The sequence below is a fragment of the Pseudomonadales bacterium genome, from assembly GCA_041395665.1.
Classification (GTDB): domain Bacteria; phylum Pseudomonadota; class Gammaproteobacteria; order Pseudomonadales; family UBA7239; genus UBA7239.
In genome coordinates this window covers 288,357-403,699 of sequence record JAWLAB010000003.1, presented here as the reverse complement: position 1 = coordinate 403,699, position 115,343 = coordinate 288,357, and the positions used below count along the sequence as shown (strand labels likewise).

The 115,343-nt window shown below is 49.6% G+C and carries 106 protein-coding genes, 3 tRNA genes and 6 pseudogenes (2 of these 115 cut by a window edge); 60 read left to right on the top strand and 55 right to left on the bottom strand.

Annotation, left to right across the window (positions count from 1 at the left end):
* From R3E63_06615 to R3E63_06590, 6 genes are all read right to left on the bottom strand, one after another.
* On the bottom strand, positions 1–358 hold the 5' portion of the coding sequence (locus tag R3E63_06615; GenBank protein MEZ5539612.1) for a hypothetical protein. 1,331 nt of this gene lie to the left of the window's left edge; only the first 358 of its 1,689 coding nucleotides appear in the window; it begins with the start codon at positions 356–358; its stop codon lies off the left edge, out of view.
* Positions 358–1,125, bottom strand: coding sequence for an enoyl-CoA hydratase-related protein (locus R3E63_06610; protein MEZ5539611.1), 768 nt, complete (start codon positions 1,123–1,125; stop codon positions 358–360). Before R3E63_06610 ends, R3E63_06615 begins: the two co-directional genes overlap by 1 nt.
* Complete coding sequence (locus R3E63_06605; GenBank protein ID MEZ5539610.1) at positions 1,122–2,060, bottom strand: NAD-dependent epimerase/dehydratase family protein; 939 nt, start codon at positions 2,058–2,060, stop codon at positions 1,122–1,124. The genes R3E63_06610 and R3E63_06605 overlap by 4 nt, the downstream gene beginning before the upstream one ends.
* 92 nt (positions 2,061–2,152) lie before the next feature.
* Positions 2,153–2,974, bottom strand: coding sequence for a crotonase/enoyl-CoA hydratase family protein (locus tag R3E63_06600; protein ID MEZ5539609.1), 822 nt, complete (start codon positions 2,972–2,974; stop codon positions 2,153–2,155).
* A gap of 49 nt (positions 2,975–3,023) precedes the next feature.
* A complete protein-coding gene (locus tag R3E63_06595) occupies positions 3,024–4,121 on the bottom strand; it encodes an acyl-CoA dehydrogenase family protein (protein ID MEZ5539608.1) in 1,098 nt (365 codons plus the stop codon).
* 20 nt (positions 4,122–4,141) lie between these two features.
* The gene (locus R3E63_06590; GenBank protein ID MEZ5539607.1) at positions 4,142–5,338 is read right to left on the bottom strand and encodes an acyl-CoA dehydrogenase family protein; all 1,197 of its coding nucleotides are present in this window, start codon (positions 5,336–5,338) and stop codon (positions 4,142–4,144) included.
* 374 nt (positions 5,339–5,712) lie between these two features.
* Here R3E63_06590 and R3E63_06585 point away from each other — a divergent pair, with 374 nt between their 5' ends.
* Together R3E63_06585 and nfuA are read left to right on the top strand one after the other, a co-directional pair.
* Entirely contained in the window at positions 5,713–6,954 is a 1,242-nt protein-coding gene (locus R3E63_06585; GenBank protein ID MEZ5539606.1) for an adenylate/guanylate cyclase domain-containing protein, read from the top strand.
* 107 nt (positions 6,955–7,061) lie between these two features.
* A complete protein-coding gene (nfuA, locus tag R3E63_06580; GenBank protein ID MEZ5539605.1) occupies positions 7,062–7,643 on the top strand; it encodes a Fe-S biogenesis protein NfuA in 582 nt (193 codons plus the stop codon).
* Between the two features lie 18 nt (positions 7,644–7,661).
* On the opposite strand, the gene R3E63_06575 is transcribed toward nfuA, so the two are convergent.
* Positions 7,662–8,498, bottom strand: a complete 837-nt coding sequence (locus tag R3E63_06575) for an NAD(P)-dependent oxidoreductase (protein MEZ5539604.1) — start codon at positions 8,496–8,498, stop codon at positions 7,662–7,664.
* A gap of 149 nt (positions 8,499–8,647) precedes the next feature.
* Here R3E63_06575 and R3E63_06570 point away from each other — a divergent pair, with 149 nt between their 5' ends.
* Positions 8,648–9,106, top strand: a complete 459-nt coding sequence (locus R3E63_06570; GenBank protein MEZ5539603.1) for a MarR family winged helix-turn-helix transcriptional regulator — start codon at positions 8,648–8,650, stop codon at positions 9,104–9,106.
* A 12-nt stretch (positions 9,107–9,118) separates the two neighbouring features.
* Here the strand turns inward: R3E63_06570 and R3E63_06565 are convergent, their stop codons facing one another.
* The 3 genes from R3E63_06565 to cofC form a co-directional block, all read right to left on the bottom strand.
* Positions 9,119–11,197 carry a TonB-dependent copper receptor gene (locus R3E63_06565; GenBank protein ID MEZ5539602.1) on the bottom strand — a complete coding sequence of 693 codons (2,079 nt, stop codon included), beginning with the start codon at positions 11,195–11,197 and terminating at the stop codon, positions 9,119–9,121.
* A 111-nt stretch (positions 11,198–11,308) separates the two neighbouring features.
* Positions 11,309–13,690, bottom strand: coding sequence for a 5-amino-6-(D-ribitylamino)uracil--L-tyrosine 4-hydroxyphenyl transferase CofH (gene cofH / locus R3E63_06560; GenBank protein ID MEZ5539601.1), 2,382 nt, complete (start codon positions 13,688–13,690; stop codon positions 11,309–11,311).
* A gap of 18 nt (positions 13,691–13,708) precedes the next feature.
* The gene (gene cofC, locus R3E63_06555; protein MEZ5539600.1) at positions 13,709–14,383 is read right to left on the bottom strand and encodes a 2-phospho-L-lactate guanylyltransferase; all 675 of its coding nucleotides are present in this window, start codon (positions 14,381–14,383) and stop codon (positions 13,709–13,711) included.
* 66 nt (positions 14,384–14,449) lie between these two features.
* Here cofC and R3E63_06550 point away from each other — a divergent pair, with 66 nt between their 5' ends.
* Genes R3E63_06550 through R3E63_06535 form a run of 4 tightly spaced genes read left to right on the top strand, consistent with a single transcriptional unit; the run spans position 14,450 to position 19,404 of the window.
* Complete coding sequence (locus R3E63_06550; GenBank protein ID MEZ5539599.1) at positions 14,450–14,992, top strand: biotin/lipoyl-binding protein; 543 nt, start codon at positions 14,450–14,452, stop codon at positions 14,990–14,992.
* Positions 14,905–15,501 (top strand): HlyD family efflux transporter periplasmic adaptor subunit, encoded by a 597-nt coding sequence (locus tag R3E63_06545; protein ID MEZ5539598.1) that lies wholly within the window; start codon positions 14,905–14,907, stop codon positions 15,499–15,501. Before R3E63_06550 ends, R3E63_06545 begins: the two co-directional genes overlap by 88 nt.
* Positions 15,502–15,510: 9 nt before the next feature.
* On the top strand, positions 15,511–18,264 hold the full coding sequence (gene rbbA, locus R3E63_06540; GenBank protein ID MEZ5539597.1) for a ribosome-associated ATPase/putative transporter RbbA: 2,754 nt from the start codon (positions 15,511–15,513) through the stop codon (positions 18,262–18,264).
* Between the two features lie 6 nt (positions 18,265–18,270).
* Complete coding sequence (locus tag R3E63_06535) at positions 18,271–19,404, top strand: ABC transporter permease (GenBank protein ID MEZ5539596.1); 1,134 nt, start codon at positions 18,271–18,273, stop codon at positions 19,402–19,404.
* A gap of 58 nt (positions 19,405–19,462) precedes the next feature.
* On the opposite strand, the gene R3E63_06530 is transcribed toward R3E63_06535, so the two are convergent.
* The 3 genes from R3E63_06530 to R3E63_06520 all read right to left on the bottom strand — a co-directional run bounded on the left by R3E63_06530 (position 19,463) and on the right by R3E63_06520 (position 22,110).
* Complete coding sequence (locus R3E63_06530) at positions 19,463–20,632, bottom strand: nitronate monooxygenase family protein (protein ID MEZ5539595.1); 1,170 nt, start codon at positions 20,630–20,632, stop codon at positions 19,463–19,465.
* Between the two features lie 93 nt (positions 20,633–20,725).
* Complete coding sequence (gene pdxH / locus R3E63_06525) at positions 20,726–21,364, bottom strand: pyridoxamine 5'-phosphate oxidase (protein MEZ5539594.1); 639 nt, start codon at positions 21,362–21,364, stop codon at positions 20,726–20,728.
* Positions 21,361–22,110 (bottom strand): 2OG-Fe(II) oxygenase, encoded by a 750-nt coding sequence (locus R3E63_06520; GenBank protein ID MEZ5539593.1) that lies wholly within the window; start codon positions 22,108–22,110, stop codon positions 21,361–21,363. The genes pdxH and R3E63_06520 overlap by 4 nt, the downstream gene beginning before the upstream one ends.
* A gap of 195 nt (positions 22,111–22,305) precedes the next feature.
* Here R3E63_06520 and R3E63_06515 point away from each other — a divergent pair, with 195 nt between their 5' ends.
* Positions 22,306–22,950, top strand: coding sequence for an OmpW family outer membrane protein (locus R3E63_06515; protein MEZ5539592.1), 645 nt, complete (start codon positions 22,306–22,308; stop codon positions 22,948–22,950).
* 9 nt (positions 22,951–22,959) lie between these two features.
* A complete protein-coding gene (tadA, locus tag R3E63_06510; GenBank protein ID MEZ5539591.1) occupies positions 22,960–23,424 on the top strand; it encodes a tRNA adenosine(34) deaminase TadA in 465 nt (154 codons plus the stop codon).
* 19 nt (positions 23,425–23,443) lie between these two features.
* On the opposite strand, the gene rsxB is transcribed toward tadA, so the two are convergent.
* Positions 23,444–24,517 carry an electron transport complex subunit RsxB gene (gene rsxB, locus R3E63_06505; GenBank protein MEZ5539590.1) on the bottom strand — a complete coding sequence of 358 codons (1,074 nt, stop codon included), beginning with the start codon at positions 24,515–24,517 and terminating at the stop codon, positions 23,444–23,446.
* The gene (locus tag R3E63_06500) at positions 24,517–25,260 is read right to left on the bottom strand and encodes a 16S rRNA (uracil(1498)-N(3))-methyltransferase (protein ID MEZ5539589.1); all 744 of its coding nucleotides are present in this window, start codon (positions 25,258–25,260) and stop codon (positions 24,517–24,519) included. The genes rsxB and R3E63_06500 overlap by 1 nt, the downstream gene beginning before the upstream one ends.
* A gap of 100 nt (positions 25,261–25,360) precedes the next feature.
* Between R3E63_06500 and thrH the strand changes: the two genes are divergently transcribed.
* Positions 25,361–25,978 (top strand): bifunctional phosphoserine phosphatase/homoserine phosphotransferase ThrH, encoded by a 618-nt coding sequence (thrH, locus tag R3E63_06495; GenBank protein MEZ5539588.1) that lies wholly within the window; start codon positions 25,361–25,363, stop codon positions 25,976–25,978.
* A complete protein-coding gene (locus R3E63_06490) occupies positions 25,975–26,856 on the top strand; it encodes a DMT family transporter (protein MEZ5539587.1) in 882 nt (293 codons plus the stop codon). The genes thrH and R3E63_06490 overlap by 4 nt, the downstream gene beginning before the upstream one ends.
* 5 nt (positions 26,857–26,861) lie before the next feature.
* Here the strand turns inward: R3E63_06490 and R3E63_06485 are convergent, their stop codons facing one another.
* A complete protein-coding gene (locus tag R3E63_06485) occupies positions 26,862–27,104 on the bottom strand; it encodes a DUF4404 family protein (protein MEZ5539586.1) in 243 nt (80 codons plus the stop codon).
* A gap of 138 nt (positions 27,105–27,242) precedes the next feature.
* Here R3E63_06485 and R3E63_06480 point away from each other — a divergent pair, with 138 nt between their 5' ends.
* The 6 genes and pseudogenes from R3E63_06480 to rlmJ all read left to right on the top strand — a co-directional run bounded on the left by R3E63_06480 (position 27,243) and on the right by rlmJ (position 33,490).
* The gene (locus R3E63_06480) at positions 27,243–27,914 is read left to right on the top strand and encodes a cyclic nucleotide-binding domain-containing protein (GenBank protein MEZ5539585.1); all 672 of its coding nucleotides are present in this window, start codon (positions 27,243–27,245) and stop codon (positions 27,912–27,914) included.
* 30 nt (positions 27,915–27,944) lie between these two features.
* Positions 27,945–28,739 carry a leucyl/phenylalanyl-tRNA--protein transferase gene (aat, locus tag R3E63_06475; GenBank protein MEZ5539584.1) on the top strand — a complete coding sequence of 265 codons (795 nt, stop codon included), beginning with the start codon at positions 27,945–27,947 and terminating at the stop codon, positions 28,737–28,739.
* 171 nt (positions 28,740–28,910) lie between these two features.
* Positions 28,911–29,683, top strand: a pseudogene (locus tag R3E63_06470) (ferredoxin--NADP reductase).
* Positions 29,684–29,776: 93 nt separating this feature from the next.
* Complete coding sequence (locus R3E63_06465; protein ID MEZ5539583.1) at positions 29,777–31,486, top strand: methyl-accepting chemotaxis protein; 1,710 nt, start codon at positions 29,777–29,779, stop codon at positions 31,484–31,486.
* Between the two features lie 6 nt (positions 31,487–31,492).
* Positions 31,493–32,668, top strand: coding sequence for a hypothetical protein (locus R3E63_06460; GenBank protein MEZ5539582.1), 1,176 nt, complete (start codon positions 31,493–31,495; stop codon positions 32,666–32,668).
* Between the two features lie 3 nt (positions 32,669–32,671).
* Positions 32,672–33,490, top strand: a complete 819-nt coding sequence (gene rlmJ / locus R3E63_06455) for a 23S rRNA (adenine(2030)-N(6))-methyltransferase RlmJ (GenBank protein MEZ5539581.1) — start codon at positions 32,672–32,674, stop codon at positions 33,488–33,490.
* Positions 33,491–33,610: 120 nt separating this feature from the next.
* Here rlmJ and R3E63_06450 read toward each other — a convergent pair whose 3' ends face one another.
* Genes R3E63_06450 through R3E63_06420 form a run of 7 tightly spaced genes read right to left on the bottom strand, consistent with a single transcriptional unit; the run spans position 33,611 to position 38,926 of the window.
* The gene (locus R3E63_06450; protein MEZ5539580.1) at positions 33,611–34,801 is read right to left on the bottom strand and encodes a TRZ/ATZ family hydrolase; all 1,191 of its coding nucleotides are present in this window, start codon (positions 34,799–34,801) and stop codon (positions 33,611–33,613) included.
* 17 nt (positions 34,802–34,818) lie between these two features.
* Positions 34,819–35,283: a hypothetical protein gene (locus tag R3E63_06445; GenBank protein MEZ5539579.1), complete on the bottom strand. Its 465-nt coding sequence runs from the start codon at positions 35,281–35,283 to the stop codon at positions 34,819–34,821.
* Positions 35,280–35,573, bottom strand: coding sequence for a YcgL domain-containing protein (locus tag R3E63_06440; protein ID MEZ5539578.1), 294 nt, complete (start codon positions 35,571–35,573; stop codon positions 35,280–35,282). The genes R3E63_06445 and R3E63_06440 overlap by 4 nt, the downstream gene beginning before the upstream one ends.
* Before the next feature lie 3 nt (positions 35,574–35,576).
* Positions 35,577–36,713: a ribonuclease D gene (rnd, locus tag R3E63_06435; protein MEZ5539577.1), complete on the bottom strand. Its 1,137-nt coding sequence runs from the start codon at positions 36,711–36,713 to the stop codon at positions 35,577–35,579.
* Complete coding sequence (gene recR / locus R3E63_06430; GenBank protein MEZ5539576.1) at positions 36,710–37,306, bottom strand: recombination mediator RecR; 597 nt, start codon at positions 37,304–37,306, stop codon at positions 36,710–36,712. Before recR ends, rnd begins: the two co-directional genes overlap by 4 nt.
* A 14-nt stretch (positions 37,307–37,320) precedes the next feature.
* Positions 37,321–37,773, bottom strand: coding sequence for a cyclic nucleotide-binding domain-containing protein (locus tag R3E63_06425; GenBank protein MEZ5539575.1), 453 nt, complete (start codon positions 37,771–37,773; stop codon positions 37,321–37,323).
* A gap of 31 nt (positions 37,774–37,804) precedes the next feature.
* Positions 37,805–38,926 carry an acyl-CoA dehydrogenase family protein gene (locus tag R3E63_06420; GenBank protein ID MEZ5539574.1) on the bottom strand — a complete coding sequence of 374 codons (1,122 nt, stop codon included), beginning with the start codon at positions 38,924–38,926 and terminating at the stop codon, positions 37,805–37,807.
* Between the two features lie 178 nt (positions 38,927–39,104).
* On the opposite strand from R3E63_06420, the gene R3E63_06415 reads away from it, so the two are divergent.
* On the top strand, positions 39,105–40,280 hold the full coding sequence (locus tag R3E63_06415; protein MEZ5539573.1) for an acyl-CoA dehydrogenase family protein: 1,176 nt from the start codon (positions 39,105–39,107) through the stop codon (positions 40,278–40,280).
* A 106-nt stretch (positions 40,281–40,386) separates the two neighbouring features.
* Here R3E63_06415 and R3E63_06410 read toward each other — a convergent pair whose 3' ends face one another.
* A complete protein-coding gene (locus R3E63_06410) occupies positions 40,387–41,088 on the bottom strand; it encodes a hypothetical protein (protein MEZ5539572.1) in 702 nt (233 codons plus the stop codon).
* Positions 41,089–41,169: 81 nt separating this feature from the next.
* Positions 41,170–41,634: a hypothetical protein gene (locus tag R3E63_06405; protein ID MEZ5539571.1), complete on the bottom strand. Its 465-nt coding sequence runs from the start codon at positions 41,632–41,634 to the stop codon at positions 41,170–41,172.
* 186 nt (positions 41,635–41,820) lie between these two features.
* Here R3E63_06405 and R3E63_06400 point away from each other — a divergent pair.
* From R3E63_06400 to R3E63_06365, 8 genes and pseudogenes are all read left to right on the top strand, one after another.
* Positions 41,821–42,021: pseudogene (locus tag R3E63_06400) on the top strand (N-(5'-phosphoribosyl)anthranilate isomerase).
* A 118-nt stretch (positions 42,022–42,139) separates the two neighbouring features.
* Positions 42,140–44,884, top strand: coding sequence for an FG-GAP-like repeat-containing protein (locus R3E63_06395; GenBank protein ID MEZ5539570.1), 2,745 nt, complete (start codon positions 42,140–42,142; stop codon positions 44,882–44,884).
* 50 nt (positions 44,885–44,934) lie between these two features.
* Positions 44,935–45,566 (top strand): annotated as a pseudogene (locus tag R3E63_06390) (phosphoribosylanthranilate isomerase).
* 13 nt (positions 45,567–45,579) lie between these two features.
* Positions 45,580–46,797, top strand: coding sequence for a tryptophan synthase subunit beta (trpB, locus tag R3E63_06385; GenBank protein ID MEZ5539569.1), 1,218 nt, complete (start codon positions 45,580–45,582; stop codon positions 46,795–46,797).
* Positions 46,798–46,843: 46 nt separating this feature from the next.
* Positions 46,844–47,611 (top strand): tryptophan synthase subunit alpha, encoded by a 768-nt coding sequence (trpA, locus tag R3E63_06380; protein MEZ5539568.1) that lies wholly within the window; start codon positions 46,844–46,846, stop codon positions 47,609–47,611.
* Positions 47,612–47,662: 51 nt separating this feature from the next.
* Entirely contained in the window at positions 47,663–48,547 is an 885-nt protein-coding gene (gene accD, locus R3E63_06375; protein ID MEZ5539567.1) for an acetyl-CoA carboxylase, carboxyltransferase subunit beta, read from the top strand.
* Positions 48,544–49,815, top strand: coding sequence for a bifunctional tetrahydrofolate synthase/dihydrofolate synthase (gene folC / locus R3E63_06370; GenBank protein MEZ5539566.1), 1,272 nt, complete (start codon positions 48,544–48,546; stop codon positions 49,813–49,815). The genes accD and folC overlap by 4 nt, the downstream gene beginning before the upstream one ends.
* On the top strand, positions 49,812–51,377 hold the full coding sequence (locus R3E63_06365; GenBank protein MEZ5539565.1) for a hypothetical protein: 1,566 nt from the start codon (positions 49,812–49,814) through the stop codon (positions 51,375–51,377). The genes folC and R3E63_06365 overlap by 4 nt, the downstream gene beginning before the upstream one ends.
* On the opposite strand, the gene folE is transcribed toward R3E63_06365, so the two are convergent.
* Positions 51,357–51,899, bottom strand: a complete 543-nt coding sequence (gene folE, locus R3E63_06360; protein MEZ5539564.1) for a GTP cyclohydrolase I FolE — start codon at positions 51,897–51,899, stop codon at positions 51,357–51,359. The two genes, R3E63_06365 and folE, sit on opposite strands and share 21 nt — an antisense overlap.
* Positions 51,900–52,045: 146 nt before the next feature.
* Between folE and prmB the strand changes: the two genes are divergently transcribed.
* From prmB to R3E63_06345, 3 genes are read left to right on the top strand one after another with little or no spacing between them, the layout of a single operon-like run.
* Positions 52,046–52,924 carry a 50S ribosomal protein L3 N(5)-glutamine methyltransferase gene (gene prmB, locus R3E63_06355; GenBank protein MEZ5539563.1) on the top strand — a complete coding sequence of 293 codons (879 nt, stop codon included), beginning with the start codon at positions 52,046–52,048 and terminating at the stop codon, positions 52,922–52,924.
* Between the two features lie 41 nt (positions 52,925–52,965).
* Complete coding sequence (gene aroC, locus R3E63_06350) at positions 52,966–54,069, top strand: chorismate synthase (protein ID MEZ5539562.1); 1,104 nt, start codon at positions 52,966–52,968, stop codon at positions 54,067–54,069.
* 4 nt (positions 54,070–54,073) lie between these two features.
* Positions 54,074–55,273, top strand: coding sequence for an MFS transporter (locus R3E63_06345; protein MEZ5539561.1), 1,200 nt, complete (start codon positions 54,074–54,076; stop codon positions 55,271–55,273).
* Here R3E63_06345 and R3E63_06340 read toward each other — a convergent pair.
* Entirely contained in the window at positions 55,240–56,253 is a 1,014-nt protein-coding gene (locus R3E63_06340; protein MEZ5539560.1) for a helix-turn-helix domain-containing protein, read from the bottom strand. The two genes, R3E63_06345 and R3E63_06340, sit on opposite strands and share 34 nt — an antisense overlap.
* Before the next feature lie 113 nt (positions 56,254–56,366).
* Here R3E63_06340 and R3E63_06335 point away from each other — a divergent pair, with 113 nt between their 5' ends.
* Positions 56,367–58,289: a beta-ketoacyl synthase gene (locus R3E63_06335; GenBank protein MEZ5539559.1), complete on the top strand. Its 1,923-nt coding sequence runs from the start codon at positions 56,367–56,369 to the stop codon at positions 58,287–58,289.
* Here R3E63_06335 and R3E63_06330 read toward each other — a convergent pair.
* The 5 genes from R3E63_06330 to R3E63_06310 are packed head-to-tail and all read right to left on the bottom strand — an operon-like array spanning position 58,271 to position 64,422.
* Complete coding sequence (locus R3E63_06330) at positions 58,271–59,167, bottom strand: alpha/beta hydrolase (protein MEZ5539558.1); 897 nt, start codon at positions 59,165–59,167, stop codon at positions 58,271–58,273. The genes R3E63_06335 and R3E63_06330 overlap by 19 nt on opposite strands.
* A 10-nt stretch (positions 59,168–59,177) precedes the next feature.
* A complete protein-coding gene (trmA, locus tag R3E63_06325; GenBank protein MEZ5539557.1) occupies positions 59,178–60,263 on the bottom strand; it encodes a tRNA (uridine(54)-C5)-methyltransferase TrmA in 1,086 nt (361 codons plus the stop codon).
* A gap of 14 nt (positions 60,264–60,277) precedes the next feature.
* A complete protein-coding gene (locus tag R3E63_06320) occupies positions 60,278–61,711 on the bottom strand; it encodes an MBL fold metallo-hydrolase (GenBank protein ID MEZ5539556.1) in 1,434 nt (477 codons plus the stop codon).
* 31 nt (positions 61,712–61,742) lie between these two features.
* A complete protein-coding gene (locus R3E63_06315; protein ID MEZ5539555.1) occupies positions 61,743–62,729 on the bottom strand; it encodes a glycosyl transferase family protein in 987 nt (328 codons plus the stop codon).
* A 49-nt stretch (positions 62,730–62,778) separates the two neighbouring features.
* Positions 62,779–64,422 (bottom strand): electron transfer flavoprotein-ubiquinone oxidoreductase, encoded by a 1,644-nt coding sequence (locus tag R3E63_06310; GenBank protein MEZ5539554.1) that lies wholly within the window; start codon positions 64,420–64,422, stop codon positions 62,779–62,781.
* Positions 64,423–64,552: 130 nt separating this feature from the next.
* On the opposite strand from R3E63_06310, the gene clpS reads away from it, so the two are divergent.
* Together clpS and clpA are read left to right on the top strand one after the other, a co-directional pair.
* The gene (clpS, locus tag R3E63_06305; protein ID MEZ5539553.1) at positions 64,553–64,936 is read left to right on the top strand and encodes an ATP-dependent Clp protease adapter ClpS; all 384 of its coding nucleotides are present in this window, start codon (positions 64,553–64,555) and stop codon (positions 64,934–64,936) included.
* Between the two features lie 20 nt (positions 64,937–64,956).
* A pseudogene (gene clpA / locus R3E63_06300) lies at positions 64,957–67,229 on the top strand (ATP-dependent Clp protease ATP-binding subunit ClpA).
* A gap of 16 nt (positions 67,230–67,245) precedes the next feature.
* On the opposite strand, the gene infA reads toward clpA, so the two are convergent.
* Positions 67,246–67,464: a translation initiation factor IF-1 gene (gene infA, locus R3E63_06295; GenBank protein MEZ5539552.1), complete on the bottom strand. Its 219-nt coding sequence runs from the start codon at positions 67,462–67,464 to the stop codon at positions 67,246–67,248.
* A gap of 122 nt (positions 67,465–67,586) precedes the next feature.
* Between infA and R3E63_06290 the strand changes: the two genes are divergently transcribed.
* The 13 genes and pseudogenes from R3E63_06290 to R3E63_06230 all read left to right on the top strand — a co-directional run bounded on the left by R3E63_06290 (position 67,587) and on the right by R3E63_06230 (position 84,867).
* A tRNA-Leu gene (locus R3E63_06290) sits at positions 67,587–67,671 on the top strand.
* Positions 67,672–67,717: 46 nt separating this feature from the next.
* Complete coding sequence (gene tig, locus R3E63_06285) at positions 67,718–69,043, top strand: trigger factor (protein MEZ5539551.1); 1,326 nt, start codon at positions 67,718–67,720, stop codon at positions 69,041–69,043.
* Positions 69,044–69,089: 46 nt separating this feature from the next.
* Positions 69,090–69,728, top strand: a complete 639-nt coding sequence (clpP, locus tag R3E63_06280; GenBank protein MEZ5539550.1) for an ATP-dependent Clp endopeptidase proteolytic subunit ClpP — start codon at positions 69,090–69,092, stop codon at positions 69,726–69,728.
* Between the two features lie 76 nt (positions 69,729–69,804).
* Entirely contained in the window at positions 69,805–71,100 is a 1,296-nt protein-coding gene (gene clpX, locus R3E63_06275) for an ATP-dependent Clp protease ATP-binding subunit ClpX (protein ID MEZ5539549.1), read from the top strand.
* A 146-nt stretch (positions 71,101–71,246) separates the two neighbouring features.
* Positions 71,247–73,568 (top strand): annotated as a pseudogene (lon, locus tag R3E63_06270) (endopeptidase La).
* Positions 73,569–73,880: 312 nt separating this feature from the next.
* Positions 73,881–74,153, top strand: coding sequence for an HU family DNA-binding protein (locus R3E63_06265; GenBank protein ID MEZ5539548.1), 273 nt, complete (start codon positions 73,881–73,883; stop codon positions 74,151–74,153).
* 110 nt (positions 74,154–74,263) lie between these two features.
* Positions 74,264–76,198 (top strand): SurA N-terminal domain-containing protein, encoded by a 1,935-nt coding sequence (locus R3E63_06260; protein ID MEZ5539547.1) that lies wholly within the window; start codon positions 74,264–74,266, stop codon positions 76,196–76,198.
* A gap of 286 nt (positions 76,199–76,484) precedes the next feature.
* Positions 76,485–78,536 carry a serine/threonine-protein kinase gene (locus tag R3E63_06255; protein MEZ5539546.1) on the top strand — a complete coding sequence of 684 codons (2,052 nt, stop codon included), beginning with the start codon at positions 76,485–76,487 and terminating at the stop codon, positions 78,534–78,536.
* Positions 78,537–78,555: 19 nt separating this feature from the next.
* Positions 78,556–79,296, top strand: coding sequence for a lipopolysaccharide kinase InaA family protein (locus R3E63_06250; GenBank protein ID MEZ5539545.1), 741 nt, complete (start codon positions 78,556–78,558; stop codon positions 79,294–79,296).
* A gap of 38 nt (positions 79,297–79,334) precedes the next feature.
* Complete coding sequence (locus R3E63_06245) at positions 79,335–81,689, top strand: DNA internalization-related competence protein ComEC/Rec2 (GenBank protein MEZ5539544.1); 2,355 nt, start codon at positions 79,335–79,337, stop codon at positions 81,687–81,689.
* Between the two features lie 20 nt (positions 81,690–81,709).
* The gene (locus tag R3E63_06240; protein MEZ5539543.1) at positions 81,710–82,945 is read left to right on the top strand and encodes an ATP-binding cassette domain-containing protein; all 1,236 of its coding nucleotides are present in this window, start codon (positions 81,710–81,712) and stop codon (positions 82,943–82,945) included.
* The gene (locus R3E63_06235; protein ID MEZ5539542.1) at positions 82,881–83,627 is read left to right on the top strand and encodes an ATP-binding cassette domain-containing protein; all 747 of its coding nucleotides are present in this window, start codon (positions 82,881–82,883) and stop codon (positions 83,625–83,627) included. Before R3E63_06240 ends, R3E63_06235 begins: the two co-directional genes overlap by 65 nt.
* Positions 83,628–83,661: 34 nt before the next feature.
* On the top strand, positions 83,662–84,867 hold the full coding sequence (locus tag R3E63_06230; protein ID MEZ5539541.1) for an NADH:flavin oxidoreductase: 1,206 nt from the start codon (positions 83,662–83,664) through the stop codon (positions 84,865–84,867).
* A gap of 9 nt (positions 84,868–84,876) precedes the next feature.
* Here the strand turns inward: R3E63_06230 and R3E63_06225 are convergent.
* Both R3E63_06225 and alr read right to left on the bottom strand, forming a co-directional pair.
* Positions 84,877–85,440: pseudogene (locus tag R3E63_06225) on the bottom strand (DUF3465 domain-containing protein).
* 24 nt (positions 85,441–85,464) lie between these two features.
* On the bottom strand, positions 85,465–86,553 hold the full coding sequence (gene alr, locus R3E63_06220; protein ID MEZ5539540.1) for an alanine racemase: 1,089 nt from the start codon (positions 86,551–86,553) through the stop codon (positions 85,465–85,467).
* A 78-nt stretch (positions 86,554–86,631) separates the two neighbouring features.
* On the opposite strand from alr, the gene R3E63_06215 reads away from it, so the two are divergent.
* Entirely contained in the window at positions 86,632–87,540 is a 909-nt protein-coding gene (locus R3E63_06215; GenBank protein MEZ5539539.1) for a 5'-nucleotidase, read from the top strand.
* Between the two features lie 14 nt (positions 87,541–87,554).
* The gene (cysB, locus tag R3E63_06210) at positions 87,555–88,529 is read left to right on the top strand and encodes an HTH-type transcriptional regulator CysB (GenBank protein ID MEZ5539538.1); all 975 of its coding nucleotides are present in this window, start codon (positions 87,555–87,557) and stop codon (positions 88,527–88,529) included.
* Here cysB and sppA read toward each other — a convergent pair whose 3' ends face one another.
* From sppA to arsC, 4 genes are read right to left on the bottom strand one after another with little or no spacing between them, the layout of a single operon-like run.
* Positions 88,530–90,368, bottom strand: a complete 1,839-nt coding sequence (gene sppA, locus R3E63_06205) for a signal peptide peptidase SppA (protein ID MEZ5539537.1) — start codon at positions 90,366–90,368, stop codon at positions 88,530–88,532.
* Positions 90,365–90,709 (bottom strand): DUF2069 domain-containing protein, encoded by a 345-nt coding sequence (locus R3E63_06200; protein ID MEZ5539536.1) that lies wholly within the window; start codon positions 90,707–90,709, stop codon positions 90,365–90,367. Before R3E63_06200 ends, sppA begins: the two co-directional genes overlap by 4 nt.
* Positions 90,706–91,317 (bottom strand): NAD(P)H:quinone oxidoreductase, encoded by a 612-nt coding sequence (gene wrbA, locus R3E63_06195; protein MEZ5539535.1) that lies wholly within the window; start codon positions 91,315–91,317, stop codon positions 90,706–90,708. Before wrbA ends, R3E63_06200 begins: the two co-directional genes overlap by 4 nt.
* Positions 91,314–91,658 carry an arsenate reductase (glutaredoxin) gene (arsC, locus tag R3E63_06190; GenBank protein ID MEZ5539534.1) on the bottom strand — a complete coding sequence of 115 codons (345 nt, stop codon included), beginning with the start codon at positions 91,656–91,658 and terminating at the stop codon, positions 91,314–91,316. Before arsC ends, wrbA begins: the two co-directional genes overlap by 4 nt.
* Before the next feature lie 80 nt (positions 91,659–91,738).
* On the opposite strand from arsC, the gene R3E63_06185 reads away from it, so the two are divergent.
* Positions 91,739–92,212 carry a TlpA disulfide reductase family protein gene (locus R3E63_06185; protein ID MEZ5539533.1) on the top strand — a complete coding sequence of 158 codons (474 nt, stop codon included), beginning with the start codon at positions 91,739–91,741 and terminating at the stop codon, positions 92,210–92,212.
* A gap of 17 nt (positions 92,213–92,229) precedes the next feature.
* On the opposite strand, the gene R3E63_06180 is transcribed toward R3E63_06185, so the two are convergent.
* Together R3E63_06180 and R3E63_06175 are read right to left on the bottom strand one after the other, a co-directional pair.
* The gene (locus tag R3E63_06180; GenBank protein MEZ5539532.1) at positions 92,230–92,979 is read right to left on the bottom strand and encodes an ABC transporter ATP-binding protein; all 750 of its coding nucleotides are present in this window, start codon (positions 92,977–92,979) and stop codon (positions 92,230–92,232) included.
* Between the two features lie 5 nt (positions 92,980–92,984).
* The gene (locus tag R3E63_06175) at positions 92,985–93,809 is read right to left on the bottom strand and encodes a 2OG-Fe(II) oxygenase (GenBank protein ID MEZ5539531.1); all 825 of its coding nucleotides are present in this window, start codon (positions 93,807–93,809) and stop codon (positions 92,985–92,987) included.
* A gap of 75 nt (positions 93,810–93,884) precedes the next feature.
* Here R3E63_06175 and R3E63_06170 point away from each other — a divergent pair, with 75 nt between their 5' ends.
* From R3E63_06170 to rlmKL, 4 genes are read left to right on the top strand one after another with little or no spacing between them, the layout of a single operon-like run.
* The gene (locus R3E63_06170) at positions 93,885–94,730 is read left to right on the top strand and encodes a MoxR family ATPase (GenBank protein MEZ5539530.1); all 846 of its coding nucleotides are present in this window, start codon (positions 93,885–93,887) and stop codon (positions 94,728–94,730) included.
* A 6-nt stretch (positions 94,731–94,736) separates the two neighbouring features.
* Positions 94,737–95,474, top strand: a complete 738-nt coding sequence (cysZ, locus tag R3E63_06165) for a sulfate transporter CysZ (protein ID MEZ5539529.1) — start codon at positions 94,737–94,739, stop codon at positions 95,472–95,474.
* A gap of 58 nt (positions 95,475–95,532) precedes the next feature.
* Positions 95,533–96,549 (top strand): quinone-dependent dihydroorotate dehydrogenase, encoded by a 1,017-nt coding sequence (locus R3E63_06160; GenBank protein ID MEZ5539528.1) that lies wholly within the window; start codon positions 95,533–95,535, stop codon positions 96,547–96,549.
* Positions 96,546–98,747, top strand: coding sequence for a bifunctional 23S rRNA (guanine(2069)-N(7))-methyltransferase RlmK/23S rRNA (guanine(2445)-N(2))-methyltransferase RlmL (gene rlmKL, locus R3E63_06155; GenBank protein ID MEZ5539527.1), 2,202 nt, complete (start codon positions 96,546–96,548; stop codon positions 98,745–98,747). The genes R3E63_06160 and rlmKL overlap by 4 nt, the downstream gene beginning before the upstream one ends.
* Here the strand turns inward: rlmKL and dusA are convergent.
* The 11 genes from dusA to R3E63_06100 form a co-directional block, all read right to left on the bottom strand.
* Positions 98,730–99,722 (bottom strand): tRNA dihydrouridine(20/20a) synthase DusA, encoded by a 993-nt coding sequence (gene dusA / locus R3E63_06150; GenBank protein ID MEZ5539526.1) that lies wholly within the window; start codon positions 99,720–99,722, stop codon positions 98,730–98,732. The two genes, rlmKL and dusA, sit on opposite strands and share 18 nt — an antisense overlap.
* On the bottom strand, positions 99,719–100,345 hold the full coding sequence (locus R3E63_06145) for a DUF2062 domain-containing protein (GenBank protein MEZ5539525.1): 627 nt from the start codon (positions 100,343–100,345) through the stop codon (positions 99,719–99,721). The genes dusA and R3E63_06145 overlap by 4 nt, the downstream gene beginning before the upstream one ends.
* Complete coding sequence (locus tag R3E63_06140) at positions 100,303–100,872, bottom strand: DUF2062 domain-containing protein (protein ID MEZ5539524.1); 570 nt, start codon at positions 100,870–100,872, stop codon at positions 100,303–100,305. The genes R3E63_06145 and R3E63_06140 overlap by 43 nt, the downstream gene beginning before the upstream one ends.
* 75 nt (positions 100,873–100,947) lie before the next feature.
* Positions 100,948–102,558 (bottom strand): ABC transporter ATP-binding protein, encoded by a 1,611-nt coding sequence (locus tag R3E63_06135; GenBank protein MEZ5539523.1) that lies wholly within the window; start codon positions 102,556–102,558, stop codon positions 100,948–100,950.
* A 2-nt stretch (positions 102,559–102,560) separates the two neighbouring features.
* A complete protein-coding gene (locus R3E63_06130) occupies positions 102,561–104,426 on the bottom strand; it encodes an extracellular solute-binding protein (protein ID MEZ5539522.1) in 1,866 nt (621 codons plus the stop codon).
* On the bottom strand, positions 104,423–105,478 hold the full coding sequence (locus R3E63_06125) for an ABC transporter permease subunit (protein ID MEZ5539521.1): 1,056 nt from the start codon (positions 105,476–105,478) through the stop codon (positions 104,423–104,425). Before R3E63_06125 ends, R3E63_06130 begins: the two co-directional genes overlap by 4 nt.
* Positions 105,475–106,077, bottom strand: coding sequence for an ABC transporter permease subunit (locus R3E63_06120; protein ID MEZ5539520.1), 603 nt, complete (start codon positions 106,075–106,077; stop codon positions 105,475–105,477). Before R3E63_06120 ends, R3E63_06125 begins: the two co-directional genes overlap by 4 nt.
* Positions 106,055–106,501, bottom strand: a complete 447-nt coding sequence (locus tag R3E63_06115; protein MEZ5539519.1) for an ABC transporter permease — start codon at positions 106,499–106,501, stop codon at positions 106,055–106,057. The genes R3E63_06120 and R3E63_06115 overlap by 23 nt, the downstream gene beginning before the upstream one ends.
* A complete protein-coding gene (gene queF, locus R3E63_06110; protein ID MEZ5539518.1) occupies positions 106,498–107,319 on the bottom strand; it encodes an NADPH-dependent 7-cyano-7-deazaguanine reductase QueF in 822 nt (273 codons plus the stop codon). Before queF ends, R3E63_06115 begins: the two co-directional genes overlap by 4 nt.
* Positions 107,320–107,349: 30 nt before the next feature.
* A complete protein-coding gene (locus R3E63_06105; protein ID MEZ5539517.1) occupies positions 107,350–108,105 on the bottom strand; it encodes an ABC transporter permease in 756 nt (251 codons plus the stop codon).
* Positions 108,102–109,022, bottom strand: coding sequence for an ABC transporter ATP-binding protein (locus R3E63_06100; GenBank protein MEZ5539516.1), 921 nt, complete (start codon positions 109,020–109,022; stop codon positions 108,102–108,104). The genes R3E63_06105 and R3E63_06100 overlap by 4 nt, the downstream gene beginning before the upstream one ends.
* 179 nt (positions 109,023–109,201) lie before the next feature.
* Here R3E63_06100 and mobA point away from each other — a divergent pair, with 179 nt between their 5' ends.
* From mobA to moaCB, 8 genes are read left to right on the top strand one after another with little or no spacing between them, the layout of a single operon-like run.
* Complete coding sequence (gene mobA / locus R3E63_06095) at positions 109,202–109,804, top strand: molybdenum cofactor guanylyltransferase MobA (protein ID MEZ5539515.1); 603 nt, start codon at positions 109,202–109,204, stop codon at positions 109,802–109,804.
* An 18-nt stretch (positions 109,805–109,822) separates the two neighbouring features.
* Entirely contained in the window at positions 109,823–110,359 is a 537-nt protein-coding gene (locus R3E63_06090; protein MEZ5539514.1) for a hypothetical protein, read from the top strand.
* Entirely contained in the window at positions 110,335–110,901 is a 567-nt protein-coding gene (locus tag R3E63_06085) for a molybdopterin-binding protein (GenBank protein MEZ5539513.1), read from the top strand. The genes R3E63_06090 and R3E63_06085 overlap by 25 nt, the downstream gene beginning before the upstream one ends.
* Positions 110,882–111,049 (top strand): hypothetical protein, encoded by a 168-nt coding sequence (locus tag R3E63_06080; protein ID MEZ5539512.1) that lies wholly within the window; start codon positions 110,882–110,884, stop codon positions 111,047–111,049. The genes R3E63_06085 and R3E63_06080 overlap by 20 nt, the downstream gene beginning before the upstream one ends.
* 5 nt (positions 111,050–111,054) lie before the next feature.
* Entirely contained in the window at positions 111,055–112,041 is a 987-nt protein-coding gene (gene moaA / locus R3E63_06075; protein ID MEZ5539511.1) for a GTP 3',8-cyclase MoaA, read from the top strand.
* 3 nt (positions 112,042–112,044) lie between these two features.
* Positions 112,045–112,317, top strand: a complete 273-nt coding sequence (locus R3E63_06070; protein MEZ5539510.1) for a MoaD/ThiS family protein — start codon at positions 112,045–112,047, stop codon at positions 112,315–112,317.
* 3 nt (positions 112,318–112,320) lie between these two features.
* Positions 112,321–112,842: a molybdenum cofactor biosynthesis protein MoaE gene (locus R3E63_06065; GenBank protein MEZ5539509.1), complete on the top strand. Its 522-nt coding sequence runs from the start codon at positions 112,321–112,323 to the stop codon at positions 112,840–112,842.
* Positions 112,839–113,765 (top strand): bifunctional molybdenum cofactor biosynthesis protein MoaC/MoaB, encoded by a 927-nt coding sequence (moaCB, locus tag R3E63_06060; GenBank protein MEZ5539508.1) that lies wholly within the window; start codon positions 112,839–112,841, stop codon positions 113,763–113,765. Before R3E63_06065 ends, moaCB begins: the two co-directional genes overlap by 4 nt.
* A 98-nt stretch (positions 113,766–113,863) precedes the next feature.
* Here the strand turns inward: moaCB and R3E63_06055 are convergent.
* The 3 genes from R3E63_06055 to R3E63_06045 all read right to left on the bottom strand — a co-directional run.
* A tRNA-Gly gene (locus R3E63_06055) sits at positions 113,864–113,939 on the bottom strand.
* A 38-nt stretch (positions 113,940–113,977) separates the two neighbouring features.
* Positions 113,978–114,053: transfer RNA gene (locus tag R3E63_06050), tRNA-Glu, on the bottom strand.
* A 135-nt stretch (positions 114,054–114,188) separates the two neighbouring features.
* Positions 114,189–115,343, bottom strand: partial view of a biotin/lipoyl-containing protein gene (locus R3E63_06045; protein MEZ5539507.1) — the 3' end only. 1,692 nt of this gene lie beyond the right edge of the window; the window shows 1,155 of its 2,847 coding nt (coding positions 1,693–2,847); its start codon lies off the right edge, out of view — the gene reads right to left on this strand; its stop codon occupies positions 114,189–114,191.

Below are 115,343 nucleotides of genomic sequence, written 5' to 3'. Positions count from 1 at the left end.
GACGACGAGGGCTGTTAATGGCACAGCCCAACAAATAGGCGGTGGCGATGATGATGAGATGCCCGATGATCGTCAGGCCATAAAAACACACTTCACCCAATAGTTGATATTGCAAAAAATAAATCAGATGACTGAATGCGGTGACATGCTCGTTATTGGGATAAAAAAACGCCCCAATTTTTTGTAGTGGTGTTTGTGCTAGCGCAAGTTGTTTGAAAAAACCAAAGACATCGTTGAGATCATCAAACTTGGGTGTGCTATCCGTAAGCCAGCAGGCGAGAAAGAGATAACTCAGTACGCTGGCAGCGGCGAGCACATACCAGCGGCGTGAGTGGAGCAAATTGTCAGAGCAATGCATCAAATAAATCGCGGTGCGCGCTTTTCTAAAAACGCGGTAATGGCTTCGATGTTGTTAGGTGTGCCTACCAGTCGCATCATCGCTGCCAATTCCAATTCGCGTGTTTTTTGAATATGCGCTTGGTGTGCGTGCATCAATAAGCGTTTGGTTTCGCGTAAAGAATCGCGCGGCCATTGTGCTATCTCTGCGGCTTTTTCTTGCGTTTTGGCGAGTAGCACATCATCGGCAAACGCTGCGCGGGCAATACCGGTTTGTACGGCTTTTTCTGCGTTGACCCATTCAGCAGTAAATAACAGTTCAGCCGCTTGTTGATAGCCGATATTGCGTGCCAGTGTGTAGCTGCACGCGGCTTCAGGTACGAGACCGAGATTGACGAAAGGAAAGCGCAATTTTAAGGATTCACCGACATACACCACATCACAGTGCATCAACACGGTAGCACCAAAACCAATAGCAGCACCCTTGGCAGCGGCGAGTAAAGGTTTATCGAGCTGCATCAGTGCGTCCATCATTTGTTCAAACGGTGGTTGCTCGTCAGGTGCGCCTGTTAAATCGGATAAATCCACACCAGAAGAAAAATCTTTGCCGGCGCCGGTAAAAACAATGGCAGAAACGGCATCATTGTTTTTAACTTCGTTGATGGTGTCGCGCAGTAGCAGCCACGCATCGCGGTGGAACGCATTTTTTTTCTCCGGGCGATTAAACGAGATAGTGCAAACGCGTTGGTGAATGTCGCTAATGATGTACTGCGAGTTGCTGCTGCTCATGAAAAATGTCCGTTGTGTAGTTGCGCCAAAATGGTTTCGCGCAGCGTTTCGTGGAGTGGTCGCGTTTGCCAGCCTGTTATGCGGCGAATTTTGTTGTCATCCAACAAGCGTTTGAACGGTACAGGTAATGGCAAACGAAAAAATGGATGCGGTCCGTTAGCGGCAATCCACGCGTCATAAAATTGCCAGAAATCTATGTTATCGCCGCCGATATTAAATGCTTCGCCAATTGCATTGCGATTATCCGTTGCCAATATCGCAGCGCGGGCTAAATCACCGGCATACACCATCGGCAAATTGAGACCAAACGGGTAGGGCGTGACGACTGGCCAGCGCAACAGCCAATCAAACCAATATGAAAAAGAGTTTTGATCAAACGCACCAAAAATGACATAAGGGCGCAGCGTGGTGAGCTGCAATGACCATTCTTGCGCCAATTGCCACGCTTCTTGTTCTGCCATGGCTTTGGAAATGGAATAAATGCTAAAGCGATGGCGTTTGTCTTGTGCGGTGCGCAGCGGCGCCGTTTCATCAACCGCGTGATCGCCAAACACTTTTTGATAAACGCTGGCGGATGACATTGAGACTACACGCGCAACGCCTGCATCTCTGCACGCTTGCAGCGTATTTTTGGTGCCTTCTAAATTTTGACGAATCAGGGCATCGTAATCGCGGTTAAAAGATACTTGTCCTGCATTGGCAATTACTGCATCACAACCTAAAAATGCTTTCGTCATCGCTTCAGTATCGGCGAGATCAGCAATACGCAATTCCACGCCATTGCGTTGCAACTCCGGTACTTTTTCTGGATTGCGCACCACAGCGACCACTTCTTTGTCAGCAGCCAATAATTCACTCACCAAATAGCGGCCGACAAAACCGCTTGCGCCTGTGATGGCAATTTTGTTATGAGTGATTGAGGATGTCGCATCCATTAGCTTTTCTTTCCTGTTATTTATATTGTTATATTTTTTGTGGCGAAAGTAGAAAAGGCCAGTGTGTGCTGACCTTTTCTGTTGCGCTACTTTTATTTGCCAGTGAAAACAGGTTTGCGTTTTTCTTTGAACGCTTTCATGCCTTCTTTTGCGTCAGCCGAAGCGAACACGGGCCAGCCGAGTTGTTCTTCGTTCGCCAGCGCTTCTTTTTCGCTGAGATGTTGTTGGTTTTCACGCAGTGAACGCAAAATCGCTTGCACAGCAATCGGCGCGTTTTCATCCGCAATTTCATGCGCGATTTTCAAACCCGCTTCCAATGCCGTGCCTTTGGCTACTACGCGGTTGATCAAACCCCAGCTCAATGCTTCTTGCGCAGTGATGTGGCGACCGAGCAACAAAATTTCTGCCGCGAGCGCGTAAGGAATTTGACGACGCAGACGAATGGTGGAGCCGCCAAGTGGGAACAGGCCGCGTTTGCACTCGGTAACACCAAAAATTGCGTCTTCTGCAGCGACACGAATATCCGTGCCTTGCAAAATTTCTGTGCCACCAGCCAAAGCGTAACCTTCAACAGCCATCACAATCGGCTTCATCGGTTGGTTGTGACGCAGCAGCGCCTGCCAGTGCAAATCTGGCACTTCTTGCATCATTTTTTGGATCAGTTCCGCGTCGGCATCGCCGTCAGTGCCGGACTTCAAATCCATGCCAGAGCAGAAAGTGTCGCCTTTGCCGGTGAGTACCGCGACGCGCAATTCAGGGTCGCTATCCAGCAGACGCCATGCGCGATACATGCCCACCAACATTTGTGAAGACAGGGCATTTTTTGCTTCTGGGCGATTGAGGGTGACAATCAAAACATGACCGTCTTTTTCTATGGTGCAGTTCTTGGTGCTGATGTCTAATTCAGTTGTCATGGTATTTCCTCAAGTTTAAAGATAATAAAAATTAAAAAAGTTTTGCTGCTTACCAATCGATGTCGTAATCACCAGCAGCAATCAATTCAGCCAGTGCAACTTGATGTTGCGTGCTAGAGCCGAGCGTCAATTCATTTTGTTTGGCCCACAAGGCAAAACGCCACAATGGATAATCGCGATCCACGCCCATGCCGCCGTGCAAATGTTGTGTGGCGTAGCTGGTACGATGTGATGCATCACCGAGCCACATTTTTGCCGCGTGAATTTCTGCGCTGGCATCGTGTCCGTTGACTAAGCGATCAATTGCTTGCAGCGTGACTAACTTCAAACATTTTGCATCCATGTAGCAGTTAGCAACGCGGTGGCCGACTGCTTGGAAAGTGGCAATTTTTACATTGAATTGTTCGCGCTCAGCAGTGTACGCCGCTGTCATCTGCACCATTTTTTCTAATGCGCCCGTTTGGTAAGCGCACAGAGCGAGGGTGTAGTGATCAACAAGAAATTCCACGGCATCACGACCGCCCAATTTCTGAGCCGGCGTGTTGTTAAATTGCACAATAAATTGCGGCTCGTAAGTGGTGGCTTTTAATGCGGTGAGTTTTATGCTGCTGTCTTTGGGATCGACAATAAACAGCGCAACATCATTGCCTTCTTTCGCAACAACCAACATACGCGTGGCAATATTGGCGTAAGGCACGCACAGTTTTGTGCCGTTTAATTTGCCGCCGCTGGCTGCTACTTGTGCATCGTAAGCGTCGTAGCTGTGTTCTTCGTGAAAAGCGGCAGTCAAAACCACTTCACCTGAAGCAACGCCACCCAACGAGGCTTGCAAGGCAGCATCGCCAAATTTTTGCACAGCGAGTGCGGAAACCAGCGAAGGCACAGCAGGAACGGGTGCCAATACACGACCACATTCTTCGAGAAATAAAGCCAATTCGGCAAAACCAAACCCCATGCCGCCGTTATCCGCAGGCACAGCAATGCCGAGCAATCCCGCATCCGCTAATTGCGCCCACAGCGCGCTGTTGTAGCGCTCTTTTGCCCACATATCGTATTGATGCAATTCATCAGCGGTGACTTCATTGCCGAGAATTTCATTCGCCAAATTTTGAATATCTTTTTGTTCGTCAGTTAAACCAAAGTTCATAATTTTTTGCTCCCTATCGATCAAGCGCGCAATGGGCGCGGCATGTTGAGGCCAAAGATGGAAATGATGTCGCGTTGGATTTCGTTCGTGCCGCCACCAAATGTCAGAATTGACAGCGTGCGATACAAACGCTCCAGTTCGCCTTCCAATACGATGGCTTCTGAATGTGAATGCAAAGTAGATGATTGACCGAGAATTTCCATCATATCGCGGCAGGCTTCGATCATGTATTCCGAGCCGTACACTTTGGCAGCAGAAGCTTCCGCCATATCGAGGCCACCTTGTGCAATCGACCACGCTTGTTTGTAGCAAATCAATTTGATGGCTTCAGCGCCAGCGCGCACTTTTGCCAATTTCATTTTCACCCAATCTTGATCGATCAAGCGTTGACCATTAGCGAGTTTGGTTTTTTCTGCGTATTCACACACTTTGCGAAAAATGCCGACGATAGGACCGTGCGTTACCAGTGCCAATCGTTCGCGATTGAGCTGGCTCATGATCACGCCCCAGCCGCGATTTTCTTTGCCGATCATCCACTCTTTTGGCACGCGCACATTTTCATAATAAGTGGCATTGGTGCGCACCGAGCCGAGCGTTTTCACTTGCGTGATGGAAATGCCTGGATGATTCATTGGAATCAAAAACATCGAAATCGAACCGTGTTTGCCTTTTTCTTCGACATCACCTGTGCGGCAAGCGAGCCACACATAGTCAGAAAACTCGGCGAGTGAAGTCCACATTTTTTGACCGTTGATGATGTAGTGGTCATCGCCGTCTTTTACAGCGCGCGTTTTGAGTGAAGCGAGGTCGGTGCCGGAACCTGGTTCGGAGTAACCGATACAAATACAAATTTCGCCAGCGAGAATTTTTGGGATGATTTGTGCTTTTAATTCAGGGCTGCCGAATTGTGCCAGTGCAGGGCCAACCGATTCGGAAGTGAGGAAAGGAAAGGGGAAACCCGCTTTCATGATTTCGGAGAAGAAAATGTATTGCTCGATAGGGGATTTAGCCTGACCGCCGTATTCCTTTTCCCAGCCGAGACCGATCCAGCCGTCGCTGCCGAGTTTTTTCATCGCTGCGCGCCACAGTGGGCCGCCGCCTTCGTGTTTGAAATCCTGATTCAGCTCGGCTTTCAGCTCGGGCGTCATCAGCGTTTTGAAGTAGTCGCGCAGCTGGTGGCGCAGCGCTTCCTGATCGGGGGTAAATGACAGTTGCATAGAGACCTCTAGGTTGTGAAAAGAAAAAGTTGCGTAGTGCGAAATAGGGTGGCTGCAGCGCAGCAAATTGCCGGAGATTCTAGCAGCTCAAGTCCGAGCATGAAGCGTTGTTGAGGTAAATGTTGAGGTAAATACAGGGCTGGTTGCGAACTGTGGGCGTAGCCGCTACCCTGATAGTCAAGTACCGCAGACCATCATAAATATAAAGAAGCGATGTCTCACTTAGCCGAGCAGAGTTCTCCCACCGTTGCAGACGATGATTTGCATGTGCTGAATCCTCTTAATGACTACTACTTCCGACTGCTGTTGGCATTGGCTGCTGTCGGACTTTGTTGCTCAGCTCGCCTTGGAGCAGTTTCACGCAACAGCATTTTTTGGCCATTGTTTGGCTGGCGTATCCACATCTTGTTTATGTTCTCGCCTCGCGCTACTTAGAAAGGCACATGGAAGAAGTGCTGCTCTACGCAGGTTATTGCGATGCTTTTTTAGTGGGGGTGGTAATCGGCGTCATTGATTTTTATCTTCTACCTTCTTTTATGTTTTTTACCTTGGTGCAGTCGCAATCCCTGATCAATAACGGTGTGCGTTATTGGTTGCAAACCGTTGGTGCTGTCGTTATTGGTTTTCTGTTTAGTTTGCTGTTTCACACACAACAGTGGCAATGGCAGGGCAGTGTTAGTGCAGGATTGCCCGCTGTCATTGGTGTCACTATTTATTTTGGCTTGCTGTCTTTCCTGACCTTTCGCCGTACGACAGATTTAAAACAGCAAATAGTTCAAACGGCAGACGACAACCAAAGCATGCGCATGAAGCTATGGAAGTTGTCGCGTTATGTGTCGCCGCAGATTTGGCGCTCGGTTTATTCCGGCAGTGAAGTCAAACTGGAAACCAATCGTAAACGCCTGACGGTATTTTTTTCCGATATCAAAGGTTTTACCGAGCTGTCGGAAAGCTTAGAAGCGGATCAAATGACCGACATGCTCAACCATTATCTGAGCGAGATGTCGCAGATCATTCATAAATACGGCGGCACCATCGACAAGTTTATCGGTGATGCTATCATGGTGTTTTTTGGTGATCCCACCACGCGCGGCGCGCAAACCGATTGCTTGGCGTGTATTTCGATGGCGATCGAAATGAAAAAACATATGCGCATCATGCAAAAACATTGGGGCAGCAAGGGCATAGAAACGCCGTTAGAAATTCGCATGGGCATCAATACAGGTTATTGCACCGTGGGCAACTTCGGTACAGAACAACGCTTGGATTACACCGTGCTCGGCACAGAAGTAAACCTCGCCAGCCGTTTAGAAACAGCTGCACCTGCGGGCGAGATTTTGATCTCACACGAAACTTATTCGCTGATTAAAGACATCGTGTTGTGCGAAGAAAAAGGCACGATCAATGTCAAAGGTTTCAGTCAGCCGGTGCGCGTTTATACCGTGGTGGACTTCCGTAAAAACCTTGGCGCGAAGCAGACCTACTTTGAGCAGCGCGCTGAAGGTTTTTCTATGCACTTGGATTTGGACAAGGTCAAGAATTACGACCGTGATCGCCTGCTCAAGTTTTTATTGAGTGCCGCCACGCGTTTGAAAAACGACCCTCAGCAAAAGTGAGTTGAGCGCCGCTGTTTTCCTTCAAATCCCGATATTTTGTCCGTATTCATGCCGAGATGATCGCCGTACAATGATCTGCAATTCCTCTTATCTATCGAGTTAGCGTCATGCCAGAAGTTGATATCACCGAATCCGCTCAAGATTATCTCGCTGGACTGTTAGAAAAACAGAACGCACCTGGCATCAGCGTGCGTATGTTTGTGAATGATCCAGGCACTTCACGCGCGGAAACTTGTATCGCCTACTGCCGCCCTGGTGAAGAAAAAGAAGGCGACGAATTTATCGAAATGAAACATTTTCGCTGCTATTTCGATGGACGCAGTATCCCGTACCTGAAAGATGCCAAAGTGGATTACTCGCCGGATCGTATGGGCGGGCAGCTCACCATCAAAGCACCGAACGCAAAAATGCCGCAAGTGAGCGATGACAGCCCATTGGCAGATAAAGTGAATTATGTGCTGTACAACGACATCAACCCGCAGTTGGCTGCACACAGTGGTGAAGTGTCTTTGGATCACATGGACGGCAACATCGCTGTGTTGAAATTTGGCGGCGGCTGCCAAGGTTGCGCGTCTGTTGATGTCACACTCAAGCAGGGCGTTGAAACCACGCTGATTGAAAAATTGCCACAGTTAGAAGGCGTGCGCGATGTGACGGATCACACCGATCGCAGTCAGTCTTATTACTAAAACTTTTTTACTGCGAATTTACCCGCCGCCATACACCTGCTTAATCACTTCGCGGCAGGTGCCGGTGCCGGGGAGGCTGATATTTAGTGAGTCGGCAAAATCGAGTGCGCTGGATAAATCTTTTACGGCTACCGCTTTGAAGCCCACCATAATTTCTGCAAAAGTTTTTTCATCGAAACCTTTTTTGGTGTCGTAAAACATTTTCATAGATGGGGTGAGCACGCCGTTGGCGGTGGTAACTTCTTTCAACACATCCAAACTCAAGCCGGATGCTTTGGCGAGTTTCATACCCTCATGCACCGCCATCAATTCCAAATAAGTCATCAAGTTATTGCACAGTTTTAATTTCATGCCGCAACCCAATTCACCGGCGTGTATCACTTTTTCGCCGGATGTCAGCATGAACTTTTCAACCGCAGCAACAATTTCTGCCGCGCCGCCGACCATGTAGCACAATTTTTTAGCTGCCGCGCCGTGTGCGCCGCCGGTGATGGGTGCGTCGATCACCGTCACACCTTTTTGCGCAGCAATCGCGGCGAGTTTGTGAATGGTGTCGAGTTTTACCGTGCTGTGTATCGCAATCACCGCACCATTTTTTGCTGTGTGCAAAATACCTTGTTCGCCTTCCATTACGGCAAAGGTGTCGGCGTCGTCGCGCACGCAGATGCCGATGTAATCCGCGCCTTCGGCAACTTGCGCGGGGCTGCTTGCTACTGTGGCGCCTGCTTTCGCCAATTCTTCGCAGGCTTTGGGGTTGATGTCATAAACCGCGCAGGGGAATTCGCTGCCCGCCAAATGCACCGCCATGGGTTTGCCGATGTTGCCTAAGCCGATAAATCCAACGCGTTGTGTCATCGCAAAACCCTCAATAGCACTCAAAGAGGCCTAACACTAGCGAGCGACAGTAATTTGGTCAAGTGCGCTTTACTATTGTTGTGGAGCTTGGTTAATCTAGGGCGACAATCGCAGTGGTCGTCTGAGTGGACGGTATAGGGGATGAAGGCATGAACAAAGCGACAGGCAAATCGCACGCGCTCAACAGCAATTTAGGGCGTGATTTAGCGCTCCTCAGCCGTGATTTGGGTCGCGGTTTGATGGCGAAAAGTGCGGCGAAAGGGCACAAAGGTTTGAAGCTAAATTGGGATACGGTGTTTCTCAATTTGGATTTTCGCGATGGCTCGCGCATCGTCGATTTGGCGCAGGCCAATGGTTTGACCAAGCAGGCGATGAGTCAGATCGTGGCGGAAATCGAGAAGCAGGGGTACATCATCAAACAAGAAGACCCAGAAGATGGGCGTGCAAAAAAAATTGCCCTCACCGCGCGCGGTAAACAGCTAATACAGGATTCCATGTGCGCCTACGATGAACTGGAAGCCGAATATCAAGCACTGATCGGCGCTGAAAAATTAGCGCAGCTCAAAGCGATTGCGGCCGAGTTGGTAGAAAATAGAGCGCGGCGTTAGGCGATACCTCTGTTAGTCAAAATCAAATTGTGCTTTTAACCACACTGTGCGCCCCGGCTCGTTCACGCGATCCAGTTGATCAAAACCCGCGACCATATCTCCACGACGGCTGATGTGTTCGGCGTAAGTTTTATCGAGAAGATTGTCGATGCCGGTTGTCAGTTGTAAATTCGGCATGACTTTCCAGCCTGCGTTCAATGAGAGCACGCCGAAGCCACGTGTATTGCCAATATCCTGCCCTGCGATGTTGCCTTGGTTGACGCTGACGTGTGTCTGTTTTGCTACTGCACGCCACAAAGCGCCATAAGACCAAGTACCGTCGTCATAATGCAGTCCGAAACGGGCTTCGAGCGGTGGCAACTGCGCCAGCGACTTGTCATCGGTGTCATTTTCGCCACGCACATAGGCGAGGCTCGCATCCACCCTCCAGTTGTCGTTGATTGCATAACCCAGCTCTGCCTCACCGCCCCAACTGTGCGCCTCGATATTGCGGGTGATGGTGGTGGTGCGCCTTCCCATCATGCCCATCGGCTTTACGACACCGGACTGGATCAGCAGGTAATCATCGATGTGGTTGTAGAACGCGGACACACTGCCTGTCCATTGCCCGCGAGCAAACAGATAGCCGAGATCCAGTTGTGTGGTTTTCTCAGGGTCTGCGTTGAAGGCGCTGACGGAATCCGCTGTTTCCTTGGAAATCAGTTCCCAGTAATCGGGGAAACGTTCGCTGCGACCTAGACCGACATAAGCAGTGTCATCCGCAATGTCATGTTCGTAGCGCATGAAGCCGCTGGTTAATTCTTCCACGCGTTCGTCACCGGCTGTCGGGTTCGGTGCGCTCATCATCATGTTCAACATGACGGTTTGGCGCTTGTCTTCGGCATGCCAGTGGTCGTGGCGCAAGCCGCTGATGATGCGTTGCTTGTCGTTGTAATGATGCGTTATCTCACCAAAGACACCCACTTGCTCAACGTTGGCATCTTCCACGCGATCTTTGTCCTGAAAACGCATCATGTCTTGGTTCATGGTCGTGCGGTTGCTGTGCTGGTTTTGTTGCGTATCGCTACCGAAGACCAGTTCTGTGCGCTCGCCGAGCAGTACGGTATTCGCCAAACGAGCGCCCAGCGTTTCACGGTCAGGGTTCATGGCCATGCGCGTTGCCATCATGCCGGTTGGTGTGCGAAGGCTGTAGTTGTCCATTACATGATCGACATAGTTGTAATACGCCTGCACTTCCAGTTTTTTCCAACGCTCGGTGAGATTTTCCTTTATCAACTTGATGCCAAGGTTGTCGCGTTTGAACAGAGAGCCGTCTACACCTCGGTCGGCATAAGCAGCTTCGCCATCGCTGTGCCCCATAGACAACTCCAGTGTGGTGTTCTCGTCTGGTGTCCAACCTGCGGCAGCATTGGCGCTCCAGCGCTGGTACTGAGAATGCACTTTTTTACCATCACCATCGCGGTAGTCGCCTTGGTGAGCGTTGGTAGCTGTGCCGCGTATATAGAAGTCCGGCGTGCCAGCCAGCACGTCGACCATTTCATCGTTGCGATCAAAACTGCCTACTAATGTGCTGATGTGAGCATTGAAGCTCGTCTCTGGCAGGCGTTGGAGCTGGCGCTCAAACAGGATAGTGCCGGCTGAGTTGCCCGGTCCATTGCGTACGGTCTGTGGTCCTTTGATGATGCTGATGCTGTCATAGCTTTCTGGGAACACGTACGCGGTAGGTGGGTCCATGCGACTGCCGCAACCACCGAACAGCATTTCGCCATCCAGTAGGATATTCAGTCGTGATCCGGCCATCCCGCGAAAAACGGGGTCACCATCGGTGCCGCCTTTACGGATGACGCTAAACCCTGGGATTGCCTTCAGATAATCGGCACCATCATGGGCGGGTAGCGGTTGACGTGGCGCTTTGGGGTCTGTCACCACGGTCAGAGGTTTGCTGGTTTTTTCAGCAGTAACCACAACAGTTTTTAAGCGCGTGTTGTCTTGGCTTTCTCCTGCATCTTCATTGGCCAGTACCGGTGCCGTTGCCGTTGCGTACAGGGCGGCGGCCATTGCCAAAGACAGTGTATTTAATCCGCGTTTCATGAACTGTTTTCTCCAGACAGATCTGTATCGGGCGCGGATTCTAGTTGGGAGGAGCGGAGGAAAGAATGCGGCATATTGTCGCAGCGGGATTGTGCGAAACAGTTAAGCCAATTACGCCACTTTGCTGCGTGTTACCAGGTCGTTAATCAGCGGCAGTAATTCTTCCGCGCCATAAGATTGTTGGATATGCGCTGCGTCCACTGCGCCGTACAGCGTGCTGCGATGTTGTGGTTGACGTTGCGCAGCTTTAATCATCGCGTCGAGATTTTCAGGTGAGTTTTCCTGTCCGTGTGTGGCACCGGCAGCGCGAGTGATGCTTTCGTTCATCAGTGTGCCGCCGAGATCATTAACACCAGCGGCGAGGCAGGCAATCACACCTTCATTACCGAGTTTTACCCACGATGCCTGAATATTGTGAATGTGTGGCGACAATACCAAACGCGCTATCGCGTGCATCAAAATCACTTCGCGAAAAGTGGGGCCTTTACGAGCGCGACCGCGCAAATACATCGGCGCTTCTTCTGCTACAAATGGCAATGGTACAAACTCGGTAAAGCCGCCGGTTTTTTTCTGCAAAATCAGCACGCGTAAAAAATGTCGCGCCCAATGTTTATAGTGTTCGATATGACCAAACATAATGGTTGCCGTCGAGCGCAAGCCGACAGCGTGTGCGGCTTCCATGACTTCAAACCATTGCGCCGTATTGATTTTGTCTGGACACAGCGTAGCGCGCACTTCGTCATCGAGAATTTCGGCGGCTGTGCCAGGCAGCGTACCCAGTCCATGTGTTTTTAATGTTGTCAGATAGTCCGTGAGTGGCAATTGCAATGTGGCTGCGCCTTGCCAGATTTCCAGCGGCGAAAAGGCATGGATGTGCATATCGGGTTGAACAGCTTTTACAGCATCGAGAATCTCGATATAGGTATTGCCATCGTAATCAGGATGAATGCCACCTTGCATGCACACTTCGGTTGCGCCGCGTTGCCAACCTTCGATCGTGCGCCGCTGAATTTCTTCCAGAGAAATATCGTAAGGTTTGCCGCGCAAGTTTTCGTGTGTTTTGCCTTTGGAAAAGGCACAGAACTGGCATTTGAAATAGCAGACATTGGTGTAGTTGATGTTGCGATTGACAACATAAGTCACCACATCGCCGTTTAGTTGTTGGCGCAGTGCATCGGCAGCGTGACAAATTGCGCCCACATCATCACCGCGTGCGCGAAACAAACGCACAATGTCTGCTTCACTCGGTGCATTGCCTTGTTGAATTGCATCCAGAATGCCGCGCACATCCTGAGAGGCAGTGCGTGTGCGCACAGGCGTGTGAATCTGTGCCAGCATGTCTGCGGGTGGCGTTTCACTGCTGCCGGTTTTCCAGTGGTCAATGCGCGGAAAGCCATCGCCGTCTGTTTGTTGCAACAGCGGCGTGTGAAAAACCTTGTCTGTCCATTGCTGCCAGTGGCGCACAAAAGCGGGATACACCGTCAGGCGTTCTTGCAAATATTTTCCCGCGTTGGCGGTGGCCTCTGCGAGGTCTTGCAGGTGCGGCCACGGTGCTTCAGGGTTAACGAAATCGGGCGTGAGTGGCGAAACACCGCCCCAGTCATTGATGCCTGCATCAACCAATTTTTCCAGCACTCCCGGCGAAAGATTCGGCGGTGCTTGTATCGCCATCTCGCTGCCAAAAATAATGCGCGCAATAGCTATCGTCCACAGCAAATCTTCTAGATCGGGTTCTGGCGCTTGTGCCATTTTTGTGTCGGGTTTTGCGCGAAAGTTTTGCACGATAATTTCTTGGATATGTCCGTACTGCGCATGCAGGGCTTTGATGGCGAGCAGGGATTCAATGCGCTCGCGTCGCGTTTCACCAATACCGATCAAAATGCCGGTGGTGAACGGAATGTGTTGTTTGCCTGCCTCTTCCAATGTGGCAAGACGCACGGCGGGTTCTTTGTCAGGTGAACCGTAGTGCGGCATACCTTTTTCGCACAAACGCGCCGACAAACTTTCCAGCATGATGCCCATAGATGGTGAAACGCTGCGCAGTTTTTGCATTTCTTCCGCCGTCAGTGTGCCTGGATTAACGTGCGGAAATAATCCGGTTTCTTCGAACACGGCTTTTGCCATATCGAATAAATAATCGACCGTGCTGGCGTAGCCCATTTCATCCAGTGCTTTGCGCGCGGCGTTGTAACGCAACTCCGGTTTTTCGCCCAAAGTGAATAGTGCTTCTTTGCAACCAGCTGTGGCACCAGCGCGGGCAATCTCTAGCACTTGCTCACGCGTCATGTAGGCGGCTTCAATTTTTTTCGGCGTCTGCGCAAAAGTGCAGTAGTGGCAAACATCACGACACAAATGCGTCAGCGGAATAAAAACTTTTTTAGAAAATGAAATGACATTGTGGAAGCCGGCATCGCGCAATTGGCGCGCTTGCGCCATCAATGCTGCGGTGTCATCGCAATCTGTCAGTGATAAAAAGTCTTCAGGTGTGTTCATGTGGTGGCTTAAAAATATTCAGGGAGTGGCAGTGAGCGGCCAATCAAATAATTCGCCGTATTGTTCGAGCCAGAGTGAAAGCTGTGGGCGCGTTCCCGCTGTGCGCATTGACAGCAGTGGCGCAAAATCCTGCCATAAATCAATGTCGCTGCCCAAGCGCGTATTGTAGACAGTTTGCTCGTCGATGCCTTGCATGCGGCAAAAATCACGGTGCGCTGAGTAGCTGTGATGACCGTAGAAAAACTGCATCGTCGTGGGCAGCGTCAATACCATGGCATTGGTACCGTTGCTGTCATTGTCGGGAATCAAGGTGATGGCGGCTGCGTTGTTTTGGTGCGCGAGGATGATGTCATCAATATCGCTACTGGTGGCGAGAGGTAAATCAGCGTGAAGAATAAGGGCTTGTGTTGTGCCGCGCGCGGTGAGTGTGGCAATGGCGGCGGCAATGCCGCTGTTCAGGCAGCGATCCTCGTCCAAATTCAGCACTTCGCAGTGTTGTTGCGCCGCCAACTGTGCAACGTCTGGGCAGCGCGTCACTAGCGTTATACCTTGCACCAAGGTGCTGTGTTTTAGCGTGAGCAGTAAATCGGACAACAAGGCCGCCATCAAACTTTGGCGCGCTTCAACAGGCAGCGTGTGCGCGAGACGGCTCTTGCTACTGCGAAGATCTTTGACGGGGATGATGACTTGCATGCAATGCCTGCAAACCGCGATGGCGAATGAGCTGGCTATGTTGCGGGCTTTTACGGGTGCTGTCGAGTGAATGCGGCGAGTGTGGTCGGAATTGCTAATCGTTTCGTCGCAGTAATTCCTGTACTGTTTGTGCAGGAAATTGATGGGAAACGTGCAGTGATGAAAGCGAAGTTGGGTGTTGGAATCGTGGTGCTGGTGCTTGTCGGTGGCGGCGTGCTGTTGTGGCAGCAATGGCAGCAACAGAGTGAACAAGGATTTTTTCACACCAACGGCAGATTGGAGGCGACGCAAAGCCGTGTCGCGACGCGCATTCCAGGCTTGCTGGCGGAAGTGAAAGTGAAAGAGGGCGACCGCGTGGCAGCAGGGCAAGTACTCGCGGTGTTGGATAGCAAGCCGCTGCAAGCGGAGATCGCCCGCGCCGATGCTGCTATCGCGCAAGCGGGCGATCAAGTGCGCCTCGCGGAAGCACAAATGGTGCAAGCGCAAACCGAGTGCAGTTACGCACGCTCGCAGTTGGGCGCGTGCAGTCACTCAGTAAACAACAATTTGTGTCGCAAGATCAGTTGGACAGCTCGCGCACGCGCGCTGCCAGTTGCGGCTCAGCGGTAGCGGCGGCACAAGCAGGCGTTGAAGCGGCGCGCTCGGCGGGCAAAGTCGCGCAGGCGGGGCGCGACCGTTTGCTGGGAGATCTGGCGGACAGCAGCATCCGTGCGCCGTTCTCTGGCTACATCCTGTATCGTTTGGCGGAAGCGGGTGAAATGATTGCTGCCGGCTCGCCCTTGGTCACTCTGGTCAGCGACAACGAAGTCTATTTGACAGCCTTTTTGCCTGCTGAGGTGGCAGGCAAATTGGCTTTGGGTGACGAAGCGCGCTTGCAGATGGACGCCAAACCGGACGAATGGGTGCCTGCCACAGTGACCTTCGTGGCGGCAGAAGCGGAGTTCACGCCGAAATCGGTGGAAACCGCCAGCGAGCGCAGTAATTTGGTATTTCGCACGCGCATTGGTGTTGATCCGGCGGTGCTGGCACAAAATCCTTGGCTGAAGAGCGGCATGCCCGGCTTGGGTTGGCTGCGTGTCGATAGTGATGCCACTTGGCCTAGTGCACCGTCTCGCTAGGGCATTGCCATGAATACGGTGGCAGCTTCTTCTGCAATAGCCACACTCACCCATGTGCGGCACCGCTATGGCAAGGTAGTCGCGCTGGACGGTGTGGATCTCGCCATTCCCGCTGGTTGTCTGGCGGGCATCATCGGGCCTGATGGTGTCGGAAAATCCACGTTACTTAGTTTGATTGCCGGTGCGCGCCGCGTGCAGAAAGGCAGCGGCATTATTGTGTTGGATGAAGATGTGCGTAGCGCCGCCGCGCGTTCACGCATGTGTCGCCGCATTGCCTATATGCCGCAAGGTTTGGGGAAAAATCTCTATCCCACTTTATCAGTGATGGAAAACATTTGTTTTTTTGCTGATTTGTTTGGTGAAAAAGGTGCAGAGCGCGAAAAGCGCATCGCGCATTTGTTGCAAGCGACAGGCATGGCGCGTTTTGCCGAGAGACCCGCTGCAAAATTATCGGGCGGCATGAAACAAAAACTCAGTTTGTGCTGCTCGTTAATCCACGAACCCGATTTGTTGATTCTGGATGAACCGACAACGGGTGTAGACCCTTTATCACGCCGTCAATTTTGGCAGCTCTTGGATGATTTGCGCGCACAGCGCCCGACGATGTCGATCATTGTTGCAACGGCGTACATGGAAGAAGCTTCCAGCTTTGATTGGCTGGCGATGATGGATGCCGGTCGCGTGTTAGCGCAAGGTTCTCCTGCTGCTTTGTTGCAACAAACCGGCGTGAGCAATCTGGATGCCGCATTTATTCAATTGTTGCCGCCAGAAAAAAGAGAAGGGCATGTCGAACCGGTATTGCCGCCGCTGAAAGACGATCATCAAAACAACATCGTCATCAGTGCGCACAACTTGAGTTGTCGTTTTGGTGATTTTACGGCAGTCGATAACGTCAATTTTGAAATTCATCAAGGTGAGATATTTGGGTTTCTCGGTTCCAATGGTTGTGGCAAAACCACCACGATGAAAATGCTGACGGGATTGTTGCCAGCAACAGCAGGCGAGGCGTTGCTGTTTGGTAAACAGGTAGATGTGGGTGAAATCAGCACGCGGCATCGCATCGGTTATATGTCACAAAGCTTTTCGCTGTATGAAGAACTGAACGTGATACAAAACCTGGAGCTGCACGGGCGTATTTTTGCCATGAGCAGCGAACAGATACGCGCACGCAGTGAAACGCTGTTGCACGATATGCAGCTCTCCGTTTACGCGCAGCAGCCTGCGGGTAGCTTGCCTTTGGGCGTACGTCAGCGTTTATCGTTGGCCGTGGCGGTGATTCACAATCCGGTAATGTTGATTCTGGACGAGCCAACCTCTGGCGTAGACCCCGTAGCGCGCGATAGTTTTTGGGAGTTGTTGATTGATTTGTCGCGCAACCAAGGCGTAACAATTTTTATCACTACGCATTACATGAATGAAGCTGATCGCTGTGACCGTATTTCACTGATGGATGCAGGCAAAGTGCTGGCGTCTGGCAGCCCAGAAAATATTCGTCAGCAATTTTCAGTGCCTACCTTGGAAGATGCGTTTATTCAGGTGTTAGAGCAGGCGCGCCCCGTAGACAGCAAACATCTTGCAGCTATCACGTCTGCTGTAGAAAAAAAATCGTTGGCACAGGTAGCGGAAGGTGGTGATAAATATTTCAGCCTACAGCGCCTCAAAGCCTATGCGCGACGTGAAACACTGGAAATTATGCGTGAACCCATTCGCTTGATGTTTGCCTTTGTCGCGCCGCTGTTTTTGATGATGGTGTTGGGTATGGGGATAAATTTTGATGTCGATAAGTTGGAATTCGCCGTATTGGATCAAGACCACACACCGGCCAGCCGTGAATACATTGATCACTTCAGTGCCAGCGATTATTTTTTCTCGCACGGTGCGCTGAGTAGTTATGCACAGTTGCAAGAAAAACTGGCATCCGGCGAGTTGCTGTTTGCTTTAGAAATTCCTTCCGGTTTTGGAAAAGATTTGGATGCAGGAAAAGAGCCTTCTGTTGCGGTGCAAATCAACGGCAGCTACCCGTTTCGGGCAGAGCGTGCGCGCAGTTATATTCAAGGCATACACCAGCAATACTTGCAGCAATTATTACGCGAGCGTCGTATAAAAATGCCGGAGGAGCCATACCGTTTGGAAACGCGCTTTCAGTACAACCAAGAAATGCTGAGTGCTTACGCCATCGTGCCGTCCATTATTGCAGTGCTGGTGACGATGATTCCCATGATGTTGATGGCTGTGGCTGTGGTGCGTGAAAAAGAGCTCGGTTCTATCATCAATTTTTATGCCACACCCACGCGGCGTTTGGAATTTTTGTGGGGTAAACAGGTGCCGTATGTAGTGATCGCGATGATTAACTTCTTGTGCTTAGTGTTGCTCACGCGCTTTGTGTTTCAAGTGCCACTACTGGGCAGTTTGCCGGTGCTGATGTTTGCCGGTATTTGTTATAGCTGGGTGGCAACATCGTTTGGGTTACTGATTTCTTCTTTTACCCGCACACAAATTGCAGCGCTGTTTGCGGCGTTGATTATCTCGATGATTCCCTCGGTCAATTTTTCTGGCATGTTGAAACCCGTAGCCTCGCTGGAAGGTGGCGCGTACTGGTTCGGCACGTTTTTCTCCACCACCTATTTGCTCAATATCACCGTGGGTACATTTACCAAAGGACTGTATTTTGCTGATTTATGGAAAAATTTCGCGGTGATGGCGGTGCATTTTTCTGTGTTCACGATTGGCAGTGCGCTGTTGTTGCGCAAGCAGGAGGCGTAGCCAGCTATGTGGCACAAAACACTGTGGCGCAGCCTGATCAATATTTATCATCTCGGCATCAAAGAGCTGTGGAGTTTGCGCAGCGATGTGGTGATGTGTGTATTGATTGTGTTGTCGTTCACGATATTCATCATTGTCCCCGCAAAAAATGCTGTGATGGATATGCGCAACGCATCCGTGGCAGTGGTCGATGAAGACAACACGCCGTTGTCGCGCGCAGTATTTTTTGCGTTGCAGCGACCGTATTTCAAACCGCCGGTGTTGTTGGCTGGCAATCAAGCCATTGCGCGTATGGATGACAGCACTTACACCTTCGTGGTGTGGATTCCGCGCCGTTTTGAAGCGGATATCAGCGCAGGCCGTAAACCGGCGCTACAAGTGCTGGTCGATGCTACGGCAATGACGCAAGCAGGCAATGGCGCGGCTTATATTTCGCAAATTCTGGGTGAAACGCTCAAGCACTATTTTCCGCAAGCACAATTTCCGCAGCCCGTAAAAATGGATGTGCGCGTGGCGTTTAACCCCAATCTGCACGGCGGGTGGTTTTTTGGCATTACCAATATGATCAGCATTGTGTCGATGTTGGCGATTGTTTTAACGGGCGCTGCACTGATACGCGAACGCGAGCGCGGCACGGTGGAGCATTTGTTGGTAATGCCGTTGCGCCCCGTGGAAATTGCACTGGGCAAAGTGTGGGCGAACAGCACCGTCATTTTGTTGGGCATGTTTTTTTGTATTCAGTTTGTTATCAAAGCCATACTCGGTATTCCTTTGCAGGGTTCACTGGCTTTGTTTTTATTTGGTGCGGCGCTGTATTTGTTTTCTATTTCTGCGATAGGTGTTTTTTTGGGTACCGTCGCGCGCTCAATGCCACAATTGGGTTTGTTATTTTTGCCGATCGTAATGTTGATCGCCGTGCTGTCTGGCGGTTTAACGCCGTTGGATGTGATGCCCAAACCCATCCATTACTTCATGTTGTTGATTCCATCCTCACACTTCACTAATTTTTCTATTGCTGTTTTATTTCGTAGTGCAGATTTTATGGCGGTGTGGAAACAAATCGCCGCCATGAGCGCCATCGGTGTGTGCTTTTTAACGGGCGCGCTGTTGCGGTTTCGGAGTGTGATTGGGAAGCAGTAAATTTTGTGCATAAAAAATCCCGCACTTGGCGGGATTTTTTTCGTTCCTTGTTACTGAATTATTCAGCCGTTAATGCATTCACGCTTTCCAGCGCATCCACATATTCATTCAACAAGCGCATCACGACTTGTCCGCTTTTTTCCACATGGTTGATTTGACCAACCACTTGACCGACTGGGTTGAATGCCACTTTTTGGCAGTCGCCCACGGCGGCGTATTTGTGGGTACGGCGGATGGCATCGCCCGTCACCAAGCCTTGCAGCGGCATGCCCAGTGGTTTTGGATTGCCGTCGGTTTCCCAAGCGATGGTCCATTCGTTTTTCAGCATACGGCAAGGCTTGCCGGTCCAACTGCGTGAACGCACGGTGTCTTCGGAAGTGGCTTTGAGCAGGGTTTCTTTCTGCGCTGGCTCGGCATCCGCTTCTTCTACGGTCAGCCACAGCGAGCCAGACCACACGCCTTGCGCGCCCATCGCCATCGCCGCCAATACTTGGCGACCGTTGCCGATACCGCCAGCTGCCAACACAGGGGTGTCGCCCACAGCGTCAATGATTTGTGGCCACAACACGATAGAGCCCACATCGCCCGTGTGACCGCCACCTTCGCCGCCTTGCGCGATGATGAAGTCCAAGCCTGCTTTTTTATGGGCAACGGCTTGTTTCACTTTGCCGCACAGCGCGCCGATCAAACGACCCGAATCTTGTACGCGTTTGATGATGTCAGCGGGTGGTGTGCCGAGTGCGTTGGCGATCAAACGGCACTTGGGGCGCTCCATTGCAACATCCACCAACTGTGTGGCGATGGCTTCGTTCCAGCCCAGCAAGCCCATTTTGTCGTTGGCATCGGGCCATGCAGGCACGCCGTGATCAGCCAGCAATTTCTCAGCGAAGTCGCGGTGCTCTTGCGGCACCATGCCTTGCAGCATTTCTTCCAGCTTGGCTGGATCCATTTCGCCCATGCCTTCGTATTCTTGTGGGATAACAATATCCACGCCGTAAACATGATCGCCGATGTGTTGGTCGATCCAGTCCAATTCCTGCTTCAACTGCTCAGGCGAGAAGCCGACAGCGCCGAGTACGCCGAGGCCGCCTGCTTTAGAAACGGCGACGACGACATCGCGGCAATGAGTGAACGCAAAAATAGGCACTTGGATACCCAGTTTTTTCGCAATAGCGGTTTGCATGGTGATGCTCCTGTTGTTGAGAAAAGAAAAGTTGAAAGGAAAAATGAAAAATTGGGGGGAGAATTATGGGGCAGTGCGCGGCAAGCGGCTAGCCCAAAACGCTGCGGAAAATGCCCAAGCGAGCGTTATTCGTGAAAGCTAGGGCGCGAGTCGCTGGATTTGCCAACGATTGCCGAGCTGCTCGTACACAAAGCGATCGTGTAGGCGGCAAGGGCGACCCTGCCAGAACTCGATGCGCGTTGGGATGACACGCCAGCCGCCCCAGTTCTCAGGGCAAGGAATGACGGCATCGCCAAAGCGTTTTTCGATTTCCGCGTAGCCGTTCTCCAGTTGTTCGCGATTACTCAGTGCATGACTTTGCGCGGAAGCCCAAGCGGCGAGCTGGCTGGCGCGTGGTCGGCTGGCAAAATAAGCCTCGTCTTCTGTGCGCGTGGTGCGTTGCACCGTGCCTTGAATAATCGCCTGTCGGCTTTGCGGCAACCATTGAAACAACAGCGACACTTTCGCGTTCGCCACCATATCTTCTGATTTATGACTCTGCAAATTGGTAAAAAAAGTAAAACCAGCATCGTCATAATTTTTTAACAACACGGTGCGCTGTGCAGGCTGACCTTGTGCGTTGATCGTTGCTAACACCATCGCGGTGGGGTCGGGAATCGCTTCATGCTGTGTGGCTTCTTCTAGCCATTTCGCAAATTGCACCAAAGGATTTTTGGCTAAATCACGACGATGCAATTCCGTGTATTGGTATTCGCGACGGATATCGGAAGTTTTCATGTTGGTTGGCCTTCAGGTCTATCACGCCACAGTGTTTTGAATTGTCCTTCGCCACTGGAACCGTCATCGCGGCCGTTGGTGTAGTAGTAAAAAGCCAGTGAGTTGCGCGTGCGATCGGGTGGGCAGGCGAGTGGATCGGGATGGCCGTGAAAAGAGCTGTCTGTCGTATTAAAAATTACGCAGCGATTCAAAATCGGTGACACCTTTTTTTCGCAGCGCGTCATGTCTGTATTCCATAATTCCAAATTGCCGCCCCATGCTTCTTGCCAATCTTCATTGAGATACAACAACACATTCAAACGGCGATCTAATTTTCTGCGTTCATCGCGATTGAAGTCGGCGTGTATATCCAATTTTCCACCAGGCAGAATTTGGTGGAATGCGCCGCCAAAAAAATGTGGATCGGGAATGATGCCTTTGATACCTGTCAGTTTTTCTAAAAAGTCGATAAAAACATGATCGTTAAACAACAGAACCATGTGGCGTGCAAAACCAGAAACGCCTGCGAAATAACTTTCTTGCAGACGCGCTTGTTTCAACACCTGGTGCGGATTATCACGGCGTTGGAAACCTGCAAAATCGCGCGCCGGAAATTCGCGTGCAAGATGTAGTGCAATGTCATCGGGCAATAGGTTGTCGATGACTGCGTGAGGAAAAGGAGCGGCGTTGCGATAGCTTTCCGCTAAAGATTCTGCGCGAGCGTGCAAGCTGGAAGGATCAAAATAAAAAAAAGGGTCTGTGTTCATAAAATTGTCTGTTATTGATCTATTTAAAATACATTTTTTAATCAAATAAATACTTAATTTCTGTCAATAAATTGTGAAATAGCTCGTGTTCCAATGCCCTCGCGGTTCGGTGAATCGCATCTTCCGAATGGTCTGAGGTGCAAAATGAGTGCGTTGAACAAAATAGTAGCAGGTCTGGTTCTGGGAAGCTGTGTGATGGGGGTTCAGGCCCATAAAGCAGACGATATTATCGTGCGTGTAGGAGCTACGAGGGTTACTTTGATCGACAGCATTTCAACGCCGATGCTCAATGACAATGCACTCTATGGCAGTAATGTCAGTATTGATAGCAGTACGCGCTTGGGCGTAACAGCAACTTATATGCTGACGGATAACATCGGTGTGGGCTTGTTGGCTGCTGCACCTTTTCAACATTCGATTCATGGCAATACCAATTTGGGTGCAGCTTTAGGGACGAAAGATCTCGGTAATACGCGGTTACTGCCGCCAACATTAACGGCACAGTATTACTTCAATAATTCCAGCGCATTCACGCCGTATGTGGGCGCGGGTGTGAACTATTCATGGTTTTTTGGTGAAGATGCTGGCGGCGAGTTGAATACCACGCTGGGTGGCGATGTGGATTTGGATATTGATGACTCGTGGGGATGGGCTTTGGAAGCTGGTTTGGATGTTGATTTGGGGGATAACTGGCTGCTGAATGCAGGTGTTTGGTATTTCGGTGTCGACACCGAGGCAACTTACAAAGTAAAAAGTGGTGCGTTGGCTGGTTCTAAAGTAGAAGCCAATGTGGATGCCGATGTGTGGGTTTACATGGCGAGTATCGGCTATCGGTTTTAACATAGCGGGATGATTGATCCCGCACTCGATAAGCAATACATGGAACACGCGCTGAGCTTGGCTCGGCGCGCTGCTGTTTGCGGTGAAGTGCCGGTGGGCGCTGTGTTGGTGCGCGACGGCGAAATTATCGGTGAAGGATTTAATTGCCCGATCAGCACGCAAGACCCGACTGCGCACGCTGAAATCATGGCGCTGCGCGATGCAGCAAAACGCGTTGATAACTATCGGCTACTCAATACCACGCTCTATGTCACGGTCGAACCTTGCACGATGTGCGCTGGTGCTTTGGTACATGCACGCGTCGCGCGCGTGGTGTATGGCACAACCGAACCCAAAGCCGGCGTAGTAGAAAGTCAGATGAATTTATTTGCCGCGCCGCACTTCAATCATTTAGTGCGTTGTGAAGGTGGTGTGTTGCAAGATGAATGTGCAGAAGTGATGCGCGAGTTTTTTCGCAGTCGTCGTTCGAGTTAATTGCCCGACGACTCATTCTTCATTTCTTCTCGCTCTTCATTTCTTCCAATACGGTGCTGCGCTTTTTCTCAAGGCGCGCTAAATCTTCCTGCAAGAAAAACGCTTCATCACCTTGCGCTGTTTCCAGAGAGGTTTTGATGGTTTTTATTTTTTCGTCGATAACGGCTAAACCTTCAGCAAAGCGTTCGCTGTTGGGTTTGCGCTGTCGCAGGGCTTGCATTTTTTCGAGTGCAGCTTGCGCGGCAGCAGTGGGAGATGTTGTGGGTTGATCCAGCGCGGCGAGTTTTTTGCGCACTTCATCCACTTTGAAGCGCATGTCTTCGCGCCGTGCCGACAGCGCTGGTACTTGCTCCGGCGTTTTTTTCTCTGCCTCACGCACTTTGACTTCGGCGCGCTCGAAGCGCTCTAAGGCTGAAGCTAAAGTTTTCTCCAGTTTTTCGCGCAATAACTCTGGCGTTTGCTGTGCAGCTTGTTCGTAGGCGCGCTGTTTTTCCTGCGCTAATTGCAGGGCGGCGGCAATGGAATCTGCTTTTTCGCTGGCGATTTTGCGGCGCATAATTTTATTTTCGTTTTGTTTTTGCAAACGCGCGTTGCGGCGTTGGAAGCGTTCACGCGATAAATCCGCTTTCACTCGTACTTCCGTTTTTGTCGGTTTTTGCAGTACTGCAGGCACCATTTCTATGCAATTCACAGGGCAGGGTGCAACACACAATTCGCAGCCGGTGCAAATATCGCTGACGATGGTGTGCATCAATTTTGCTGCACCGAGGATGGCATCCACAGGGCAAGCCTGAATACATTTGGTGCAGCCGATACATTCGGGTTCGCGAATAAAAGCGACTTCCAATTGCGCAGGTTCCTCGCCGTGTGTGGTGTCAAGTGGAACAACAGGGCGATCCAATAACTGTGCTAGTTTCTGAATGCCTTCAGCACCGCCCGGAGGGCATTTGTTAATGGCATCACCCGCAGCGATGGCTTCCGCATAAGGGCGACAACCTTGGTAACCACATTTTGTGCATTGTGTTTGTGGCAAGATGGCATCAATTTTGTCGGCGAGCGTGAGATTTACAGTGGGAATTAAAGAGCTACTCATCACGGTAACTCCCAATGATCACTCAAACGCCCGATTGCGTTATGCACGGCAGTTTCTACGCGCAAAATGCGACTGCCCAACCAAAGCGGTTGACAGCCGATCTCTAAAATTTGTGTGCGTTCTTCGTCAGTAAATCCACCTTCAGGACCAATCAATAAAGCAATGGGTTTTTGCGGCGTAAGTGATGGTGTGGCGCGCGGCGAAAAAGGATCTGCCAAAACGCCAGTGTGTGTGGTGAGTAGTGTCGGTAATTGTGTGTCTAACACTTCGCGAAATGTGCGATGCAAGTGCACGGTGGGCAATGCCGTGTCGCGCGCCTGCGTCAAGCCATCCAATAAACGATGGTGAATGCTGTCGGGCGTGAGTTCTGGCGTTTGCCAAAAACTGTTTTCCACTTTTTTGCTGTGAAATAAATGAATATTTTTTACGCCTAAGCTGGTGACATCACGCAACAAGCGACCCAGCATGCGCGGGCGCGGCAGTGCGAGAAAAAGTGTGATCGCCAGTGGTGCAGGAGGTGCTTGGTTGAGCTGCACATCGTACAGTGCGACTTCAGCGGCTTTGCCTTGCTGTGTGATGGTTTGAATACTAGCGCTACCCATCTTGCCGTTGAGTAATCCCACTTTGAGTGTGTCGCCCAGCTTGCTTTTGAGAATGCTGGTGATATGCAGCGCGCGCGCATCACGCAAAACACATTGCGAGGTAGCGGTGAAATCGCTTTCTGTCAGCAAAATAAGGTTCACGGGATTGAATGGCGCAGTATTGCAAAGGGCTTTCCATTATACGGGTGGTGCGTGTTTTTGCTGATAAAATATGGGCTGTTTTGCGTGAGAGAGCATCGTTGTGGAAATTGCTTGTTTAGACCTTGAAGGTGTATTGGTTCCAGAAATTTGGATTGCCTTTGCCGAGCACACGGGCATCGATGAACTGCGTGCCACCACGCGCGATATTCCCGATTACGATGTGTTAATGCAGCAGCGCTTGCGTTTGTTGGATCAGCACGGTTATGGCTTGCCGCAAATTCAAGCAGTGATTGCGCAATTACAACCACTGCCGGGCGCGGTGGAGTTTGTCACTTGGCTGCGTGAACGATTCCAAGTGGCAATTATCTCCGATACTTTTTATCAATTTGCGCAGCCTTTGATGCGGCAGTTGGGTTATCCCTTGTTGTTTTGTCACAACTTAGAAGTGGATGACAAAGGGCATGTGGTGGATTATCACATTCGTCAACGCAACCCGAAACGCCAAACGATTGTCGCGCTAAAAAGTTTGTACTACCGCACGATTGCGGCAGGTGATTCGTATAACGATACCGGCATGTTGTCCGAAGCGGATGCAGGTATCTTGTTTCATGCGCCTGACAATGTGATTCGTGAATTTCCGCAATTCCCTGCCGTGCACAGTTACGAAGCGTTGAAAAAGGAATTTATAAAAGCCAGCAGTCGTTCACTTGAATTGTGAGTAAGCACAATGTATTGCGTGGTGCGCTTTTTCTCGCTGCCACCGCATTTTGCTATGCCATTACGGGTGTGCTGGTACGCTTGGTCTCCACGCAATTGGACAATAACGCCACGGTATTTTGGCGCAATCTAACGGGGTTGCTGTTTTTACTGCCTTGGTTGTTGCGTCAGATGCGTCACGGCATTGCGCCGCTCAAAACTGACATGATGCACTGGCATGTAATACGAACAGTTGTCGGTTTAACGGCGATGTATTTGTATTTTTATTCGCTGGCACATTTTTCGTTGGCAGATGCGATGTTGTTTGTGTATTCCGCTCCCGTCATTGTGCCGCTGTTGGCGCATTGGTTTTTGGGTGAAGCGATAACAGCACGAATTTATGCGGTGGTTCTTGTCGGTTTGGCAGGTGTGACTTTAGTGTTGAAGCCTGGCGGCGAACATTTTTATTGGATGGCGCCTGTCGGTTTGTCTTGCACTTTGTTTACCGCATTGGCATTTGTTTCGGTGCGCAAATTGTCGGTGAGTGAACCGCCGATGCGCGTGGTGTTTTATTTCACTTTGCTCAGCACAATCATTTCAGCGTTGCCATTTTTTTGGCATCCGCAGTGGCCAGATGCGCGCGGTTGGTTGCTATTAGTGGGCATTGGCGGCGTGAATACATTAGCGCAGTGGTTGATGTCTTTGGCTTACGGTTCTGCGCCCGCCGCGCAAATTGCGCCAGTCAGTTATCTCACTGTGCTGTTGGCGGGTGTTTGGGGTTGGTTGCTGTGGGGCGAAGTGCCAGATGCGTATGCCATTGGAGGCACGGTTTTAATTTTTGCATCGGCACTGTTGGTGATGCGGCAGGGAAAAGCGGTCGAAGCCCCAGCGCAGGTTTAAGCCGCTCAGAGTCCCAGTCGTCCTAGCGTTTCAATGATTTCACGCAGAACCGCCGCCGCTTTCGGATGATCAATTTCCAATTCCTCTAGCAATACATTGGCAGAGTCATGCAGCGATGGATCACCTTTGCCGGTGGCGATGTGGCGTTGTAAATCTGCCATGAGTTGCTGTTGTTGCGGGCTGACCTCGCTGGAGGCAAAGGTCTCGTGCAGGCGAGTCATCAGGTTTTCAAGTTGTTGCTTAGGCATAAGGCACCTCGTTCTTCGCTCTTTTAGCGGATGATGGAAACTTCCCTCGAAGTTTAACGCTTTGTTGGCTCAACATGGCGCGACGCTATCGGCTAGAATCTACACCGAGTGTTTTTGGATCAATAGAAAGGACGGTCGATGAAAGTTATCCCTATGCGCGACTACCCGCAGGATGTTGCTGACAACTTCCTCAGTGGCATCAACTTTGTGCGCGAAATGCGTTTGAATGACCCCGCACAATTTGCCCTGTTGATGAACCGCACCCAGTTCATTGAATTAGTACAAGAAGAAGCCATCATTAACGCTGGCGAAATGGATAGCCGCTATTTCTTTTTATTGAAAGGGCAGTTATCTGTTTATGCAGACAGTCAGCACCGCGATCGTGAATTAAATAAAATCACACCAGGACAGAGCTTTGGTGCGCTGTCGATTATTTGTCATCAGCCGCGCACTGCGACGGTGGCCGTAACACCCGGTTGCTCTGGTGCGTTGTTGATTGCGGTAGATCTCGCCGGTTTAGGGGATTTGCTGGATTTTTCGACTTTTAATCTCACCACCAAGTTGTCTTTGTATCGTACAGTGGTGAATAACACGCGCTGGCAGCTGGAAGTGTATCGTATGGATTTTCCGACGCATCCGCTGACACAAAAAAGCAAAGAAGTGGAAATTTTTATCGGCAAAAAAATGACCGAACAAGAGTTGCAGAGTTTGGAGCGCCAGATCATGCAGCTCACCGCGCTGATTTCTGAATGGAATCACGAATTGATTGCAAGAGAGCCTAAACCGCAGGACAGAGGCGCAGCGATCTAGTTCGTATTGTTGTGGTATTGAGGCAGACTTATGCCTCGTAGCACCAAAGTGATATTGCAGCGCTTGAGCGATTGTTCCGATCATCCTTGGTTTGATCGTACAAATGACCACGATTTGGCAATTTTGGATGCCAAGAACTGCTCACTGTTTCCTCCTCACAACGAAGCGCAAGCCCAAGGCTTGCTCGCGCTGGGCGGCGATTTGTCGGTAGCGCGCTTGCTCGCAGCGTATCAGCAAGGTATTTTTCCTTGGTACGGCGAAGGTGAGCCGATCAAATGGTGGTCGCCCGATCCGCGCAGCGTTTTTCTCACGGGCAATATTCAAATCAACCGCAGCTTGCGTCGTGCATTGCGCGGCAAGCATTGGCATCTCACGGTGGATCAGGATTTTGCAGGCGTGATTCGTGGCTGCGCAGAGCCGCGCGATGCGAACGATGGCACTTGGTTGGTGCCGGATATGATCGATGCCTACTGTGCGTTACATCGCGCTGGCTACGCGCACAGTGTGGAAGTCTGGGAGGGCGAGCGTTTGGTCGGCGGGATTTATGGCGTGGCGATCGGGCGTTTGTTTTGTGGTGAGTCCATGTTTTGCCGCGAGAGCGGAGCGTCGAAACTGGCGTTTGCAGCATTGGGAATGTTATTGGCAGAGCTGGGCTTTCCGCTGTTGGATTCACAGGTGCTCAATCACCACACCGCATCATTGGGCGCGTTGCAGATTTGGCGCGACAACTATTTGGCTCTCATCGAATCATTAACCGCTCAAGAAGGCTACTTGGGCAGTTGGGCGCCTTTCTCAGCCAAGCTGATTCAACCCTGCAGAACTTGAGATAGCGCAAATTTCTGTGCAGATATCAACAATGGCAGCGAAACTACTGCAAATGTGAGGTTTCCAGTAGCAGCTGTAACCGTTATCATTTCGCACCTGTTTTTTACACGATGTTTACCCACCGTCCGTCTTGTCACTGGGTGGCAAACGGTTATTAGAGAGAGAAGCCTGATGTCCAATATCACGGTTGAGCGTGTTCTTGAAGTTCACCACTGGAATGACACTTTGTTCAGTTTCAAATGCACGCGTGAAGACGGGTTGCGTTTTATCAACGGCCAATTTGTGATGATCGGCTTGGAGGTCGAAGGCCGACCGCTACTGCGCGCCTACAGTATCGTCAGTGCCAATTACGAGCCTTATTTAGAATTTCTCAGCATTAAAGTGCCAGACGGCCCGCTGACTTCGCGCCTACAGAACATCAAAGTGGGTGACTCTGTGTTGGTGAGCAAAAAACCTACCGGCACCTTGGTGCAAGACAACCTCGTGCCAGGCAAACACCTGTATCTGTTCTCAACCGGAACAGGCTTGGCGCCGTTTATGTCCATCATCAAAGACCCAGAAGTCTATGAGCGCTATGACAAAGTGATCCTGACCCACGGTGTGCGTTGGGTAAGTGAGTTGGCGTACTACGACTACATCACCAAAGAACTGCAAGAAAATGATTTGGCGATTTGGTGAAAGAAAAATTGATTTACTACCCAACAGTAACGCGCGAGCCTTTCCGCAACCAAGGCCGTCTAACGGATTTGATTGTGAGCGGTAAGTTGTCGGCCGATATTGGTTTGCCACAGATCAATCCACAAGATGACCGCGCTCTGATGTGTGGCAGTCCTGCATTGTTGGTGGACCTGTGCAATGTACTCAACGGCTTGGGCTTGAAAGAGTCTCCTCGTATGGGCGAGCCTGGCGACTACGCGATTGAGCGTGCTTTCGTCGAAAAATAATTCGCAGCGTTTAGGAAAGCTTGGCAGGATCCGTGTGCCGTTGTTACAGTGTAACGACAGTACACGGATCCTTTTTTGTGTCAGGGAAATATCATGCTAAAAAAATTACAAAGTCTCTCGCTGGGTTGGAAATTGGTGCTGATACAGATGGCGTGTATCAGTGTGACAGTGACTGTTGTGTCGCTATTGGCGACTTACGCTTACAACACTTATGTCAGCGAAAGTATTTTGCGCGATCGCAGTTATGTGGCAACGATCGCCGCTAATCAAGCGGTATTGAAAACGCAATTCATGAAAACACAAGCGCAATGGCGCGCAGCTAGTCCACAAGTGACAGAAGCTGTGCACAGTGGCGTGATGACTGCTGAACAGCAAACGGCTTTGCAACTGCAGGCCAATGAAAATGTATTGTTGTTACTGCTCAATAGCAGTAAGCCAATTCTTGCTTCAGGCAATCTTTCTGAGCGTATGTTGGCAATTGCGGCACAAACGCAATTGAGCAGCGATGAACCATTGATATTACCGATGCCTGCTGTGGCGGGTAATGATGAAGGCGTGTTGGTATTGGCGCCGGTTGTTGTGTCTGGTGTGCGTGTGGCTGTATTGATGCAAGGGGCGCTTTTGGCAGCGCAATTTCCTGTGGATATTGCAGATCAAGTGCGTGTAGAAACAGAAGCGCAGTGGCAAGCGCGAGTCATGGTTTCAAATTTTGGTGTGGCGCGTTTGCAGCACTATAACAACAACAAAGACCAAGCCGTTTACGGTGCAGCTACACCTTTAAGAACGCTAAATTTTCCGTGGCTTGTTGTCGCTGAAGTGAATAAAGCGAATGCGGATATGCCTTACGAATACATACAAATCCTCATCACACTGGTGTCGCTGATTCCTGGATTTTTTATTTATTTAGGCACTTATCTCATTTCAAAACGCATTTTGGTACGACCTATTCGAGCATTGATTGATGCCGCACAGGACTTGCATCAAGGGCAAGGTGATTTTACGCGCCGTTTGAAAAAAACCACCAATGATGAATTGGGTGAATTAGCTGATGCTTTTAATGCATTTATCAGTAAGCAGCAGTCGGTGTTGTTGCAAGTGAATGACACCATTGATCATTTAAGTACTGGTGTGAGCCATATTTTAAATAGTGCAGCGGATGTCAGTCATAGTGCGAGCGAACAAGCAGCTAGCGTGGAAGAAACTTCTGCTGCTCTGGAGCAAATGAGCGTGACCATTGCGCGCAATGCAGACAATGCGCGTGCTACCGAGCAAATCGCCTCGCAGTCTGCCGACAATGTACGCTCCAGCAGCCATGTAGTGGGGCAGGCAGTTGTTGAGATGAAAAAAATCGCAGAAAAAATTCTGTTGATTGATGAAATTGCACACACCACGAATTTGTTGGCATTGAACGCAGAAATTGAAGCGGCGCGCGCGGGTGAACACGGTCGCGGCTTCGCGGTGGTGGCGGGTGAAGTGAGAAAGCTGGCCGAGCGCAGTAAAGAAACGGCGTATGAAATCAGTGATCTTTCAACCAATGTTATGCAGGTGGCAGAAAAGGCATCAGCTATTCTCGATGAAATAGTGCCGCAAGTTGTACAAACCTCTGAATTGGTGCGCGAAATCACCAATGCTTCTGAAGAACAGCAGAGTGGTGTCGAGCAAATCACTATCGCGGTTACGCAGATAGAGAGCTCAACGCATAAAAGCGCAGAAACTTCTGAAGTGCTGTCTCAATCAGTGCAAGAAATGAACGAAAAAATTCAGCGCCTCAGGGATCAGGCTTTGTTTTTCAAATTAAAGTAGCTATTTATGCTGGTTAATTTCTTTTATACGCTAAAAAATGCCGGTGTTCCTGTATCTATTAAGGAGTTGCTGGTTCTGCTGGAGGCGCTTGAGAATCATCTGGCTTTTGCCAACATGGATGATTTTTATATTTTGGCGCGCACCTGTTTGGTGAAAGACGAAAAATACTTTGATCGCTTCGATCAAGCTTTCGGTCGCTATTTCAAAGATATGCAAACGGTTGATGATTTAATTTCAGTCATGATTCCTGATGAATGGCTGCGGCAGCAATTTGAAAAAAACCTCAGCGAAGAGGAAAAGAAGCAGATTCAGTCTTTGGGCGGTTTAGAGAAGCTGATTGAAGAATTCAAAAAGCGCCTCGCCGAACAAAAAGAGCGCCATGAAGGTGGCAATAAATGGATAGGCACAGGTGGCACTTCGCCGTTTGGTAATAATGGTTACAACCCAGAAGGGATTCGCGTGGGTGGTGAGAGTAAGAATCGCCGCGCAGTGAAAGTGTGGGAGAAACGGCAATTCCGTGATTTGGATGATTCAACGGAAATAGGCTCGCGCAATATCAAAGTGGCATTAAAGCGTTTGCGAAAATTTGCGCGCCAAGGCGCTAACGAAGAATTGGATATTGATGACACCATTCGCTCAACCGCACGCAACGCAGGTTTGTTGGATATTCGTATGGTGCCGGAGCGGCATAACGCGGTGAAGGTACTGATGTTTTTTGATATCGGCGGTTCGATGGATCCGCACATCGAAATGTGCGAGGAATTATTTTCTGCCGTGCGCTCTGAGTTCAAACATCTGGAATACTTTTATTTTCACAATTTTATTTATGACTTTGTGTGGAAAAATAATGTGCGCCGCTTTTCGGAAAAAACAGCGGTGTTGGATGTGATGCATAAATACGCGGCAGATTACAAAGTAGTATTTGTCGGCGATGCCAGTATGGCGCCTTATGAAATCACCCATATCGGCGGCAATATCGAGTATCACAATGAAGAAGCCGGCGCGGTGTGGATGCAGCGCATGGCAGAAACCTATCCCAAATTGGTGTGGTTAAACCCGATGCCAGAGGAGTATTGGCCGCGCACGCACAGTATCAAGTTGGTGTGCGACTTGGTGGAGAATCGTATGTTTCCGCTGACGATCTCTGGTCTTGATCGCGCCATGGCGTATTTGTCGAAATAGTTTATGCTCAGTTATCAACACGGTTTTCATGCAGGCAATGTGGCGGATGTGTTGAAGCACGCAGTGCTTTGTTATGTGTTGGATTATCTGCTGCAGAAGGACAAGCCGCTGTATTTTCACGATATGCACGCCGGTCGCGGGCTTTACGATTTAACGCATCCTATCGCACAAAAAACTAGCGAATACCGTGATGGCATTGAAACACTGTGGCGTACGGCGAGTAGTGCGCCTGCTGCGTTAACGCCGTATTTGCAGGCGTTGCGTGCTTTTAACGAAGGCGGGCATTTGCGCTACTACGCGGGTTCTTTGTTGTTAGCGCAGAAAATGTTGCGCGGCAGTGATCGACTGTTTGCTTCGGAATTGCATCCACAGGAATACGCATCGCTCGCCGAAAACTGCAAACATTTTTCCAATGTGCGCGTGCAAAAAACGAACGGTTACGCGGCACTAAAAGCGGCATTGCCACCGAAAGAGCGGCGCGGTGTGGTGTTGTTGGATCCCAGCTATGAAACGATGGGTGAAGAGGCGGCGATTATTCAAGCGCTAGACGATGCATTAAAACGCTTTGCAACAGGCGTGTATTTAGTTTGGTATCCCGTGGTAGAAGCGAAGCGCGCAGAAAAAATGATTAAAAAAATTGCCGCATTGCCGATGAAAAGTTTGCTGAAAATTGAGTGGTTAACACGAGAGCCTAACGGCGCAGGGATGGCAGGCAGCGGGATGTTAGTGATCAACCCGCCGTGGCCGCTGGCGGCCGCTATGCGAGAGACCTTGCCGTGGTTAGCAAAACACCTTCGCCGGAGAGTGGCAGTTATTGTGTAGATTTTTTGTTGGAAGCCGCTTGAATTTTTCTGACCAGCTCATCGTGCGCTGTATCAATTCGCTTTCATCCAAAGTCGTCAACTGACGATTCTCAGGAGGCGTTTTCCGCCTACCCACACATCAACACCGCGAGCCGCTGCTGGTGTAAACCAGTGACGGCATCGTGTAGCGGTTGTGCGCACAGTGTGTCGATGCGCCAGCGGTGATATCCGCCTGTTTGCCAATTTCTAAACTGCCGATTAACTGTTCCATACCCAATGCGCGCGCGCCGTTGATGGTGGCCATGCGCACCGCGGCGTGTGCGGGCAGCGCGGTAGCATCATTGGCAACGGCTTTTGCTAGCAGTGCAGCCGTACGCAATTCAGCAAACAAATCGAGATCATCATTACTGGCCGCGCCGTCAGTGCCTAACGCAACATTGATATTGTTTTTTTGCAGCGTATCGACAAGACAAAAACCGCTAGCCAATTTCAAATTGGATTCAGGGCAGTGAATGACATGGCAGCCGTGACTGCTGATCGTTTGTATGTCGGCGTCGTTAAGCGCTGTCATGTGTACGCATTGCGTGCGCGGTGTCAGGGCGCCTAATTTGCGCAGCCGTTCAATCGGGCGCATGCCAATTTCTTGCACGGAACTTTCCACTTCAAACGCCGTTTCGTGCAAATGAATTTGAATACCGGCATCCAACTCGTCGGCCAGCATCACTACTTTTTCAATACTGGCATCATCCACCGTGTAAGGAGCGTGTGGACCAAAAGCAATTTTGATGCGATCGGAATCGCGATACAGATCGTGTAGTGCCAAACCTTTTGAGATGTACTCCTGTGAGCCTGATCCCCAGTTCGATGGAAATTTGAAAATAGGAAAACTGAGTTGGCAGCGCATACCGCTACTTTGCACAGCGCGCGCAGTGGCTTCAGGAAAAAAATACATATCACTGAAACAAGTGGTACCGCTTTTAATCATTTCGCCGATGGCTAATTGTGCGCCATCAAATACAAAAGCATCGCTGACCCATTGCGCTTCGGTCGGCCAAATGTGATCGTTGAGCCAATCCATTAACGCTAAATCATTGGCATAACCGCGCAATAAACTCATGGCAGCGTGACCGTGTGCATTGATCAAGCCGGGCAACACAATGTGTTGATCTAGTTCGATGGCGGTGACATCCGCATATTTTTTTTCTGCTTCAAGGCGCGGCAATAAATCCGTAATAACGCCATTGGTAATAGCGATGCTGTAATTTTCCAGCACGCAATTTTCTGGGATGACAGGAATCAAATAGCGGCAGTGAAGGAGGGTGTTGATCATGAATATGCTGTCTATTGTTAGGTTGAGGACGATTGTGAAGTAGTAGGCTCAAAATCATCAGGTAGGTACGGGTTTTGCGATTTTTTTTGCTTAGCTTTTTTTTCTTTCTTGGGGTTCGCTGATTTTATTTTTTTTCGTGGTTTTGGCAAGGCAACGGCTAGTATCAAAGCAATACTTGCATTGACAATGCCCATAAAAGCAATTGGTTTGCCTATTTCGTGGATAATTTCGCGCCAGCGCTCTCTGTCTTCTGCCGCTTTGTGTAGCGTCACAACAAAAGACGGGACTATGTTTTGCTCAGAACCGTCAGGCATTTTTTGTGTGAGAAAGTAGGGTGTGAAAAAAATGCTGATTGCCACAGAAATTAATAAAAAACGCAGCGGCCGCCACAAGCCGCGCAGAATCATGCTGGTAAACAGCACTATGCCGAGGGCGCTAGCGAGGTAGACCATTTTGGCGAGTTCAATATCGGCAGCGGTCATAGTTTTTGCTCCAACTTTTGGTTGTTGACACGCACGGCAAACATTTCGCTATCGGGCAGTGGTGGAATCTGCAAATAAAATCCCTGCTCGTTGATAGCGGCTAATACAGTTTCTGCATTGGCGCGTGCCAGTTTGCGTGTGGGTTCTAAATTCAAAATCATAGCGCTTTCTGGTTTGCCAAAACGCGCTAACAAAACTTCGGGTACGCGAGCGAGACCTTCTTTTCGATCGACGAACAAGTAAAGGCCTTCTTCGCGCGGACTGCGGAATATTTCAATCAAGCGACTCATTATTTAACTCCAAGCGCGCATTTCATCTAACCATGCTGCGCCTACGATATTTTTGCGCCAGCCTTGAAAGCGGCTGGGCAGCGCTGTTTCATCGAGTGGGCGTTGCGCGAGATAGTGTCTGACGGTTTGTTCCATTTCTAGTTTTTTGGCGAGCAACTCAGGCGGAAGCTGCAAACCGTTGGCAATTTGTTCGGTGAGTGCGCGCAGTTTTTTTACATACTCGTTTTCTGCCTTGCTGAGCGGCAGAGGTAATTCTGGATGGGCAAGATCGTTCGGCGTTTTCTGCGCTAGTTGCAATAACTGCGCGCCAAATTGACGCACGGCCGAAGGATGCAAGCCGTCCATGCTATACAGTGCCGCTACTTGTGCCGGTGGGCGTTGTGCGAGCGCCAGCAGTGCAAAATCTTTGGCGATGTGATTACGCGCTTTGTTGTGCTGTCGCGCCAGCGCATCGCGCCCTAAGACTAAATGCCAAAGTCGCTGCTGCTCGCTGGGATTTAATCGCCAAGCGTTATTGATTTTTTCCCAGTTGTAGTTGGTGGTGCGCAACTCTCGGCAGCGCTCTTGCTGGCGTGTATTTTCTTCCGCAGCCCAATCGCAGCGCTGCAATTGTGTTAATGAGGCTTGCAGTGATTGATATAACGCAGGCAAATACAGCACATCGAGACAGGCGTAATGCAATTGTTCGGCGCTGAGTGGGCGAGCGAGCCAATCGGATCGACATTGTTCTTTGGAAAGCTCGATGCCTAACAGTTCTTGCACTAATTTGCTGTAACCCACCGATGCACCATAACCACAAAATGCAGCGGCGATTTGCGTATCAAATAAAGGCGCGGGAAATACACCGAGCAGTTGCTCAAAAACTTCTAAATCTTCGCTGGCGGCGTGAATAATTTTTGTGATGTGTGGCGCGGTGAGAATGGCGTGCAGAGATGAAAAATCATCAATGCACAATACATCGATCAACCAGCATTGCTTGCCATCACTGATTTGCATCAATGCAGGGATGGGATAAAAAGTATCGACACGAATAAATTCTGTGTCTACGCCCAACACTTTTGCGTGCTGCCAACTCTCTGCTGCTTGCGTCAGTTCACTGTTGCTGGCGATGTAGTAGCAATCATCAGCAATGGATTTCATATTTGTGTGCGACCGGATAAGGCGTGCGACAGCGTGCCGCCATCGACAAATTCCAACTCGCCGCCCAGCGGCACGCCGTGTGCAATGCGCGTACAACGAATGGACAGCGCACGCGCGCGGTCAGCGATGTAGTGCGCGGTGGCTTCGCCTTCGAGTGTGGCGTTGGTTGCCAAAATTAATTCGTCGGCCGGCTCTTGTTCGAGGCGTTGCATCAGCTGTGGAATGCCGATGTCAGTGGGGCCGATGCCATCAATCGGTGACAACTTGCCGTGCAAAACAAAATATAGGCCGCTAAAAGTGCCTGCTGTTTCAATCGCCAGCGCATCAATAGGTGTTTCGACCACGCACAACTGTTTGCGATTGCGGCGCGGATTGCTGCAAATTTCACACAGTGTTTGCTCGGTGAGCGTGCGGCATTCGCTGCACTGCCCAACATTTTCCAGTGCGCGCTCTAAAGTTTTAGCGGTTTTAAGTGCGTTGTCGCGGCGATGCTGCAATAACTGAAACGCCATGCGTTGTGCGGATTTTGGGCCGACGCCAGGCAAGCAGCGCAGCGCGTTAATCAATTCATCAATCAGTGGGCTGAATGACACGTACAAAAACAAAATTACGCGCAAACATCCGCAAGATCAGCGGAAGTATCTTGCAAGCGCACCGCGAGAATTCGTGCGACAGATTTCATCACCAGCAAGGCAATATCAGGGCGTTGTCTTTCCAGTGTGCCGTAAATGGCGCGTTGAAAGCTGGCAACGGTGGAAGGGATTTGTGCGCGAATACTGGCGGAGCGTTTGCGATCCGACAGCAGTGCCATTTCGCCGATCACATCCGAAGTGACAAATTCGCTGAGCACGGTTTCTTCACCGCCGAGTACGCTCATTTTGATGGCTTCTAACGCGCCAGAAATCACAATAGAAACGGTATCGGCTGGCGAGCCTTCGCTGTAAAGCACATCGCCTGCTTTTAAATCCATCATGTGCAAACGCGGAGCGATATGCGCGAACTGTTCGTCATCGAGCAACTTAAATAAAGGGCAGTCACGAACAATTTTTAATGAATCCATAACACGCTCTCGCTCCTGTTTTTTTTGTGGATTAGGCAGATTTCAGCAACAGTTGCACGCTGCTGTCAGTGGCGAGTAATTCGCCCAGTTGCGCCAATTGTTGGCTGCCACCACCCATTTGGATTTCCATTTGTTTGAACCATAAATAGTAGCGGTGCAATGGGTATTCCACATCACAGCCGATGCCGCCGTGCAAATGTTGTGCGGTGTGTGCTACGCGGTGACCGCCGATAGCAGACCACCATTTTGCGGTGTGCACTTCTGCGCGTGCGTCGATATTTTCTGACAACTTCCACAGCGCTTCGAAATACGCAGAGCGCATGCATTCGATGTCGATATAAGCATCCGCGCACTTCATGGTGGTGTTTTGGAAGCTAGAAATGGTGGTGCCAAATTGTTTGCGTTCGGCGGTGTATTCCGCTGTGCGGCGCAGGGCTTCTTCGGTGATGCCGATCATTGTCGCGCAGCTGGCGATGCTGGCGTGCTCGACGATAAACGCCAACACATCCGCGCCGCCCAATTTTTCTGCTTTCGCGTTGTTGAGTTGCAAGTTGTACAGCGGCTCGTGGTTGGTGCTGTCCACATATTCCGCTTTTACGCCATCGTTAGGTTCTACCAAGAACACAGCTTTGCCGTCGGCGGTATCAGCTGCGACCAAAATCACCGCCGCTTGCGCTGCGTAAGGTACGCACAGGCGTTCGCCAGAAATCACCCACGCTCCCGCTTGTTGTTCGGCGTGGCAGGCAGGGCGCATCGCAGCCACCATGGATTCTTCTGCAATCGCTGCTGTCAAAATCGCTTCGCCGCTAGCGAGTGCTGGCAGGTATTTTTTCTGCTGGGCTTCCGTGCCGAAGCGCGCCAGAGGCAAGCCGCCGAGTACCAAGCTAGGCAACAAGGGAATCGGCGCAACAAAGCGACCTTGCTCTTCAAGAATTTGGCAGACTTCGATAAAACCGAAGCCCGTGCCATCGCAAGACTCAGGAACAGCCGTACCGAGCAGGCCGGATTCCGCAAACAACTGCCACAGGCTCTGGCTGTACAGCTCGCCGCCCTTGCTAAATTGCATCAAGAACTCATCGCCGCAGTTCTCGCGCAGAATTTGGTTAGCCAGCTCACGAATCTGGGTCTGTTCTTCGGTAAAGGTGAAATCCATGCTAACAACCTCGCTGGTCATGGCTTTGCTGAAAATAAGGCGCGCATTTTGCCACAGACCGTCTAATCTGTGGCTGCTTGTTTGGTGAAGATGGGTGCGTGTTTTACGGTTTCCGTCCATTGCAACCACGGCTACAATGCGCCTCTCGAATTTCAGGTTGTTTCTCAGAGGTTGTGTCATGCAGGTAGATGAGTCGCAAGAAGTTAAGGCGCTGCGCCAAGAATTGCGCGCGTATTTCGCCAAGGTGATGACACCAGAAGTGAAAGAAGGCTGTCACGCCAAGGAGAGCGGTCAGTTCTACCGTGATGCCGTGCGCCAAATCGGCAAAGACGGCTGGTTGGCGATCGGCTGGCCGAAAGAGTACGGCGGTCAAGGGCGCGGTCAGGCAGAGCAGCTCGCGCTGTTGGAAGAAGCCTACATCGCCGGTGCGCCAATTCCTTTCGTGACTTTGGGCACCGTTGGCCCCGCGTTGATGGAGCACGGCTCCGAAGAAATGAAGCAGTTTTATCTGCCAAAAATTGCGGGCGGTGAAATCCATTTTGCCATCGGCTACACCGAGCCAGGTGCAGGTACGGATTTGGCATCGCTCACTACATCCGCCGTGATTGAAGGCGATGAGTTGGTGATCAACGGCACTAAAGTTTTCACTTCCGGTGCAGATAACGCCGACTATATTTGGCTCGCCGCGCGCACCGATAAAGACGCGCCGAAGCACAAAGGCATCAGCATGATTATCGTGCCGACCAACGCGAAAGGTTTTTCCTTCGCGCACATTAAAACCGTGGGCGATGTGCCGACTTGCATGAGCTATTACGACAATGTGCGCGTGCCGCTCACCAATGTTGTTGGCAAATTGAATAAAGGTTGGAATCTCATCACTTCACAGTTGAACCACGAACGCGTGGGTTTGGCGGCGATTGGTGTGTGGACGCAGCGCGACTTCCAATTCTTCCTCGATTGGACGCGCGAAGAACAAGCCAGTGGTAACCGCGTGATCGACGAGCCGTGGGTGCAATCCAATATCGCGGAATGCTACGCGCGTTTGAAAGCCATGCGCATCGTTGTTGCGCGCATGATGTGGCAGTTGAGTAAAGGCGCGCCAGACCCTGCTTATGCTTCTGCCATGAAAGTATATGTGACGGAAACTTCGATTGAATGCTATCGCTTGATGATGGATGTAGTCGGTGCCGCCGGTTTGATTCGCCGCCGTCAATCACATACCGTGGTGGAAGGGCGTTTGGAAGAAGGCTTCCGCAAATGTCAGACCATGACATTCGGTGGCGGCGTGAACGAAGTGCAGCGTGAATTGATTGCGATGTTCGGTTTGAAAATGTCGCGTGCCGCACGCGGGTAATTTTTCTTTGTCGCAAAGAATAAGCCCGCTGTGTGCGGGCTTTTTTGTGAACCGGTGATTTGAAAAGTTAAATATCCAAAACACGACTAGGAGTGTTGAGCAAACATTATTCAGTAAAACTGAGATTGTGATAAGTTTTTTTCATATTTACTTCATGTTGGATCAACAGGTGATCGCGTTGTATGTGGCGAAAAACCTGTAGCAGTAGCGCAGTAATTACTAGTAAATCCAGTAGAATCAGCGGTCTTGTCAGAGGATCATCTGTTGTGGCAATGAAGTTCTCAGGCCAAGAACCTGTAATGCCGTAGAAATAAATTATATTCAGGTTGTAGAGCGCTACCAACCAAGCTAAAAGCGAAAAAAACTGACGATCAAACACCACTAATACCGATGCGAGTAATAGAGCCATATGCAAGTGATTTTCATGGACACCTGTGTTGAAGATAAAGTAGAAGACATATGCCGCAGTAGAGTAGAAGAGTAATCTTTTAGCATCGGCAGGTAATCGTATATGGCGCCAGAGCAGATAGAAGAAGCTGCCCCAAAAAAATAGCTTCGACAATATATAGCGCAGCGTTGACAGGCCGCCGGAGGATATATACAGCATTTTTTTCACTTCTGTGTAGGTCATGAGCGCAGCTTGTTCATCTCCATTGTGTTGTAACGAATCCATTGCTGCACGCCAAGCATGAATATCGATAATTTCGTTGACGAACCCGTTGATGTTCATAGCATTTGCACTAAAGTCATTTGTATTCAAAGCTAGCCGCAATGAGGTGATCAATTCCTTATAACCAAATAGCCACACTATAGTTCCCACAACCAGAACAGGTGGCAACAGTACGGCAGTAATTTTTTGCCAATGGTAGTGGTGTACATGAATATGTTGTCAACACGCAACCATGACGAACGGGGCCATAATCAGAGGTTGCCATTTTATGAATATAGCCATCGAGTAAAACAATAAAAACCAAGTGAATTGTTGTCTGTATAGACAGAAGCACGCCGCTAGTATGAAAGGTGCTACGAGAATATCCAGATAAGCAAGACCGACTACTGCGATAAAATTGCCAGCGAGGAAGATTGTTGTCAGTCGCAAGTCTCTGCTCCAGTAGCAGTAAATAATTGACGAAAGAAGCAGAAACCCTGTCAGTGTAAGCTTTACTACTATGCTGCCGTGAAACCCCCAGTTTTTTAGAGCCTGATCGCCAGCCCAAAGCAACACAGCAGACAACGGAGGGTAGTTGTCGCCAACAATTGATGCATAGCCTGCAAAAGGCCCTTGTTGCTGAGTGGTATAAATCCATTTTAGCCAGTGAAAATACATGTCTGGCGTACCTGAGCTGCCGATCATGGTCAGGCCGAAAAAAACAGCAACATTAAAGTGAGCAAACAGGCAGCAGAGCTAAAAAAACGGACAGAATGAAACGATCGCATAATCCAATTGTTCGTTAAAAATGCTTTTTATATGATATTGGCCGGAGTCGGGGTCAGAGCTCCATCATTGTATAGATAGAAGGAAACTGAGCGCGTGCCTTATTTGCAAACAACGAAGACAAAAATCTGTGGCATCACTTCTATTGATGATGCACAAGCCGCCGCAGCCGCCGGTGTGGATGCCATCGGCTTGGTGTTTTATGCCAAGAGTTCGCGCTGTGTGACGGTGGCGCAAGCAGCTGACATCGCGCGTGCGGTGGGGCCATTCGTCACCACGGTCGGTTTGTTTGTGGATGCAGCGCGTGGTTGATGCTTTCTTCGCTGTGGAGAAGCCCGCCGCGTGCGGGCTTTTTTATTTATGGCAAACGGTGCTACTCTCGTACTCAACCTAACTCGGTAATTTACTAATAGAGGTTAGTGCTATGCGAGATGTTCAGCGCCTTTTAACAGCTGCTGTTTTTTTATTCTGTGCAGCATCCCTTCAGGCTGCTCCTGGCGATCTAGATACTAATTTTGGTGTGGGCGGTGGTGTCACTACGCTAGTGGGCGGTGGGTACGATGGCGCTCGTACGGTAGTTCAGCGATCAGATGCAAAGCTGGTAGCTGGAGGGTACAGTTACAACGGCAGTAACTACGATTTTGCCTTGGCTCGTTACAACACAGATGGCTCGTTGGATAGTGGTTTTGGAGTGGGAGGCAAAGTGAATACCGCTATTGGCTCCAGCAACGATGCCGCTTTTTCGATGGCTCAGCAAACGGATAATAAACTGGTGTTAGCTGGATATAGCTACAACGGCGGTACCAGCTACAACTTCGCCTTAGCGCGCTACAACGAAGATGGTTCACTCGATAGCAGCTTTGGTACGGGAGGCATTGTTACCACGGCAATGAGTTCAAGTGATGACTCATCTTATTCTGTGATTCAACAAACAGATGGCAAGTTGGTAGTAGCGGGATATGCTCGCGTTGGGAGTAGCTACCGCTTTGCTTTAGCGCGATATAACACGGATGGTTCGTTGGACAGCGGTTTTGGCACTGGAGGTAAAGTTTTTACGGCAGTAGGAGGAACTTACGCCTTTATTTTATCTGTCATCCAGCAGACAGATGGCAAGCTGGTAGCAACGGGTTATGTCCATAACGGCAGCAATTACGACTTTGGCTTGGTGCGCTACAACACGGATGGCACGCTAGACACCAGTTTTGGTGTGGGTGGTGTGGTTCTCACAGCGGTAGGAACAAGTCAGGATTATCCTTTTTCAGTGATCCAGCAGGCAGATGGTAAGTTAGTGGCGGCCGGATATAGTTACAGCGGTAGTAACAATGATTTTGCTTTGGTGCGCTACAACACGGATGGTTCACTGGATAGCAGTTTCGGCACTGGCGGCAAGGTAACCTCTGCCGTAGGGGCAGGTCACGATTACATCTATTCAGTGATTCAGCAGGCAAATGGCAAGTTGGCGGCTGCGGGATACAGTACAAACGCCGGTGTCGACAGCTTCGCCTTGGCGCTCTATAACACGGATGGTTCACTGGATAGTGGTTTTGGTGCTGGTGGTATTGTTACCACAGCCGTGGGTTCTAGTGCGCAAGCATTCTCAATCATTCAGCAAACGGATGGAAAACTCGTTGCGGCAGGGTATGGCACTACCGGTAGCAACGAAGGTTTTACTTTGGTGCGCTACGAAAGCCAAGCCGACACAGATGCCGACGGTGTTTTTGATGATGCCGACAATTGCCCAACGGTACCCAATCCAACCCAAACCGATACGGATGGGGATGGTATCGGTGATGCTTGCGATACGCCGATCAACCATGCCGCCGAGCTGGGTACTTTCCACGGTGCTGTGCGAGCAGACATGCTGGGTTCAACGGTAGCCTATGTGGGTGACTTTGATGGTGACGGTTATGGTGACTACGCCATTGCCACCCCTGGTTACGATGTAGTGCCTACAGCCATCCGCGCATTGCGTGACGCCGGTCGCGTGCAGGTGATCTCCGGTGCAACTGGCACACCGTTGGCAACGCTGGTTGGAGCCGCGACAAGAGAGGGCGTGGGTACAGCCATAGCGGGCAACGCCGATATCGACGGTGACGGCACGATGGATGTGGTCGTCGGCGCGCCATTAGCCGCCAACGGTGCTGGCGCCAAAATGATGGGTAAAGTCACCATCATCTATGGCTGCAATACCCCAAGCTGCGTACCAATGGCGCAGGACATTTACGGCACGACCGCCAGAACGCTGTTTGGTTCAGCGGTAGCGCTGGGTGATGTCGATGGCGATGGCCTTGCTGATATTGTGGTCGGCGAACCGTCGGCCACGCATGTCAACGCCCCGTCGCTGAAGAAAGTGGGGCGCGTGACCGTGTACTCTGGCGCAGACCTGTCCGTGATCGGTACACCGTATTACGGCACAGCAGCCAGTGCGCACGCCGGTTCTGCTATTGCACTGGGCGACTTTGATGGCAATGGCATTTTAGATATTGCCGTCGGTGCGCCGAGCGAAAGCGCCCTCAGCAACGGTAAAAAACTGACAGCAGCGGGCAGCGTAACGGTATACAGCGCAGGCAACCCAACGCCGCTCTACAAACAGTACGGCCAAGCGGCCGTTGACAACTTTGGCAGCGCACTGGCATCCGGTGGTGATATTGATGGCGACGGCACTCACGACATCGTGGTGGGCGTACCGAAGCTTGACCATCCCACTAACAGAAGGCTCAAAGATGTAGGCGGCTTCGTGGTGCTGTACGGCAGCCACAGCGCTACCTACACCCGCGGCGGCAATACGCTTGGCAGAGAAGTGCGTTCAGCCTTCGGCTCTGCCGTCGCCTTGGCGGATGTTGACGGTGACGGCACGGCAGACATCGTTGCCAGCGCCCCGAAAGCCGCTAACCCCAGAGCCTTCCCGCGCCCTGTGGCTGGTGCAGGTAGCGTGGCTGTTTGGGCGGGTGGCGCAGAGCCATTCGTGCAGCTGGGTACTACTCGTTACGGCAAGGTGAGTGGTGATGTGTACGGCACATCCGTTGCGGCGGGTGATATTAGTGGGGACGGCAAAGCGGATCTGGTGATTGGCATCCCAGGTGTGGATGTCAGCGTGATGCTCAATGGCAGACTGAGGCCGCAGAAAGACGCCGGTAGCGTGTTGGTACTCAACGCCACGGCGTTGTGATCTACAAATAATTTAATGAGAATGGTGCTGTGCTTGCTTCATCAACTTCTATTTCTACTGCACGAGTAAAAATCTGCGGCATCACTTCTATTGATGACGCACAAGCCGCCACAGTCGCCGGTGCAAATGCCATCGGCTTGGTGTTTTACGCCAACAGTTCGCGCTGCGTGACGGTGGCGCAAGCGGCAGACATTGCGCGTGCGGTGGGCCATTCGTCACCACCGTGGGTTTGTTTGTGGATGCAGCGCGCGAAGAAATTGAAGCGGTACTGCAAGCCGTGCCTTTGCAGCTATTGCAATTTCACGGTCAGGAAACGCCAGCGTTTTGCGCATCATTTAACCGCCCGTTTATCAAAGCGATACGCATGGCAGATGGCGTGGATGTGCTGACTGCCGATCGCGAATACGCGGCAGCGGGCGCGCTGGGTTTGTTGTTGGACAGCTATAGCCCTGCAGCAGCGGGCGGCACGGGTGAAACCTTCGGCTGGGAGCGCATTCCTGCCAATCTGCAACTGCCGTTAATTTTGGCGGGCGGCTTGTCACCAGAGAATGTGGGCGTAGCCGTTGCACAGGTAAAACCTTACGCGGTGGATGTGAGCAGCGGCGTTGAAACTGCCCCTGGGCGCAAGGATTCCGCTAGAATGGCCGCCTTTGTACGCGCCGCACATGCAGCGGTGCGGTAATCGGAGCCTTGTTGTGACATCCCCCCAAAATATTGATTTTTCTACTTTTCCTGATGCGCACGGCCATTTTGGTCAGTTCGGCGGTCAGTTTGTTTCTGAGACTTTAATGGCGGCTGTGAGCGAGCTGGAAAAAAGCTACATGCAGTTGCGCAACGATCCAGAATTCCTCGCCGAATTTGATCATGACATGGCGCACTATGTCGGTCGTCCGTCGCCACTGTATTTCGCCGAGCGTTGGAGCCGTGAGTTGGGCGGCGCGCGCATTTTTCTCAAGCGCGAAGATTTGAATCACACCGGCGCGCACAAAATTAACAACACCATCGGTCAAGCGTTGTTGGCAAAACGCTCCGGCAAAACACGCATCATCGCGGAAACGGGCGCAGGTCAGCACGGCGTAGCGACAGCAACAGTAGCTGCGCGTCTCGGCATGGAATGCGTGGTCTACATGGGCGAGGACGATATCAAACGGCAAACGCTGAATGTGTACCGCATGAAGCTGTTGGGCGCGACGGTGAAATCGGTCACTTCCGGTTCGCGCACTTTGAAAGATGCGTTGAACGAAGCGATGCGCGATTGGGTGACGAATGTCGATAACACTTTTTACATCATCGGCACGGCAGCAGGCCCGCATCCGTACCCAATGTTGGTGCGCGATTTTCAATCCATCATCGGTCGCGAAGCGCGCCGTCAATGTTTGGAACAAACGGGAAAATTACCGAACGCGGTTGTTGCTTGCGTGGGCGGCGGCTCTAACGCGATTGGTTTATTTCATCCGTTTTTAGCGGATGAAAGTGTGGCGATGTACGGTGTAGAAGCGGGCGGTGATGGCATCGAAACTGGTCGTCACGCAGCAACTTTATCGGCAGGTCGCCCCGGTGTGTTGCACGGCAATCGCACTTATTTGATAGATGATAACAGCGGTCAAATCATCGACACACATTCTGTTTCTGCAGGTTTAGATTATCCGGGCGTAGGCCCTGAGCATTCGTGGTTGAAAGATATTGGTCGCGCGCAATATGTGGCGATTAATGACAACGAAGCGCTGGCAGGTTTTCGTCGCTTGACGCAAATCGAAGGCATCATGCCGGCGTTGGAATCCAGTCACGCCGTTGCCTACGCGGAAAAATTAGCGCCTACGATGACGCCAGACGATGTAATCGTTGTCTGTTTGTCTGGTCGTGGTGATAAAGATATTCACACCATTGCCGCCATCGACGGCATTAAAGTTTGAGGGCGCAGTTGTGAGTCGTGCTGTTGTGAATCGAATTGCGTCATGTATGCAACAACTGAAAACTGCTCAACGCAAAGCGTTGATTCCTTATATCGTTGCAGGTGACCCGAATGCCGCAACCACGCTCGCCACGCTGCACGCGATGGTGAAAGAGGGTGCAGATATTTTGGAAATCGGCGTGCCATTTTCTGATCCAATGGCAGAAGGTCCGGTGATTCAAAAAGGTCACGAGCGCGCGCTGGCGAGCGGGATGTCACTGCATCAAGTCTTGGATTTAGTAAAAGATTTTCGCAAAACCGATGACAAAACACCGATTGTGTTGATGGGCTATGCCAATCCGATTGAGCGCATGGGTTATGCCGCGTTTGCGGATGCGGCGAGTGCTGCCGGCGTGGACGGTTTGTTGACTGTCGATATTCCACCGGAAGAAGCGCACGATTTGAATGCAGAATTAAAACGCGTCGGTATCGACAATATTTTTCTGCTCGCACCCACTACAACAGATGCGCGTGCAAAACATATTTGCGAACTGGCAACGGGCTATTTGTACTATGTGTCGCTGAAAGGCGTAACCGGTGCAGGCAATTTAGATACTGATGAAGTGCGTGCAAAATTGACGCAGTTTCGCGGTTATACCTCGCTGCCGCTGTGTGTGGGTTTTGGTATTAAAGATGCGGCTTCTGCGCGCGCAATTTCCGAAGCGACCGATGGTGTGGTTGTCGGCAGTGTGTTGGTGAATGCGATGGCAGAAACAGGTGAAAAATCTGTCGCTGCGGTTGCCAGTATCATTGCTGATATTCGTCGTGCAATCTAAGAAATATTTTTAGTAAAGAACTAAGCAATAAAGTAACCAAGGAGAGCGTTCATGAGTTGGCTTGAGAAATTGGTTCCGACCGTTGTTCGATCTGAGAAACGCGCACAAGGTAGCAGCAGCGCAATTCCTGAAGGTCTGTGGAAAAAATGCCCCAAGTGCGAAGCAGTGTTGTATCGCCCTGAATTGGAACGCTCTTTGGATGTTTGTCCGAAATGCGATCACCACATGCGCATCGGTGCGCGCACGCGTTTGGATTGGTTTTTGGATGAAAACGGCAGAGAAGAATTGGCAACCGAAGTGGAGCCGATTGATCGTCTGAAATTCAAAGATGTCAAAAAATACAAAGACCGTTTGAGTGCGGCACAAAAAGAAACCGGCGAAAAAGATGCGTTGATTGCTTTCAAAGGTACAGTGAACGGTTTGCCGGTTGTCGTCGCTGCGTTTGAATTTGCATTTCACGGCGGCTCGATGGGCTATGCAGTGGGTGAAAAATTTACCCGCGCTGCAACTTTAGCGTTGAACGAAAAAATCCCCTTCATTTGTTTTTCCGCAACGGGCGGCGCGCGTATGCAAGAGGCGTTAATTTCGCTGATGCAGATGGCGAAAACCAGCGCAGTCATCGAACGCATGAAGCAGCAAGGCGTGCCGTATATTTCGGTGATGACGGACCCTGTTTACGGTGGTGTTTCTGCGAGCCTTGCGCTGTTAGGTGATCTCAATATCGCGGAACCTGGTGCGCGTGCAGGTTTTGCCGGTCCTGGCATCATCGAACAAACCATTCGTCAAAAATTGCCAAAAGGCTTTCAGCGCAGTGAATTTTTGTTGGATCACGGTGCCATCGACATGATCGTGCATCGCAAAGACATGCGCGATAAGTTATCCAGTTTGCTCGCGCGCCTCACGCATCAACCTGCTGTGGTCAGTGCCAGCGCGTGAGCGCGAGATTCACTACGCTCGCTGAATGGTTGCAGTGGCAGGAAACGCTGCATCCATCCACCATTGACCTCGGTCTTTCTCGTATTCGCCAAGTGGCTACACGGCTGTTGGGCGAAAACTTTCCCACGCAACAACCGTTCACGATTACGGTGGGCGGCACCAACGGCAAAGGCTCATGTGTCACCACACTCACTGCTTTGTTGCATAGCTTAGGCAAGCGCGTCGGCAGTTTTACCTCGCCGCATTTATTTCGCTACAACGAACGCATTCGCATTGATGGCGCGGAAGTGTCAAATGCGGATTTGTGCGAAGCTTTTGCTGCAATAGACGCTGCACGCGCTGAAATCAGTCTCACTTATTTTGAATTCAACGCACTGGCGGCATTTTGGCTATTCAAAAAATATCGCGTGGATGTGCAAGTGTTGGAAGTGGGTTTGGGTGGTCGTTTAGATGCTGTGAATCTGTTGGATGCCGATATTGCCGTGATCACCAATATTGCTTTGGATCATGTCGATTGGTTGGGCGATACCCGCGAAAAAATTGGTGCAGAAAAAGCGGGTATTTTGCGCGCCAACGGCAAGCTGGTGTATGGCGAAGTGGGTATGCCAGCGAGTATTCAAGCTATCTGCAATGATTTACAAGTTGATATTAAAAAAATAGAGAGTGATTTTGGTTTTGTTGCGCAAGATGAAAACTTTCGGTGGCAGGGTATTGATGCACAAAACAATGCAGTAACACTGCATGCAAAAACGCCGTCGCTGCCACTGCCGAGTGTGGCTTGCGCTTTGCAGGTGTTGGCTTGGCTAGAGTATTGGGATGAAGAAAAGTTTTCTGCAACGCTGCCGAATATTTCCCTCGCGGGTCGTATGCAGAAAATTACTTGGCAGGGCAGACAGTGGATTTTGGATGTCGCGCACAATGAAGCGGGCGCGCAGTACTTGGCGCAACGCTTACAGCAAGAAGACGAAATAGCAGTAAATTTGATTTTTTCTGCGATGGCCGATAAAGACATTGCAGCGGTACTTGCTGCGTTAAAACCGGTTATAGCGCAGTGCGTGTTATTTCCTTTGCAAGATAATGCTAGAGCTGCTTCTTTATTGCAGCTGCGAGAAGCGGCGTTGGCTGCTGGCATTCATTCAGAAAAAATTATTTGCGTTGATGACGAGAAAAAAGCGATTACTTGTACAGAGCAGCAAGTGGCTGATATGCCAATGTTGGTGTGCGGTTCGTTTTTTACCGTCGCAGCTGTGATGGACTATTTGAGATGAAAGAAGTAAATACGAAAACCAGTAAAGCGTGGTTGTTTTATGTCCCACCGCTCGCGATTGGTTTGTATTTATTGGCGCTGTGTCTGTTCGTGATGTTTTCTCGCCTGACTTATCCCTACGAATTGGAGTGGATGGAAGGCGCAATGTTTCAAGTGGTGATGCGCGTAGTCGATGGACTGCCGATATACACCACCCCCAGCATGGATTATGTACCGCCTTTATACGCGCCGCTGTATTTTTATGTGGCGGCATTGGCGACAAAAGTCATGGGAGAAGGTCTGCCGGCTCTGCGTTTGGTGTCACTGTTGGCTTCACTGGGAACGGTGACTTGTGTTGGTTATGCGGTATGGCTGCTGACGCGATCTCGCTTGTCTGTATTACTCAGTGTGTGCTGTTGGGCTGCACTCTACGCTTTAGTCGGTAGTTATTACGATGCTGCTCGGTTAGATAGTTTGTGGGCTTTTTGGCTTACGGGAGCATCAACTTGCTTGATTACTTTTTCTCAGCAGCAGAAAAAAATCTTCTTATATCTTATGGTGCTTTTATTGTTGTTGGCTGTCTTTACCAAGCAGACAACGCTATCCATGCTGCCATTTTTCTTTCTTGCGCTGTGGCTATTTTCTGATTTTAGAACAGCTTTTCTTGCTGGTTTAACGCTATCTATATTGATTGGGGCTGCATTATGTTTGTTGCAATGGCAAACAAAGGGCCTGTTCTATTTTTATACGATGGAGATGGCGAGAGCGCATAAGTTTATTCAAGGTGTTCCCATGAATTTTTTGCATGGCGATATGTTGACGGGTGTGCCTATCTATCTTGGTTTGTGTGCAAGTTTTATTTTGATGGGCAAGAAAACTGCTAGACAGCGTTGTGCTTGGTTGTCGTTGTTTTCTGGTTTTTTTCTGATGAGCTTGTTGTCACGCTGGTATTCTGGTGGTTGGATCAATGTGTTACTGGCTTTTCATCAGCTCATTGTCGTGATATCGGTGGCGGGTTTTTGGTTGGTAGTAAAAAGCCTGAGTGGTGTGCAGAGCCCATGGGTAAGAAATACTTTTTTAGGCTTGATGAGTGTCTTGTTAACTTTGAATATGGCAAGAGCTTGGATTCATCCCAATTATTTTTTGCCAACAGAAGCAGATCGCGCGTGCGGTGATAGTGTGGTTGCAGTGTTGAAGCAAGCGCCGGGAGATCGTGTTTGCGTCTCCAAGCATACCTATCTGGCTTTTTTGGCAGATAAAAAAAGCTGCGCACATGAAGCGTGGGGAATTGATGTGATGAACGGTAGTAGTCATCAGTTCGCAGAGCAATTACAGCAAGATGTGAAGCAACAATTACTCAGCGGTCACTATTCACTATTGCTATTGGATAATGACAGGCAGTTTAAAGACTACGATGTGCATTGGAATCAACTACCGTATACCGCGACGGATGTCGATTGCCCGACTAGCGCTTTTTTCCCTAAATTGCTGGGGCCTCGTCCTATGCACTGGTTGCGCTACAACGGAAAAAGTATGGATGATCAACGCTCAAAAGAACGCAAACTAATTGGTAGTCAAGGCTAAAAATTCAGAGCGCGTCGCTGGATTGCTTTGAAACACGCCCAGCATCGCAGAAGTTTTCATCACCGAGTTTTGTTTTTCTACACCGCGCATCATCATGCACATATGGCGTGCTTCGACCACGACAGCAACGCCCGCTGCATTTGTCACCGCTTGAATGGTTTTCGCAATTTGTTTGGTTAAACCTTCTTGAATTTGTAAGCGGCGTGCGTACATATCAACAATGCGTGCGACTTTGGATAAACCCAACACTTTGCCGGTAGGAATGTAAGCGACATGACACTTGCCGATGAAGGGCAGTAAGTGATGCTCGCACATGGAATACAGTTCGATGTCTTTCACCAAAACCATTTCATTGCAGTCGGATTCAAACAGCGCGCCGTTGATCACTTCATCCAAATTTTGATGATAGCCACGTGTTAAAAACTGAAAGGCTTTTGCAGCGCGTTCTGGTGTGTCGCGCAGACCATCGCGTTGCAGGTCTTCACCGATGTCGGCAATGATTTTGGCAAAGGCATCTTGCATGAGTTGTTCCTGTCATTTTTGCAGGCGGTCACAGTAAGCGAAGCCTGCGCTGGGGTAAAGTCCGAACAAGGCGCAATGACAATACTGGTGATATTAATAGGGTTTTCTGCGGGTAAACTAGCGCATTACTACATGAGAAATCTTTGATGAATTTGCAAGACTGGTTACAGGAAACTGCGCAGCAGATTGAGCAGTCGGGCGTGTTTTTAGGGCATGGCACGGATAACAGTTGGGATGAGGCGCTGCATCTGACGCTGCCGCTGCTCAATATTGCGTTTGATGCATCGCCCGATGTATTGCAGCGTGTACTGTCTGCTTCGGAGTTGGAACAATTATGCGCCGTGCGAGAACAGCGCATCGTGCAGCGCATTCCTACGCCGTATCTCACGCAGCAGGCGTGGTTTTGCGGTCTGCCGTTTTATGTCGATCGCCGTGTGTTGATTCCGCGCTCACCCTTGGGTGAGTTGATCGATGAAGGTTTTTATCCTTGGCTGCAAAAAGAGCCACAGCGCATTTTGGATTTGTGTTGTGGCAGCGCATGTATTGCGATTGCTTGCGCCTTGGCTTTTCCGGAAGCGCAGGTGGATGCGGCGGATATTTCTGCTGATGCGCTGGCGGTCGCTGCCATCAATGTCGCGCAGCACGGTGTGCAGGATCGCGTGCAATGCGTTGCTTCAGATTTATTTGCGGGCTTAGCAGGGCGGCGCTATGACTTGATCGTCTGCAATCCGCCCTATGTCGATGTGCAAGATATGGCGGATTTGCCGGACGAATATCGCCACGAGCCGGAATTGGCGTTGGCTTCTGGCTTTGACGGTTTGGATTTCACGCGGCGTTTATTGCGCGAGGCGTTATTGCATTTATCTGATGACGGCGTGTTGATTGTGGAAGTGGGCAACAGTGCCGAGGCGCTGGAAAACGCTTTTCCAATGGTGCCTTTTGTGTGGTTGGATTTTCAAAACGGTGGCGATGGTGTGTTTATGCTGACGGCTGCTGAACTGCGCCAACACGCTGAAAGCCTATAAACCCTTCCCGTATAATGTGCGGCTCAAAGAGGAAATAGCGCATGTCCGGCAATAGTTTCGGCAAATTATTTACGGTGACAACTTTTGGCGAAAGCCACGGTCTTGCCTTGGGTTGTATTGTCGATGGCTGCCCACCGGGGATGTCGCTCTGCGAAGACGATTTGCAGTTGGATCTCGATCGTCGCAAACCCGGTACTTCGCGTTACACCACGCAGCGCAGAGAAGAAGATCGCGTCAAAATTTTATCGGGTGTGTTTGAAGGAAAAACTACCGGTACGCCGATTGGTTTGTTGATTGAAAACACGGATCAACGCTCCAAAGATTACGGCAACATCAAAGATATGTTTCGCCCGGGTCACGCCGATTACACCTACAACCAAAAATACGGTTTTCGCGATTATCGCGGTGGTGGTCGTTCATCGGCGCGCGAAACGGCGATGCGTGTTGCAGCGGGTGCGATTGCCAAAAAATATTTGCAGGAAAAATACGGCGTCACCGTGCGCGGTTGTCTCAGTCAGTTGGGTGAGATTGCTGTCGATTTCAAAAACTGGGATGTGGTGGAGCAGAACGCTTTTTTCTGTCCTGATGCGGAAAAAGTGCCTGCCTTAGAAACTTATATGCAGCAGTTGATCAAGGATGGCGATTCCATCGGTGCAAAAATTTCTGTGGTGGCAGAAGGTTTGCCGCCGGGTTGGGGTGAGCCTATTTTTGATCGACTGGATGCCGATATTGCGCACGCGATGATGAGTATTAATGCAGTAAAAGGTGTGGAAGTGGGCGCAGGTTTTGCGTCGATTGCGCAGCGCGGCAGTGAACATCGCGATGAAATCACGCCGCAAGGTTTTTTATCAAACCACGCGGGCGGCATACTCGGCGGTATTTCCACGGGGCAAGATATTCGTGTGCATATCGCGCTCAAGCCGACTTCCAGTTTGCATCTGCCCGGCCGCAGCGTTGATGTGCAGGGCAATCCGGTGGAAGTGATCACCAAAGGGCGACACGACCCTTGTGTAGGTATTCGCGCCACACCGATTGCTGAAGCCATGCTCGCGCTGGTGTTGATGGATCATGCACTGCGTCATCGTGCGCAAAATTTTGATGTGGTGATGCCTACGCCGGTAATTCCTGCGCGCGCACCGGAATAATTGCGTGCAGGTCAGCGTTTACTGGCGGCTGTCCGGTTTTTATTTTTTTTATTTTTCTGTGTTGGGCACCATGGTGCCTTATTTCCCGCTGTATCTGAAAAGTCTCGGTCTGAGTGCTTGGCATATCGGTTTTTTGATTGCGGTTATGGCGGGTACAAAAATTATCGCGCCCAATATTTGGGGTTGGCTGGCCGATCACAGCGGTCGGCGCATGGCGGTGATTCGCCTCGGCTGTTTGATGGCTGTGTTGCCGTTTTTATTTTTAGTGCGTTATCACCAAAGCCTCTGGGTGCTTGCGATCATTATTTTTCTCTACAGTTTTTTTTGGAACGCGGTTTTGGCACAGTTTGAAGCAGTCACGCTGCTGTATTTGCGCAAAACGCCAGAACGATACAGCCGTGTGCGGCTGTGGGGGTCTTTCGGTTTTATTGTCGCCGTGGCAAGTGCAGGCTGGTTGTTTGATCGCCTACCGATTTCTTTTTTCCCGGTATTTGTCACGCTGGCGCTGTTAGCTATTTTTTTGAGCAGTTGTGCGGTGCGCGATCCTGAGGAGTTTGATGCACAGTCAGCAGCATTAACCAGCGATGTGTCTTTTTGGCAGCGATTGAAAGAGCCATCCATCGCTCTATTTTTCTTTGTTTGCTTTTTGATGGTGTTGTCACACGGTGCGTACTACACCTTTTTTAGTTTGTTGATGGAACAGTATCAACACAGTCATACCGTGATTGGCTTGTTGTGGAGCTTGGGTGTCATCGCCGAAATGATTTTATTTTGGTACATGCATCGCTTGCTGCCATTTTATGGTGTGAGAAGTCTGCTGTTGTTTTGTTTGGCTGCTACAACGGTGCGTTGGTTGTTGCTGGCGTACTTCCCACAATCATTGCCTGTGATGCTGTTTGCGCAGTGTTTGCATGCATTGAGTTTTGCCGGTTTTCATGCGGGTGCGATTGAAACCGTGCGTAGGCTGTTTGCTATTCAGCAATCGGGCAAGGCGCAGGCGTTTTACAGCGCGGTGGGTTATGGAGCTGGCAATTCTTTAGGTGCGTTATTGAGTGGTGCAGTTTGGCAGTGGGGGTATTTTTGGCCTTTCTTTGCCTCGGCGTTGATTTGTGCGGCTGCTTTTGTTTTGGTGTGGCGTTATTTGCCTAACACCTTTTTTGTTAGAGGGATTCATTCAGCTAAAAGCGTTTTGCTTGGCGCTTGATCCACAGAAAATAATTTACTGCGCACACTGCGGCGATAGTCGCGCGGTGTAACGCCTAAAGTGTCGCGAAATAAGCGTGCAAAATGTTTGCTGTCTTGATAGCCCACTTTTTCGGCGACTTCGGCGATGCTGAGGTTGCTGTTATTGAGCAAATCGCGGCCTTCTTCAATGCGTAATCCTTGCAAGTATTGCAGCGGTGTTTTTCCTGTTGCCGCTAAAAACCGACGATTAAAATTGCGCAAACTCATGCCAAATTGTTTGGCGACATCGGACAGTATCACCGCTTGTGTTTGGTGCTGATGCAGCCACAGTTGTATCTGAATAATGTCCTCGTCGTTGTGTCGCTCGGTATCATCTTCACGATAAGTCACTTGTTCATAAGATTTACGCGCTTCGTGTGAAAAGTGTCGTTCCACATGCACGGCGATATTGCTGCCGTAAAAATGGCGAATGAAATGCACGGTGAGATCCGCCAAGGCGTTGATGGAAGCGGCGCAGTACAAATTGCCCGCGCGTGTAATCAAATATTGCGGCTTCAAATCCACCGCAGGGTAGTGTTGCGTAAACGCATCCAAATAAAACCAATGCGTTGTTGCAGGGCGGTGATCCAGTAAACCACTGGCAGCGAGAAAACATACGCCGGTACCGGCTGCACCAATCAACGCGCCTTGACGATGTTGCTGTTGCAGCCACGGCAGCAGCGCAGCGTGACGGCGAATAATCGGTTGCGGATTGCGCCACAGTGCGGGCAGGAAGATCAGGTCGTACTGCGTGTCATCCAGCGTGTGCGTGGCGACCAAAGGCACACCGCTGCGGCTGGTATACAGCCCAGCGCGGGTGGCGACAAAACTTAGTTCGATATCAGGTTTGCCGTGATGTTGACGCGCCCGCGCCAAATCCGCCGCGGCGTGCAGCATCTCAGCAGGAAGCGCCATGCTGGTGGCGAGCATGTGTTCGACAAGGACAAAGGCGGCTTTCATTGGGTGGCTGCGAATATGGCTAGAATGACTACTCTGATGGCTATTTTGGCTGCTAGATTTCCGCGAAACAAGATTAGACTAACCGCCATTTCAAATTGTGTGGGTATGCCGCCATGTCTTTGTTGCCCGTGATTGTCGGTTTCGGTGGGATCAATGCAGCGGGGCGCGCGTCCTCGCATCATGCCTATCGCCGCATGGTGTTAGAGAGCTTGCCGGAAACAGCGCGGCAGGAAACCGTGGTGGGTTTGGCGACGCTGATGAACCTCGCCACGCACAACAGCGACAGCACTTACGGTGCCGATAGCTACCTCGATGCTGCGGGCAGCCATTACAGCGCCGCAGAGTTGGCGGCGCGTTTTGCCGATGATGTACAGACAGGTTCGCTGGTGCGCCGCATCGAACCTTCTTTCTTTTCTGTCGATGAAGCGCCGTGGCAAAAAAGCATGACGCTGTCCTCATCGGATGCTCCCGTCAGCTTTCTGACTACCGAGCGCCAATTGCCTGAGCCTCTGCCCGCCAACTGGCGCGTCACGCCGCTGGAAGATGGCAAACAAGTGCGCGTGGAAATCACCGGCAGTTGCGATGTGCTGGTGCCTAGCCAGCGCACTTATGGTGTGCAGGCGGCTGGCATGTTGCCGGCTGGCTTTGATCCGGGGGCGCTGTACAACTCGCACCACCATCCGCGCGGTTTGAAGATGACGGTTTACGCTGCCTCTGATGCCGTGAACAGCATGGGTATTTCGTGGGCGGAGGTGATGAAACGCGTATCGCCAGACAAAGTAGCAGTGTACGCGGGCAGTGCCATGAGCCAGCTCGACACCAGCGGCTCAGGCGGCATGATGCAGTCGCGTTTGATGGGCAAGCGCGTGACATCCAAACAGTGCGCTTTAGGCTTTTGTGAAATGCCAGCTGATTTCGTCAACGCCTATATTTTGGGCTCGGTCGGCAGCACAGGCACAGCAGCAGGGGCGTGCGCCACTTTCTTGTACAACTTGCGTATGGGTGTGGACGATATTCGCAGCGGTCGCCGCCGCGTGGTGATGGTCGGCACCAGTGAAGCGCCGATCATGCCGGAAGTTATTGATGGCTACGACGCAATGGGCGCGCTGGCCACTGATGACGGTTTGAAAAAAATTGATGGCAGCGATGTGGCGAATCATCGTCGCGCCAGTCGACCTTTCGGTGAGAATTGTGGCTTCACTTTGGCGGAATCTTCGCAATTTATTATTTTGATGGATGATGCTTTAGCGGTAGAAATGGGCGCGCAAATTTTTGGAGCGGTGGGCAATGTGTTTGTGAATGCCGACGGTCACAAAAAATCGATTTCTGCACCAGGGGCCGGCAACTACATCACGATGGCGAAAGCGCTGGCTTCGGCGCGCGCACTGCTGGGTGATGAAGCGGTCGCACAGCGCAGTTTTGTGCAAGCGCACGGCTCTAGTACGCCGCAAAATCGTGTCACGGAATCACATATTTTGAATGAAGCAGCCAAAGCGTTTGGCATGAAAAAATGGCCCGTTGCTGCCATGAAAGCGTTTCTCGGTCATTCCATTGGTAGCGCCGCGGGTGATCAAATTACTGCGTCACTGGGTGTGTGGCAGTACGGTTTAATCCCCGGTATTAAAACCATCGATAAAGCAGCCGCTGATGTTCACGCGTCGCATTTGCATATTTCGCCAGCGGATTTAGATGTGGGCAGCGAAGGCATGGATGTGGCACTGATTAACGCCAAAGGTTTTGGTGGCAATAATGCACCAGCGACGGTTTTTGCGCCGCATGTCGTTAAGAAAATGTTGCAGAAAAAACACGGCGCTGCGGCAATGAAGTCTTGGCAAGCAGCCAATGAAAAAGTGTCTGTAACCGCAGCCAAATACGATCAAGATTCTGTGCGCGGAGCAGCAAAACCTATCTACTTATTCGATCACAATGTTGTGCCGTGTGAAGAAATTGCAATCAGTCAGAGCGCAGTAAAAATTCCAGGCTTCGACAAAGAAATTGAATTGCCAACGGAAGCCGATTATCCCGATATGGTTTGACGCAACCAGCGTGCAATTGCAGCAATCGCTGCTCTGCCTTCCGGTAAGCGCGAATAAAATGCGTGCCAGACATGAATCATGTCTGGCCATTCTTCTAGCGTCACTGCAGTGCCGTGTGCACGCAGTTTTTCCGCAAAGCGGCGCGAATCATCCAATAAAGTTTCTGCTGTGCCGACTTGTAACAGCGTCGGCGGAAGATTGGCTAAACTCTCGGCGTACAGCGGTGAGACTAGCGGATTTTTCAGATTGTCTTTGCCGGCATAAGACATCGCCATCATCATCAAACCGCCGCGATTGCCGGATAAATCTTTTGGTTTGTTGATTTCAAAAGTATTTCCCTCGCAAGCAAAGTCGACCCACGCCGATAACCCAAGCAAAGCCGCAGGCGCAGGTAAATCCAAATCGCGAATTTGCAGTGCTGTGGCAAACGCTAAACTGCCTCCGCCAGAATCACCGCTAATCACTATTTTTTTGCTGTCGTGTGTTTGTAATAAAAAACGATACACCGTGAGTGCATCTTCCAGCGCGCAAGGAAAACGATGTTCAGGCGCGCGACGAAAATTAAAAGTAATGACGGTGGCATCGCAGGCGTTAGCTAATTGTGCTGCTAGTGGACGGTGAGATAGTGTTGAGCCGACTGCATAACCACCGCCGTGGCAGTGCATGATCAGTATTTTACTGTTGTCGCGCTCGCCAATAAAAACCGCTTCCGCGTGTATGCCGTTGGCATCAAACGGTGAGAATTGTACGCACTCTGGATACTCGGCATTTTCCCAGCCACTATCCATAAAAGCGCGATTGCCTTCCAAGCTGCGTTTTTCTGCGCGCATGGCTTTTATTTCTTCGCGAATTTGTTGCAGTGTGACTTCGCTTCTCATCGAGTAATCCTCAAAGTTTTTTCTCTAGCACAATGCCGCATTCCATGTGGTGTGTGTAAGGAAATTGATCAAACAGTGCGGCGTGTTTGATGTGATGTGTGCGACAGAGTGTTTGCAGGTTATGTGCCAGTGTTTCTGGGTTGCAAGAAATGTAAAGAATATGATCGAAGCGCTGTATGAGTTGGCAGGTATCGTCATCCAAACCGGCGCGCGGTGGATCAACCAATACGGTGCTGAATTGATAATCGGCAAGGTTGAGATGCGCAAGGCGACGAAAAGGGCGATCGCCGCGCAGTGCTTGCGTGAACTCTTCGCTGGATAAACGCGCTAAAGCGATGTTGTCGCAGTGATTCATCGCAACATTGTGTTCTAAGGCTTTGATTGACGCTTTGGAAACTTCAGTCGCCAACACTTTATTGAAACAGCGCGACAGCGGCAGCGTGAAATTACCATTGCCGCAATACAGCTCTAAAAAATCACCGCCGAAATTGTGAGCGTGCTTATGCGCCCAATGCAGCATGTGTTGATTGACGGCAGCATTGGGTTGGCTAAACGCAGATTCGGGTTGTTGTTGGGTAAAAGTTTCGTTGTTAACACGGAATTGTTCGGTAACGAAATCATTGCCCGCCACCAATTTTTTACCGCGACTACGACCAATGATTGAACATCCCAAGGTGGTTTGCAGTGTTTCAGCTTCTTTCTGCCACACTGTATCTACAGGCTTGTGATAGGTCAGTGTAATCACGGCATCGCCTGTGGTGGCCGCTAAAAAATCCACCTGAAATAATTTTCGACGCAGGATTTCATTGTTGTGTATGTTCGAGAGTAACGCAGGCATCAAAGTATTGATTTGTTGGCAGGCAATAGGAAATTGATCGACGCGCACGATATTCTTTTCGGCATCGGTCATGGCAAAAAAACAGTCGTCTTTTTCCTGCCAAAAGCGAAACTCTGCACGCATACGGTAGTGCAGCGGAAGTGAGGAGAACACTTCCAATGCCGGTGCGGAAAAAGGTTGTAGTAAGCTTTGTAGTCTTACGGCTTTATCGCTGAGCTGTTGTGTATATAACTCAGGCTTTATTCCGGCGATAGTCATGCTTGTCCAATAGGTTAAAAACGAACTGTAGAACCGAGATCAGCTATTGTGACATCACGCTTGCGATTGACTAGTTCCTGCTGTAAGGCAGTCAATGAATTTTCTTCTCCATGCACCAAACAAAAGTGTGGCTTGTTATTAAATTGCATCGCCCAACCTAGTAATTGATTTTGATCTGCATGTGCGGAGAAGCCGCCCAATGTGTGAATTTTTGCGCGCACTGCGATGGGCTGGCCAAATAACTTTACCGTGCGTGCTTTATTGACAAGGATACGACCGAGGGTGCCATTGGCTTGATAGCCAGTAAAAAGAATATGTGTATTCGTTTGCCATAGGCGATGTTTAAGATGGTGACGAATACGCCCGCCGGTACACATGCCGCTGCCTGCAATAATAATTGCGCCACTCTTTATGCGGTTGATGGCCATAGAATCTTCAACAGATTCTGTAATGCTGAGGCAGGGGAGAAAGTCCGTTAGGCTGCGGCTTTTGTATTTCTTTAATAACGCCATATCTTCAGCATCAAGACGATGCTGGCTGTGTGAATAAATGTCTGTGACTGCACTACCCATAGGGCTATCAAGAAAGACTAACCAGTTTTTTAATTTTCCTTGATGATACAACTTGCCCAGTTGAAAAATCAGCTCCTGTGTGCGCCCAACTGCAAACGCGGGAATCAGAATATTGCCTCTATCGTGCTGTGCTTGTTGTAAAATTTTCTCAAACTCTATAAGCGTGTCATCAAAACTACGATGATTTCTGTCGCCGTAAGTGCTTTCTAATAAAACAATGTCGGCGTGATTTACTTGTACTGGGTTATTCATTAACGAGATATGGTCGTTACCTAAATCGCCTGAAAAAACTAGGGTATGTATCTTATTTTCATGATTGATTTTTAATTCCACAATCGATGAACCTAAAATGTGTCCTGCATCATGCAGGGACATCGTTATCCCATCGCCTATGTCGCGTTGTTGACAATAATCACAGCGTTCGCATAAATCAAAAACACGCTTGACATCGCGTTCTTCATAAAGCGGTGTTAGCGGTTTTTTACCTGCGCGTGCACGGCGTAAGTTTTCATATTCCAAATCTTTTAAGTAGAGATGGAGAGAATCCATTAACAGAATATGTAGGAGATTTTTTGTGCCAGGTGTGCAGTGAATCGCTCCATTAAATCCTTCATGCACGAGGCGTGGCAGCATACCTGAGTGGTCAAGATGCGCGTGCGATAAAATAACGGTGTCAATGCTTGATGGTTCAAAATCAAATGGGAAGGCATTTTCAATTTGGCGTTTTTCACTTTTCTCGCCTTGTTGTAGCCCGCAGTCTAAAAGGATGCGTCTGCCATTGGCTTCAACCAGATGGCACGAACCAGTGACAGTGCGTGCAGCACCGTAAAAAGTTACTTGTGGCTTCATCGTTTGAGCGGACATTGTTTTTTTCATGCTGCGCCTGATTATTTGTGACAGTGTAAGATCAAAGTCTATCGCGGTTTCTGTTTTGCCAAAGCTGCGTGGCCAAAGCCCAAGCACTGGTGTGATCCGGCTCGCGATTCATGGCACGCAGTGTCAGCGCTGTGGTGCCGATTACAGCAGCTTCGCCGTAGCTGTCACTATCGGTGCCGCGCCAAACATGGCACAAGCGCATGGGATCAAAAAACTCTTCTGGCTCTTGTTTGTCGGCAAAAAAACGCGGCCACGACTCTTGTAAGCGTTCACCGTTGTGCACCAAAAATAGTTTGCAGTCGGCTTCTGGACGATATTCAAATTCGCCGCTGTCGCCTTTGATGGTCAGTGCATTGGGTTGTGCGAGTAAAAAATTCGCTTGCGCGCAACTTTCTGCATAAGGTGGATGAAAAATGCCTTGCACTGAGCACAATGCGTTGAGTGGATTGATCAAGCGCGCCATGGTGTGCGCGGTAGAGCGCAAGCCCAGTGTTTTGCGCAGATCAATCAAGTGCTGCAATTCAGGAAACCAAGTGCGCAACGGAAAAAAGCACAGACTGTGTGTGTCGAGCGCGGTAGAAACTTGTTGCCAACTTTGTGCAATGGGTAAACCTAACGCACGGAAACAATTTTCTGTGTAAATTCGTTCGCTGGAGTGACCGTCATTGCCGTGCATAAAAACACGAATGCCGTTTTCTGCGAGCAACAGCGCGCTGAGAATAAACCACGGCAAATGTTTGCGTTTGCCCGCGCAGGAGGACCAATCCAAATCCACTTCGATGTCCGAGGGTGCAGCGAGATAGTCACGGCAGGCTTCCAGAAATCCCGTCAATTCATCCGCACTTTCTTCATTGACGCGCAGTAGCATCAAAAACGCGCCAATGTGTATCGGTTCGGCTTCGCTGCGCAAAATCATGGCAAACGCGGTTCGTGCTTCTTCGCGCGTCAGCGAACGCGTGCTTTTTTTTCCTTTACCGAGAATCTTGATGTACTGCGCGAAGGGGTGTTCGTTACGCATTGCGGTAGCTCAATAAAAACAGGCCGCTGTTGCGGCCTGTCGAGGTGGATTACATGTTCGGGTAGTTGGGTCCACCTGCACCTTCTGGCGTGACCCAAGTGATGTTTTGTGCTGGGTCTTTGATGTCGCAAGTTTTGCAATGCACACAGTTCTGACCGTTGATTTTGAATTGTGATTTGCCATCCAATTCCACCACTTCATAAACGCCAGCAGGGCAGTAGCGCTGCGCCGGTTCATCGTACAGCGGTAAGTTGCGGCTGATAGGAATGGATGGATCAGTCAAGCGCAAATGGCAAGGCTGGTTTTCTTCGTGGTTGGTGTTCGATAAAAACACAGAAGACAGACGATCAAAAGACAGTTTGTTGTCTGGCTTTGGATAATTAATTTTTGTGCATTCGTTTGCTGGTTTCAGTTGTGCGTAATCTGGTTTTGGATCGCGCATTGTCCAAGGCAAATTGCCGTTGAAAATATTGATATCAAAAAACGCGTAAGCCGAGCCAAGAATGTTGCCAAATTTGTGTTGCGCAGGACCAAAGTTGCGCTGCATCCACAATTCTTGATACGCCCAAGACGCTTCGTAGCTTTTGGTGTATTCCGTCAGCTCATCACCTGCTTTACCTGCGCTTAAGGCAGCGGCAACGGTTTCTGCGGCGATCATGCCGGATTTCATCGCCGTGTGATTGCCTTTGATTTTGGCAAAGTTCAGTGTGCCTGCATCGTCACCAATCAAGATGCCGCCGGGGAAAGTCATTTTCGGTTGTGATTGCAAACCGCCTTTGGTGATCGCACGCGCGCCGTAGCAGGTGCGTTTACCGCCTTCAAGGTATTGGCTGATCACGGGATGCGTTTTGTAACGCTGAAATTCTTCAAACGGGCTGACATGCGGGTTGGAGTAGGAGAGATCGGTAATCAAGCCCACCGCAACTTGGTTATTTTCCAAGTGATACAAAAAACCGCCGCCAGCAGAGCCACTTTCAGTCAATGGCCAGCCCGCGCTGTGCACCACCAAACCTTGTTTGTGTTTATCGGCAGGTACTTCCCAAATTTCTTTGATGCCGATGCCGTAGTGTTGTGGATCTTTGCCAGCATCCAATTTGAATTTGGCGATCAGTTGCTTGCCGAGATGCCCGCGGCAGCCTTCGGCGAACAGTGTGTATTTACCGTGCAATTCCATGCCTGGGGTATAGCCGTCGGTGGGCTGACCATCGTGACCTACGCCCATATCGCCAGTGATGATGCCTTTGACTGCGCCGTTGCCGTCGTACAGCACTTCAGCAGCGGCAAAGCCAGGGAAGATCTCTACGCCCAAGGCCTCAGCTTGCTCGGCGAGCCAGCGGCACAAACGGCCCAAGCTGATGATGTAGTTGCCTTCGTTGTGCATGGTTTTTGGCACAGCGAAGCCTGGAACTTTCACGCCTTTGCTGTCATTGAGCATCATGTAGATGTCATCACCGGTAACGGCTGTTTCCAGCGGCGCGCCGTCGGCTTTCCAGTTGGGGAATAATTCGTTGAGGGCTTTGGGCTCAAATACCGCACCAGAAAGAATATGCGCGCCGACTTCGGAGCCTTTTTCCACTACCACCACGGATAGTTCTGGATTGAGCTGACGCAAGCGGCAGGCAGCAGCCAAGCCAGCAGGGCCTGCGCCAACAATCACTACATCAAATTCCATGGATTCTCTTTCAACGGACATTTAGGTGCGCCTCAAAAATTTGAGCGCCTATTTTAACGGCATCAAGAGAGTGATTGAAGCCTTATATTCAGGCGCAGGCAGGGTAGAATGAAATCGAACAGTAATTGCAGTTATGCAGTGGGTGAGTTAGATGAAATACATTGCAGGCAACCAGCCTGTTTTGGGTAATGGTGCAGACGACGGTGCATTTGAACACGAGAGTGGAGAAGCGGCACTGGTTGAAAAAGAGAAACCGCGACTGCACAAGCCGCGGCTTTATCGCGTGGTCATGTTGAATGACGATTACACGCCGATGGAGTTTGTTGTGCATGTGCTGGAAGATTTTTTTCACATGAATCGTGAACAAGCGACGCGAATCATGTTAAAAGTGCATGTGGAAGGACGCGCCGTGTGTGGTGTTTTTACGCGTGATATTGCAGAAACTAAAGCAGAACAGATCAATCAATATTCATCTGAAAACGAACATCCTTTGTTGTGTCAGATAGAGCCAGACAGTAGTCACAGCGACGAATAACCCAAGGTGAGGCCATCATCATGTTAAGCAAAGATCTGGAAGTCACACTAAATCGCGCTTACAAGGATGCTCGATCCAAACGGCATGAGTTCATGACGGTGGAGCACTTGCTGCTCGCGCTGTTGGATAACGAAGCTGCTGCTGCTGTGCTGCGCGCTTGCTCTGTTGATATCAATAAACTGCGCAAACATTTACAGGAGTTCGTGAATAGCTCCACGCCCTTGTTGGTGGAAGGCGAAGCCGAGCGCGAAACACAGCCCACGCTGGGTTTTCAACGCGTGTTGCAACGCGCTGTGTTTCATGTGCAATCGTCAGGAAAAATGAAGTCACTGGCGCGAATGTGTTGGTGGCAATTTTCAGTGAGCAAGAAAGCCAAGCCGTTTACTATTTGCGTGAACAAGGTATAGCGCGCATTGATGTGGTGAATTTTGTCACGCACGGCATTTCAAAATCCGGCAGTGAAGAATCACCACTGGATCATCGCGAGCAGGAATCGGAGCAAGAACAACGCGCGGGCGAGGAAAGTTCATCAAATAATCCGCTGGAAGCCTATGCCACTAATTTGAACTTGTTGGCGAAAGAAGGGCGTATTGATCCTTTGGTTGGACGATTACAAGAAGTGGAACGCGTGTCGCAGATTTTGATTCGTCGCCGCAAAAATAATCCACTGTTGGTCGGTGAATCAGGCGTTGGTAAAACGGCGATTGCTGAAGGCTTGGCGCGCTTGATTATTGATGGTGAAGTACCGGAAGTGTTGGCAAATTGCACTGTGTACTCCTTGGATTTAGGTGCTTTGCTGGCCGGCACTAAATATCGCGGCGATTTTGAAAAGCGCTTCAAATCCTTGTTAGCGGAATTAAAAAAACGCGATGGGGCGATTTTGTTTATTGATGAAATCCACACCATCATCGGTGCGGGTGCCGCATCGGGTGGTGTGATGGATGCATCCAACTTACTGAAACCATTGCTGACTTCCGGTGATTTGCGCTGCATCGGTTCAACCACTTTTCAAGAGTATCGCGGTGTTTTTGACAAAGACCGCGCGCTGTCACGCCGCTTTCAAAAAGTGGATGTCGGTGAGCCTTCCGTGGAAGACACTTACCATATTTTGCGCGGCTTGAAGCCCGCTTTTGAGAAACATCACAACCTGCGCTACACCGATGCTGCATTAAAAACCGCAGCAGAAATGGCGGCGCGCTACATCAATGATCGCTTTTTGCCTGATAAAGCCATTGATGTGATTGACGAAGCGGGCGCGTATCAACAATTGCAGCCGGTATCAAAACGCAAACGCCAAATCGGTGTGCACGATATTGAAGCGGTGGTTGCCAAAATTGCGCGCATTCCGCCGAAACAAGTGTCGTCTTCTGATAAAGAATTGCTGCGCGATTTGGATAAAAATCTGAAGATGGTGGTATTTGGTCAGGATGAAGCGATTGATACTTTATCGACAGCGATTAAATTGTCGCGTGCCGGTTTGGGTTCGCCGGGCAAACCTGTTGGTTCATTTTTATTTGCGGGGCCGACCGGCGTTGGTAAAACCGAAGTCACACGCCAGCTTGCACAGCAAATGGGCATGGAGTTGATTCGTTTTGATATGTCGGAGTATTTGGAATCGCACACCGTGTCGCGTTTGATTGGCGCGCCTCCTGGCTATGTCGGTTTTGATCAAGGTGGTTTGCTGACGGAAGCGGTGACCAAACATCCGCACAGCGTGGTGTTGCTGGATGAAATCGAAAAAGCGCATCCCGATGTTTACAACTTATTATTGCAAGTGATGGATCACGGCACGCTCACCGATAACAACGGTCGCAAAGCCGATTTCCGCAATGTCATTTTAGTGATGACGACCAACGCTGGCGCGCGCGAAGTGAGCCGCAGCAGTATTGGATTTACACAGCAAGATCACTCCACCGATGCGGGCGAAGCATTAAAACGCGTGTTTACACCAGAGTTTCTCAATCGTTTAGATGCGATTGTGCAATTTGCGCCGCTGGAAAAATCGACCATCAAAACTGTCGTTGATAAATTTTTGGTGGAGCTGCAAGCGCAGCTGGACGACAAAAAAGTCACGCTGGATGTGGATGACGACGCGCGCGATTGGATGGCGGATCACGGCTATGACAAAGCGATGGGCGCAAGACCGATGGCACTGCTGATCAAAGATAAATTGCGCAAACCACTGGCAGAAGCAGTGTTGTTTGGTGAGTTGTCAAAATCCGGCGGGCGCGTGGAAGTGACGGTGGAGAATGGCGAGCTGGCGTTGCATATCGAGGAGCTGATACCGGCATAACGGTGTCAGCTTTTTATTAGCGAGCGCGATAAGTAATGCGACCTTTGCTCAAATCGTAAGGTGTCATTTCAACTTTGACTTTATCGCCCGTCAAAATACGGATGTAGTTTTTGCGCATCTTGCCGGAAATGTGCGCCATCACAGTGTGGCCGTTTTCCAGCTTCACTTTGAATGTTGTATTGGGAAGGGTGTCGACCACCTCGCCTTCAAACTCAATACAGTCTTCTTTCGACATTTATATACCTCGGATGTATTCATCAAGTGGCTTGCGGGACAGCCCCCACATAGCGGGCGGCATTTTGCAGCATGTTTGATGCTAAATCAAAGGAGCGGTGGCATAATGCGCGACCCTTTTCTGCGAAAGTGGCGAAATTGGTAGACGCACTGGATTTAGGTTCCAGCGGGGCAACCCGTGAGAGTTCGAGTCTCTCCTTTCGCACCATCTTTATTTCTAATTACTAATCCTTGAACAATGAGGTTGATTGATCATGCAAGTCTCGGTTGAAACCGTATCTTCCCTTGAACGCCGTATGACCGTGGGTCTGCCCGCCACACAAATTGATGCCGAAGTGGATAAACGCCTGCAACGCGCCGCTGGCGATGTGCGCTTGGACGGTTTCCGTCGCGGCAAAGTACCGATGAAAGTGGTGCGTCAGCGTTTTGGTCGCGGCGTGCGCCAAGAAGTGCTGGGCGACATGATCAACCGTGCTTACTTTGAAGCGGTACAGCAAGAAAAACTGCAACCAGCGGGCATGCCGTCGATTGAAGCCAAAGGCGAAGATTTGGAAGGTAAAGATTTCGAGTTCGTTGCGACTTTTGAAATCTTCCCTGAAATCACGGTCGGCGACATGAGCAAAGTCTCTGTTGTACGCCTCGAAGGTTCAGTGACGGATGCCGACATCGACAAAACCATCGAATCGCTGCGCGACCAGCAAGCGCGTTTCGAACCTGTTGAGCGCGCTGCACAGAATGGTGATCAAGTCCTGATCGACTTTGAAGGCTTCAAAGGTGGCGAAGCGTTTGCCGGTGGCAAAGGTGAAAACAGCCCGTTGACCTTGGGTTCTGGTCAGATGATTCCTGGCTTCGAAGACGGCATCGTCGGCATGAAAGCCGGTGATGAAAAAACGCTGGCGCTGTCTTTCCCTGCGGACTACCACAGCGAAGAGCTGAAAGGCCAAGCGGTTGAATTCAAAATCAAGCTGCACAAAGTGTCTGAGAAAAAACAGCCCGAGCTGAACGACGAGTTCTTCAAGCACTTTGGTGTGGAAACGGGCGGCTTGGAAGCCTTCCGCGCGGAAGTGAGCAAGAATATGGCGCGTGAAGTGAAGAATGCGGCGCTGAATAAATTGAAAACAGCTGTGATCGACGAACTTCTGAAACTACATGAAGTTCAGCTACCTAACGCATTGATTAAAAATGAAATTGGTGCAATGAGAAACCAGATGTTGCAGCAGTTTGGCGAGATGGCGAAGCAGATCGATGCTGCGTCTATCTTCCCTGATGACATGTTTGCCGAGCAGGCGAAGAAGCGCGTCACCACCGGCTTGATCTTCGCTGAAATCATCCGCAAGCACGACATCAAGCCGGATCAAGCCAGCGTGCGCAGCAAAGTAGAAGAGCTGGCGGCGGGCTACAGAGAGCCAAAAGAAGTGATCGATCATTACATGGGCAACAAGCAGTTGCTGTCTGGCATTGAAAACATGGTGCTGGAAGATTTGGTGGTTGAGTTGATTCTCGGCAAAGCGCAGGTTGAAAACCGCACCGCCAGCTACCAAGAAGTGATCAGCAAAGGCGAGGAGGCTGATGCAGAGTAAGGTAGACTCTGATCAGCTAACTCCAACGCGTTAATAAAGAGGGAATATGACCATGAGCAGTATTATCCAATCGCCACAAAATGTCGGTTTGATTCCAATGGTGATCGAGCAGACAGCTCGCGGTGAGCGGTCTTTTGACATCTATTCTCGTCTGCTCAAAGAGCGCGTGGTGTTTTTGGTTGGCCCTGTTGAAGATTACATGGCGAATGTGGTGGTGGCGCAGCTGTTGTTTCTGGAAGCAGAAAACCCCGACAAAGATATCCACCTCTACATCAATTCCCCCGGCGGTTCGGTAACGGCGGGCATGTCGATCTACGACACCATGCAGTTCATCAAGCCGGATGTCAGCACCATGTGTATTGGTCAGGCGTGCAGCATGGGTGCGTTCCTGCTGGCGGGCGGCGCAAAAGGTAAGCGTTATTGCTTGCCTAATTCGCGCACCATGATTCACCAGCCTAGCGGCGGTGCGCAGGGTCAGGCGACCGATATCCTTATTCACGCTGAGGAAATTATCAAAATTCGTCAGCGCCTCAACGAAATTATGGCGGAACACACCGGTCAACCGGTTGAAACCATTGCGCGTGAAACAGAGCGCGATAACTTTATGAGTGCAGAACAGTCAAAAGCGTTTGGTTTGATCGACGAAGTGTTAGATCGTCGCGTATTAGCCAGTGCTGTCAAATAACGGCAGCGCTGTTATTATCCAAAAGCATATATCCAAAAGCATAGTTGTCTGAAGCAGAGCTCGGTGGAGAATTGATATGGCCAAAACTGGCGACGACGGTAAATTGCTGTACTGCTCGTTTTGCGGCAAAAGCCAGCACGAAGTTAAAAAATTGATTGCAGGTCCTTCGGTATTCATTTGCGATGAATGCGTGGATTTGTGCAACGACATTATTCGTGAAGAAATTCAAGAAAGCGCAGCGGAAACCGGCAGTGATAAGTTGCCTACGCCGCAAGAAATCAAAGATACGCTGGATCAGTATGTTATTGGTCAGCAGCGCGCTAAAAAAATTCTCGCGGTTGCTGTTTACAACCACTACAAACGCTTACGCGCTGGCGGTGCGAAAAAAGACGGCGATGTTGAGTTGAGCAAAAGCAATATTTTGATGGTCGGGCCAACGGGCAGCGGTAAAACGCTGTTGGCAGAAACCTTGGCGCGCATGTTGGATGTGCCGTTCACCATTGCCGATGCCACCACGCTGACCGAAGCGGGTTATGTCGGTGAAGATGTGGAAAACATCATCCAAAAATTGTTGCAGAAGTGCGATTACGATGTCGAAAAAGCACAGATCGGTATTGTCTATATCGACGAAATCGACAAAATTTCGCGCAAATCCGATAACCCATCCATCACGCGCGATGTGTCGGGTGAAGGCGTGCAGCAAGCACTGTTGAAACTGATTGAAGGCACCGTGGCTTCGGTGCCGCCGCAAGGTGGTCGCAAGCATCCACAGCAAGAGTTCTTGCAAGTGGATACACGCAATATTCTGTTCATTTGTGGCGGTGCATTTGCTGGTTTGGATAAAGTGATTCGTGACCGCTTTGAAAAAGGTGGCATCGGTTTTAGTGCGGATATCAAAAGCAAAGATTCCAGCAAAAATGTTGGCGAATCGCTGAAGGAATTAGAGCCGGAAGATTTGGTGCGCTACGGTTTGATTCCAGAGTTTGTCGGTCGTTTGCCAATTATTGCCACACTGGAGGAATTGGACGAAGCGGCATTGATGAGTATTCTGACTGAGCCGCGCAACTCGCTGACTAAACAGTATGCGCGTTTGTTCGATATGGAAGGCGTAGAAATTGATTTCCGTGAAGACGCTCTGCGTGCCGTGGCAAGAAAGGCCATGGAGCGCAAAACGGGTGCGCGCGGCCTGCGTTCTATCCTTGAAAATGTGCTGTTAGACACCATGTACCGTTTACCGTCTGAAGAAAATGTCTGCAAAGTGGTAATTGATGAGCCGGTAATTTCTGGTGATTCAGAACCGCTGCTGGTGTATCAATCGGTGGAAGCGCCTGTTGCACCCCCTGTTGCACCAAAGGCAGCTGCCAGCGAATAAACGCATTAACAGCAGAACAAAAAGGCGACTTCCGAGTCGCTTTTTTTTGGATCAGAAATAGAAAAGTTTGTTATTTCTCAGTGAGTAATTTCTCGGCTAGACTGTAAAAAGAGTGCACGCCAGTGTGGGCTGTGTCGGAGGAAATAATGAGTCAATCTCAAGTGTTACCGCTTTTACCCTTGCGCGATGTGGTGGTTTATCCGCACATGGTGATTCCTTTGTTTGTCGGGCGCGATAAATCGATCAAAGCCTTAGAGCAGGCAATGGCAACCGATAAACAAGTGGTCTTGGTCGCACAACGAGAAGCGACGGCAGATGATCCTGCGGCGAGTGATTTGCATGAAGTGGGAACGGTCGCCACGATTTTGCAGCTGTTCAAATTGCATGACGATACCGTCAAAGTGTTAGTGGAAGGTGGTGCGCGCGCCACGATTCAACAGTTGTGGGATGGTGGCGACTATTTCACCGCTGAAATTGAAAAGTTATCGGAACCCGCTGCCGCGTCGCAAGCAGTAGAACCGTTGATGGTGATTTTGCTCAAGCAATTTGAAGAGTTTTCTACGCTGAGTAAAAAAATCCCTGCTGAAACACAAAGTGCATTGACGGCGATTGATAATCTCGGTCGCTTGGTGGATGCCATTGCTGCGCACATGCCGATTAGCATTGATCAAAAACAAGCTCTACTAGAGCTGGCGGATCCTGTGGTGCGTGCTGAGCATTTGCTCGGTGTGATGGAAGCGGAAATTGATTTGTTTCAGATGGAAAAACGCATTCGCGGGCGTGTAAAAAAACAAATGGAGCGCAGTCAACGCGAGTATTACCTCAACGAACAAATGAAGGCGATACAAAAAGAGTTAGGGAATGCAGAGTCTGGCGATGAGCTGGGCGATTTGGAAAAGAAAATTGTCGAAGCGCGTATGTCGCCAGAGGCAGAAGAAAAAACGCGCCGTGAATTGGCTAAATTAAAAATGATGTCACCGATGTCGGCAGAAGCCTCGGTGGTACGCAGCTTTATCGATTGGATGACTTCCATGCCTTGGGGCAAGCAAACGCGCTTGCGCCATGATTTGAAACGAGCAGAAGAAATACTCAATCAAGACCACTACGGTTTAGATGAAGTGAAAGAACGCATTTTGGAATATTTAGCCGTACAGCAGCGTGTGAAAAAATTACGCGGCTCTGTGTTGTGTTTGGTGGGGCCACCAGGGGTAGGTAAAACTTCACTGGGTGAATCCATTGCGCGCGCGACCAATCGCAAGTTTGTGCGTATGGCGTTGGGCGGCGTGCGGGATGAAGCGGAAATTCGCGGTCACCGCCGTACTTACATCGGCTCAATGCCGGGCAAGTTGCTGCAAAAATTAGCCAAAGTGGAAGCAAACAATCCGCTGTTTTTATTTGATGAAATTGACAAAATAGGTATGGATCATCGCGGCGATCCTGCTTCCGCACTGTTGGAAGTGCTTGATCCTGAACAGAACAGCACATTCAACGATCACTATTTGGAAGTGGACTATGATTTATCCAATGTGATGTTCATTTGCACGGCCAACTCGATGAATATTCCGGGGCCATTGTTGGATCGCATGGAAATTATTCGCATCCCTGGCTACACCGAAGATGAGAAATTAAATATCGCCAAACGCTATCTCATTCCTAAGCAATTCAAAGCCAATGGTTTGGATAAAAAAGAATGTGAAATTTCCGATGAAGCCATCACCGATTTGATTCGTTTTTATACACGCGAAGCAGGTGTGCGCGGATTGGAAAGGCAGTTGGCAAAGATTTGCCGCAAAGTAGTGAAGGCTAGTGGTAGTCGCAAAAGTAAGCCTGATTTAATGGTCATCACGGGCGACAACTTGGAAGCGTATTCGGGTGTGCGCAAGTTCAATTACGGTCGCGCCGAGGAGGAGAGCAAAGTCGGGCAAGTAACGGGCTTGGCGTGGACGCAAGTGGGCGGTGAGTTGCTGACCATTGAATCGGCAGCAGTAAAGGGCAAAGGCGCTATCGTGAAAACCGGCTCGCTGGGCGATGTGATGCAGGAGTCTATCCAAGCGGCGCTGACGGTGGTGCGCAGTCGCTCGCAGGCCTTGGGTATTCCGGCGAACTTCCATGAGAAATTTGATCTGCACATTCACGTGCCGGAAGGTGCTGCGCCGAAGGATGGCCCCAGTGCCGGCATCGCCATGTGTACGGCGATGGTTTCTGTGCTGACCAACATACCGGTGCGCGCGGATGTGGCGATGACAGGGGAAATCACGCTGCGCGGACAAGTGCTGCCGATTGGCGGCTTAAAAGAGAAGTTGCTGGCGGCACATCGCGGCGGCATTCGTACAGTGATTATTCCGCAAGAAAACGAGCGCGATTTAAAAGAAATTCCTGACAACATCAAAGAAGAATTATTGATCAAGCCGGTGAAGTGGATAGACGAAGTTTTGGAAATAGCTTTGCAATATATGCCGGAGCCGCTGAGTGATGAAGCCTATGCTGCAGGTAGCGCTTCAGAAGACAAGGCTGCTGGCAAGAGCAATATTGAGCGAATCAGCACACATTAAGCGGATTGACAGTAGAAATATGCGATGAATATTGCAGAATGTAAAAAGTTGGCTTGACCCTTAGCAGTGGCGAGGGTATAAAAACCGCCCTCGCTGGTTGCGTAGTCCGGCTAGTCGCAGCGACGCTAGTAAGTCAGCTGCAGATAACAGGAAACCGCGAGTGCATAAGTAGGCTACTGCCACGCCACCCAGACAAAATTTCAATGGAAAACATCCAAGGGGTTATTTGTGAATAAAACAGAATTAGTTGATGCAATCGCGACTGCTGCAGATTTGAACAAAGCGCAAGCCGGTCGTGCGCTGGACGCTGTTGTTGACAGCATTACGCAAGCACTAAAAAACAACGACCAAGTGACTTTGGTTGGTTTCGGTACTTTTGCCGTGAAAGAGCGTGCTGCCCGTACAGGCCGCAATCCAAAGACAGGTGAAGCGCTGGAAATCAAAGCATCTAAGCAGCCTTCATTTAAGCCGGGCAAAGGCTTGAAAGACGCGCTGAACTGAGAGCGTCTATATGCTGTAATCTGCTGAAAAATAGCAGGAAAATAAACGAGAGGCGCATTTTTATGCGCCTTTTTTGTTACCATGCCGCATCCATTTTTAGTGAGGCTCGTATGATTGGAGCAATGCGTGAAAAAATGCAGGGCATTTTTGCTATTGTGATTATCGGTTTTATTTGTGTGGTGTTTGCGTTGTGGGGGGTAGAGTCGCTTTTTAGTCGCAGCGGTAATGTTAAAGCGCCACTCACTATTAATGGCACCGATATCAGTGAACAGCAAATTAACCAAGCGGTCAGCATGGCGCGTGAGCGTTACAGCGAAATGTTTAAAGGAAAAATAGATTCCTCTTTTTTGACCGATAAAATGCTGCGTGAGCCGGCTATCGAGTCGTTGATCAATAGAACATTGCTATCGCAACAGCTGATTAAAATGAAATTGGTTGCGGCGCCAGGCAGTATTGATCGTGAAATTGTGCGCACACCGGAGTTCAGTAAAGATGGGCAGCGTTTCGATCCAGATACTTTTAAAGAAAAACTGCGTAATGCAGGTATGACGCCAGCAATATACCGCGCGCGTTTAAATGATGCGCTCGCAATGGAGCAATTACAGCGTGGTATTACAGATACTGCTTTTGTGACAGAGAAACAAATAGATGCTGCAGTTTCTTTAGTTGGCCAAAGCAGAAATTTTGAATTCGTGCGTTTATCTGAAAAAGAAGTGGCTGATAAGATCCAACCGGATGAAAAAGCCGTTGAGCAGTACTTCAAAGATCATGCGAATGAATTCATGACAGAAGAAACCGTAGTGCTGGAGTATTTGGATCTCAACAAAGAAGAGCTTTCTCATCAAGCTGAAGTCAGTGAAGATGAAATTAAAGAAGCCTATGATAAAGAGGCAGCTGCCTTTAAGCCTTCTGTTGAGCGCCACGCTGCGCACATAATGATTGAAGAAAAAGCGGATGGCTCGCAACAAGTAACATTGAATGAGGTTGAAGCAAAATTGAAAGAGGGCGGTGATTTTTCTGCGCTTGCTAAAAAATATTCTGACGACAAAGAATCTGCCGTCATGGGTGGTGATGTTGGGTTTAGTGCTGGTGATGTCTTTGAGCCTGAGTTTGAAAAAGCGTTGGCAGCATTGGCGCAGGTGGGTGATTTTTCTCAACCCATTAAAACGCGCTATGGCTACCACATTATTAAATTACTTGGAAAAAAAGACACAACATTCCCTTCATGGGATGAGCGCAAGTCTGCGTTGAAAGAACAGCTGGCGCACGACAAAGCCGATGCGGTGTATTCAGAGAAAATTAGCCAAGTGGCGGATAGCACTTACAGCGCAGGCGATCTTGCAGGCCCTGCGGTTGAATTGAAAATGGAAGTGAAGAAAACGGAGCCTTTTGGTCGTCGCGGCGGAAAAGGTCTTGCTGCACAACAAAAGGTCATCGATGCTGCGTTTTCTGAGGATTTGCTGGACTCCGGTAGAAATAGCCAAGTCATTGAGTTGTCTGCTGGCCGATCGGTAGTTATTCGCGTGGCATCTCATCAAATGCCAAAACCGAAAGCATTGGAATCCGTGAAAGCTGACATTATCGCTGCATTAAAAGCGGAGCAAGCAGCCAGTCAGTTAAAAGCGCAGGTGGACACCATTCAACAGAAAATGCAATCTGGAAAAAGCCTAAGCGATATTGCCGACGCAGAAAAATTGACGCGTAAAGTATTGGAAAATCAAAAGGCAAATACAGCGAGTGGTGCTGATGCTGAATTGGTGGCACAGGCATTTACATTGAATACTAACCCTGCAGATGCAGCAGCGACACAATCCTTTCAGTTGAATGATGGTGATTGGGTGGTGATGCATTTATTGGCAGTAAATCATGTAAAAGCAGATAAAACCAATTCAGAGTATGCCAGCGTCCAAACGGGAATGAATGGGCGAGTGGGTTCGGATGATTTCTCTTTGTATCAACAGGCTTTGCGTCAAGTGGCTAAAATTGAGAGAAGAGAGACTTCGACAGAAAATAGCGAAGGGAATCCAGAAGGCGACGCACTATAAAAGTGTGTAGTGTCAGAGCAGGGTGAACGCTGTGAAAATTCGGGCGCAAGTCCATCATAAACGCTGGCAATTATTGTCGGCGTTATTGGATGCCAAAGTTTTTTTGCTACTGTTCTCCCTGTTTTTTTTCGCAATAGGCTTGGCTGGAAATTCGTCAAGCTTGTCTGGCTTTAATGGAATTGATCGAGCGCTGTTTCGGCTGGGTGTGAGATTACAAGGCCATATGGATGATCTGGCGCCGACATTTGTTCGAATTGATGTCCCGCGTAAAGAGATGCAGCGTTTCATGCATGACCCTGCTGGCGCAGCTGACATGATGGCGTTTCTTGCACAATTACAAGCCAGTAGCATGAAAGCTGCTGCGTTGGTACTGCACGATAATCTATGGAATGAATACAGTCTCAATGATTTATTGGAACACGCTCAGCCTTCGATAATTGCTGATTCATCAGAGTGGTTGCGAGTGGTGGCCGGCAGAATGTCTACCTATCGTTCGCTATTAGCCAACGAGCGTGTGTTGAGAACAAAAGTGATGAGTGATGCCGCCACTGCGCCATCATTGCTTGGAAAAACATTACCGTTATTACCCAATGGCTCAGGTGAGTTAATTGGGATTTCAGCGCCGCAAACACAACGCGGTACTTTGTCTAAGTCGCTACTTTGGCAGGGTGAAGACGCTGTTCGTTACGATGCGCGTTTAGCGCTTTTTACTCTGCAACAGAATGCACGAAAGCCTGAATGGTTGCCGATACAGGGTATAAAAATTCAAGATACCTTAATTTCTACATCAAAAGCGGCTGAGGTTTTGCCTTTCTTTTCAATTGATGATGGCTTTTCGTTGCCGTCGAGCATTCGCTATTCGTTATCCAGTGTTAAAGATCAGTCAGCATTGCGTTTGTTGCAGAATAAAGTGGTAGTGATTGGCGAAGAAAATGATTTGGATGCTGATGATTTATTGTTGTCGGTTGCTAGTTTGAGTCAGGCTAGCTTTGCTGCACCTTTTAAATCGTTTTTATTATTGCATGTGTGTATTTCTATTGCGTTGGCATTTTATTTGTTTGCGCTGCCATTACTGAGTGTGCGCTTGGGGGCGTTGCTATCAGGATTGATGGCTTTGGCGCTGATATTGGCGCAACAAATTATGTTGAGCGTACATCGTGAATGGTTTCCTATTTCACAGTGGCTGGTGTTTTTGTGCTTTGGGCATCTCTTGGTATTTTTGTGGTGTGTGCAGCGCTCTTTTAATCAGCCAGCAGCGAAACCCCTTGTTAACCCAGCCGTTAATCCTGCTGCTAAAACAGCGTTGGCGCGCACAGTGCAAAAGCCACAGTCGTTGTGGTCAAAAGTATTTAAAAAATCCGATAGTCGCAAACAAGAGATGACGCAAAGAATTCAGCCAACGATGGATGGTGCTGCAGTAACGGCAGGTTTTGAAGATTCCACCATCGTGGCTACCGCGCGTAATCGTCAGTCAATGAATGTACCTGCGGCTAAACAAGAGCCAAGGCAGTATTTAGGGCGTTACCAAATTCAGCGTGAAATTGGACGCGGAGCAATGGGCGTCGTTTATTTGGGTTTTGATCCAAAAATTTCCCGTCAAGTTGCCATTAAAACGCTGCATTACAATTTATTTGATGCATCGGAATTACCGAATATTAAGGAGCGTTTTTTTCGCGAAGCAACGGCGGCAGGTAAGTTGCGTCATCCCAATATCGTGACAATTCATGATGTAGGTGAAGAGCATGATTTAGCGTATATCGCGATGGACTATGTGGGCGGTGTTGCCTTGTCATCACATACACACAAAGGCTACTTGTTGGATGTGGAGTTGGTGTACTACATCATGACCATGGCAGCTGATGCGCTGTATTGTGCACACACACATGGCATTATTCATCGCGATATTAAGCCCAGCAATATTCTTTACGACGAACAAAACAATGAAGTGAAAGTGGCGGATTTAGGGATTGCGCGCATTATGGACGGTTCCGCCACGCGCACAAAAACTGGTGATTTATTGGGTAGCCCGTTGTATATGTCGCCGGAACAAATTCGCGGTGAGCAAGTGACTTCGCAAACCGATATTTTTAGTTTGGGCGTTACTTTTTATCAATTACTGACGGGTGAACTTCCATTCAAAGCTGATAATATCGCCAACCTCACTTTTCAAATTGTGCAATGCAAATACAAGCCCGTTGATGAGGTGCGGCCTGAATTACCTGCTAGTGCAAAACGCATCATTGCAAAAGCTTTGCAAAAAAATCCAGAAAATCGCTACGCTTCTGCGGCTGAAATGCAGAAAGCGTTACATGATGCCTACTCACGTGATTTTTCATAGTAGTGATAGTGACTAAGAAATGAAAACACAATGGACTGTTACTTCTCTGGCGGATGAGAAAGGCCTGAGAAATAGTTTGGCAACCATGGAAGAGTGTCTTGCCTTGCAGGGAAAGCGTATAAGTAAAGGGCCGTGTAACACGGTTACCCTGCACGAAATCAACGGTGAAGTGTTTTATATGAAGCGCTTCGTGCCTGGCAAACGGCGCACTCGCTTGTATTTTGTACGCTCACGAGCGCGAGCAGAGTGGGAAAATTTGTTCTGGTTTCAGCAGCAGGGTATTCCAACACTAAAAATTCTTGCCTACGGTGAGGAATATATTGCTGGCCGGTTTGTGCGCGGCGCATTGGTCACGGCTGCGTTGTTGGGTGCTAGCGATCTGGAGAGTCTCGCTAAAAATAAAAGTAAGCTAATTTTTGAAAAAGCTAACTTTCTGGTAATTGCCCAAAAAGTAGCGAGCTACACACGCATCATGCATCAGAAACAATTTACGCATAATGATTTGGATTGGCGAAATATTTTGGTAACAGAATCTTTGGATGTGTATTTCTTTGATTGTCCAGGTGGGCGATTTTGGGTGTGGCCATTTTTGGAATACCGTATTGTTAAAGATTTAGCGCATTTAGATAAGATTGCCAGAGAATGCATTCCTCTGCGTTGGCGTTTATGGTTTTACAAACAATACATGGGAATAAAAAAACTCAACGCGAAGGACAAAAAGCGGTTACATAAAATTGCACGCTATTATGACGGACGGTAATACATCATAAAACCACAGAAACCATGGAGGGTTTCATTGTGTTCAGTTTCACTGCGTTTAAGCAGGATGGCTATCCTGTCTCACTTTCTATGCTCACGGTTGTCTTTGTTTTGGGTGCTTTGGCAGCGCTATTTCGAACAATGTGGCTATCTCAGTTATGGATTGTCATTTTTGCATTGTTTGGTGGTGCTTTAGTGGTGATGCGCTGGCGCTGGTTGTGTTTAATGGGCTGGTTTTTTCTAGGTTTTGCATGGACTGCATACTGTGGCCAGCATGCAGTCACTCAGTGGTTGCAGAAGGATGATGAAGGGAGTGTGTTACAGATTACTGGGCGAATGATGGATTTTGCTCGCCCATCCAATGACGGCTGGCAATTTGATTTTTACGCCAATGAATTGCACGGAAAAGTGCGTTTGTCGTTGAGGAATCAAGAGCAAGAAAATTTCCCTAATTTTTCTTGTGTGTATCGCTTGCGTGTCAAATTAAAGTCGCCGCGTGGTTTGCTCAATACAGGGCAGTACGATTACCAAGCATGGCTGTTGCAAGAAGAGTATCGTGCAACTGGGTATGTAAAATCGATTGATGAATGCATTCCCAGTGAGCCCAATATTTTTTTGAAACTGCGTCAAACTATTGCTGCAGCAATCAATCAAGCCAATTTAAGTCCGTATGCCAGCAGTACAGTATCCGCTTTATTGATTGGTAATTATGCGGATATTGATAGCACGCAATGGCAGGTTTTGCGCGATAGTGGAACCATTCATCTACTGTCAGTTTCTGGTTTGCATATTGTATTGGTTGTATTGCTGTTTCATGCGGTATGTAAACGCCTTGTTTGTTGGATAGTGTTTCCCGTGCGCTATTGGCCGGCAGAGCATTGGGCGAGTGTGGTGTCTTTAGGTTTTGCTGTTTTTTATGCCTTGATTACTGGGTTTTCTGTGGCGACACAGCGTTCTCTCATCATGGTTTGTGTTGCTGTTTTGCAAAGGCTTTTTTATGGGAAGTTTAGGGTTTCATTTATTTTCTTGATGTCGTTGTTGTTGGTGGTGATAGTTAATCCGCTGAGTATGCTGTCTAGCAGTTTTTGGTTTACTTATGCAGCGACAGCAATCCTTCTGCTAGCGAGCAGTCAAGCAGCAATAAATACTTCATCTTTTTGGCGGCGTTATGTGCGCGAGCCATTCCGTATTCAAGCCATTATGTTTGTGATGATGGTGCCAGTTTTGCTGTTTGTTTACAGCAGAGTCTCGATATTGTCTTTGCCATTAAATATGCTGGCGGTGCCTTGGGTTAGTTTCCTTTCTTTGCCATTTGCTTTTGTGGCATTGCTCCTCATGCCAATTTCTGATGCGTGCGCCAATTTTTTCTTGCAAGTGTCTGGTTGGACGCTCGATATTTACTGGTATGCGATGCAAGGCATTTTGCAGTGTTTTGATGATAAACAGTGGGATATGGGCGGTATTTCTTTGGTGGCTGCATCGCTGTCTGTCATAGGCTTGGGCGTGATGTGTTTTATGCCAAAAGAAACACCGCTGCGAAAGTTTTCTTTACTCTTGTGTTTGCCATTAATTTTTCCAGTGGATGTAAAACTTCCTCAAGGCGAAGTAGAGGTGCGCGTGTTAGATGTAGGGCAGGGCTTGGCAATTGTGGCGCGCACCGCGCGTCATGTCATGGTGTACGACACGGGCGATAAACATTCGGAACGCTTTGATGCGGGTAGGGACATTGTCGCCACCGCTTTGCGCAATGCACGAGTTTCCATCATTGATATGTTGGTGATCAGTCATGCGGACAGTGATCACGCTGGTGGTCGCAATGGTTTACTGGCAGAAATACCCACTAAACAAAAGTGGTCTGGAACACCAGATAAATTGGAAAGTGAACAGTATTTACCTTGCAACGCGGGGATGCATTGGCGTTGGGATGGTGTTGATTTTCGTGTGTTGTATCCTATTGAGGCAAACAGTGTTTCCCGTGAAAAAAATGACAACAGTTGCGTTATTCAAATAACGGCAGGCGGTAAAAAAATCTTATTGACTGGCGATATTGAAAAACAGGCTGAAGCAGCGTTATTGGATAGCCGTGTGGACTTGAAATCCGATGTGTTGATAGCGCCGCACCACGGCAGCAAAACCTCATCCACTGCAGCGTTTTTGCGTGCAGTAAATGCCGATACTGTTGTGGTAAGCGCTGGCTATAAAAATCGCTTTCATCATCCTGCTGCGCTGATCAGTCGGCGTTATCAAGAGTTTGGTATGCAGCAAATCAATACGGCAGAAGTGGGGGCAGTGACGGTGCGTTTAACGGCGGCAGGTGTCCAGATTGAAAATGCCCTGTGCGTCAGAGCGTATTTTTGGCGTGCAGAAAGATACAATGCGCACTGTATTCAGTAGTCTTTTTGTGCAGGCCAATAATGATCGTACTTTCAAACATTACGCTGCAACGCGGTACGCAGTGCCTGCTGGAAAACGCATCGCTCACCATTAACCCTGGGCGGCATGTCGGCGTCACAGGGCGCAACGGTTGCGGCAAATCGAGCTTGTTTTCCTTGTTGCTGGGTTCAATGCAAGTGGATGCGGGATCATTTTCAATTCCACCCAATTGGCGCATTGCACACATGGCACAAGAAGTGTCATCCAGTGATCGTTCGGCGATTGATTATGTGTTGGATGGCGATGTGGTGTTGCGTCGCGTGCAACAGGAAATTGCGCAAGCTGAACGCGATGGCGATAACGATAAACTGGCGCATGCGTATGCCGATTTGGAAGTGTTGCACGGCTACGATGCCGAGTATCGCGCTGAACAATTGCTGCACGGTTTAGGCTTTGTGCAAGCGCAATGCAACTTGCCTGTGCATAGTTTTTCGGGTGGTTGGCGTATTCGTTTAAATCTCGCGCAAGCCTTGATTTCGCAGTCAGATTTATTGCTGCTCGACGAGCCGACAAACCACTTAGACCTTGAAGCCACTTTGTGGTTAGAGCAGTGGTTGAGAGCGTACCCTGGCACTTTGTTGATTATTTCTCACGACCGCGATTTTTTAGACAATGTGGTCGGCGATATCGTGCATATCGAGCAACAGCAGCTGAACAGTTATCGTGGTAATTATTCTGCTTTTGAAAAAATGCGTGTGATTCGTCTTGATGAGAAGCAAGACACTTTTGATAAGAAGCAGCGCCGCGTTGCAGAAATTGAAGATTTTGTGCGTCGTTTTCGTGCTAAAGCATCAAAAGCCAAACAGGCGCAAAGTCGTTTGAAAGAATTGGAACGCATGGAGCGTATTAGCCCTGCGCATGTGGATTCTCCGTTTCATTTTCAATTTCGCGATAGCGATAAAATCTCATCACCTTTGTTAATTTTGCGTGATGCAGATATTGGCTACGGTGATAAGCCTTTGTTAAACAAAGTGCATGTGAATTTGCAGCCAGGCTCACGCATCGGTTTGCTCGGTGTCAACGGCGCGGGTAAGTCCACGCTGATTAAGGCCTTGGTTGGTGATTTGGCGTTACAGCAGGGCGATCGTGTCGCCGGTGAGCATCTTGCTATTGGCTATTTTGCACAGCATCAATTAGAAGCTTTGGATATCAATGCCAAGTGCGCTGCTGCATATTCAGCGTATTTCACCGAATGCCACGGAACAAGTTATCCGTAATTTTCTCGGCAGTTTTGATTTTCATGGTGATAAAGCACTTGAACCGATCACGCCCTTTTCTGGCGGTGAAAAAGCGCGTTTGGCCTTGGCAATGGTGGTGTGGCAACGGCCTAATTTATTACTGTTGGATGAGCCCACCAACCATTTGGATTTGGAAATGCGTGAAGCATTAACGGAAGCCTTGTTGGGCTATAACGGTGCTTTGGTGGTGATTTCGCATGATCGACATTTATTGCGCAACAGCGTGGATGAGTTTTGGCGCGTGCATGATGGGCGAGTCGAGGAGTTTGATGGCACGCTAGAGGACTATCACATTACGTTGCAGCGTGAATCTTCGGGTGCTGCATCTAAAACTGCATCCTCAGCAACGCAAGGGCAAAATAAGGCCGCCAAAGAACCTCCGGTGGATCGCAAGGCACAGCGACAGCAATCAGCGCAGGCGCGTGAAAAACTAGCAGCGGTGCGTAAAAAAGCCGGTCAGTTGGAAAAGCAGATTGCCCAATTGCAAACGCAGTTATCTGCTATTGACGCGCAGCTTGCTGATTCGGCACTATATGAAGTTGAGCAGAAAAACCGTTTGCAGGCTTTGTTGTTAGAGCAGGCGAGTATTCGACAAAACATAGAAGCGCATGAAGTGGAATGGTTTACATTGCAAGAACAACTGGAACAGGAAGCCAGTTAAATAGAAATAATGGAATTATCACGAGGATAAAAAAATGACGCAGGCTGCATTAGAGAAGTGTTTTTCATCCGCGCAATTAAATGGTCTCACACTGCGCAATCGCATCATTAAAGCAGGAACTTTTGAGGGAAAAACACCGCACGGTTTGCCGTCACCGGCGTTGACAGAATTGCATCGCCGCATCGGTGAAGGCGGCACGGCGATGACAAATATCGCTTACTGCGCGGCAGAAAATAATGGCCGCTTGCACGCCGATATGATGTACATGGATGAATATGTGCGCGAACCTTTGTCACAAATGGTTGCCACGATTAAAACCACGGGCACAGCGGTGTGCGGTCAGCTGTCGCATGCAGGAGCAATGTCAAAAAATAGCGAGCTGGATGGTTGGGTCGTCAAAAGTGCATCCATTGGTCCGAACTTATTGGGCATGGCTTACGGCAAACTATTGTGCGTCGGTATGACGCGCCCGCAAATTCGTGAGCGGGTGCAGGTGATGGCGCGTGCAGCGGCATTTATGAAGTCGGTTGGTTTTGATGCCATCGAAGTGCATTTTGGTCACGGCTACGGTTTGAGCCAATTTATGTCGCCGATCACCAATCGCCGCAGCGATGAATACGGCGGCAGCGTTGCCAATCGCATGCGTTTTCCGTTGGAAGTTTTAGCAGCCGTGCGCAAAGCGGTGGGCAATGATTTTCCGTTGTTAGGGAAAATAAGTATGTCCGATGGCGTGAAAGGCGGCACCACTTACGAGCAATCCTTAGAAATGATCAAAATGCTTGATGATGCTAGTTTGGATTGCATTATTCCCAGTGATGGCACGAGCTCAATGAACCCAATGTTGTTGTTTCATGGTGACAGTATTCAGCCTGGGCTGATCGAGCATGAAAAAAATCCCTTGATGAAAGTGGGCTTGAAAATGATCGGCCCCAAATTGTTTCGTTATTATCCGTATCACGAAACTTATTTGTTGGAAAACGCGCTGCGTGTGCGCGATGCCGTTAAAAAAGGCCAAGTTTGTTATGTGGGCGGCGTGTCGAGCAATGAAAGTATCGCGCGTGTGATGGACGGCGGTTTTGATTTTATTCAGCTCGGTCGCGGCTTATTGTTTGATCCAGATTTTGTCAAAAACGCACAAGCCGATGCCAACTACATCAATGGCTGCACGCACTGCAATCAATGTGCTGGGTTGATTGAAGCGCCTGGTGGGATTCGGTGTACGGTGCGGCAGGCTTCGTAGAGAACTGAATTACTGGTAGGTTCTGCCTCTGTGACGCAGCCAGCCTGCGATATGTGATCCATCTGGATCGTGATGCGTCCAGTGGATGACGCCGTCTTTTTCATTCCACTCATACTAACCAAAAAAAGAAACTCTGTCACCGACGGATAGATTGGCAATTTCAGGTGCTAAATCAATATTGTGTGCTACGAGTAAGGTTTGGCCTGATGAAAGCTGCAGCACAAATTTTTGATGCCTGCTGCCATTGTTGTCTTGTGGAAGCAGTTTTTTAACAGTGCCTTCTCCAGTGATTTGCACATTGCTCAGTCTGGATGCAAACGCTTCTTCGGCGCTAGTGGTGGAGCGAGAGTAGACGTTGGTTGAAGTTGTGTTTTCTGCCGAGTAAGAATTACTTCCTTGACTCAGTGAGTTGGTTGATTTTTCTGGAATGGCTTCAATATTTTTTGATGATTTATCAAAAGGCTCTTGATTGGTGTATGTGATTTTCCCTGTCTGCTTGTCAACAACTTTATATATCTCACTTTTTGCATTTAGCGCGGTGAGTGAAAGAATAAAAATAACTAAATATCTCATTGCGGTTTTGTCCTGCCTTATCTCTTAGCAATAAATTCTCGGCACGCGCGAAGAAACAGCGGTGAGTAATTGGTAAGAAATGCTGCCAGCCGCTGCTGCCACTTCGTTAACGCTAATGGTATTGCCCCACAGTTCGACATAACTGCCGACGACGGGTTTCTCTGCTAAATCTGTGCAATCAATGGCGATAGTGTCCATCGAAACGCGACCTACAACGGGCGCGCGCACACCATCTACTGCGACAACGCTTTGATTGAGTGCAGTGATGGGGTAGCCATCGGCATAGCCTGCAGAAATTAAAGCGAGATGCGATTCTCTCTTTGCGCGCCAGCGTTGGTTGTAGCCGGTCGCTTCACCTGCTGGAATCGTGCGCGTACCGATCACTTGCGCTTGCAGTTGCATCACCACTTGCAAATTGTGCGCAGTATTTTCTAAAGGGCTGATACCGTACATCATCAAACCGGGGCGCAACCAACCGTGATGCGCAGCAGGGTGCGCCATGATGGCGGCAGAGTTAGCAAGACTGTGATCATCCAACATCAAATGCTGTGTGTAATGTTCGTAACAATCGATTTGTTGTTGCGTGGTGTTTTTTTCAGGTGCGTTTTTTTTAGATTCATCGGCACAAGAAAAATGCGTCATGCCAATGATTTCTTTGCACCAAGGCAGCGATTTTAATATTTGAAAAGCGCTGGCGTATTCTTGTGGCATAAAACCGAGGCGGTGCATGCCGCTATCCATTTTTAACCACAGCGTTGTCGGTTGCGGTGCGTGATAAGCGTAATCTGCGAATAGTGATAAATGCTTGGGGTCGTGCACCACTATATCTAATTGCAGTGCGATGGCTTCTGATAATTCTGCGTTGTTGCTAACGCCGCACATCAACATCAAACGGCCTTGATAGTGTGTATCACGCAACTGTTGCGCTTCTTCTAAACGGGCGACGGCCAGTGCATCCGCGTGTTGCTGCAACGAGGGCAGTAAACCGGTAACGCCATGCCCGTAAGCGTTGGCTTTGACAACGGCGAGCACGCGGCAATGAGGCGCAAATGCACGCACAACACCGAGATTATGTGTGAGGGCTTGGGTGTTGATGATGGCGCGAGTTTTCATGCAGAGGCGATCCGTGGTGAGCTTTTATCATAGCGAGTTGCTGCTAGACTGACGAGTGTTGACTGTTGGAGTGCCGCTATGTCGAAAAGGTTTGGCAATAAATTGGTGATCGCCATTTCTTCGCGTGCGTTATTTGATTTGGATGCCAGTCACGCTATCTACGAACAGGAAGGCTTGGCAGCGTACGCAGCGCACCAAGTGGCAAACGAAGACAATCCACTACAGCCTGGGGATGCTTTTCCCTTGGTAAAAAAACTGCTCGGCATCAATCAATTGTTGGGTGGTGAGCCGCGCGTAGAAGTGATTTTGTTATCACGCAATACCGCAGATACCGGTTTGCGTATTTTTAATTCGATTCAACATTACAACTTGCCCATCGTGCGCGCTGCATTTTGCGGTGGGCATTCACCTTACCCTTATGCCACCGCGTTTGGTTGCCATTTATTTTTATCGACAGAAGCCGATGATGTGCGCATGGCCTTAGAAAATAACTTGGCAGCGGCGACCTTGTTGCGATCATCCAAATCAAACACGGATGCCAGTGAAATTCGTTTTGCGTTTGACGGTGATGCTGTGTTGTTTTCTGATGAAGCAGAACGCGTTTTCAAAACACGCGGCTTGGATGCATTTGCAGCTAGCGAAAAAGCTGCTGCACATGAGCCTTTGAGTGGTGGCCCTTTCAAGCCCTTTTTACAAACTTTACAAACATTGCAAGCAGAGTTTAGTGGTGATGCCTGCCCGATTCGCACAGCTCTTGTTACAGCGCGTTCTGCGCCAGCACATGAGCGTGTGATACGCACGCTGCGCGCATGGCAAATTCGTATTGATGAATCACTGTTTCTCGGCGGTTTAGATAAGGGTGAGTTTTTGAAAGCTTACGGTGCGGATGTGTTTTTTGATGATCAGCAGGGGCATTGTCAATCCGCATCGCAACATGTGCCTACAGGCCATGTGCCGCATGGTGTGGCAAACGAAGTGAAACACTGACGCAGGCTTATAGTATGAAGTTGCAACAACTGCGTTATATCTGTGAGGTTGCGCGCCAAGGTTTGAATATCTCTTCGGCTGCACAGAGTTTGTATATTTCGCAGCCGGGAATCAGCAAGCAAATTCGGTTACTGGAAGATGAACTCGGCGTAGAAATTTTTTCGCGCAATGGAAAACATCTTACGCATATCACGGAAGCGGGCGAAGCTGTATTGCAGATGGCGGAGGATATTCTGCGTCGCACGGACAGCCTGCGTCAGATTGCGCAAGAGATGAATGCGCCAGAAAAAGGCAGTTTTAGTATTGCTGCAACGCATACGCAGGCGCGTTATGCCTTACCAGCGGTGATTCAAGGTTTTGTACAGCGCTATCCTGATATTGCGATGCATATTCACCAAGGCACGCCCACGCAAATCGCGCAGATGGCGGCCAGTGGTGAAGTGGATGTAGTGATTGCGACGGAGGCCATGGAGCAGTTTTCTGAATTGGTTACGCTGCCTTGTTATCGCTGGAATCGCTGTGTTTTGCTGCCTAAAAATCACCCGTTGTGCCAAGTTCCATCATTAACACTGGAAGAAATTGCAAAATACCCTATCGTCACTTATGTCTCTGGTTTTACAGGACGATCGAAACAGGATGCGGCGTTTTTGCAAAAAAATCTTGAGCCCAAAGTGGTGTTTACAGCGACGGATGCGGATGTAATTAAAACCTATGTGCGTCTTGGTTTAGGTATAGGCATTATTGCGCACATGGCGTATGACGAAGCCAGTGACTGTGATTTGACTGCTTTAGATGTAAGCCACTTATTTGAATCGAGCGTGACGCGTTTGGGGCTGCGACGCGGAAAATTTATTCGCGGCTATCTTTATGATTTTATCGCGGCATTTGCACCGCACTTGGATAAAGCTTTGGTGATAGAAGCGTGCCGCGCCAATAACAGCGCTGAACGCGCAGCGCTGTTTTCTCATATCCACTTACCAATTCGCTGATTAGCGAATCGGAGCTCGACACTCCAAACAGCGCACATAAATATGATTGGAATCGTTAAATTGCGACAGTGTTTTTATTTGTTGCAACGCTGGCAGATTAACTAGCACTTGCGCCACACGCGTGAGCATTGGCGATGAGAAGAGGGTGCTATTAAATAGTTCTTGTTTGAATGCATCCCAAGGGCTTAGCTCTGGTTGAATAAAGTCTGGCTCGTATTTGTCGAGCTTCGCCAAACGCGCAGCGGCGGCAATGGCATCATCCAACTCACCGAGTTGGTCGACGAGGCCGATAGTTTTTGCGTGCGCGCCAGTCCAAACACGCCCTTGTGCAACTTGATCAATTTCAGCGGGTGTCCGCTTACGGCCTTGAGCTACTAATTGCAAAAAATGTTGATAAGTGAATTCAACGCCTTGTTGTAAAACGCGCGCTGCCATTGGATTCATTGGGCGATCTAATTGTGCCGCTTCACCCAGTGCCGAGGTGCTGTAGCCGTCGCTGTGTACACCGATTTTGCTCAAAGTGTTCTCTAAAGTTGGAATCACGCCAAAGACGCCAATGGAGCCAGTAATGGTGGTGGGGGATGCCCAGATTTCATTGGCGCTAGCTGCGATCCAATAGCCGCCTGATGCCGCAACGCCGCCCATGGAAGCAATCACCGGCTTGCCTTCTTTTTGTGTGGCAGCGAGCTCATCGCGAATCAATTCTGAAGCAAAAGCGCTGCCGCCAGGGCTGTCGATACGCAAGACAATGGCAGCCGTTTTTTCATCTTCACGCGCTTCGCGGATGAGTGATACCAGTGTCTCTGAGCCGACGATACCCGCAGGTTGGTAGCCTTCAACAATCTCGCCGCTGGCCTGAATAACAGCAATGCGTTTGGTTTTATCTAACAACTGCTCGGCTTTTTTTCGCTCAACAGTTAAATGGTAGTAATCAGAGGCGTCCATGGTTTCTGGCTCTTTATTGCCTGCCATGGCTTCCACTGCTTTTTTTGAATCTTGCCGTGTGGCGATTTCATCCACTAAGCCATAGTTTTTTGCTAACAATGCGGCGTTATTGTTATTTTGTATGAGCAGTACATCTTGTTGATTGATGAAATTGTCGATGCTGTTGGGGGCTAGTTTTCTCTGTTGCTCAATCGCTGTGCGATAAAAATTCCATTGTTCATTCATCCACTGTGTAAGATTTTCTCGTGCTTCTGGCGACATATCATTACGCACAAATGGCTCGACAAATGATTTGAATTGCCCTGCTCGAAAAACATGCACATTAACAAATAAAGAATCCAACAAGTCTTTGAGATAGCTTTGGTAAGCACTAAATCCGTATAGCTGCACGCTACCCATCGGGTTGAGGTAAATTTTATCCGCCGCGCTAGCAAGTAAATATTGGCCTTGGTTGAAGTTGTCGCCAATCGCAATCACTGGCTTTTTACTTTCCTTGAAAGTGTTGATGGCTTGTCTCAATGTATTGAGTTTGCTGAGGTCGGCTGTTTCTAGCCAATCGGTTTGTATCACGATGCCTTTGATGTGTTTGTCATGCTGCGCCAAGCGAATGGCAGATACCATTTCGTGCAAAACACTTTCTGCAGGAATGACTTCATCGCTTGTCTGTAGCAGTGAGCTCAATGAATCGTCGTAGCTGCGTTGTTCAACAATAGATCTACCGGGCTGCACATAAAGAATGGTGTTGTCTTTGAGTGCGACTTTACTTTCATCGTGTAGCAGTGTGTAAATTATTGCTGCAAGGAAGAAGAATAAAATGAGGTTGGCTAATGCGCCGCGCAGCCAACTCAAGGCGTGCCAAGGTAAAACAAATAAAGTTCTTAATAGCGCTTTCATTGCTGTTTTTTCCAGCGTACAAATAAGAGAGTGGTTGTAAAGAGTGCGAGCACCAAAGCTGCTTCACCGGCATAAAAAAACTTTTGCGGTGTCACAAAAGCGTTGCTGATGGCAGCGAGTAAGTGAAACAAAATCATGAAACATAACCAAATGCCGCTGCGCTCTTGCTGCTTCAGCATGCCAGGCAGCACCAATAACAGTGGCAGCGTTTGCATAAGTAATACAGGTAAAAATAAATTGCTGCGTACGATGGTGTGATCTAACACCAATACCGTTAGCAAACTGAAATACAGCGCCAACATGGCCTGCCATGTGCGCTGCACTTTGGTGGAAATCGTCATGTGTTTTTTTCCAGTACGAGTGCAATATGAGCGAGTCGTTTGCCGAGTGCTTGGCAGAGCTGCGCTTCGGTTTCGTTGATGTTGGGGTTGTCTTTACTGGCGAGATGCGAGGCACCGTAGGGCGTGCCGCCGGTGCGCGTGTGGTGCAAGCCTTCTTCGGTGTAGGGGATACCGGTGATCAACATGCCGTGGTGCATCAACGGCAGCATCATGCTCAGTAGCGTGGTTTCTTGGCCGCCGTGCATGGAGGCAGTGGAAGTAAAGACAGCCCCAGGCTTGCCAGCCAGTGCGCCAGAAGCCCAGAGGCCGGAGGTGCCATCTAGAAAATACTTCATCGCTGCTGCCATGTTGCCAAAGCGGGTGGGGCTGCCCATCGCCAAGCCAGAACAGTGCTGTAAATCTGCTTCGGTGCAGTACACCGCGCCTTCACTGGGTACTTTGGGCTCTGTTGCTTCGGTAGTGGCGGATACCGCAGGCACAGTGCGAATACGCGCTTCGATGCCGCTAATTTGCTCAACACCGCGTGCAATGTGCTGTGCCATGGATGCGGTGGCGCCGTAGCGGCTGTAATACAGCACCAAGATGTAAGGCTTGCGTGATGCGCTCATAGGATCTCCAGCACTTTCTCAGGTGGGCGGCCGATAATCGCTTGTTTGCCGTTCACCACGATAGGGCGCTCGATCAACTTGGGATGTTTGCACATGGCAGCAATCAAAGCGTCTTCCGACAGTGCGGTGTTGTCCAACTTGAGCACCTTGTATTCATCCTCACCTTTACGCAGCAGTTCTCTGGCGGGGATGCCCAATTTTTTAAGCAGGGCTTTCAGCGTTTTCTCGTCGGGTGGCGTTTCCAGATAGAGGACGACATCACATTGGATGCCGTTCTCCTCCAATAGCGCCAAAGTTTGGCGAGATTTAGAACAGCGTGGGTTGTGGTAGATGGTTGTCATCGCGGCATTCACTTGGTAAGTTAGAGACGCAGTTCACAAAAAACGATCAACAATGAAGCTGCATCAAAGGGGGAACGATCATGTTAAAGGAAAAAACAGTATTGCGTTTTGGAATGATCAGCGTCTTGGCTTTGCTCTTGCTGGCTTGTGGTAAAGCGCCGCCGCCTGCTGTTTTACAAACGATAGAAGCTAATACGCTGCAAGAGGCGGACTGGAAAGGAAAGTGGATTTATATCAACTACTGGGCGGAATGGTGTAAGCCTTGTGCAGAGGAAATACCGGAACTGAACAAGTTTGCTGCCGAGCGTAAGAATGTATTGGTGTTAGGGGTAAACTTTGATAACCCTGAAATCACCACAGCTCTGCAGCAGATGGGGCGTATGCGCATTGAATTCCCCGTAGTGACGAATGACAGTGTTCAAGCGGTATTTCCTCACACTGTACCGCAAGGCTTGCCCGGCACGATTGTGATTAACCCCGAGGGTAAAATTCTTAAAACGCTGCAAGGGCCGCAAACGGAATCCACGCTGCTGCAAGCGCAAACTTCTCATTGAGCAGGGTTACTGCTGTATCAGCAGCCGAGATAGGCTGCTTTTACAGCGGGATTGACGAGCAGTGCACTGGCTGCATCGTGCAGCGTGATTTCGCCGTGTTCCATCACATAACCGCGCTGCGCTAATGACAGCGCGAGATGTGCGTTTTGTTCGATCAATAACACGCTCACGCCTTCCTTGTTGATGGTGGCGATTACTTCAAAAATTTTCTGCACCAAGATTGGTGCCAGCCCCATGCTCGGTTCATCGAGCAGCAATAAACGCGGTTTACTCATCAGGGCGCGCGCAATCGCCACCATTTGTTGTTCGCCGCCAGACAGCGTACCGGCTAATTGTTTTTGCCTTTCCGCTAAGCGTGGAAACAAATAAAACGCGTGTTCGATGTCTTGTTGGATGGCAGATTGATCGCTGCGGCTGTACGCACCCATCTGCAAATTTTCCAACACCGTCATTTCTTGAAAAATACCGCGACCTTCCGGCACCAGTGCCAAACCTTTGCTGGCTAAAGTATGTGCAGGTTGTTGGTTGATGCGCGCACCGTCAAAAAAAATATCGCCGCGTGTGGGCGTGAGTAATCCAGCAATACTTTTTAACAGCGTGCTTTTTCCTGCGCCGTTAGCACCAATCAAAGACACCAATTCTCCTGGCAGAACATGCAGCGAAACTTGGCGCAGTGCTTGAATTGCACCGTAGCTGACATCAATCGCATTCAGCGTTAGTAGTGCGTTGTTGAATGTAGAACTGGGCGCAGAGTTGGGTGCAGACATGAACATCAATCCGAAGAAGGCAGCGCATCTTCCGGTATTTGTTCGCCGGGCAAAAGAGGCCACAGTGTTTTATGGCGTGGTTTTGTTTCTGCCGCAGGGCGACCGTTGGTGTAGTAATACAACGCCAGCGAGCGGCGCGCCCGATCGGGCGGGCAGGTGAGCGCGTGGGGATGGCCGTGCCAAGTGTCACTGCCGGTGCTGAAAATCGCGAGGCGTTTCGCAATCGGCAAAATGCGTTTTTGGCAAGCGGTGAGTTGTCTGTCCCACAATTCTAAATGTCCGCCATATTCATCGTGCCAATCGTCATTCAGGTACAACAATAAATTCAGGCGGCGATCAATTTGATAAATGCGGTGAATATTGAAATCTGCGTGCACACGCAGCAATCCGCCAGGCAGTGTTTGGTGCGTGCCGCCACCGAGCAGGCGTGGATCGGGCAGCAAATTTTGTATGCCGGTCAGTTTTTCCAAAAATAAAATGAAGGCTTGCGATTGCATCTCCCATAACAAGTGACGCACAAAAGGATCAAACGCGCGCTCATTGCGTATACCCAATTTATTTTTTTGCGCGGGGATGCGCTGTGTGTCTTCATCGACGAAAGAAGTGTTGTCGCGCTCTTGCAGCGTAGGATCAGCCGGAGGAAAGCCCGCTTGCAGGCGTTGCGAGATGGCTTCGCTGACAAAATCATCTAGCACAATATGAGGGAAGGGCTGCGCTTGGCGATAGTGTGGCGCTTCGCGCTCCGCCAGTGCATTGAGTGCGTCGTAATCAAAGACATAGTCGCCCGCTAGGCCGGAAAAATGCGGGTTAATCACGCAGGAATCGCTCATGTTTGGATTTACCGAATGCCCTGTAGAGGGGCGTCATGCTAGCATCGCACCTGCCGTAATTTAAGGATCCAGATCATGAAGTTTGAAGGTACCGAGCGCTATGTCGCCACCGACGATTTGCAAATGGCAGTCAATGCTGCCGTGGTTTTGCAGCGCCCGCTGCTGATTAAAGGCGAGCCGGGCACAGGTAAGACGCTGCTGGCAGAAGAAGTGGCCAGCGCCTTGGGCAAACGCTTGATTCAATGGCATATCAAATCCACCACCAAGGCGCAGCAGGGTTTGTACGAATACGATGCCGTGTCGCGCCTGCGCGATTCGCAACTCGGCGATGATCGCGTGCATGACATTCGCAATTACATCAAACGCGGCAAATTGTGGGAAGCCTTTGCTGCTGACGAGCAAGTGGTGTTGTTGATTGATGAAATTGATAAAGCAGATATCGAATTTCCCAACGACTTGTTGGTGGAAATCGACAAAATGGAATTTTTTGTTTACGAAACGGGCGAAACCATCAAAGCCAAAAATCGTCCCATCGTTGTGATCACCAGCAACAATGAAAAAGAATTGCCAGATGCATTTTTGCGTCGCTGTTTTTTCCATTTCATCAATTTCCCTGATCGCGACACGATGCTGAAAATTGTTGATGTGCATTTTCCTAGCATTCAACGCGATTTGGTGAAAGAAGCACTGGATGTGTTTTTTGATGTGCGAAAAATTCCAGGCTTGAAGAAAAAACCTTCGACTTCGGAATTGATTGATTGGTTGAAGCTGTTGATGGCTGATAATATTCCTGATGAGATTTTGAAAAACCGCGATGCCACCAAAGCGATTCCACCGCTGTACGGCGCGCTGCTCAAAAATGAACAGGATGTGCACATGTTGGAACGCTTGGCGTTTATGGCGCGACGAGAAGGGCGTTGATGCATTATGGCAACTCAATCACAAGCCAGTAGTTTTGAATATTTGCGCGAAGGCTTTCGCTTACTTTTGCATCCAGAACTGCGCGGCTATGTTGTTATTCCGCTGCTGATCAACACCTTGGTGTTTGGTGGCTTGTTTTGGTGGAGCATCAATGTCATCGGCAATTTGATTCAATCGGCGATCAATGCGCTACCAGAATGGTTGGATTGGTTGAGTTGGATTATGTGGCCGCTGGCGGTGTTGTTGGTGTTGATCGTTATCATGTATACCTTCAGTGTGCTGGCGAATTTATTGGCCGCGCCGTTTAATGGTTTGTTGGCAGAAAAAGCCGAAGCGCTGCTGACGGGCACTTCACCGGATAGCAAAAACACGGTGTGGGGTGCGTGTAAACAATTGCCGCGTATTTTTATGAAAGAGCTACACAAATTAGGCTTTCAAGTGAAATGGTTGATTGCCTTACTGATTTTATCTGTGATTCCAGGGGTGAATATTTTTGCGCCACTGAGTTGGTTTTGTTTTTCCGCGTGGATGTCAGCGCTGGAATACTGTGATTACCCGATGGATAACCATGCCTACAGTTTCCAGCAAGTGCGTGAAGCCGCTGCTACGCAGCGCTGGTCTTGTTTCGGTTTTGGTAGTTTGGTCATGCTCGGTAATATGGTGCCGTTATTGAATTTGCTGATGATGCCTGCTGCCGTATGTGGCGCTACGCTGTTGTGGATTGAGCGCTTAAAAGATCAGTAGTTTCTTCTGCTGATATTTGTTGTTTTATTGTGATTTTTTCTAATTGGGTATCCACATGTTGTATTCCTTGCTGCGCCCGTTGTTGTTTCAATTGGATGCCGAGCGCGCGCACCATTTGACTTTGGATGCCTTAAAGATCGCACATCAAACAGGTTTGCTTGGTTTGTACGCGGGTAAGCCGGTAGAAGATATAACTAGCGTTTTCGGCATACAGTTTCCCAATCGCGTGGGCTTGGCGGCGGGCTTGGATAAAAATGCCGATTATGTCGATGCTTTGGGCGCGTTGGGTTTTGGTTTTGTCGAAGTGGGCACGGTGACGCCGCGACCGCAAGCGGGCAATCCGCAACCGCGTTTGTTTCGCGCTGTGGCGCAGCGCGGTATCGTCAATCGTATGGGCTTTAATAATTTGGGTGTCGAGCATTTGCTGCGCAATATTCAACAGCGCACTTATCGCGGTGTGTTGGGTGTGAATATCGGAAAAAATGCCACCACGCCCGTGGAAAATGCACTGGATGATTATTTGGCGTGTTTGAATGCGGTGTACGCCGATTGCGATTACATCACCGTCAATTTGTCATCGCCCAACACGCCAGGCCTGCGCGATTTGCAATTTGGTGAACCACTGCAAAGACTGCTAGAAGGTTTGAAAAATCGTCAGCAACAATTGCAAACACAATACGGCCGTTACAAGCCGCTGTTAGTGAAAATTGCGCCCGATCTCGCTGAGCAGGATGTGGTGAGCATCGCGCAGACTTTAGTGCAAACGCAGATTGATGGTGTGATCGCCACCAACACAACCGTCGATAAAACTGCATTGCAAGGCACTGTGTTGGCAAACGAAGTGGGCGGTTTGAGTGGCGCTCCTTTGTATGAAAAATCCACCGATATTTTGCGCCAGTTAGCGCGCGAGTTAGATGGAAAAATGTCCATCATCGGCGTGGGTGGTATTGAAAGCGCGGTGCAAGCCAAAGAAAAAATCGCAGCGGGCGCGTCTTTGGTGCAGTTGTATTCGGGGTTGATTTATCAAGGGCCCGCTTTAGTGAAAGCCTGTGCACAAGGAATCAAAACGACATGAAGCCTCTACAGTTCATTGCCACTTGCGCCCGCGCTCAAGAACCTTTGTTAACAGCGGAATTGGAAGCGTTATTTGCGCAGGATGTGGTGGCGGGCGATCGCATTGTCAGTTTTTCTGCCAGCCCAGAAGTGATTTATCGCGTGTTGCTCGGTACGCGCATTGCCAATCGCGTGCTGTGGCCGTTGTGCACTGTGCCTGCGAGTGATGGTGATGAAATGTATCACGGGTTGCGCGAGCACGATTGGTCATCAGTATTAAAACCCGAGCGCAGTTTTTGTATCGATTTTATCGGCGAGTCTGAAACGATTCGCAATACTATGTTTGGTGCTATGCGCGTGAAAGATGCGTTGGTCGATAGCGTGCGCGTGGGTGATCAGCGCCCGAATGTGGTGAAAGATTCGCCCGATATTCGTTTCAATGCCGTGCTGTTATCGAATGAAAAACAAACCGATCGCGTGCAAGTGGCGGTGGACTTAGGCAATGGTAGTTTGCACAAACGCGGCTATCGCCAGCAGGCAGGTGAAGCGCCGTTAAAAGAAACGGTTGCCGCTGGTATGTTGATGCGCACCGGTTGGCCTGAAATTGCAGCGGCAGGTGGAGCCTTGTTTGATCCGATGTGCGGCAGCGGTACTTTGTTGATTGAAGCGGCATTAATGGCGGGCAATATTGCACCGGGTGTGTATCGCGAGCAGTGGGGTTTTCGCTACTGCTCATGGCACGATGAATCATTATGGCAGACTTTATTGCGTGATGCAAAATCGCGTTTGTTAAACATCGGCGCGATTGAAATGCCTAAGTTGTTGGGCTGCGATATGTTGACGAGTGTGGTGAAAAAAGCGCGCGATAACATTGAACGCGCAGGGCTGTCTGAATGTATTGTTGTTGAAGCAGAACACTTGGCAGATAGCATGCCGCCGCGCGCAAAAACGGGTTTGTTGATCTGCAATCCACCGTACGGCGAACGCTTGGGTGATGCAGATGATTTGCCCGCGCTGTACGCCAAGTTGGGCGAAAAAATGAGCGAGATGCACGGCTGGCAAGCTGCGGTATTGACCAGTGAAAAGGCACTGGCACAAGCAATAGGGCTGCGCAGCCATCGCTCGTATCGTTTTGATAATGGCGCGATTGCCTGCCGCTTATATTTGTTTGATTTAAATGAAAAAAATCGTTTCCGCGCTTTGGATGCCGCACCAGTGAATCGCGATCAGGCAGTTGATGCAGAGTCGCTGTCAGATGCGGCGCGTATGCTGCACAACCGCTTGCAAAAAAATCTGCACAAATTGAAGCCTTGGTTACAGCAATCTGGCGAGAGTTGTTTTCGTTTATACGATGCCGATATGCCGGAATATGCTTTTGCGATTGATGTCTACACCAACGCAGACAACGGTGAACAGCATGTGCATTTGCAGGAATACGCACCACCGAAAACGGTAGAAGAATCGGCGGCAGCGCGTCGACGCGAAGAAACGCGCTTGGCGGTTTCTGCTGCTTTGAGTATTCCTTTGTCGCGCGTACACGGCAAAAAACGTGAGCGCCAACGCGGCGAGAGTAAGCAGTACGGAAGACAGGAAACGGAAACGCATCTGCGTTTTCCTGTGCGTGAAAACAACTTGCTGTTTCAAGTGGATATGCACAGCTATCTCGATACAGGATTATTTTTGGATACGCGCCCTGTGAGAAAATTGTTGGCAGAAAAAGCCAAAGGCAAAGATGTATTGAATTTGTTTTCTTATACCGCGAGTGCCACGGTGTATGCCGCGAAAGCGGGTGCACGCAGTTCTTTATCGATAGATATGTCGGCCACTTACACCGATTGGGCGCGTTTCAATTTTGCAGCCAATGGCATCGACAGTCGCAAGCATCAATTGCTGACAGCTGACTGTATGCAATGGCTGGAAGAAGCAGGCGAGCAGTTTGATTTGATCTATCTGGATCCGCCGACTTTTTCCAATTCTAAGCGTATGCGCGAAACACTGGATGTGCAGCGCGATCAAGTCAATTTAATTGGCTATGCCTTGGATTTGCTGTCGGAAAATGGCGAGTTGATTTTTGTGACTAATCACCAGCGTTTTAAATTAGAGAAAGATATCTTTATTGAACACGGTTGGCAGCCGGAAGATTGGACAGAAAAAACATTGGATGCTGATTTTCAGCGCAGCAAGAAAATTCACCAGTGCTGGCTATTCCGCCGCCGTTGAGTGGTGTTTATCCAATAAAGCCAGCGCATCATAAATCACGGCAATATCCGCGCCTTTGCGGTGGGCGTTTTCGCTGATGTAACGACGAAATTGGCGTGAGCCTGAGACTTCATGCCACAAGCCGAGCAAGTGGCGTGTGAGTGTGCTCAAAGAAACGCCGTTTTGGAATTGTTGTTCGCAATACTGCGCGTAGGCTTTTGTTGCTGCGATACGGTCCATTTTTTCATGCGCATCCGCAAAAATTTTCTCGTCAGCTTCCGCTAAAAAGAAAGTGTTATGCCACGCCGCACGCCCCATCATCACACCATCGACATGCAGTAAGTGTTGTTGCGCTTCTTCCAGTGTATGAATGCCGCCGTTGATGCTGATGTGCAAATGCGGTCGCAATTGTTTCAGGCGATAAACCCAATCGTATTTCAGTGGTGGAATTTCGCGATTTTCTTTCGGACTTAAACCGTGCAGCCATGCGTTGCGTGCATGCACGATGACGGTGTCGCAGGGGCTGTCGGTCGCGATATCGATAAACGCTAAAAAATCGTCAAAACTGTCTTGTTGATCAATGCCGGTTCTGCATTTCAGCGTCACAGGCGCGCTGCTACCTTCTGCCATGGCGCGCAAACAATCGCGCACAACTTCTGGTGTATTCATTAAACATGCGCCAAACGCGCCGTTTTGTACGCGATCACTGGGGCAACCGCAGTTGAGATTCAGCGCGTCGTAGTGGTATTGCATAGCAATCGCGCTGCTCTCTCGCAACTGTGCAGGGTTCGCGCCACCGAACTGCAAAATCACCGGATTTTCTTCGGTATTGCGTGATAAAAGATGATCGCGTTTTCCATGCAAAATTGCGTGCGCAGTAATCATTTCCGTGTACAGCGCAGTGTGCTTCGTGAGCAGACGAGCGAGATAACGGTAATGCTTGTCTGTCACATCGATCATAGGAGCGACAGCAAGGCGAGCGCGGTAATCGTTCATAAGCGCTGCGTTTGTATCAGTCTAAGTTGGCGGCGTTTTCTCCAGCGCGAAGCCACATGCCAGCGCCAAAAAGATTGCACGGCTAAATAACAAAATCCGCCAATCAATAAACCTAAGGTAAAGGAGCCCAACATAAACGGCTCCCAAATGCGTTCAAATAAATACCAAAAAGATTGCATGGTTTCGGTGATCGATTCTCCACCGTGCCAATCAAAATGCAGCAGTTGTTTGACGCTGTGCGTGTGTTCACTCGGCATTTCAATCAAACCAATTTTTATCGCTGTATAGGCCAGTGGTGGGATAGTAATGGGGTTGACGAGCCAAACCAGCGATACGGCAATGGGTAAATTAGCGCGCAGCCATACGGCGAGAAAAGCAGCCGTAATAGTGTGGCAGGGAAAAATCATCAGCGTGATGCTGGTAAAGAATGCGACAAAAAATGCGCGCGCTACGCTGTGTCGATTGAGATGCCAAAGGTTAGGGTCTTGAATATAGTGGCGCAGAGGGCCGAGTTTTTTACTGTGCCTTATTGCATCTGAGCGGTCAGCTAATTTTTGAAACCACTGCTTTGGCATATCCGTTATTGATGCTTTTGTGCGCGTTTGAATTGGCGTGTGTTCCATGCGCGAGCGACATGCCAGCGCCAAAAAAGTTGCACCACCAAATGCCCAGCTGCACCGAGTGCTGTGCCAATAATGACGGAGCCGAGTATCAATGGTCGCCATGCTTCTTTTAGCATGAGTAAAAAACCGGCTGCTTCATCTTTGAAACTTAATTCAGACCATTCCAAAGACAGTAGTGCTCCAAGATCAAAAGTCGTTTCAACGGGAATAAAAAAAGCGCCAATTTTTAATGCAAGATAGATGATGGGCGGTGAGGTGATTGGGTTGGTGATCCATACTAAGCCTACTGAAATGGGCAAGTTGGCACGAATCGCAATTGCAATGACGGCAGCGACAAACATTTGTCCTGGAAATAACAAAAAAGCAAAGCCAGCAAAGAGACCAGCAAAGAATGCGCGCGACACACTGTTTCTATTCAGATGCCAAAGATTTGGGTCGTGGATGTGACTCCCCAAGGCTGACAATTTGCCGCTAGACAGCAGTTTTTGTCCTTCAGTGGTAAATCGTTTGAATATTTTTCGTGCCATACAGTAATAACGGTAACGACAGGGACGACAAGTGCCGACCATTATCCATATATTGTGGGGGAGCGCTATCTCGTACTATTCAGCACCTTGTGCGGCTAACAGTTGGTGCGTTGCAGGGTGCTGTGGTTGGGTAAAGAGAGTGTGCGTTTCGCCGCTTTCCACAATACGACCTTGCTGCATGACAAGCACACGATCGGCAATGCGTTGCACGAGCCGTAAATCGTGCGTAATAAATAGCAGCGAGAGTGAGAGTTCTTGTTTGAGCTTCAGCAGCAGGGCGATGATTTGTGCCTGCGTAGAAACATCCAGCGCGGAAACAGCTTCATCGCAGACAATGAACTTGGGATTCAATGCAATGGCGCGCGCAATGCCGATGCGTTGTCGCTGCCCACCAGAAAATTCATGCGGAAAACGGTGCGTGCTGTCTTCTGGCAATTCCACGCGCTGCAATAATTCACGCACCGCTTGCTCACGCGTGGATTTGTTGCCTATGCCATGCACTTCAAACGGCTCCAACAAAATGCGCTCTATCGTGTGTCTTGGGTTGAGTGAATCATTGGTGTCTTGAAAGATGACTTGCCACTCGCGCCGCAACTGCTGCATTTGTTTTTTATCGTGAACATTGAGGCGTTGTTGTTGATAAAAAATATCACCAGAGTCTGCGGGATCAAGCATTAACAGTGCACGCCCCAGCGTACTTTTACCACAGCCTGATTCACCCACTAAAGCCACGATTTCTTTTTCGTAAAGCGTGAAGCTGATATTGTGCAATACAGTAATGGGTGATTTTTTGCGCGCCAGTAATGCTTGTGGTGGCCGAAAAGCTTTATGGAGATTTTTAGCTTCTAGCAGCAGTGTTGCTTCGATTCTTTTATCGTCGTGATTGTTTTTTGATTGTATGGGCTTTATCGCCGCCAACAAACTTTTTGTATAAGGGTGCTGCGGTGATGAAAACAGTGTGGCGGTATCCGCAAGTTCACACAGTTTCCCCTGCTGCAAAACAGCCACGCGCTGGCCCCAGTTTTTGACCAAAGCGAGATCATGCGTGATAAACAACACTGCCATCTGGTAGCGTTTTTGTAACTCGCTTAACAGAGACAGCAATTGTAATTGTGTGCTGGCATCTAAAGCGGTGCTCGGTTCATCAGCAATCAACAAGTCTGGTTTTCCCGCCAATGCCATAGCGATCATGACACGCTGACATTGCCCGCCCGACAGTTGATGCGGAAAACTTTTTAATCGCTGTTCTGCTTGTGTGATATTGACGGCTTGCAGTAGCGATAAAGATTGTTCACGAATGGCAGCAGCATCTAAATCTGGTGCGTGTAATTGGAAAACTTCGGCCAATTGCTCGCCAATCGTTTGCACAGGATTGAGCGCAGTAATAGGCTCCTGAAAAATCATGGCGATGCGTTTGCCGCGCAGGCGGTGTAATAGAGCAGGGTTGTTGTCGATGCGTTTGCCATCTAATTCAACGCTGCCGGAGAGAATATTGACGGCTGGTTTTGGCAATAAACCCATAATACTTTGCGCACAAAGGCTTTTGCCTGAGCCGGATTCGCCCACCAATGCGAGTGTTTCGCCGTGTGAGATCGTCAACGATATATCGCGCAACACGGTTTTTTCTTCGCTATCCGTGCGAACCGTGACAGTGAGATTTTTTAAGGCGAGCAGTGGTGCTTTCATCGTCAATGCCGCCACGAGGTATCGGTGATTGAGACAGGCGGAGACAGCGGTTCACCTGTGCGCTGCAACTGACGAATACGGTTTTTAGTGGGTAAATCTATCCAAAATGTACTGATGCCCATGGCATCCACCGCGCTATCGCTGCTGCGTGTGGCATAGCCTTTGGGTAAGTGTATCCAAGCCCAATACGCATCACGAAAATAAGGCACTTTGTAAGTAGGGATCAACGCGGCGCTGCCATAAATTTTTTGTTCAATTTGATGTGATAGCGTGATGCGTTTATTGCGATCCAATTCCTCGCGGTAGGCGTCGATCAGTTTGTCCATCTCAGGATCAGAAAAATTGGTGATGTTGTTAGGTTGCGGCTTGAAAGCATTGTCGGAGTGATAGAACTGGCGAAACTCAGGCGACAAACCGCCGCCGCTCCAGCCCAGTGATGCGATTTGATGATTTTTTTCTAATACTTGTTTGAAAAAAGCTGAGCTGTCTAAGAGTTGCAGTTGCAATTCAATGCCCGCTTTGCGCGCTTCTTCTTGCAGTATGACTAAACGATTGCTGTGCAGTGGGTTGCCATAGCTCAACACCAAAGATAGACGCTGACCGTTTTTGATACGGATGCCGTCTTGATCTAAGTTTGTCCAACCTGCTTGTTCCAACAGTGAAACGGCGCGCGCTATATCAAAACCGCGCGGTTTGATGTTTTTGTTGTCGTAATCACCGTAACCGACATTGTGCGTTTCCATGCGCGAATAATCGTTGTGCAAAACCGTTTTTATGACTTTGTCAAAATCCATGGCATAAGCAATGGCTTGGCGCACACGAATATCATCCAGCGGCGGCTTGGCCATATTGAGCCAGAGACCTTGCGCGGGCTGCACTACATCGTTGTAAAACCACAATTTATGCACAAAGCCTTTATCGAAAATTTCGCCTTTGGCTTTGTTATGCCAAAAATCTGGCAGTGTGAGTGAAAAACTATCCAACTCACCGCGCTGAAAATATTGCCATGCGATATTCGGATCACGAATCACTTTGACAATGATGTGATCGGGATTAAAACGATAGCGATAAAAACGCTTATTGTTTGCCCACCAGTTGGGAAGGCGATCAAACTGCACAAATTTTCCTTTGCGCACCTCTCCCATTTTGTAAGCGGCTGTCCCTGGTTCTGGTAGCCAGTTGTAACGGCGCACCCATTGATCGTCGAGTACATGAAAATGGCGCGGCACGGGGTTGATATTTACTTGTTCGAGTAATTCGTCATCCGGTTTAGCAACACCAGAAACCACGGCAATGGTGTGATCATCAAACTTAATAATGTCAGTGATTTGCGTGGTGAAATATTCGTTTTGAAACGGTGCGACAATGAATTTGGAACGCATGAACTCTAACAAATACACGAAATCGTCCGCTGTTACGGGTTTGTCATCTGACCAGCGCGCATCGGGATCCAACTTGAAATACACCGTTTTGTGGTCGCTGCCAAACGCCCAATGCGTGGCCAGTGCGGGAATGGTGTTGTGAGTGTTGGGGTGGCGATCCACCAAGTTCATGTTCAGCGCACGCGTATAACCGGCAAAACTGCCGTTGGAATCAGGCCCGACAACCCGCAGCGTCAGTGGAAAGCTCAACATGAATTCACGCAGCGTGCCGCCGCGTTGTGCAGCGGGGTCTGCAAATTCTGGATCGCTATCATTGGTATGCCAAACAAGATTTGTTGGCAGTGGTGTTTTAGAAATAGGATAGGGCGTTAATGTTTGTGCAATATCTTGTTTAACAACAGGCGCGAGTGTTTCTGTTTTTTTCTCGCAACCAATGAGTAGAGAAAAAACACAACACAGCACGATGAAAAAATAGCGCAGCATCATTCGTACACCGTGCGTTGTTTCGGGTCGAAGGCTTCACGCAGTGCTTCGCCTATCCAAGTGACCATCACTAATACGCTGACCATCGCAATAGTGACAGAGCCGACGATCCACTCGTTATCCAAACGCGACATGCCCTCGCGCAATAAATCACCCCAGCTGGGTGTCGGTGGCGGCAAACCAAAACCGAGATAATCCAGTGCCGTAAGTGCGGTGATGCCGCCTGTGATGGAAAAAGGCGCAAAAGTAATCAACAGTGAACGCGTATTGGGTAACAAATGTTGCGTGATGATGCGCCAATCCGACGCGCCAATCGCACGAGCCGCCAACACATAATTGCGCGCTTTTTCTTTGTAGCTGACGGTGCGCATATACCAAGTGATAGCGGTCCAATCAAAAAAAGCCATGATCAATAGCAGCATCCAAAAACCAGGCAGGGTGAGCGATGCAATAATCATGATGATGTACAGCGTCGGTACGGATGACCAAATTTCAATGATGCGTTGCATGATTAAATCAAACTTGCCGCCGTAAAAACCCATCGCAATGCCGATGATGGTGCCGATGGTGTAATTGCACAGCAGTAACAAAATACTAAAGGCAATGGAGAGACGAAAACCGTATAACAAACGTGCGGCGATATCGCGACCTGCGCCGTCGGTGCCGAGAAAATGTTTATCAGTGAAAGAAGGCGCAAGCGGTGGATACAAGCCTTCAACGGCGTGTGATTCCAACGGATTCCACGGAATTGGTGGCATCAATACCCAGTTATTGGTTTCTTTGTTTTGCGCAAATTGTTGTTGCAGGGCGCGGTAATCCGTTTCATGTGGATAGCCGAGATTAAAAGTGTTGCCAGAAAGAAACGCACCGTAAGTAGGAAAAAAATACTGATCGTTGTAGTGAACAATTAACGCGCGATTATTGGCGAGCAATTCTGCGCCGCAGCTCAAAACTATCATGGCGGCTAATAACAAAGCTGACCAATAGCCGCGTTTGAGTGAGCGAAAACGGCGCCACTGCTTTTGTGTTTGCGGGTGCAGCTTGAGCCAGCTCATTCAAACCTCACACGAGGATCAATCGCCGCCACACACAAATCCGACAAAATATTGCCGATCAAAAAAAGCAGTGAAGAAATCACAAGTAAACCCATGACGACAGGGTAATCGCGTTCCACTAGAGATTCGTAGCCGAGCAAACCCATGCCATCAATATTGAAAATAGTCTCTACCAAAAAAGAGCCAGAGAGAATGATGGAAATACCGTGACCAAACGAAGTGGCGAGTGGGATCAAACTATTACGCAATGCATGACGAAAAACGGCTTGGTGAAACGATAAGCCCTTGGCAACAGCGGTGCGCACATAATCACTCGCTAAGTTTTCCAGCAGACTGTTTTTCATCAACATAGTCATCACCGCAAAACTGCCGACCAAGTAAGTGGCAAGCGGCAATACTGCGTGCATAAAAATATCGTGCACTTGTTCTGTCCACGAGAGATCAGCGATGTCATCACTCGCAAAGCCACCTAGGGGAAAAATTTCCCAATGCGAGGCAAACAGCGTGATCAAAATAATACCGAGCACATAATTGGGAATTGCAAAGCCGAAGAAAACCAGTGCTGCGCTGATGTGATCAAAAGCAGAATTGTGGCGCAAGGCTTTGGCGATGCCGAGCGGAATACACGGCGTAGGTAATCAATAATGAAAGACCGCCGTAAAATAATGACAGCGGCATGCGCGAAATAATCGTGTCCCACACCGGTTCACCGTAACGCGTGGAGTAACCGAGATCCAAATGTACTACGCGCCACAGCCATTGCGCGTAGCTGACTAAAACAGGTTTGTCGAAACCGTAATACGCTTTTAATTCCGCTAATTGTTCTTCAGAGAGTGTGCCGCTGCTGCTGGCGCGGTCGTGAACAGCGTGTGCGCCACTGTCGCCGCCTGCGATTTGCGCGGCTGTCATCATTTTTTCGATAGGGCCGCCTGGTACAAAGCGCGTCAGCGTAAAAACAATCAGCGTGATGCCAAACAGGGTTGGAATCGTGAGCAATAAACGGCGCAGTAAATAGGCAATCATTGGCGCAACTGCCGCGCGCGCGTGGGTTTGAGATGCTCGTGACTGGCGCGAAACGGGTTGATGTCGAGTCCACCGCGCCGTGTAAAACGACCTTCCACGCTCAACAATTCCAGCGCGCAGTGCGTCCAGAGATCACAAAAAATGCGTTCGATACACTGTTCGTGAAAACCTTGGTGCAGACGAAAAGAGCAAAGGTATTGCAGCAAACTTTTTTCGCAGATGTTGGTGCCGCGATAGTGTATACGCACACTCGCCCAATCGGGTTGCCCAGTGACAGGACAATTGCTGCGCAATAAATGACTGATGACTGTTTGTTCTGTTTTATTTCCGTTGTCGCAAGACAATAATGCTGGCGTGATTTCATAGTGCGTGATGGAGGTTTCTGCATCGTCGAGACAGTGATCGAGCCAAGGGCGAATACTTAATTCTTCATCCATACCGGCAGAAAGGCATTGCACGCGCACCGTGCCGCCCACGATTGCACTCACATCTTTCTCAATTTTTTCGATCAATTCGCCGTGATTTTTTAGCGCAGTTTGATTAAAGCTGTTGAGATACAGCTTGAGTGATTTGGATTCGACGATGTTGGGCGTCTGTGCGCTGTAATCCAACAACAAACAGCCCACTTGGGGTTTGCCTTGGGTGTTGAGCCAAGACACTTCGTAGCCCGTCCAGCAATCTTCGCCGACAAAAGGCAGCGTTTTATCACTCGGCCAAAAGTCCCGTGCAGCGGAACGCGGTACGGCAACCAGTAGCGCAGGGTCGTATTGATCGCTGTACGCCGTTTGCTTGCCGAGATGTAATTGGCTGTAATCCACTGCAATGGTGCTTTAGATCCGCAAGCATTTTCATGTATTTAATAAGCGCAATGCGAAGAAGCCTGCTACACAGGAAAATACAAAAATCATACCCAATGAAAATGCAATGTTGACATCGGTAATACCCAGCATGCCGTAACGGAAGGCGTTTACCATGTAGATAATTGGGTTCATCAGCGACAGTGCTTTCCAAAACGGTGGCAGTAAATCGACGGAATAAAATACGCCACCAAGATAGGTGAGTGGTGTTAAAACAAAAGTGGGAATGATGGAAACATCATCAAAGTTTCTGGCATAGATGGCATTGATTAAACCTGCCAGTGAAAAAAGAATTGATGTCAGCAATACGGCACTAATCATGATGAACCAGTGTTGTACATGTAGTTGAGTGAAAAATAAGGACAATAAGGTAACAACAATCCCAACACAGATACCGCGCGCAACACCGCCTGCTACATAGCCTGCGAGTATTGCCCAATTTGGTACGGGAGCAATGAGTAGCTCCTCGATACTGCGCTGAAATTTAACACTAAAAAAAGAGGACACTACATTGCTGTAAGCATTGGTCAATACCGACATCATCACCAAGCCTGGAACAACAAACTGGATGTAGCTAAAGCCTTGCATTTCACCAATGCGCCCGCCAATCAATGTGCCAAAAATAACGAAATACAAACCCGTAGTAATAGCGGGTGGAAGCAATGTTTGCATCCAAATGCGCATAAAGCGACGCACTTCTTTGGTGAGGATGGTGTAAAAGGCAATCCAAGTTTCGCGCGAATTCATGCGGCATTCTCGTTCAATAATTTAACAAACAGCTCTTCCAGTCGATTGGCTTTGTTGCGCATACTGGTGATATGGATATTGTGTTCTGACAAACGCGCAAAAAGATTGTTGAGATCAGTGCCGCGTTTCACTTCAATTTCCAGCGCGTGCGGGTCTGTCTGTTTGATATGAAATTCTGGAATGCTGGGCAGAAAGTGCAGCGCATCTTTCAAATCCAACACAAAAGTTTCTTGATCCAATGTTTGAATCAAAGATTTCATGGAAGTGTTTTCAATGATATTGCCTTTGTTAATGATGGCGATATTGCGACAGAGATTTTCTGCTTCTTCTAAATAGTGCGTGGTGAGAATAATCGTAGTGCCGTTGGTGTTGATTTCGCGCAGGAACTCCCACATCGAGCGGCGCAGTTCAATATCTACACCTGCGGTGGGCTCATCAAGGATCAATAATTTCGGTTCGTGAATCAGCGCGCGTGCAATCATCAAGCGGCGCTTCATGCCGCCGGACAACATACGAGCGATGGCATCGCGCTTATCCCACAGGTCTAGTTTTTTCATGTAAAAATCAGCGCGCTCTCGTGCCAATTTAGTGGGCATGCCGTAGTAGCCGCCTTGTGTGCGAATGATGTCGCCAACTTTCTCAAACTGACTGAAATTAAATTCCTGCGACACCACGCCCAAACATTTGCGCGCCTGCGAAAAATGCGTATCGATGTTGTAATCAAACACCTGCACCGTGCCGGCTGTTTTGCGTACCAGTGAACACAGAATGCCGATCATGGTGGACTTGCCCGCGCCATTGGGGCCAAGCAGGGCGAAGAAATCGCCTTCTTGCACATCAAGGCTGACGCCTTTTAAGGCGGAGAAGCCGTTTTCGTAGGTTTTTTGCAGATTTTGGATGGAAACGGCACTGACCATTAGGAATCCGAGTGGGGGAGAGAAAGGGATACCTAATTATGCCAGACGCTTTTATGGTGTGGCAGCTTGCATTTGCAAGGTATTGCCCATATTTCATTGATACGCCATTGAAGCCAGCCCGCGCTTGCATGACTATTCGTGCTAATAATTTTAGGTAGATAAACTGCGTGCCACAGTTAATGAGTAAGACGAAAGTTTCTTTGTTGCTGCTAGCTGGCGGCCGCGGTGAGCGCATGGGCGGCAAAGACAAAGGGCTTTTGACGCTGCGTAGCAGCACTTTTATTGAGCGATTATTAAAAAGATTTTTGCCGCATTTTAATGAAACATTGATTTCTGCCAATCGCAATCTCGACGAATACCAACGCATTGCTGCGCTGTGGCGCGCAAGAGTGTTGGAAGATGAGAGCGATGATTTTGTAGGCCCACTCGCCGGTATTTTGCAAGGCTTAAAAGCCTCTTGCAGTGATTGGTTGTTGGTGTTGCCCTGTGATGCGCAAGCACTGCCCGATAATTTATTGGCGCGTTTTCATCAATGCAGCGAGCAAGCAGGCGTGCGTGCTGTATTTGCTTCGGCTTGCGGTTCTGATCAACCCGTGGTGTGTTTATTACAGCGTAATTTACTGCCGCAACTGGAAGCAGCTTTTGATGCCGGTGAACGCTCGGTGATACGCTGGTTGCAGAGTGTGAATGCCGCGCGCTGTGAATTTGGTGATGAACTTCCCGCTGCCGGTTGGAGCGTGAACGAGCCTGCGGATTTAGAGGCAGTCGCGCAACTGGTTTAACATTCAACCTTTGTTTTGATGCGCAGTACAGAGGTCAATATGCACGGTTGTGGCAGTGGAAAAAAAACGATCGCGTTGCAAGCTGCGCTCGATATTTACACCCAGCTTGCGCTGCTACCTAAAACTTCAAAATCTTTGCTGGATGCAGCGGGTGAAGTGTTGGCAGAACCTGCCTACGCCACTTGCGATCTCCCCGCGTTCACGCAGAGTGCGATGGATGGCTACGCCTTTCGCCATGCCGATACTTTGGGCGTGTTGACGCTAGTGGGCGAAGTGCCTGCCGGAGAAGTGTTTCCGCGCGCACTTGCAGCGGGTGAAGCTGTGCGTATCTTCACGGGGGCAGCGCTGCCAGAGGGCGCAGACACCGTGGCGCGACAAGAAATCGTGCATTTGGACGGACAAGTATTGCAGTTTGATGAGCCCACGCTCTTGGGCGTGGATGTACGCCATCGCGCTGAAGAAGTGTGCAGCGGGCAAGCGCTGTTGAGTGCGGGCTCACTCTCACCCCAGGACGCGTTGCTGCGCTGGCGATGGCAGGCGTCAATCAAGTGGTAGTGCACGCCAAGCCGCGCGTCGCTGTCATCATCACCGGTAATGAAGTCGCGCGACACGGTGAGCCGCTCAAGCCCGGCTTTATTCACGATGCCAACGGCCCCTTGGTCGCCAGTTGGTTGCAAGCGCAGGGCATCGCCTGCACACCGGTTTGGGTGAGCGATGATTTGGCTGCGTTGACAGATGCCATCGCGCAAGCTGCCAGCACTGCTGATCTCGTAATCACCACAGGTGGCGCTTCGGTCGGCAGTTACGATTATTTGCCGCAAGCGGCAGAAGCCGTGGGATTTCACTGCCAGTTTCACGGTGTAGCGCAGCGCCCGGGCAAGCCGGTGTGGTTCGGGCAGAAAGACAACTGTGTATTGCTCGCACTGCCTGGCAATCCCGCGGCTGTACTGATCGGGCTTTATGTGCACGCTGCGGCGATTTTGTCGCGCTTGCAGGGTGAGGCAAGCGCGCCGCTGTGGCAAAGGGCGCTTGGCAAAGCCGATGGAAGCGCATCCCTCGCTGGTGTTTTTGCGCCGTATGCGTCAGTACCAAGATGAGGAGGGCACGGTTTGGCTCGCGCCGCTGCCCAATCAAGCCTCGCATCAATTGAGCAATTTGGCAGAAGCCAATGCTTTGCTGTGGCTGCCCGCTGGTGTGGGCACAGTGGAAAGTGGGAAAATACTGTCATTCCTCGCGCTGGGTTGAATTCAATGGCAGTACCCGTTTCTAAATTGCAGGATCAATACGGTCGCATCAAACGCAAGTTGCGTTTGTCGTTGACGGATCGCTGCAATTTTCGCTGCCGCTATTGCATGCCCACCGAGCCAGTGTGGTTGCCGCGCAAAGAGCTATTGCACAGCGATGAATTGTTTCGGCTCGCGCGATTGTTTGTCGAGCAGGGCATCACACAATTTCGTTTAACCGGCGGTGAGCCGCTGTTGCGTCCTGATTTAGAAAAAGTGGTCGCGCAATTGAGCGAACTGCGCGCACTCGGTTTAGAACGCATTTCGATGACCACCAATGCCGCGCTGTTAGCCGATCGCGCACAAGCTTTAGTGGATGCCGGCATTGATGACATGAACATCAGTTTGGATGCACTCGATGCCGATGTGTTTACACGCTTAACTGGCGCAGAAATTGAACCCGTGTTCGCGGGCATTGAAGCGGCGCGCGCCACGGGCGTGCCAGTAAAAATAAACACGGTGGTGATGCGCGGTTATAACGATCATCAACTGTTGCCTTTATTGGAATGGGCAATGGCAAAACAATTGCCGCTGCGTTTGATTGAATACATGCCTTTGGATGAGCCGGGGCGTTGGCAGCGCGAAACCGTGTTGGATGAAGAAGAAGTATTGGCGATTTTGCGCAGCCGTTATCGCGTAGAAAAATTGCCACGCAGCAGTGATCCCGCCAGCCCATATTTAGTAGATGAGCATTATTCTTTAGGCATCATCAGCACCATTTCGCATCCGTTTTGCAGCAGTTGTGATCGCCTGCGTTTAACCGCAAAAGGCGAACTCTACACCTGTCTGTTTGCAGAAAACGGCACTGCGCTTGGCGAAAAAATGCGCGCAGGTTTTGATGATGAAAAAATGCAAGAAGTGATTGCGCAAGCGGTGTGGCACAAACAGCGCGGCTATGTTGAAACACAGGGCGCGGTTGAACGCCCCATTAAAATGTATGCAATGGGTGGTTGATTCGTGAACACAGAAAAAGCAAACACAAACACGGTGCTGTTTGAATTGTGGGCAGGTATTGAGCGGCTCGCAGGTTGTAAACATTTGCAAGTGGAAATGCTCAATACGCAAGCTACCATCGGCGATGCACTGCAAGTGTTGCAGCAAAAACATCCAACATTGCACGATGCGATTGAACGCTGTGCGTGTGCGGTGGGTGACACCATTGTGCGCCGCAATGCGCCGCTGCCGAGTAATCAGGCCATCGTTTTATTGCCGCCGGTTTCAGGAGGCTGAACCATGACAGATGCTATGCAACGCATGGGCACAGCGCCATTAGATCCGAATGCTTTATTGGCGTTAGGACAATTTCCCGATTGCGGCGGCCTCGCTTTATTTGCGGGCGCAGTGCGCAATCATCACGAAGGCAAATCGGTTGATCGTTTGATTTACAGCGCGTACTTGCCCGTGTGTGAAAAATTGTTGGCGGATATCGAAGCGCAAGCGAAAGCGCGTTACGGCGTGACTTATGTGGCTTTGCGTCATCGCGTGGGTGAATTGGCGATTGGCGAATTGGCGATTGTGTGTGTGGTGCAAGCGCCTCATCGCGCAGAAGCATTTGCTGCGTGTCGTTGGGCGGTGGATCAAGTGAAGCACGGTGCGCCGATTTGGAAAGAAGAGTTTTATACCGATGGCAGCAGTCAATTTGTCGAAGGTTGTTGTTTGCATAGCGATGCAGATGATGAGCATGATCACGCACACGAACATCATCATCACAAAAAACATCACCATAAAAAAAATCACAACAAGGAATGCGTATGAAAGACATCACGCTCAAACCCGATAGCCTGCGCTCCGCAACCGCTATCACCACACTCAAAGCGCCGCCAGCTTGCATTGAATTGTTGCGCACCGGTGAAACCGAAAAAGGTGACGCATTAAAAACTGCGCGCGTAGCGGGCATCTTGGCGGCGAAACGCTGCGATGAATTAATTCCACTGTGCCATCCGCTGCCGATTTATCGTGCAGATATTGCATTCACTTTGGAAGAAACGGCAGTGCAAGTGCAATCCACGGTGGAAACCATCGCTGCCACCGGTGTTGAAATGGAAGCACTGCTCGCAGCCAATATTGCCGCACTCACGCTGTACGACATGCTCAAGCCGCACACCGATCAAGAAAATTTAGTGTTAACAGAATGTAAATTGCTGAAAAAAACTGGCGGTAAGTCGCATTTCAAACGCAAGTTGCGCCGCAGCAGTTCAGCAGCGGTGATAGTGTTGTCGGACACCGTCGCGCAAGGCAAAAAAGAAGACACCGCCGGTCGCAGTATTTGCAATGAATTAGCAACGGCGGGATTTGATCCTATCGAATATAAAATCCTGCCGGATGAAAGCGCGGAGTTGGATGCGCTGCTCAAACAACTCATCGCCGCGAAAACCAATTTGATCGTCACCGTCGGCGGCACAGGTTTAGGCCCGCGCGACAGAACCGTCGAAGTGGTCACGCCGCTGCTTACACAAGAAATCCCAGGCATCATGGAAGCCTCGCGCGTGTTCGGTCAGCGCCGCACGCCGTACGCCATGTTGTCGCGCGGCGTGGCGGGCTTCGCCGATCAGAGCCTAATGATTACTCTCCCTGGCAGTAGACGCGGTGCGGAGGAATCACTGGCGGCGATTTTGTCCGGCATCGTGCATTTGCTGGATGTGTTTACCGGCAAACCGCATGAGGGTGGGTATACCTGAGTGAGGCAGGGGAGCTTTCTGAGGCTATCTCGTTGCGGCATGATATTGCACGAGAAGTCTTAGATGAGGGGTTAGAGATATTTGAAAGAAGGAAATATTGGAGCGGAAAAGGAGACTCGAACTCCCGACCCCGACCTTGGCAAGGTCGTGCTCTACCAACTGAGCTATTTCCGCTCGGAGCTGATGCCGAGACTGGCATCAGTGAAGAAAAGTGGCGTCCCCTAGGGGAGTCGAACCCCTGTCGCCGCCGTGAAAGGGCGGTGTCCTAGGCCTCTAGACGAAGGGGACGCAGAAGCCTTCGTTTGAAGTGCGCGCATTCTATGGAGCAAATGAATTATCGTCAAGATTTTTTATGCTTAAAAACAACAAAACCAGCATTAAGCTGGCCTTGTTGTAAAAGCAGTTGAACAGAACAAATGTTTATCACGCAAGATTCTTGCTAATAAACTCATCTGTGTATTTTTTGCGGCGCGCAGACACTTGTTCGGCGGATTCCACCACCACCACTTCATCCGGTTTGATTTTGAACAAGGGCTGACCTTTCTTGATAATGGCGCCATCGGTATCCACCAACACTTCGGTCACGGTGCCAGCAAAAGTCGCGTGTACTTTGTTGAACATTTTCATGACTTCAACGATGTACAACACATCCCCTTTGTTGAAATGCGTGCCGACTTCCAAATATTTTGGTGTGCTTGGTGCTTCACGCGGATAGAACATACCGCCAGACGCAGCAAGAATTTCATCTGATTTTGCCGCCGGTGGTGGCACCAATACTTTCGCCATTTTTTCTTGCAATTCTTTGTCGTTCAAACGATCGGGAATGTTGATCGACAAATCATTGTTCACAGACAGCGAAAAGAAATTCGCTTTGTCGGCGATGTAAGGCAGCAAGTTTAGAATTTCACAACCGGCTTGATAGCCCGCGTGCGCCGCTTGCACCGCAGGCCAATCTTTTTTCGTGATGCCTTTCGGTGCTTCTTTGCCAGCGAGCGCACTCTGCAAATCATTCCAAGAAAGATTGCCGAGTTTGCTGTCCAGTGTTGCGTAAAAATGCACCGCGTCTTGCAACACTTCGTTGTCGTGATCCCAAATCACATAAGCAGCCGGCGCTTTTTCTTGCGCTTCCATGTTCAAGTAGTGATAGATATCCGCCAATAATTTGACTGGATTTTCCAACCAAGTGACTTGTCCTTTGCTCACTTTGAAGTGCGCTTGATTCAAACTCAACCAGCCAGATAACACATGTGCGTTATCAAGCAGCGGTGTGAAAATGCGATCAAACAAAGTGATTTTGCGATCAATCACCGCTGCCATAGCTTTTTCTGCATCTGTGCCGGCGTTGGCTAATGCTGTTTTGCGCACCGCTTTCCACGCATAAGCCAAATCAATTTGATTGGCTTGCTCTTTTAATGCGCCCACCAAAGTTAAGTAAGGCACGATGAAGCGTGTAGTGGGGCGGGCGTTGATGTTGTTGCCCACAAACCAATTCACCAAACCGTAATGGAAATCCAAATTGGTGGCGAGATCTTTGCCGCGCAACACGGTGCGACGAATCACTTCGCTCATCAAAGTATA

Bases quoted from the DNA above. Each gene is read 5' to 3' on its own strand.
- R3E63_06610 (MEZ5539611.1), bottom strand. From the start codon at position 1,125: ATGAGCAGCAGCAACTCGCAGTACATCATTAGCGACATTCACCAACGC.
- R3E63_06605 (MEZ5539610.1), bottom strand. From the start codon at position 2,060: ATGGATGCGACATCCTCAATCACTCATAACAAAATTGCCATCACAGGC.
- R3E63_06600 (MEZ5539609.1), bottom strand. From the start codon at position 2,974: ATGACAACTGAATTAGACATCAGCACCAAGAACTGCACCATAGAAAAA.
- R3E63_06595 (MEZ5539608.1), bottom strand. From the start codon at position 4,121: ATGAACTTTGGTTTAACTGACGAACAAAAAGATATTCAAAATTTGGCG.
- R3E63_06590 (MEZ5539607.1), bottom strand. From the start codon at position 5,338: ATGCAACTGTCATTTACCCCCGATCAGGAAGCGCTGCGCCACCAGCTG.
- nfuA (MEZ5539605.1), top strand. From the start codon at position 7,062: ATGCCAGAAGTTGATATCACCGAATCCGCTCAAGATTATCTCGCTGGA.
- R3E63_06575 (MEZ5539604.1), bottom strand. From the start codon at position 8,498: ATGACACAACGCGTTGGATTTATCGGCTTAGGCAACATCGGCAAACCC.
- R3E63_06570 (MEZ5539603.1), top strand. From the start codon at position 8,648: ATGAACAAAGCGACAGGCAAATCGCACGCGCTCAACAGCAATTTAGGG.
- R3E63_06565 (MEZ5539602.1), bottom strand. From the start codon at position 11,197: ATGAAACGCGGATTAAATACACTGTCTTTGGCAATGGCCGCCGCCCTG.
- cofH (MEZ5539601.1), bottom strand. From the start codon at position 13,690: ATGAACACACCTGAAGACTTTTTATCACTGACAGATTGCGATGACACC.
- cofC (MEZ5539600.1), bottom strand. From the start codon at position 14,383: ATGCAAGTCATCATCCCCGTCAAAGATCTTCGCAGTAGCAAGAGCCGT.
- rbbA (MEZ5539597.1), top strand. From the start codon at position 15,511: ATGAATACGGTGGCAGCTTCTTCTGCAATAGCCACACTCACCCATGTG.
- R3E63_06535 (MEZ5539596.1), top strand. From the start codon at position 18,271: ATGTGGCACAAAACACTGTGGCGCAGCCTGATCAATATTTATCATCTC.
- pdxH (MEZ5539594.1), bottom strand. From the start codon at position 21,364: ATGAAAACTTCCGATATCCGTCGCGAATACCAATACACGGAATTGCAT.
- R3E63_06520 (MEZ5539593.1), bottom strand. From the start codon at position 22,110: ATGAACACAGACCCTTTTTTTTATTTTGATCCTTCCAGCTTGCACGCT.
- R3E63_06515 (MEZ5539592.1), top strand. From the start codon at position 22,306: ATGGGGGTTCAGGCCCATAAAGCAGACGATATTATCGTGCGTGTAGGA.
- tadA (MEZ5539591.1), top strand. From the start codon at position 22,960: ATGATTGATCCCGCACTCGATAAGCAATACATGGAACACGCGCTGAGC.
- rsxB (MEZ5539590.1), bottom strand. From the start codon at position 24,517: ATGAGTAGCTCTTTAATTCCCACTGTAAATCTCACGCTCGCCGACAAA.
- R3E63_06485 (MEZ5539586.1), bottom strand. From the start codon at position 27,104: ATGCCTAAGCAACAACTTGAAAACCTGATGACTCGCCTGCACGAGACC.
- R3E63_06480 (MEZ5539585.1), top strand. From the start codon at position 27,243: ATGAAAGTTATCCCTATGCGCGACTACCCGCAGGATGTTGCTGACAAC.
- aat (MEZ5539584.1), top strand. From the start codon at position 27,945: ATGCCTCGTAGCACCAAAGTGATATTGCAGCGCTTGAGCGATTGTTCC.
- R3E63_06465 (MEZ5539583.1), top strand. From the start codon at position 29,777: ATGCTAAAAAAATTACAAAGTCTCTCGCTGGGTTGGAAATTGGTGCTG.
- R3E63_06460 (MEZ5539582.1), top strand. From the start codon at position 31,493: ATGCTGGTTAATTTCTTTTATACGCTAAAAAATGCCGGTGTTCCTGTA.
- rlmJ (MEZ5539581.1), top strand. From the start codon at position 32,672: ATGCTCAGTTATCAACACGGTTTTCATGCAGGCAATGTGGCGGATGTG.
- R3E63_06450 (MEZ5539580.1), bottom strand. From the start codon at position 34,801: ATGATCAACACCCTCCTTCACTGCCGCTATTTGATTCCTGTCATCCCA.
- R3E63_06445 (MEZ5539579.1), bottom strand. From the start codon at position 35,283: ATGACCGCTGCCGATATTGAACTCGCCAAAATGGTCTACCTCGCTAGC.
- R3E63_06440 (MEZ5539578.1), bottom strand. From the start codon at position 35,573: ATGAGTCGCTTGATTGAAATATTCCGCAGTCCGCGCGAAGAAGGCCTT.
- rnd (MEZ5539577.1), bottom strand. From the start codon at position 36,713: ATGAAATCCATTGCTGATGATTGCTACTACATCGCCAGCAACAGTGAA.
- R3E63_06425 (MEZ5539575.1), bottom strand. From the start codon at position 37,773: ATGGATTCATTAAAAATTGTTCGTGACTGCCCTTTATTTAAGTTGCTC.
- R3E63_06420 (MEZ5539574.1), bottom strand. From the start codon at position 38,926: ATGGATTTCACCTTTACCGAAGAACAGACCCAGATTCGTGAGCTGGCT.
- R3E63_06415 (MEZ5539573.1), top strand. From the start codon at position 39,105: ATGCAGGTAGATGAGTCGCAAGAAGTTAAGGCGCTGCGCCAAGAATTG.
- R3E63_06405 (MEZ5539571.1), bottom strand. From the start codon at position 41,634: ATGATCGGCAGCTCAGGTACGCCAGACATGTATTTTCACTGGCTAAAA.
- R3E63_06395 (MEZ5539570.1), top strand. From the start codon at position 42,140: ATGCGAGATGTTCAGCGCCTTTTAACAGCTGCTGTTTTTTTATTCTGT.
- trpA (MEZ5539568.1), top strand. From the start codon at position 46,844: ATGCAACAACTGAAAACTGCTCAACGCAAAGCGTTGATTCCTTATATC.
- accD (MEZ5539567.1), top strand. From the start codon at position 47,663: ATGAGTTGGCTTGAGAAATTGGTTCCGACCGTTGTTCGATCTGAGAAA.
- R3E63_06365 (MEZ5539565.1), top strand. From the start codon at position 49,812: ATGAAAGAAGTAAATACGAAAACCAGTAAAGCGTGGTTGTTTTATGTC.
- folE (MEZ5539564.1), bottom strand. From the start codon at position 51,899: ATGCAAGATGCCTTTGCCAAAATCATTGCCGACATCGGTGAAGACCTG.
- prmB (MEZ5539563.1), top strand. From the start codon at position 52,046: ATGAATTTGCAAGACTGGTTACAGGAAACTGCGCAGCAGATTGAGCAG.
- aroC (MEZ5539562.1), top strand. From the start codon at position 52,966: ATGTCCGGCAATAGTTTCGGCAAATTATTTACGGTGACAACTTTTGGC.
- R3E63_06340 (MEZ5539560.1), bottom strand. From the start codon at position 56,253: ATGAAAGCCGCCTTTGTCCTTGTCGAACACATGCTCGCCACCAGCATG.
- R3E63_06335 (MEZ5539559.1), top strand. From the start codon at position 56,367: ATGTCTTTGTTGCCCGTGATTGTCGGTTTCGGTGGGATCAATGCAGCG.
- R3E63_06330 (MEZ5539558.1), bottom strand. From the start codon at position 59,167: ATGAGAAGCGAAGTCACACTGCAACAAATTCGCGAAGAAATAAAAGCC.
- trmA (MEZ5539557.1), bottom strand. From the start codon at position 60,263: ATGACTATCGCCGGAATAAAGCCTGAGTTATATACACAACAGCTCAGC.
- R3E63_06320 (MEZ5539556.1), bottom strand. From the start codon at position 61,711: ATGAAAAAAACAATGTCCGCTCAAACGATGAAGCCACAAGTAACTTTT.
- R3E63_06315 (MEZ5539555.1), bottom strand. From the start codon at position 62,729: ATGCGTAACGAACACCCCTTCGCGCAGTACATCAAGATTCTCGGTAAA.
- R3E63_06310 (MEZ5539554.1), bottom strand. From the start codon at position 64,422: ATGTCCGTTGAAAGAGAATCCATGGAATTTGATGTAGTGATTGTTGGC.
- clpS (MEZ5539553.1), top strand. From the start codon at position 64,553: ATGAAATACATTGCAGGCAACCAGCCTGTTTTGGGTAATGGTGCAGAC.
- infA (MEZ5539552.1), bottom strand. From the start codon at position 67,464: ATGTCGAAAGAAGACTGTATTGAGTTTGAAGGCGAGGTGGTCGACACC.
- tig (MEZ5539551.1), top strand. From the start codon at position 67,718: ATGCAAGTCTCGGTTGAAACCGTATCTTCCCTTGAACGCCGTATGACC.
- clpP (MEZ5539550.1), top strand. From the start codon at position 69,090: ATGACCATGAGCAGTATTATCCAATCGCCACAAAATGTCGGTTTGATT.
- clpX (MEZ5539549.1), top strand. From the start codon at position 69,805: ATGGCCAAAACTGGCGACGACGGTAAATTGCTGTACTGCTCGTTTTGC.
- R3E63_06260 (MEZ5539547.1), top strand. From the start codon at position 74,264: ATGATTGGAGCAATGCGTGAAAAAATGCAGGGCATTTTTGCTATTGTG.
- R3E63_06255 (MEZ5539546.1), top strand. From the start codon at position 76,485: ATGCATGACCCTGCTGGCGCAGCTGACATGATGGCGTTTCTTGCACAA.
- R3E63_06250 (MEZ5539545.1), top strand. From the start codon at position 78,556: ATGAAAACACAATGGACTGTTACTTCTCTGGCGGATGAGAAAGGCCTG.
- R3E63_06240 (MEZ5539543.1), top strand. From the start codon at position 81,710: ATGATCGTACTTTCAAACATTACGCTGCAACGCGGTACGCAGTGCCTG.
- R3E63_06235 (MEZ5539542.1), top strand. From the start codon at position 82,881: ATGCCAAGTGCGCTGCTGCATATTCAGCGTATTTCACCGAATGCCACG.
- R3E63_06230 (MEZ5539541.1), top strand. From the start codon at position 83,662: ATGACGCAGGCTGCATTAGAGAAGTGTTTTTCATCCGCGCAATTAAAT.
- alr (MEZ5539540.1), bottom strand. From the start codon at position 86,553: ATGAAAACTCGCGCCATCATCAACACCCAAGCCCTCACACATAATCTC.
- R3E63_06215 (MEZ5539539.1), top strand. From the start codon at position 86,632: ATGTCGAAAAGGTTTGGCAATAAATTGGTGATCGCCATTTCTTCGCGT.
- cysB (MEZ5539538.1), top strand. From the start codon at position 87,555: ATGAAGTTGCAACAACTGCGTTATATCTGTGAGGTTGCGCGCCAAGGT.
- sppA (MEZ5539537.1), bottom strand. From the start codon at position 90,368: ATGAAAGCGCTATTAAGAACTTTATTTGTTTTACCTTGGCACGCCTTG.
- R3E63_06200 (MEZ5539536.1), bottom strand. From the start codon at position 90,709: ATGACGATTTCCACCAAAGTGCAGCGCACATGGCAGGCCATGTTGGCG.
- wrbA (MEZ5539535.1), bottom strand. From the start codon at position 91,317: ATGAGCGCATCACGCAAGCCTTACATCTTGGTGCTGTATTACAGCCGC.
- arsC (MEZ5539534.1), bottom strand. From the start codon at position 91,658: ATGACAACCATCTACCACAACCCACGCTGTTCTAAATCTCGCCAAACT.
- R3E63_06185 (MEZ5539533.1), top strand. From the start codon at position 91,739: ATGTTAAAGGAAAAAACAGTATTGCGTTTTGGAATGATCAGCGTCTTG.
- R3E63_06180 (MEZ5539532.1), bottom strand. From the start codon at position 92,979: ATGTCTGCACCCAACTCTGCGCCCAGTTCTACATTCAACAACGCACTA.
- R3E63_06175 (MEZ5539531.1), bottom strand. From the start codon at position 93,809: ATGAGCGATTCCTGCGTGATTAACCCGCATTTTTCCGGCCTAGCGGGC.
- R3E63_06170 (MEZ5539530.1), top strand. From the start codon at position 93,885: ATGAAGTTTGAAGGTACCGAGCGCTATGTCGCCACCGACGATTTGCAA.
- cysZ (MEZ5539529.1), top strand. From the start codon at position 94,737: ATGGCAACTCAATCACAAGCCAGTAGTTTTGAATATTTGCGCGAAGGC.
- rlmKL (MEZ5539527.1), top strand. From the start codon at position 96,546: ATGAAGCCTCTACAGTTCATTGCCACTTGCGCCCGCGCTCAAGAACCT.
- dusA (MEZ5539526.1), bottom strand. From the start codon at position 99,722: ATGAACGATTACCGCGCTCGCCTTGCTGTCGCTCCTATGATCGATGTG.
- R3E63_06145 (MEZ5539525.1), bottom strand. From the start codon at position 100,345: ATGGAACACACGCCAATTCAAACGCGCACAAAAGCATCAATAACGGAT.
- R3E63_06140 (MEZ5539524.1), bottom strand. From the start codon at position 100,872: ATGGCACGAAAAATATTCAAACGATTTACCACTGAAGGACAAAAACTG.
- R3E63_06135 (MEZ5539523.1), bottom strand. From the start codon at position 102,558: ATGAAAGCACCACTGCTCGCCTTAAAAAATCTCACTGTCACGGTTCGC.
- R3E63_06130 (MEZ5539522.1), bottom strand. From the start codon at position 104,426: ATGATGCTGCGCTATTTTTTCATCGTGCTGTGTTGTGTTTTTTCTCTA.
- R3E63_06125 (MEZ5539521.1), bottom strand. From the start codon at position 105,478: ATGAGCTGGCTCAAGCTGCACCCGCAAACACAAAAGCAGTGGCGCCGT.
- R3E63_06115 (MEZ5539519.1), bottom strand. From the start codon at position 106,501: ATGATTGCCTATTTACTGCGCCGTTTATTGCTCACGATTCCAACCCTG.
- R3E63_06105 (MEZ5539517.1), bottom strand. From the start codon at position 108,105: ATGAATTCGCGCGAAACTTGGATTGCCTTTTACACCATCCTCACCAAA.
- R3E63_06100 (MEZ5539516.1), bottom strand. From the start codon at position 109,022: ATGGTCAGTGCCGTTTCCATCCAAAATCTGCAAAAAACCTACGAAAAC.
- mobA (MEZ5539515.1), top strand. From the start codon at position 109,202: ATGAGTAAGACGAAAGTTTCTTTGTTGCTGCTAGCTGGCGGCCGCGGT.
- R3E63_06090 (MEZ5539514.1), top strand. From the start codon at position 109,823: ATGCGCAGTACAGAGGTCAATATGCACGGTTGTGGCAGTGGAAAAAAA.
- R3E63_06085 (MEZ5539513.1), top strand. From the start codon at position 110,335: ATGGCAGGCGTCAATCAAGTGGTAGTGCACGCCAAGCCGCGCGTCGCT.
- R3E63_06080 (MEZ5539512.1), top strand. From the start codon at position 110,882: ATGCGTCAGTACCAAGATGAGGAGGGCACGGTTTGGCTCGCGCCGCTG.
- moaA (MEZ5539511.1), top strand. From the start codon at position 111,055: ATGGCAGTACCCGTTTCTAAATTGCAGGATCAATACGGTCGCATCAAA.
- R3E63_06065 (MEZ5539509.1), top strand. From the start codon at position 112,321: ATGACAGATGCTATGCAACGCATGGGCACAGCGCCATTAGATCCGAAT.
- moaCB (MEZ5539508.1), top strand. From the start codon at position 112,839: ATGAAAGACATCACGCTCAAACCCGATAGCCTGCGCTCCGCAACCGCT.